Genomic DNA, 113616 nt, shown 5'->3' with positions numbered 1-113616 from the left:
GGAATTGGCGTGACCGAGTCGAGTGACACCGCACCTCAGTGGCACCTCACCGGGACTCGCCATCACCAGTGAATTCTTCCGCCGCGCGTTGGCGGACCACCGCCCCGGCATGGTCCACACACCAGAGGACCTCCGGACAGCACAACCGGTCGCCGAGCCAGACAGGCCGACGTCCGCTCCAGGGAAGGACCCTTCGTGAGCGACACCACCGATCTGATGGGCGTGACTGCCGACACGCCCGCCACGGACGCCTCTGCGGCGCCTGCCACCGGTGCTTCGGCCGGGTCCCGGCGGCGCCGCGGCACCGGCCTCGATGGCATGGTGCTGGCGGAACTGCAGCAGGTCGCATCCGGCCTCGGTATCAAGGGCACCGCGCGGATGCGCAAGAGCCAACTGATCGAGGTCATCAAGGAGGCGCAGGCCGGCGGGGGAGCCTCCGCCAAGAGTGCCGCGCCCGCCGCGTCCGCGGATGCCGAGACGAAGCCCAAGCGCCGCGCCACCTCGAAGGCCCGGACGGGCGAGGACACCGCCGCGAACTCGGCGAGCCCGGACAAGGCCACCAAGGCGAGCAAGGCCGACAAGGCCGAGCAGCCGGCCAAGGCCGATGACGCCGCCCAGCAGCAGATCGACATCCCGGGCCAGCCCGCGGGTGCCGACAAGGGTGAGCGCCGCCGTCGCCGTGCCACCGCCGACGCGGGCAGCCCCGAGACGGTCACCGCCGAGGCGAAGAGCGAGCCGAAGACCGAGGCCAGGACGGACGCGCCGTCCGAGGCCAAGGGCGACGGCTCCGGTGACAACAACGCCGAAGGCCGCCGTGACCGCCAGGGCCGCGACCGTCAGGGCCGTGGCCGTGACCGCGACCGCCGTGGCAACAAGGGCGACGAGCAGCAGGGCGGCAACCGCCAGCAGGGCGGCGGCCGTCAGGACCGCCAGGACCGCGGCGACCGCCAGGACCGTCAGCAGCGGGACCAGCGCGACCAGCGGGACAACGGACCGCAGGACGACTTCGACGACGAGGCGGGTGGCCGTCGTGGCCGCCGCGGCCGTTACCGCGACCGCCGTGGCCGTCGTGGGCGCGACGAGTTCGGTGGCGCCAGCGAGCCGCAGGTCGCCGACGACGACGTACTGATCCCCGTCGCGGGCATCCTGGACATCCTCGACAACTACGCGTTCATCCGGACCTCGGGCTACCTGCCCGGTCCGAACGACGTGTACGTGTCGCTCGCCCAGGTCCGCAAGAACGGCCTGCGCAAGGGTGACCACATCACCGGCGCCGTCCGGCAGCCCAAGGACGGCGAGCGCCGCGAGAAGTTCAACGCGCTCGTCCGCCTCGACTCGGCGAACGGCATGGCGGCCGAATCCGGGCGCGGGCGACCGGAGTTCAACAAGCTGACGCCCCTTTACCCGCAGGACCGGCTCCGCCTGGAGACCGACCCGGGCGTGCTCACCACCCGCATCATCGACCTCGTGTCGCCGATCGGTAAGGGCCAGCGCGGTCTGATCGTGGCTCCGCCGAAGACCGGCAAGACCATGATCATGCAGGCGGTCGCGAACGCGATCACCACCAACAGCCCCGAGTGCCACCTGATGGTCGTCCTGGTCGACGAGCGTCCGGAAGAGGTCACCGACATGCAGCGGTCGGTGAAGGGCGAGGTCATCTCCTCGACCTTCGACCGTCCGGCCGAGGACCACACCACGGTCGCCGAGCTGGCCATCGAGCGCGCCAAGCGTCTCGTGGAGCTGGGGCACGACGTGGTCGTGCTTCTCGACTCGATCACCCGCCTGGGCCGTGCGTACAACCTGGCGGCCCCGGCCTCCGGCCGCATCCTGTCCGGTGGTGTCGACTCGACCGCGCTCTACCCGCCGAAGCGCTTCTTCGGTGCCGCGCGCAACATCGAGGACGGCGGTTCGCTGACCATCCTCGCCACCGCGCTCGTCGACACCGGTTCGCGCATGGACGAGGTGATCTTCGAGGAGTTCAAGGGCACCGGCAACATGGAGCTCAAGCTCGACCGGAAGCTCTCCGACAAGCGCATCTTCCCGGCGGTGGACGTCGACGCGTCCTCCACCCGCAAGGAAGAGATCCTGCTCAACAGCGAAGAGCTGGCGATCGTCTGGAAGCTGCGCCGGGTGCTGCACGCGCTCGACTCGCAGCAGGCCATCGAGCTGCTTCTCGACAAGATGAAGCAGACGAAGTCGAACGCCGAGTTCCTCATGCAGATCGCGAAGACGACCCCGACGCCGGGCAACGGCAACGACTAGTCCCCGCGGCATCACGAAGGGCCGCCCCCGTCATCCGACGGGGGCGGCCCTTCGCGTTGTAGGGGGCGCGCGAGGAGCGCGGAATGACCTTGGCCACAGGTCTAAGAGTTCCTTATGGTCACGGGCAGTAGCCCCGCGTCGGGAGAAATCGCAGGTGAGAGGCCCAAAGGGTGGGAGAGGAGTGCACGATGCGTCACAAGTGCGCGCCGGGGCGCTCACAAAGCGCTGTGCAACCCTTCTTTCGGTTTACACGTCTGACTAGTGACGCCAGACCACGCCTGACCCTGAAAGCAGGGGGTAACCGACCCGACGAGGACTGAGGAGCACATGACCGACGAGAGCGCACCCGCGGCGGATACGGCACCCAAACGCTCCCGAGGTGGTGGCGGTCGGCGTCGCAAGCCGCGCGAAAAGCGCAGCAAGGTTCTCGTCGTCACCGCGTGGACCGCGGCATCGGTGGTCGTCCTCGGCGGCGCGGGCCTCGGCTTCGTGTACTTCAAGCTCAACGGCAACATCAAGGGCGTCGACATCAACGCGGCGCTCGGCACGGACCGCCCGGAGAACGTCGACAACGGTTCGCAGGACATCCTCGTCCTCGGCTCGGACTCCCGCTCCGGCGACAACGCCAAGTACGGCAAGGACGAGGGCGCCGCCCGCTCGGACACGGCGATGGTCGTGCACGTGAACAAGGGCCACAAGACGGCCAGCGTCGTCTCCATACCCCGCGACACCCTCATATCCCGCCCCGAGTGCCAGACGGACGACGGCAAGAAGGACCCGGGCGGACAGCGGCAGATGTTCAACACGGCGTACGAGGTCGGGGGCCCCGCCTGCGCCGTCAAGACCGTGGAGAAGATGTCCGGCATCCGGATGGACCACTACGTCGAAGTGGACTTCTCCGGCTTCAAGAAGCTCATCAACACCCTCGGCGGCGTCGAGATCACCACCAAGAAGGCGATCAACGACAAGGACAGCCACCTCAATCTCAAGGCGGGCACGCACCAGCTCACCGGCGAGCAGGCCCTCGGCCTGGTCCGCACCCGGCACGGTGTCGGCGACGGCAGCGACCTCGGCCGCATCCAGCTGCAGCAGGCCTTCATCAAGGCCTTGATCAACCAGGTCAAGGACGTCGGCGTCTTCAGCAACCCGAAGAAGCTCTACGACCTGGCGAACGACGCGACCAGTGCCATCACCACCGACTCCGACCTGAACGACGTGAAGAGCCTCGCGGGCTTCGCGGGCGGCCTCAAGGGCATCGGCGCGGGTGACATGAAGATGGTCACGATGCCCATCCAGTACGACCCGGCCGACCCCAACCGCGTCCTGCCCCTGGAGAAGGCCGACCAGCAGGTCTGGGACGCGCTCAAGGCCGACAAGCCGATACCCAAGTCCGCCACGGAGAAGTCCGCGGGTGACAAGGGCGACGCGAGCGATGTCGTGACCAGCGACTAGCGGGGTCCGGATCCCCCGGGGAATAGAACAGGACCCACCCCGGTTTGGGCAGATGCGACCAGTCCTGGCAGACTGGTACGTCGGCCCCGGTTCACGTACGAGCAATCCGCGCGTACGACCCGGTGCCCTCCCGAAACTAGGAGACACCTTGAAGCGCGACATCCACCCCGAGTACTTCGAGACCCAGGTCAGCTGCACCTGCGGCGCGGAGTTCACCACCCGCAGCACGATCTCCAGCGGCACCGTCCGTGCCGAGGTCTGCTCCGAGTGCCACCCGTTCTACACGGGCAAGCAGAAGATCCTCGACACCGGTGGCCGCGTGGCCCGCTTCGAGGCCCGCTTCGGCAAGGCTGCAGCCAACAAGTAGCGAGCCACTGCGCCGGTCTTCGGCCGCCCCCGGGAGGGGGCGGTTGGGACCGGCGCTTTGCCGTCTGATCGCAGCAGCCACCTTCGCGCAGAACCCGTGCGCAGTACCTTCGCGCAGAAACTCAGGAGACCCCGATGTTCGAGGCGGTCGAGGAACTGATCGGCGAGCACGCCGATCTGGAGACGAAGCTCGCGGACCCCTCGGTCCACGCCGACCAGGCCAACGCGCGCAAGCTCAACAAGCGCTACGCCGAGCTCACCCCGATCGTCTCGACGTACCGCGCCTGGAAGCAGACCGGCGACGACATCGCGACGGCCCGTGAACTGGCCGCAGAGGACCCGGAGTTCGCCGCGGAGGTCAAGGAGCTGGACAAGCAGCGCGAGGAGATCACCGAGAAGCTGCGTCTTCTCCTGGTGCCCCGCGACCCGAGCGACGACAAGGACGTCATCCTCGAGGTCAAGGCGGGCGCGGGCGGCGACGAGTCGGCGCTCTTCGCCGGCGACCTCCTGCGCATGTACCTGCGGTACGCGGAGCGCGTCGGCTGGAAGACCGAGATCATCGACGCCACCGAGTCCGAGCTGGGCGGCTACAAGGACGTCCAGGTCGCCGTGAAGACCAAGGGCGGCAACGGCGCGACCGAGCCCGGCCAGGGCGTCTGGGCGCGGCTGAAGTACGAGGGCGGCGTGCACCGCGTGCAGCGCGTGCCCTCCACCGAGTCGCAGGGCCGCATCCACACCTCCGCGGCCGGCGTCCTGGTGACGCCCGAGGCCGAGGAGGTCGACGTGGAGATCCACGCCAACGACCTGCGCATCGACGTGTACCGCTCCTCCGGGCCCGGCGGCCAGTCCGTCAACACGACCGACTCCGCGGTGCGCATCACGCACCTGCCCACCGGAGTGGTCGCCTCCTGCCAGAACGAGAAGAGCCAGCTGCAGAACAAGGAGCAGGCGATGCGTATTCTGCGCTCCAGGCTCCTTGCCGCGGCTCAGGAGGAAGCGGAGAGCAAGGCCGCGGACGCCCGCCGCAGCCAGGTCCGCACCGTCGACCGCTCCGAGAAGATCCGGACGTACAACTTCCCGGAAAACCGGATCTCGGACCACCGTGTCGGCTTCAAGGCGTACAACTTGGACCAGGTGCTCGACGGAGACCTCGACGCGGTCATCCAGGCCTGCGTCGACGCGGACTCCGCAGCCAAGCTCGCGGCCGCGTAAGCACCCGACAACCGCACTGCCCCCGGAGGACCAGCGTGAACCTGCTGCTCGCGGAAGTGGCTCAGGCCACCCAGCGGCTGGCCGACGCCGGCGTGCCCTCGCCGCGCAACGACGCGGAGGAGCTCGCGGCCTTCGTGCACGGCGTGAAGCGGGGCGGGCTGCACTCCGTCAAGGACTCGGACTTCGACGCCCGCTACTGGGAGACGATCGCGCGCCGTGAGGCCCGTGAGCCGCTCCAGCACATCACCGGGCGCGCGTTCTTCCGCTACCTCGAACTGCAGGTCGGGCCCGGTGTCTTCGTGCCGCGGCCCGAGACCGAGTCCGTCGTGGGGTGGGCCATAGACGCCGTGCGCGCGATGGACGTCGTCGAGCCGCTCATCGTCGACCTCTGCACGGGCTCCGGGGCCATCGCCCTGGCCATGGCCCAGGAGGTCCCGCGCTCGCGCGTGCACGCCGTGGAGCTCTCCGAGGACGCCCTGAAGTGGACGCGGAAGAACGTCGAGGGGTCCAGGGTCAAGCTCTCCCAGGGCGACGCGCGTGACGCCCTTCCGGAGCTCGAAGGACAGGTCGACCTCCTCATCTCGAACCCGCCGTACATCCCGCTCACCGAGTGGGAGTACGTCGCTCCGGAAGCCCGCGACTACGACCCGGAACTGTCGCTCTTCTCCGGCGAGGACGGCCTCGACCTGATCCGCGGCATCGAGCGCACCGCCCACCGTCTGCTGCGGCCCGGCGGTGTCGTCGTCATCGAGCACGCGGACACCCAGGGCGGCCAGGTGCCGTGGATCTTCACCGAGGAGCGGGGCTGGGCCGACGCGGCCGATCACCCCGACCTCAACAACAGGCCGAGGTTCGCGACGGCCCGCAAGGCGATGCCGTGAGCCCCACCACTTCAAGTCAGCAGTACGTGTACGAGGAGGCCCGCTAGATGGCACGGCGATACGACACCAATGACGCGACCGACCGTACGACCGGTCTGCGCGAGGCCGCGTCGGCCGTCCGCCGTGGCGAGCTGGTCGTGCTGCCCACCGACACCGTCTACGGCATCGGCGCCGACGCCTTCACGCCGGAGGCGTGCGCCGACCTGCTCGACGCCAAGGGCCGCGGCCGGAACATGCCCACGCCTGTCCTCATCGGGTCCCCGAACACGCTGCACGGCCTGGTCACCGACTTCTCCGAGTCGGCCTGGGAACTCGTCGACGCCTTCTGGCCCGGGGCCCTGACCCTGGTCGCCAAGCAGCAGCCGTCGCTCCAGTGGGACCTCGGGGACACCCGCGGGACCGTCGCGATCCGGATGCCGCTGCACCCCGTCGCCATCGAACTGCTCACCGAGGTCGGCCCCATGGCGGTCTCCTCGGCGAACCTCACGGGACACCCGTCCCCCGAGGACTGCGACGCCGCGCAGGAGATGCTCGGCGACTCCGTCTCCGTGTACCTGGACGGCGGCCCGACGCCGGGCATCGTCCCCTCATCGATCGTGGACGTCACCGGGCAGGTGCCGGTACTGCTGCGCGCGGGCGCCCTGACCGCGGAGGAGCTCCGCAAGGTGGTACCCGACCTCGAGGTGGCGAATTGACAGCCCCTGAGACGGGGCGTGGCATAGCGGCTTATCCCGATTCGTTCCGCATCCTCCACGTCAGCACCGGCAATGTGTGCCGCTCGCCCATCACTGAGCGGCTGACCAGGCATGCCCTGGCCGACCGCCTGGGCGATCCCTTCACCGGCGGCCTGATCGTGGAGAGCGCGGGCACGTGGGGGCACGAGGGCGCCCCCATGGAGACCAACGCCGAGGCGGTGCTCGCCGACTTCGGCGCGGACGCCTCCGGCTTCAAGGGGCGCGAGCTCCTCGACGAGCACGTCATCCGGGCGGACCTCGTCCTGACGGCCACCCGGGACCACCGGGCGCAGGTCATCTCGATGGGCCACTCGGCGGGGCTCCGTACGTTCACGCTCAAGGAGTTCACGCGGCTCGTGCGGGCCATAGATCCGGCGACGCTGCCGCACCCCGACGGGGGAGTGGTGGAGCGGGCCAGGGCCCTCGTGCGGGCCGCCGCGGCGCTGCGGGGCTGGCTCCTGGCGCCCACGGCGGAGGCGGACGAGGTGTACGACCCCTACGGGGCGCCGCTGCCGTTCTTCCGCTCGGTGGGCGACGAGATCAACGAGGCGCTCGACCCGGTGGTGACGGCGCTGACAGGCGTGCGGGCCAAGGCGTAAACCTTTCTCTTCGCGCCGCCCCGAAAGATCGGGCTGACGCCGCGCGGGCACCGTGTGGCGGGCCTACATTGGAGGGACCCGCACCCCTCGCGAGGCCCGGAGCCCAAGATGCCGGTCAGCACCGCACCCACCGCCGCCCCGACGGCGCCCGCTGACTTCGACGCGCTCCGCCGCGCGGACCCCCAGATGGCGGAGATCCTCCTCGCCGAGCAGGACCGGCAGGCGTCCGGCCTCCAGCTCATCGCAGCGGAGAACTTCACCTCGCCCGCGGTGCTCGCCGCGCTGGGCTCACCGCTCGCCAACAAGTACGCCGAGGGGTACCCCGGCGCCCGTCACCACGGCGGCTGCGAGCTGGTGGACGTCGCCGAGCGCATCGCCATCGACCGTGCCAAGGCCCTCTTCGGCGCCGAGCACGCCAACGTGCAGCCGCACTCCGGCTCCTCCGCGGTCCTCGCCGCGTACGCCGCCCTGCTGCGCCCCGGCGACACCGTCCTCGCCATGGGCCTGCCGTACGGCGGACACCTCACGCACGGCTCGCCGTCGAACTTCTCGGGGCGCTGGTTCGACTTCGTGGGATACGGCGTCGACGCGGAGACCGGCCTCATCGACTACGACGGGGTCAGAGCCCTCGCCCGTACGCACCGCCCGAAGGCGATCGTCTGCGGCTCCATCGCCTACCCCCGGCACATCGACTACGCGGCCTTCCGCGACATCGCCGACGACGTCGGCGCCTACCTCATCGCCGACGCCGCCCACCCGATCGGCCTGATCGCCGGCGGAGCGGCCCCCAGCCCCGTGCCGTACGCCGACGTCGTCTGCGCCACGACCCACAAGGTGCTCCGCGGCCCGCGCGGCGGCCTGATCCTGTGCGGCTCCGAGCTCGCGTCGCGCATCGACCGGGCGGTGTTCCCCTTCACGCAGGGCGGCGCCCAGATGCACACGATCGCCGCCAAGGCCGTCGCGTTCGGCGAGGCGGCAACCCCGTCCTACACGGCGTACGCCCACCGGGTCGTCGCCAACGCGCGCATCCTCGCCCAGGCGCTGGCCGCCGCGGGCTGCGCGATCACCACCGGTGGAACGGACACGCACCTGATCCTCGCCGACCCCGCGCCCCTGGGCGTCGACGCGCACACCGCCCGCGGCAGGCTCGCCGCCCACGGTCTCGTCCTGGACACCTGCGCCCTGCCCTACGCCGACGGGCGCGGACTGCGGCTCGGCACCGCGGCCGTCACCACACAGGGCATGGGCGACGCGGAGATGGTGCACATCGCCCGGCTTCTCGCCGATGCGGTACGTGACCAGTCCACGGAGGCGAACGACTCGAAAGTACGAGAGGAAGTGCGGGAACTGGTGGGCAGATTTCCGCCGTATACCGCCTAGGTCGGGGTAGCGGCGTCAGGGGAAGGCGCGTACTCGTGCAACCATCGTCGCTACCCGGAAGTCCCTCACCACATGCACGCAGAGCTAGGGTGTGGGGCTGAGATGGCCAGCGATATCTGTGGGGAAGCCCGTGCGTGAATACCTGCTGACGCTCTGCATCACGGCCGCGGTGACTTACCTGCTGACCGGCCCGGTGCGGAAGTTCGCGATCGTGGCCGGCGCCATGCCGGAGATCCGCGCCCGCGACGTGCACCGGGAGCCAACGCCCCGGCTCGGCGGTATCGCGATGTTCTTCGGGTTGTGCGCTGGCCTCCTCGTCGCCGACCACCTGCCGAATCTGAACGACGTCTTCGAGCGGTCCAACGAACCGCGCGCGCTGCTCTCCGGTGCCGCGCTGATCTGGCTGATCGGTGTCCTTGACGACAAGTTCGAGATCGACGCCCTGATCAAGCTGGGCGGCCAGATGATCGCCGCCGGTGTCATGGTCCTCCAGGGCCTGACGATCCTGTGGATCCCGGTCCCGGGCTACGGCATGGTCCTTCTCGACCAGGGCCAGGGCACGCTCCTGACGGTCGCGCTCGTCGTGATCACCATCAACGCGGTCAACTTCGTGGACGGCCTGGACGGCCTCGCCGCGGGCATGGTGTGCATCGCGGCCACGGCGTTCTTCCTCTACGCCTACCGCATCTGGTACGGCTACGGCATCGAGGCCGCCGCCCCCGCCACGCTCTTCGCCGCGATCCTGATGGGCATGTGCCTGGGCTTCCTGCCGCACAACCTCCATCCCGCCCGGATCTTCATGGGGGACTCGGGCTCGATGCTGATCGGCCTGGTGCTCGCGGCGGGCGCGATCTCCGCCACGGGTCAGATCGACGGCGACGCCCTGAGCCTGAACTTCGGGGGCACCCGCGATGCCACGCACGCGATGCTCCCGGTCTTCATCCCGCTCCTGATGCCGCTGACGATCATCGCGATCCCGTTCGCCGACCTGGTCCTCGCGATCGTGCGGCGTACGTGGAACGGGAAGTCGCCGTTCGCCGCCGACCGCGGGCACCTGCACCACCGTCTGCTCGAGATCGGCCACTCCCACAGCCGCGCGGTGCTGATCATGTACTTCTGGTCGGCGCTGATCGGCTTCGGCACGGTGGCGTACTCGGTCCACTCGGCCAGCATGTGGATTCTGCTCGTCATCGTCGCTCTGAGCGCGGTGGGCCTCGTGCTGCTCATGCTGCCGCGCTTCAGGCCGCACATCCCGCGCTGGGCGGAGTCCTTCGTGCCGCCGCGTTACCGGCGGCGCAAGGAGGCTGTGACGGACACCGCGGCGGACGGGACGCATGCGACGGACGCGGCATCGGATGACAGTCCTCCGGTCGCGTCGAGCGTCAACGGAGCGACGGCAGTTGGCACCCGCTCACACTTCGAGGATCGACACAAGGCCGAGTCGTCGAGTTGACGGCGGTCGGCAAACTCGCCCAATACCAGACAAGTTGCCGCGTCGCTTGCACATACGCGCGGATTAACTCTCATGTGTGACAGCGAGCACACCTAGCAGGTAAAGACCTCATCAAATAGTTTGTGATACCGTTCACGAAACCAGGGGATAGAGCCGAAGGACCGTAGTGCGACGGTCCATTGGCCCGAGGGACACCCTCGACCCCGGACTACGCTCGTCCATGACGACACCCTGCCCCCATCAGTAAGCGGAGCGCCGCCATGCCGTCTCAAGACACCCGAACTCTTCTTCTGTCCGCCGTACCCACTGCTGCCGCCGGTGCGATCACCGCCGCGGTCAGCGCCGTGGTCGCGGGCGGCAAGGGAGCACTCGGCGCGGTCGTCGGCACGCTGGTGGTCATCGCCTTCATGGGGCTCGGGATGTTCGTACTCCAACGCACGGCGAAATCGCTTCCGCAGTTGTTCCAGGCGATGGGGCTGATGCTCTACGTCGCCCAACTCCTGCTGCTTCTTGTCTTCGTGGCTCTCTTCAAGGACACCACGTTGTTCAACCCCAAGGCTTTCGCCGTGGGTCTTGTGGTCGCGACCGTCGTGTGGATGGCGTCGCAGGCCCGCGCGTTCATGAAAGCCAAGATCCTTTACGTCGAACCCGACTCCGAGCAGAGCGACAAGCCGGAGAAGTCGGGGTCCTCGACGTGAAGGGTAGGGCCGGGATAAATGCGCGTTCGAGATGCTGCTATCGTCCGGTGCCAACTGCGGCACAGCCGGCGCGGGCATCTGAGCTGACGCCTGCACGATCGCGAGGCTCGATGCCTGAACGCCGCGCCCACATCCGAAACACCAGTCTGGTGCCGACCCGCGGCCGCGCGCCGCGCCGACACGACAACGAGGTTGCCGTACCTATGCGTCACGCCGAAGGAGCCCGCGGTGAGTGCTGACCAAACTGAGCTCGCCTTTGACTGGAGCTGTCGGATCATGTCCGACAACGGCTGTGGCTTCCCGGCTCCTGGCCTGCACTCGTTCCTCTTCAAGCCGATCTTCGAGGTCGGCGGGTTCGAGTTCAACAAGGTCATGCTGCTCGCCCTGCTGACGACCCTCGTCGTGGTCAGCTTCTTCTATCTGGCGTTCGGCAAGGCCAAGGTCGTCCCGGGCAAGCTGCAGATGATCGGTGAGGCCGGCTACGACTTCGTACGCCGCGGCATCGTCTACGAGACGATGGGCAAGAAGGAGGGCGAGAAGTACGTCCCCCTGATGGTCTCGATGTTCTTCTTCATCTGGATCATGAACATCTGGTCCGTGATCCCGCTGACCCAGTTCCCGGTCTCGTCGGTCATCGCGTACCCGATCGTCCTCGCGGCCGTCGTCTACTTCATCTGGGTGCCTCTCACCTTTAAGCGCCACGGGTTCGTCGGCGGCTGGAAGAACATCACCGGCTACGACAACTCGCTGGGCCCGATCAAGTGGCTCGTGTCGTTCATCGAGTTTTTCTCGAACCTGCTCGTGCGTCCCTTCACGCACGCCGTGCGACTCTTCGCCAACATGTTCGCCGGTCACCTGATGCTGGTGATGTTCACCGTCGCCTCCTGGTACCTGCTGAACAGCTGGATGATCCCCGCCGCCGGTGTCTCGTTCGTGATGACCGTCGTCATGATCCTCTTCGAACTTTTCGTGCAGGCGGTCCAGGCGTACGTCTTCGTGCTCCTCTCCGCCACCTACATTCAGGGCGCTCTCGCCGAGCACCACTGAGCAAGACCCGGCTTTCCAGCCCCCAGATCGCCCGGTGGCCAACCCCCACCGGTCCATGAAAGAGAAGGAAGTAACGGCATGTCCGCGACCCTCGAACTCGCCGCAGGCGTCTCCGGCTCCCTCGGCTCCATCGGCTACGGCCTCGCCGCGATCGGCCCCGGCATCGGCGTCGGCATCGTGTTCGGTAACGGCACCCAGGCCCTGGCCCGTCAGCCCGAGGCCGCCGGTCTGATCCGCGCCAACCAGATCCTCGGCTTCGCCTTCTGTGAGGCGCTCGCCCTCATCGGCATCGTTATGCCGTTCGTGTTCGGTAAGTAGTCACTGCTTACTGACACTTTTCGACGAAAGGCATTGATGTGATCGCCAACCTGGTTCAGCTGGCGGCCGAGGAAGAGCAGAGCCCGCTCGTCCCGCCGGGTCCTGAGCTGCTCGTCGGCGCCATCGCCTTCGCCATCGTCTTCTTCTTCTTCTGGAAGAAGCTCCTCCCGAACATCAACAAGGTTCTGGACGAGCGCCGGGAGTCGATCGAAGGCGGTATCGAGAAGGCCGAGGCCGCTCAGACCGAGGCCCAGAGCGTGCTCGAGCAGTACAAGGCTCAGCTCGCCGAGGCTCGGCACGAGGCCGCGCGTCTGCGCCAGGAGGCGCAGGAGCAGGGCGCCCAGCTCATCGCTGAGATGCGTGCCGAAGGCCAGCGTCAGCGCGAGGAGATCGTGGCCGCCGGTCACGCGCAGCTCGCCGCCGACCGCAAGGCCGCCGCGCAGTCGCTGCGTCAGGACGTGGGCCAGCTGGCCACCGACCTGGCCGGCAAGCTCGTCGGTGAGTCCCTCGAGGACTCCGCCCGGCAGAGCCGCACCATCGACCGTTTCCTCGACGAGCTCGAGGAGAAGGCCGAGGCGGCTCGATGACAGCCCACGGAGCTAGCCGCGAGGCCCTGGCCGCCGCGCGCGAGCGTCTTGACGCGCTGACCGACAACACGTCGGTCGACGCCAAGCAGCTGGCGGACGAGCTGGCCTCGGTCACGGCGCTGCTGCACCGCGAGGTGTCGCTGCGCCGGGTCCTGACCGACCCGTCGCAGTCCGGTGAGGCCAAGGCAGAGCTCGCCGGGCGGCTGCTCGGCGGGCAGGTGGGCGGCGAGACCGCCGACCTGGTGGCCGGCCTGGTCCGCTCGCGCTGGTCGCAGTCGCGTGACCTGGTGGACGCCCTCGAGGAGCTCACCAACCTCGCCGAGCTGACCGGTGCGCAGAAGTCGGGCGCGCTGGACGACGTCGAGGACGAGCTGTTCCGCTTCGGCCGGATCGTCTCCTCGAACACCGGGCTCCGGTCCGCGCTGACCGACCGCGCCGCCTCGGGCGCCGCCAAGAGCGAGCTGCTGCGCAGCCTGCTCGGAGGCAGGGCCAACGAGGCCACGGAGCGGCTGGTCGAGCGCCTCGTGACCGCGCCCCGTGGACGTAGCCTGGAGTCGGGACTCGAGTCCCTCTCCAAGCTGGCCGCGGACCGTCGCAGCCGGATGGTCGCCGTCGTCACTTCCGCTGTTCCGCTCTCGGACCAGCAGAAGCAGCGCCTCGGTGCCGCCCTCGCGAAGGTCTACGGCCGCGAGATGCACCTGAACCTCGACGTGGACCCCGAGGTCCTCGGCGGGATCACGGTGCAGGTCGGCGACGAGATCATCAACGGCAGCATCGCGGACCGCCTCGAGGACGCACACCGCCGCATGGCGCGCTAGCAGTAACTCAAAACGTAGGAATGACGGCCCTAGTTGGGCCGTGCAGAGGATTCACCTCTTACTTGGGGGGAGTCCCCAGACCCCCAAAGTGAAACTTCGGGCCCAACAAGGAGAGCAGGGAACCCAGATGGCGGAGCTCACGATCCGGCCGGAGGAGATCCGGGACGCACTGGAGAACTTTGTCCAGGCGTACAAGCCGGACGCGGCCTCGCGCGAGGAGGTCGGTTCGGTCACCGTTGCCGGTGACGGTATCGCGAAGGTCGAGGGCCTCCCCTCGGCCATGGCCAACGAGCTGCTGAAGTTCGAGGACGGCACCCTCGGTCTCGCCCTCAACCTTGAGGAGCGCGAGATCGGCGCCGTCGTACTCGGCGAGTTCAGCGGCATCGAAGAGGGCCAGCCGGTCACCCGTACCGGCGAGGTCCTGTCCGTCGCGGTCGGCGAGGGCTACCTCGGCCGTGTCGTCGACCCGCTCGGCACCCCGATCGACGGCCTCGGCGAGATCGAGACGTCCGGCCGCCGCGCCCTCGAGCTGCAGGCCCCCACGGTCATGGACCGCAAGTCGGTTCACGAGCCGATGGAGACCGGCTACAAGGCCGTCGACGCGATGACCCCGATCGGCCGTGGCCAGCGTCAGCTGATCATCGGCGACCGCCAGACGGGCAAGACCGCCCTGGCCGTCGACACGATCATCAACCAGCGCGACAACTGGCGCTCGGGCGACGTGAACAAGCAGGTGCGCTGCATCTACGTCGCCGTCGGTCAGAAGGGCTCCACCATCGCCTCCGTGCGCGGTGCCCTCGAAGAGGCCGGCGCGCTTGAGTACACGACCATCGTCGCCGCCCCGGCGTCCGACCCGGCGGGCTTCAAGTACCTGGCGCCCTACACCGGTTCGGCCATCGGCCAGCAGTGGATGTACGAGGGCAAGCACGTCCTCATCATCTTCGACGACCTCTCGAAGCAGGCCGACGCCTACCGCGCCGTGTCCCTGCTGCTCCGCCGCCCGCCGGGGCGCGAGGCCTACCCGGGTGACGTCTTCTACCTGCACTCGCGTCTCCTCGAGCGCTGCGCGAAGCTCTCGGACGAGATGGGCAAGGGCTCGATGACGGGTCTCCCGATCGTCGAGACCAAGGCGAACGACGTGTCGGCGTTCATTCCGACCAACGTCATCTCCATCACCGACGGCCAGTGCTTCCTGGAGTCCGACCTGTTCAACGCCGGTCAGCGTCCGGCCTTGAACGTCGGTATCTCGGTCTCCCGTGTCGGTGGCTCCGCCCAGCACAAGGCGATCCGCCAGGTGTCGGGACGCCTCCGCGTGGACCTCGCCCAGTACCGCGAGCTGGAGGCGTTCGCCGCCTTCGGTTCCGACCTGGACGCCGCGTCGAAGGCCTCCCTCGAGCGCGGTCAGCGGATGGTCGAGCTGCTCAAGCAGGCTCAGTACCAGCCGATGGCCACCGAGGACCAGGTCATCTCCATCTGGGCCGGCACCACGGGCCGCATGGACGAGGTCCCGGTCGTCGACATCCGGCGCTTCGAGCGTGAGCTGCTCGAGTACCTGCACCGCAAGGAGCAGGGCCTGATGACCTCCATCAAGGAGGGCGGCAAGATGTCCGACGACACGATCACGGCCATCGCCGACGCCGTCGCCGAGTTCAAGAAGCAGTTCGAGACCTCGGACGGCAAGCTGCTCGGCGAGGACGCTCCGGCCGCCGTCGACGCGTCCAAGTGACGACGGAAGGGACCTGACTCATGGGAGCCCAGCTCCGGGTCTACAAGCGTCGCATCAAATCCGTCACCGCGACCAAGAAGATCACCAAGGCGATGGAGATGATCGCCGCCTCGCGTGTCGTCAAGGCACAGCGCAAGGTGACCGCCTCCACTCCGTACGCGACCGAGCTGACCCGCGCGGTCACCGCGGTGGCCACGGGTGCGAACGACAAGCACCCGCTGACCACCGAGGCCGAGGCTCCGACCCGGGCCGCTGTCCTGCTCCTCTCGAGCGACCGCGGTCTGGCCGGCGCCTTCAACTCCAACGCCATCAAGGGTGCGGAGAAGCTCACCAAGAAGTTGCAGGACGAGGGCAAGGAGGTCGACACGTACATCGTCGGCCGCCGTGGCATCGCGCACTACAACTTCCGTGAGCGGAAGATCTCCGGGCAGTGGACGGGCTTCACCGATGCCCCTTCCTACGCGGACGCCAAGGAGATCGCCGCACCCCTGATCGAGGCCATCGAGACGGACACGGCCGAGGGCGGCGTGGATGAACTCCACATCGTCTACACCGAGTTCATCTCGATGATGACGCAGGAAGCGACCGGTTCCCGGCTGCTCCCGCTGAGCCTCGACAAGGTCGCCGAGGAGGCGGGCCAGAGTGACGAGGCCCGTCCGCTGTACGACTTCGAGCCGTCGGCGGAGGACGTCCTCGACGCCCTGCTGCCGCGCTACGTCGAGAGTCGTATCTACAACGCGCTGCTCCAGTCGGCTGCTTCCAAGCACGCCGCCACGCGCCGCGCGATGAAGTCGGCGACCGACAACGCGGGTGACCTGATCAACGCTCTCACCCGTTCTGCCAACGCGGCCCGCCAGGCCGAAATCACCCAGGAAATCAGCGAGATCGTCGGTGGCTCCAGTGCCCTGGCCGACGCTTCCGCGGGGAGTGACAAGTAATGACGACCACTGTTGATACGGCCGTTGCCACGGGCCGCGTCGCCCGGGTGATCGGCCCGGTCGTCGACGTGGAGTTCCCCGTCGACGCGATGCCGGACATCTACAACGCGCTGCACGTCGAGGTGGCCGACCCGGCCAAGGACGGCGAGAAGAAGACGCTGACGCTCGAGGTCGCCCAGCACCTCGGCGACGGCATCGTCCGCGCCATCTCGATGCAGCCCACCGACGGTCTGGTCCGCCAGGCCGCGGTGACCGACACGGGCGCGGGCATCACCGTCCCCGTCGGTGACATCACCAAGGGCAAGGTGTTCAACACCCTCGGTGCGATCCTGAACCACCCCGAGGCCGAGGCCGACGTCACCGAGCGCTGGCCCATCCACCGCAAGGCCCCGGCCTTCGACCAGCTCGAGTCCAAGACCGAGATGTTCGAGACCGGCCTGAAGGTGGTCGACCTTCTCACCCCGTACGTCAAGGGTGGAAAGATCGGTCTGTTCGGTGGAGCGGGCGTCGGCAAGACCGTCCTCATCCAGGAAATGATCATGCGTGTGGCCAAGCTGCACGAGGGCGTTTCCGTGTTCGCCGGTGTCGGCGAGCGCACGCGTGAGGGCAACGACCTCATCGACGAGATGGAAGAGTCGGGCGTTCTGGACAAGACCGCCCTGGTCTTCGGCCAGATGGACGAGCCGCCGGGCACGCGTCTGCGCGTCGCCCTGGCCGGTCTGACCATGGCGGAGTACTTCCGCGATGTGCAGAAGCAGGACGTGCTGTTCTTCATCGACAACATCTTCCGCTTCACGCAGGCCGGTTCCGAGGTCTCGACCCTGCTCGGCCGCATGCCCTCCGCGGTGGGCTACCAGCCGAACCTGGCCGACGAGATGGGCCTCCTCCAGGAGCGCATCACCTCGACGCGTGGTCACTCGATCACCTCGATGCAGGCGATCTACGTCCCCGCGGACGACCTCACCGACCCGGCCCCGGCCACGACCTTCGCGCACCTCGACGCGACGACCGTGCTGTCGCGTCCGATCTCGGAGAAGGGCATCTACCCGGCGGTGGACCCGCTGGACTCGACGTCCCGCATCCTGGACCCGCGCTACATCGCGCAGGACCACTACGACGCCGCCATGCGCGTCAAGGGAATCCTGCAGAAGTACAAGGACCTCCAGGACATCATCGCGATCCTCGGCATCGACGAGCTCAGCGAGGAGGACAAGCTGGTCGTCCAGCGTGCCCGCCGCGTCGAGCGCTTCCTGTCGCAGAACACGCACGCCGCCAAGCAGTTCACCGGTCTCGACGGTTCGGACGTGCCGCTCGACGAGTCGATCGCGGCGTTCAACGCGATCATCGACGGCGAGTACGACCACTTCCCCGAGCAGGCGTTCTTCATGTGCGGTGGCATCGAGGACCTGAAGGCGAAGGCCAAGGAGCTCGGCGTCTCCTGAGTCCGTGACTCACGGGAGGGGTGGGCGAGTCCCGCCCCTCCCGGTACGCCCACTAGAATTTGACCCAACACCCGGCGAAGCCGCCGGGTGGTGACCCGAGGAGCCACCCTTGGCTGCTGAGCTGCATGTCGAGCTGGTCGCCGCGGACCGCAGTGTCTGGTCCGGCGAGGCCACCCTGGTCGTCGCGCGCACCACGTCCGGCGACATCGGCATCATGCCCGGTCACCAGCCGCTGCTCGGTGTGCTGGAGTCGGGCCCGGTGACCATTCGTACGAGTGACGGCAACACTGTCGTCGCCGCCGTCCACGGAGGATTTGTCTCCTTCGCGGACAACAAGCTCTCACTGCTTGCTGAGATCGTCGAGCTGTCGGACGAGATCGATGTCCAGCGTGCGGAGCGGGCGCTCGAGCGCGCGAAGTCGGAGGCCGACGCCTCCGCCGAGCGTCGCGCGGACGTCCGACTGCGGGCGGTGTCGTCGCGCTGAAACCGGCGCGACGGCGTTTGACGTGACTCAGCCGCGGCCAGGTCCGGAGCAATCCGGACCGGGTCGCGGCTGAGGCAATGCGGGTGCAATTCTGTTGGTCCGTTACGTAGAGGCGAGGAGGTCGGTGCCGATGATCCTCACTCTGCTCGTGTGCGGACTCGTGTTGGTCGTGCTGGTGTTGGTGGGGCTCTTCGTCTTCGGGCTGCGGCGCCGGCTCATCCAGCGCTCCGGCGGCACCTTCGACTGCAGCCTGCGCTGGAACGCCCCCGAGAAGGGCGAGACCTCCGGCAAGGGCTGGGGGTACGGGGTCGCCCGCTACAACGGCGACCGGATCGAGTGGTATCGGGTCTTCTCGTACGCTCCCCGTCCGCGGCGGACCCTGGAGCGCTCGGCCATCGAGGTCGTCGACCGCCGCGCCCCGGACGGCGAGGAGGAGCTCGCGCTGCTCTCCGACGCGATCGTCCTCGGCTGTCTGCACCGCGGCGTCCGCCTTGAGCTGGCGATGGGCGAGGACGCGCTCACTGGTTTCCTGGCTTGGCTGGAGGCGGCGCCTCCGGGGCAACGGGTCAACGTGGCGTAATCGCGCGTGACGGCATGAAGAAGCCGGGGAGAACAGGGGGCGTACCTGTTCTCCCCGGCTTCGTCTATGCGGGACGGCTACTTCAGACCGTCATTGATGGCAGACACCAACTCACCGTTCGTGGTGTCCCCGCTGAACTCCCAGAAGAAGGCGCCTCCCAGGCCCTGCTGCTTCGACCAGGCCATCTTGCTCTTGACCGTGGCGGGGGTGTCGTACGACCACCAGTTGTTGCCGCAGTGGGCGTAGGCCGTGCCGGCGATGGTGCCGTTCGCGGGGCAGGAGTTCTTGAGGACCTTGTAGTCCTCGATGCCCGCTTCGTACGTGCCCTGTGCGGCGCCCGTCGCCGTGCCGCCGGGCTCCTTCTGCGTGACGCCCGTCCAGCCGCGGCCGTAGAAGCCGATGCCGAGCAGGAGCTTCGCGGCGGGTACGCCCTTCGCCTTCAGCTTCGATATCGCGTCGGCGGAGTTGAAGCCGTCCTGCGGGATGCCGGGGTAGGAGGTGAGCGGGGAGTGCGGGGCCGTCGGGCCCTTGGCCGCCCAGGCGCCGAAGAAGTCGTACGTCATGACGTTGTACCAGTCGGCGTACTGCGAGGCGCCGCCGTAGTCGGCCGCGTCGATCTTGCCGCCGTTCGAGCCGTCCGCGGTGATGGCGGCGGTGACCAGGGCGTCCTTGCCGAACTCGGAGCGGAACGCCTGCATCATGTTCTTCATCGAGGCGGGCCCGCTGGTGTCGCAGGTCAGGCCGCAGGCGTTGGGGTACTCCCAGTCCAGGTCGATGCCGTCGAAGACGTCGGCCCAGCGCGGGTCCTCCACGAGGTCGTGGCAGGACTTGGCGAAGGCCGCCGGGTTCTTCATGGCGTCGGTGAAGCCGCCGGACCAGGTCCAGCCGCCGAAGGACCACAGGACCTTGAGGTTCGGGTGCTTGGCCTTGAGCTTGCGCAGCTGGTTGAAGTTGCCGCGCAGGGGCTGGTCCCAGGTGTCGGCCTTGCCGTCGACGGACTGGTCGGCGGTGTAGGCCTTGTCGTAGTCGGCGTAGGCGTCGCCGATCGTGCACTTGCCGCCCTGGACGTTGCCGAAGGCGTAGTTGATGTGCGTGATCTTGGCGGCGGAGGCCGAGGTGTCGATGTTCTTCACGTGGTAGTTGCGGCCGTAGACGCCCCACTGGGTGAAGTAACCGAGCTTGACCTTGTCACCGGGGCCTGGGCCCGGGTCGGTGGTGCCCGTCGTGCGCACCTTGACGGCGCCGGATGCCGGTCCCGTCTGGTCAGCGGTGTCGCGGGCCTGGACCGTGTACGAGTAGTCGGTGCCCTTGGTGAGGCCGCTGTCGGCGTACGAGGTGCCGGTCACCGTGGCGACCTTGGAGCCGTCGCGCAGGACGTCGTAGTTCTTGACGCCCTTGTCGTCGGTGGCCGCCTTCCAGGCGAGCTTCACCGAGGTGTCGGTGATGTCGGACGCGGTGGGGGTGCCGGGTGCCGAGGGCGCCTCGTCGCCGGGGACGCTGCCGCCGTCACAACTGGCGCCGTTGAGCGTGCAGTTGGATGGAGAGCCTGGGCCCGAGCCGTTGAACCCGAAGGAGACCGAGGCGCCGGGGGCGAGCGTCCCGTTCCAGCCGAGGTTCTTGGCCGTCCAGCGGTTGCCGGAGTTGGTGACGGTGGCGTCCCAGGCGGAGGACACCTTCGTGCCGGTGGGGAAGTCCCACGCGACGGACCAGGAGCTGATGGAGGTGGTTCCGGTGTTCTTGACGGTCCACTTGCCCTCGAAGCCGCTGCCCCAGTCCTGGGTCTTGGCGTACGTGGCGGTGGCCGCGGGGGCGGCTTCCGGCGCGGCTTCGGCGGGACCGCCGAGTGCGACCAGGGTGGCGAGCGGGAGCAGCAGGGTGGTGAGGCCTGCCACGGCTCTGTGTCTGAAGCGCAAGGTGCGCAAGGTGTGCTCCTCGGGTGAGATCCGGGGGTCATAGGGGGTGGATCCCTGCGCCGCCCGTGAGCACGTGGAACACGTGGGGGGAGTGCTCACCGCAGTGCGGTGAGAATAGAAAGGTCTGGACCAGCGGTCAAGAGGTCTGAACCATTGGCCGGATCGCGCCGGTCGGGCACGCCGCAGCCGGGCTCATACACCCAACTCCTGCGCGAGTACGGCGGCTTGGACCCTGCTGCGCAGCTCAAGCTTGGCGAGCAGTCGGCTGACGTGCGTCTTCACCGTCGCCTCCGCCATGTCCAGGCGGCCCGCGATCTCCGCGTTCGACAGTCCTTCGCCGAGGCACGCGAGCACCTCGCGCTCGCGGCGGGTGAGGGTGTCGAGGATGGCGGGATCGGGTCCGTTCTCGCGGCGCGCGGGCCTCGCGGTCCTCGGGGCGGCGAACTCGGCGATCAGCCGCCGGGTGACGGCCGGGGCGATCAGACCCTCGCCGCGGCCGACCGCGCGGACCGCCTCCAGGAGGTCCTTGGCCTCGGTGTTCTTCAGGAGGAAGCCGGAGGCGCCCGCACGCAGCGCGCCGAAGACGTACTCGTCGAGGTCGAAGGTGGTCAGGACGAGCACGTCCGCGAGACCGTCGGCGACGACCTGACGGGTCGCCGAGACCCCGTCCAGGCGCGGCATCTGGATGTCCATGAGCACCAGATCGGGCCTCAGTTCGCGCGCGAGCGCCACCGCTTCCTCGCCGTCCGACGCCTCGCCGACCACCTCGATGTCCGGCGCGCTGCGCAGGATCAGGACGAGCCCGGCCCGTACGGCGGACTGGTCCTCGGCGACGAGCACTCGGATCATGGGGAAGCTCCTTGGTCTGCGGGGTCGACGGGAAGGGTGGCACGGACGTCCCAGACCTTGCCGTCCGCGGTGCTCTCGGGGCCTGACTCGAAGGTGCCGCCGAGCAGTTCGGTGCGTTCCCGCATGCCGACGAGACCGGCTCCGGAACCGGGCGCGCGGGGTCCGGCGGGGGATCCGTAAGGGCTGGTCACGTGGACGTCGAGGGAGCGGGGGCGCCGGCTGAGCGTCACCGTGACCAGGCCCGGGGACGCGTGCTTGAGGGCGTTGGTCAGGGACTCCTGGACGATGCGGTACGCGGCGAGCTCGACGGGCGCGGGGAGCTTGGGTCCTTCCGGCTCGCGGGCGTCGTCGAGGGTGACGTCCAGACCATTGGTCCGGGCGTTGTCGATCAGGGAGCCGAGACCGTCCAGGGTGGGCGCGACCGTCGGCTCCCGGTCGTCGCCGGCGTCCCGCAGGATGCCGATGAGGCGGCGCATCTCGGCCAGGCCCTCGACGCTGTTCTCGCGGATCACGGCGAGGGCGTCGCGGGTGGTCCTCGGGTCGTCCAGGGAGAGCGCGGCCGTGGAGTGGATGGCGATCGCCGAGAGGTGGTTGGCGACCATGTCGTGCAACTCGCGTGCCATCCGGGCGCGTTCCGCGGTGATGGCCTGTACGCGGTCCATCTCGGCGAGCAGAGCGGTCTGTTCGGCCCGCAGCTTGGCCGCGGCGGCGGCCTCGCGGTGGTTGCGCACCAGGACGCCGGTGGCCGCGGGACCGAACGAGACGATGCCGCTCGCCACGCCGATGAGCACCGCTTCCGGCTCCTGCCACCACGCGAGCAGGCCGACCGTCAGGATCACCGTGATCGCACCGGTGGTGAGCGGGATGCGGCGGGCCGAGGCCGGTGTCCCGTACACGACGGCCGCGTACATGATGTCCGTGAACATCAGGACCGACGCCAGGTTGCCCGCCGTGAACTGGTCGAAGGTCAGCGCGAGCGTGGCGATGATCAGGGCGGTCCGCGGCATGCTCTGGCGCAGCAGCTCGACCCCGCCCAGGACGAAGAGCGGGATCAGCGACCAGTTGAGGCCGAGCAGCCGGTCGGTCTGCATGGGCAGGCCCAGCCCCCACAGCGCGAGCCCGGCGAGCACGCTGCCCACGGCGATCTGTACGTCGACGCGGTGCGGGCGGGGGAGGGACAAGACCATGCGTCCATCCAACACGGCACACGGAGGCCATGCCTGATCCTGTGGGAGGAACCGTGCGCTACATCGAAGGATGCAGTCCCGCTTCGTCACTGGTGACGATGATCCGCGGCCGGTCCACCGGGAGCCTGGAAGGGTGACCGAGAGGAGCGAACCGTGATCGTCACGCTGATCATCATCTGCGAGGTCGGATTCTGGGTGCTGCTGGCCGGCGGCCTCGCCCTGCGCTACGCGGCGAAGATGCCGCGCGCGAGCGTCGCCGTGCTGCTGTGCGAGCCGGTCCTCGAGGTCGTTCTCCTCGTCGTCACCGCGATCGACCTGAAGAACGGCGCGGAGCCGGACTGGAAGCACGGCCTCGCCGCCGTCTACATCGGCTACTCCATCGCGCTCGGCCACTACACGATCAAGTGGGTCGACGTCCGCGTCGCCCACCGGTTCGCCGGTGGGCCGCCGCCGAGCACCCCGAAGTACGGCGTCCGCCGCGCGATCCACGAGTGGGAAGTCGCCGCGCGCTGGATCGCCGCCGCCCTGATCGCCATGGCGCTGCTCCAGGGTGCGATCTGGTACGTGGGCGTGGGGAACACCGAGTCGCTGCGGGGCTGGCAGCTGCGGATGCTCTGGGTGATCGGCATCAACGTGATCATCGCGGGGTCGTACACGCTGTTCCCGAAGAAGTCACCGCCGGCAGTGCCCCATGGGGGCGCGGGGAACGGCGCGACAAGCCACGACGCGTCCGCAGACGAACAACCGACCTCCCAGCGGAGCGCCTAGCGCTCGCCGCCCGGCACCCACAGCACGTCGCCGACGTCCTTGTTCGCCGTACGGGCCAGGATGAACAGCAGGTCGGAGAGGCGGTTCAGATAGGTGGCGGTCAAGGGGTTCATGGCAGCGCCATGGACCTCGAAGGCCGTCCAGGTGGACCGCTCGGCCCGTCGCACGACCGTGCACGCCTGGTGCAGCAACGCGGCTCCCGCGGTGCCCCCCGGCAGGATGAAGCTGCGCAGCTTCTCCAGCTCCCCGTTGAAGCGGTCGCAGTCCGCCTCCAGCTTGTCGACGTAGAACTGCTCGACGCGCAGCGGGGGGTACTCCGGGTTCTCGGCGACCGGCGTCGAGAGGTCGGCGCCCACGTCGAAGAGGTCGTTCTGGACCCGGACCAGGACCTTCACGACCTCTTCGTCGAGCCCGCCGAGGGCGATCGCCGTGCCGATCGCGGCGTTGGCCTCGTTCGTGTCGGCGTACGCCGAGATCCGCGGATCGGTCTTGGCGGTCCGGCTCATGTCGCCGAGGGCCGTCGTGCCCTGGTCGCCGGTCCTGGTGTAGATGCGCGTCAGATTGACCATGAGGCCAGCCTAGTTACGCGCCCGCCTTCCGGAAGACACGTGTGCCGACCGTCACGGACCCGAGGGTGAGCGCCGCCGCCGTCAGGACGCCGTACAGCATCGCCGTACTCGCGTATTCGCCCACGTAGGCGGCCCGCACCGCGTCCACGAGGTAGCGGAACGGCATGAAGTGCGAGAGCACGTCCAGCCAGTCCGGCGCGAGCGCCATCGGCAGCATCAGTCCGGAGAGCAGCATCGAGGGCATGCTGACCGCGTTGATGACGGGGCCGAACTCGTGCGGCTTGGAGACCAGCAGCGCGAGCGCGTACGACAGTGACGCGAGGACGACCGTCAGGACCCCCACGAAGGCGAAGCCGATCAGGATGCCGGCAAGCGGCGCCCGCAGCCCCATGACCACGGCCGCGAGCACCAGGAGCACCGCCTGGAAGACGAAGAGCGCGGCATCGCGAAGGACACGCCCGAGCAGCAGCGCGAGCCGGCTGACCGGCGTCACCCGCATCCGCTCCACCACGCCGAACTGCTTCTCGATGATGATCGCGAATCCGCTGTACGAGGCGCCGAACAGGCCCAGTTGGAGCAGCAGCCCCGGCACGAGCACCTGCCAGGAGTCACCGCGCGAGCCGAGCGGCAGGTCGGTCAGGAGCGGGCCGAAGAAGAGCAGGTAGAGCAGCGGCATCAGGACGCCGAAGAGGATCTGGAACTTGGAGCGCAGGGTCTGGCGGGCGTACCGCCCGAAGATCAGCGCGGTGTCGGAGAGGAACGCAGACATGGTGAGGTCCTTGGGGCCTTGAGTTTTCCGGGGATCTAGACGGCGACGGGTGCCGTGTCCTTGGGAGCGAGGTCGCGCCCGGTGACGGCGAGGAACGTGTCCTGGAGCGAGGCGTCGATCGAGCCCCCGTACCGGAGCTTGAGTGCGCTTGGTGTGCCCTCGGCGACCACGACGCCCTTGTCGATGACGACGAGGCGGTCGCAGAGCGCGTCGGCCTCGTCGAGGTAGTGCGTGGTCAGGACGACGGTGGTGCCGTGCTCGTCGCGCAGCCGCCGCACCAGCGCCCACAGATCGGCCCTGCTGCCCGGGTCGAGCCCCGTGGTCGGTTCGTCGAGGAAGAGCACCTCGGGCCGGTGCATGAGCCCCATGGCGATGTCGAGGCGCCGCCGCTGGCCGCCGGAGAGGGTCGCGCACTTGCGGTCGAGGAGGTCGGTGAGGTCCAGGTCCGCGGCCAACTCCTGGGCGCGGGTGGCGGCTTGGGGCTTGGTCAGGCGGTAGAGGCGTCCCTGGGTGACCAGTTCCTCGCGTACGGAGATGTTGAGGTCGACGCCGCCGGACTGCGCCACGTACCCGATCCTGCGCCGTACGGCGGCCGGGTCGTGGGCCAGGTCGCGGCCCGCGACGGTGGCGGCGCCGCCGGTGGGGGCGAGGAGCGTGGTGAGCATGCGCAGCGTCGTCGTCTTGCCCGCGCCGTTCGGTCCGAGGAAGCCGAGGATCTCGCCGGGGGCGACCGTCAGGTCGATGCCGCGCACGGCTTCGACGGTGCCGCGCTTGGTACGGAAGGTCTGGGTGAGTCCGGCCGTGCTGATGATTGCCATGGCGACCACAAAAACAGAGTCGCTGTAATTTTGCAATCACTCCAAGTTTTATGACTGCCCAAGTTTTCAGTTGCCCTAGCCAGGGGTCGTAGGGTGAGGTCATGGCTGAAGGGCTCAGGGAGCGCAAGAAGCGGCAGACGAAGCAGCGGATCTCGGACATCGCGACGGGGCTCTTCCTGGAGCACGGCTTCGTCACGGTGACCGTCGCGGACGTCGCGGAGGCCGCGGACGTCTCGGTGAACACCGTCTACAACTACTTCCCGGTCAAGGAGGACCTCTTCCTCGACCGGGGCGAGGCCGTCGTCGACCGCCTGTCCGGCTACGTACGCGGCCGTCGCGAGGGGGAGTCCGCCGCCGCGGCGGTCCTGCGCGCGCTGCGCTCCGACGTGGAGGGCGTGTCGCCCCACGTCGGCCTCTTCACGGGCTGGGCCGACTTCATGAAGGTCATCACCGAGGCGCACGGACTGCGCTCCCGGCTCTGGGAGATCCAGCAGCAGGCGCTCGGGCACCTCACGAAGACTCTCGCCGAGGAGACGAAGGCCGCGGACGGCGACCCGATGCCCGGCCTGATCGCGGGTCAGCTCTCGTGGGTCCACGGCACGCTCATGGCGTGGATCGGCGACGAGATGACCAAGTGCCGCAAACCCGCGGAAGTGTCCCGTGACGCGCTCGTCCTGCTCGACGAGATGGAGGGCCTGCTCGGCGAGAAGGTCCTCAACTACGCGGTGCGCGACGCCGAATGAGGCGTACCAGTGTGATGTCCGTCATCTGAGACGTGACGCGCGTTACTTCACGGCCACAGTCGCGCTCACGACCGCTAATGTCCGCCGCAGAGGCAAACGTAAACAGCGTGTAAGCCAGGCGTGATAAGCGGTAGGGGAGTCGGAACAGTGGCACGGAAGCTCGCCGTCATCGGAGCCGGACTCATGGGGTCCGGCATCGCACAGGTCTCCGCCCAGGCGGGCTGGGACGTCGTCCTGCGTGACGTCACCGATGAGGCCCTGACCCGTGGCACCGACGGGATCAAGGCGTCGTACGACAAGTTCGTGAGCAAGGGCAAGCTCGCCGCCGAGGACGCCGAGGCGGCGCTCGGGCGCATCACGACGAGCACCGACATGGACGCCGTCGCCGACGCGGACATCGTCGTCGAGGCCGTCTTCGAGAAGCTGGAGGTCAAGCACGAGATCTTCCGCACGCTCGACAAGATCGTGCGCGAGGACGCCGTGCTCGCGTCGAACACCTCTGCCATCCCGATCACGAAGATCGCGGCCGTGACGGAGCGTCCGGAGCGCGTCGTGGGCGCCCACTTCTTCTCGCCGGTGCCGATGATGCAGCTGTGCGAGCTCGTGCGCGGCTACAAGACCAGCGACGAAACGCTCGCCCGCACACGCGAGTTCGCCGAGTCCGTCGGCAAGACCTGCATCGTGGTGAACCGCGACGTGGCGGGGTTCGTGACGACCCGTCTGATCTCGGCACTCGTCGTCGAGGCCGCCAAGCTCTACGAGTCGGGCGTCGCCACCGCCGAGGACATCGACATCGCTTGCAAGCTCGGCTTCGGCCACGCCATGGGGCCGCTCGCGACCGCCGACCTGACGGGCGTCGACATCCTGCTGCACGCCACGAGCAACATCTACACGGAGTCCCAGGACGAGAAGTTCGCGCCGCCCGAGCTGATGCGCCGGATGGTTGACGCCGGTGACATCGGACGCAAGAGCGGGCAAGGCTTCTACAAGCACTGACGTCTGTTTCCTCCTCCGCGGGGTCACCCCTCGGAGTGAATTCGGTATCGGTTCGCTTACAGACGGCAACTTCCTTGCCCATGCGGCAGTCAGTTGCAGTGACATACGCAGACGCCGTACGGAACAGACGTCACACGAAACTCAGCACTCTCGGGGAGCGCATATGCACATCAGGGGCGACCAGGCCCAGCTGGTCGTCGGGGGACGCCTCGACGTACGCAGCGCGGCGGACGCCCGAACGGTCCTGCACTCGGCCGTCGACGACGGAGCCGGTGACCTGGTGCTCGACCTGTCCGAACTCGACTCGTGGGACGCCACGGGACTCGGCGTCATCATGGGCGCGCACCGGCGCGCGGGACGGTGCGGACGCCGGCTCGTGCTCCGCAGTGTGCCGCCGCAGATGCAGCGCCTGCTCGTGGCGACCCGGCTGCACAGGATCCTTGCCATCGAGGGTGGCATCGGGGTCGAATCGCTTCCCCGTGTGTGACGGGGATCTCGCGCACAATCCTCACGAAGCTGTGACGTCTCGGACGGCGCGGTACCCCGCCCGTTCGTAGATACTGAGCGAAGGTCTAGGGTTCGGTCGCCCACCGTCATGACGAGACAGACGCCCGAGCGGGGGCACCGGACCAGAAGCGACAGCGCAGTGTGCACAAGGCCGGAGGGGGCTGTGTACACGACGCATCTGGGGGGCTTTGACCATGGACCCGATGAACCGGGGACCGGAAGAGTACGGCCATGACGGCATCAACGACGACGATTCGGCGCGTCCCGTGCGTCCACCGCGCGATCCTCTGACACCGGACTTCGGACAGCCCGCGCCCGCTCTCGCCCGCACCGTGCAGCTGGTCGCGGGCGACTTCCTGCTCACCGTGAACCCCGTCGACGGCAGCGAGATCGAACCCTGCCCGCCCGGCGAGCGGCCCGCACGGCCCGTCAAGCGCACCGCGGCCGAGCGCGCCGAGGTGCGCCGCGCCTCGGCGCCGCCCGTGCCGCCGGGACCCGCACTGCCCCGGCTGCCGCTCCTGGAGCGCCAGGAGGAGCGCGAGCGGCTCGTGCGCCTGCTCGCACGCGGGCGCTCGGTGCGCCTCACCGGGCCCGCGGGCTCGGGGCGCACATCGCTCCTGAACGCCGTCGCGGAGGACTGCGCGGACCTCGCACCGGACGGCGTCGTACGTCTCTCCGGGTATCACAAGACGCCGGCGGACCTGCTCCAGGACCTCTTCAACACGGTCTACAACGCCCCGCTGCACCGCCCCGACCGCGCCCTGCTGCTCGAACTCGTCCACGACATCGGCGCCGTCGTCGTCCTTGACGACCTGGAGTTCGGCGCCGCGGCCCTGGAGGAGTTCCTTGACGCCACTCCCGAGTGCGCCTTCCTGATCGCCGCGACCCCCGACGTCGCGGCGCCGTCGCCCGACTCGCACCTCGAAGAGGTCTTCCTCGGCGGCCTCGGCCGCAGCGGTGGCCTCGAACTCCTGGAGCGCGCCGTCGGCCGCGTCCTGACGGACGACGAGGCGGGCTGGGCGGGCGACCTCTGGTTCGAGTCGGAGGGGCTGCCCCTGCGCTTCGTCCAGGCGGGCGCCCTGCTGCGCCAGCGCGACCAGCTGCGCGCCGACCCGAACGCCTTCGACGAGTACGGCTACTACGCCGAGGGACCGGTCGACGCGCCCTTCGACGCCGAGGGCCACGACGTGCCGCTGCCCTCGCTCGCCGACGGCGCGGCGCCCGCGGTGCTGCTCGCCTCCCGCCTGAGTCCGTCGGCGCGCACCACACTGCGGTTCGCCGTCGCGCTCGGCGGGGAACTGCCGCACCAGGCGCATCTGCCCGCCCTCGTGGGGGACACCCACGCGGACGCGGCCCTCGCCGAGCTGGTCTCCACCGCGCTCGTCACGCCCGTCGGCTCCCACTACCGGCTCGCCGCCGGGGTGCGTACGCAACTGGAGGCATCCGGGTACGCGGACGACACCGCCGAGCGCGCACAGGGTGCCGCCCAGCACTACGCCTGGTGGGCCGGACACCCCTCGGTCGGCCCGGAGCGGGTCGTGGCCGAGGCGGACGCCGTGCTCGCGGCCCTCAGCGTTCTGGTGGCGGGGCAGTCCGCCTCCGGAGCGTCGGCCGGCGGGGAGGAGAGCGCCGCGGTGCTGCTCGCCCGTACGGTCGCGCCCGCCTTCGCGGGAGGGCTCGACTGGGGCGCCTGGGAGCGTGCCCTGCGGTCGGGCCAGGAGGCCGCACGGACCGCGGGTGAGGTCGCCGAAGAGGCGTACTTCCACCATGAGCTCGGCATCCTCGCGCTCTGCGGCGGACAGCTCGACCGGGCCCGCGTCGAGCTGGAGGCCTCCGTCGGCCTGCGCGGCGCGCTCGCCGACAAGCGGGGCACGATCGCGGGCCGCAGGGCCCTCGCCCTGGTCGCCGACCGCTCGGGCGGCGTGATCCCGGGCGCGAGCCCGGCGGCGGGCGAGGAGATGCCCGACGCGCGCCACGACGAATCGGCGTCGCCCCCCGGCGGCGTACCGGCGGCGTTCGCGCTGCCCGCACCGCCTCCCGAGCCCGAGACCCTGGTCACCCGCAACGCCGCGCCCCCGGTGGGCGCGAGCCCGGCCCCGACCCGGCGTTCCATCGTCAACGGCACCCGGCGCAACCTCGTGGCGGCGGGCGCGGGAGCCCTCCTCGCCGCGGTGCTCGGCACGGTGGTGACCCTCGGCGCGACATCCGACGGCGACAACGACCCGCCGGACAAGGTCAAGACGGAGCAGTCGGCGAGCGAGGACCGGGACGACGACGGCCTGACCGCCGACAAGCCGGCCAAGGACTCGACCAGCCGTCCGGACAGCGACGGCCCGGACAACGTCCCCGGCACCGCCGACGACGGCACCCCGAGCGAGAGCGGCGAACCGTCGGACGAGCCGAGCGACAGCGGGAAGCCGTCCGACAAGCCGACGGACAAGCCGACGACGAAGCCCCCGACGACCAAGCCGCCCACGACGAAGCCCCCGACCACCAAGCCGCCGACCACGAAGCCGCCCACGACGAAGCCGCCGACCACCCCGCCGCCGACGACACCGCCGCCGACGACGCCGACGCCGGACCCGCCGTCGTCCCCGGACACCTCGAACTCGGCGAGCGGCCCCGCGAGCAGCCCGGCGACGAGCGACAGCGCGTCCGGCTCGGCGTCGACGATCTGACGCGCGTGGGGGTCTTGCGCGCGTGAGGGTCTGACGTACGTACGTACATGAGGGCCGGGTCCACAGGACCCGGCCCTCATGTACGTGACGGAAACTTCTAGAACAGCCGCAGCTTGTCGTCCTCGATGCCGCGCATCGCGTTGTAGTCCAGGACGGCGCAGCCGATGCCGCGGTCGGTGGCGAGCACGCGGGCCTGCGGCTTGATCTCCTGGGCGGCGAAGATGCCCTTGACGGGAGCCAGGTGCGGGTCGCGGTTCAACAGCTCCAGATAACGGGTGAGTTGCTCGACTCCGTCGATCTCGCCGCGCCGCTTGATCTCTACGGCGACGGTCTGTCCGTCGGCGTCGCGGCAGAGGATGTCCACCGGGCCGATCGCCGTCATGTACTCGCGCCGGATCAGTGAGTAGCCCTCGCCGAGCGTCTCGATCCGGTCGGCGAGCAGTTCCTGAAGGTGTGCTTCCACGCCGTCCTTGATGAGGCCGGGATCGACGCCCAGTTCGTGCGAGGAATCGTGCAGGATCTCTTCCATCGTGATGATGAGTTTCTCGCCCGCCTTGTTCACGACGGTCCACACGCCCGCGTCGTCCCCCGACCCCTCCTTCAAGGTGCAGGGCGGGGACATCCAGTTGAGAGGTTTGTAGGCCCGGTCGTCCGCGTGGATCGAGACACTGCCGTCCGCCTTCACAAGGATCAGGCGAGGGGCCGACGGGAGATGGGCTGTGAGCCTGCCCGCGTAATCCACGGAGCATCGGGCAATGACGAGACGCATGGGGCGCAACGCTACTCGACCCCAGGTGGTCCGCGCGATTCCTCCGGCGATGGCCCTGTTCGATCCTGGCCGGTTATGTTCCCAATCTCCTGGTGCAGCGCGGGTCCGGTGCTTACCGTATAAGCAGGAGGTCGCCGTGCATGCACGCTGCGTGCACGGGCTCCTGCCCTGTCCGGAAGCCCCCGCTCCCCGGGGGTGCGAGAGGAGAACCCATGTCGCTCGACGTCTCACCGGCACTGTTGGAACAGGCCGAGCGAGGCGAGGTCGATGAAGCGGAATTCGTCGACTGCGTCCGGACCTCCCTGCCTTACGCCTGGGAGATGATCAGCTCCCTGGTGGCCCAGCTGAAGGTTGACGGCGGCGAGTTCGCCGACAACCAGACGCCGCCGCCGAGTGAGCAGGCACGCGGACAGCTCCTGCGGGCGCTGGCGAGTGACGCGATTCGCGGCGCTCTGCAGCGCCACTTCGGAGTCCGTCTCGCATTCCAGAACTGCCACCGTGTGGCGGTGTTCCCGTTGGATGCATCCGTGGACGACAGGCTCGCCCGGTTCACCTCGATCCGGGGCCAGCTGCTCAACCAGTCACCCGAACTGCGGGACTGCTGAGGCCTTTTGCTGCCGCTCCGTACGCGGGAGGTGTTCTGGTACAGGAGCGGCAGCTCCCCGCCCCGGCGGCTCAGCCGAGCTGGGGCAGCACTTCGGCGCCCAGCCGCCGGACGTTCTCCTCCGTCGTCGCCAGGTCGCCCGAGCCCTCGACGAGCAGCGCGAAGCGGGTGATCCCCGTGCGCTCCGAGGTCGCCGCGATCCGGTCGGCACACAACTGCGGCGTCCCCACCGGGTGCAGTCCGCAGAGCAGCTCCGTGTACGCGAGCGGGTCCCGCATGGCCCGTGCCCGGCCGTCGACCGTGACGTGCGCGTCGAGCCCTTGCTTGAGCCACCCCGGCATCGCCTTCTGCAGCGTCTCCGCCGCGTCCAGGCGCCGGTCCGCGATCTGCGCGACCCCGGCGGAGACGTGCGCGGCCCTCAGGACCTCCTCCGGCGTGCGCCCCGCGGCGCGCGCGTGCCTCTGCCACAACGCCACCATTTCGGCCTTCTCCTCGTCGCCGACGTGCATGCCGAGCAGCATCGGCAGACCGCGTTCCGCGGCGCGCCGCACGCTGGCCGGCGAGGTGCAGGCGACGATCACCTCGGGCCCGCCGGGCGTCTCCCCGGCATCCTCGCCGGAGCCGCTCAGCGCCTCCTGGGGCCGCGGCACCACGGCGACCTCGCGGAACGGGAAGCGGGCCGCGTCACTCGCGACCCGGGGCTCGGTCAGCCACCGCAGCAGCAGGTCGAGGGACTCCGGGAAGCCCTTCTCGTACGCGTCGAGGCCGGACCCGAAGACCTCCAGGTCCACCCATGGCCCGCCGCGCCCCACACCCAGCGAGAAGCGCCCGCCGGACGTCAGGTGCAGCAGGGCCGCCTGCTCGCCCAGGGCGACGGGATGAACCGTCGGCAGGACGCTCACGGCGGTGCCGACCCGGATGCGCCGCGTACGCCCGAGAAGAAGGGCGGCCAGGGTCACGGCGGACGGACACGTGCCGTACGGCACGAAGTGGTGCTCGGCGAGCCAGACCGAGTCGAGGCCCGCCTCCTCGGCCACCTCGGCGGACCGCACCGCACGGTGCAGCGCCTCCCCCTGCCCCTGTCCGGGGAACTGGGCGGCCAGAACAAAACTACCTACACGCATCGCACTCCTGCCTCCTTGGCGCCGACGCAGGCACTCCCCCTACGGGCAACAACGCATGACACGTGCCAAAGGCACGGCTTGGCATGAAGATTGACGGATTTTCTGCGAAATGCAGGGGGGATCTGTGGGGGTTGGTGCAGGACGCCTACCCGGGTCCGCGCCGCGTAGGCTGGACTCACCCCTGGCCCCCGTACATCCCGTGAGGTGTCCCATGTCCCCGCGTCGCAACCGCCCGAAGGGCGCCGGAGAAGACAGTCCGCGCATGGACGGGGAAGCGACGGGCCGCTACGGCGGCTTCCAGTCCACCGAGAGCTGGCAGGGCGAGCAGTGGAGCCTGCGGCACGTCGCGGGCGCGAGCGCGGCCGGCAAGACCTACCGCTGCCCCGGCTGCGACCAGGAGATCCCCTCCGCGCTCGCGCATGTGGTGGCCTGGCCCGAGCACTCCGGGGTCGACGAGCGCAGGCACTGGCACAAGGCCTGCTGGAATGCGAAGGACCGCCGCACCACGCGGGTGCAGCGGTCCCGTAACGCGCCGAGGTACTGAGACCCCGGGAGGCGGCTATACGTCGCGCTTCTCCAGGAGGGCGAAGGCACCGACGATCGCGGCTGCCGTCACGCCGACGAGCAGCAGCAACTGCGAGGTGCCGCCGCCCTCGCCGTCCATCTCGAAGATCTTGGCGAGCGAGTTGATGGCGTTGTAGTCCAGCATCTTCTCGCCGAGCGGGCGCGTGCCTTCGGAGATCATCAGGAACACGGGCAGGATCGCGGGGACCAGGACCACGCCGAGCATCGCGGTGATCGCACCCGCGGAGTGCCGCAGCATCGATCCGGCGGCGAGTGCGAGGACGCCCAGGAGCGAGACGTAGAGCCCGCCCTTGAGGACCGTGCCCGCCCAGGCGACGTCGCCGGCCTCGGGGCCGCTGTGCATCCCCGACGTCATCAGGCCCACCAGGAGCACGGAGCCCGCCGAGACGACGAAGGCGATCACGAAGAAGATCATGATCTTGGCGGTGAGCACGCGGTAGCGCTGCGGGGACGCCGTGAACGTCGTACGGATCATGCCCGTGCCGTACTCGGACGACGTCACCAGCACGCCGAGCGTGATCAGGCAGATCTGGCCGAGCACCAGACCGAAGAAGGCCGGGATGGTGAACGGCACGTCCGCGTAGTCCCGGTCCTCGGTCTGCCCGGCCACGAGCAGGCCGATGCCGACGACCAGGAGGAAGAAGACGCCGAGGGTCCACATCGTCGAGCGGACGGACTTGATCTTCGTCCACTCGGAGGCCAGGGCGTTGCCGAGGTGGGTCTTCTTGACCGGGATCGGCGAGGTGTAGGCGTTGTTCATCGCCTGCTGCCAGGCGGAGGGCGGCGCGGGGGCGGCCGGCGGGGGAGCCATCGGCGCGCCTTGCGGCACGGGGGCACCGGCCTGTGCGTAGGCCTGCTGAGGTGCCTGCTGGGGCTGCGCCTGCGGCTGCGGAGTCGGAGGCGTGGTCATCGGGGGTCCTCGCTGTCGCGCTTGGTCATGTCGGGGGCGGGAGCAGGGGCGGGCGCAGAGGCGGGCGCCTGCGGGGCGGCGGTCGCGTACGGGTTCGGGGTGCCCTGCGGTGCGCCCTGCGGTGCACCCTGCGGCATCGCGAAGGGCTGGCCGCCCTGCTGGGGCGACGGCGGTGCGTACCACCCGGGCTGGCCCTGTCCGGGCACCGGCATCTGCTGCGGCGGCATCGCGCCCGGCGGCAGCTGCTGCTGGAGGCCGGCGCGCTGGTCGACGGTCGAGCGGTAGTCGACGGCGCCCTGCGTCATCCGCATGTACGCCTCTTCCAGCGAGGCCTGGTGCGGGGAGAGCTCCCACACGCGGACGTCCGCGTCGTGCGCGAGGTCGCTGATGCGGGGGAGCGGAAGGCCGGTCACGCGCAGCGCGCCGTCCTGCTCGGGCATGACCTGGCCGCCGGCCTCGCTCAGCGCGGCGGACAGCTTCTCGCGCTGCTGCACGTCGCCTTCCGGCGTACGCACCCGGGCGAAGTCGGCGGAGTTGTGCGAGATGAAGTCCTTGACGCTCATGTCCGCGAGCAGCTGCCCGCGGCCGATCACGATCAGGTGCTCGGCGGTGAGGGCCATCTCGCTCATGAGGTGCGAGGAGACGAAGACCGTGCGGCCCTCGGCGGCGAGGGACTTCATCAGGTTCCTCACCCAGAGGATGCCCTCGGGGTCGAGGCCGTTGACCGGCTCGTCGAAGAGCAGCACCTGCGGGTCGCCGAGCAGGGCGGCGGCGATGCCGAGGCGCTGGCCCATGCCGAGCGAGAAGCCCTTGGAGCGCTTCTTCGCCACCTCCTGGAGGCCCACCACGCCGAGCACCTCGTCGACCCGGCGGGCCGGGATGCCGGAGAGCTGCGCGAGGCACAGGAGGTGGTTACGGGCGTGCCGGCCGCCGTGCACCGCCTTGGCGTCGAGCAGCGCACCGACCTGGCGGGGGGCGTTGGGGAGCTTGCGGTACGGGTAGCCGCCGATCGTCACCTGGCCCGTGGTGGGTTGGTCGAGCCCGAGGATCATGCGCATGGTCGTCGACTTGCCGGAGCCGTTCGGGCCCAGGAAGCCGGTGACCGTGCCGGGTCGCACCTGAAAGGAAAGGTTGTACACGGCTGTCTTGGCGCCGTAGCGCTTCGTCAGGCCGACTGCCTCGATCATTCTCCGCACCCATCGAATGGTTCAGGACGTCGGGGCACACGCCCCCGTAAGGGTTAGGAGGGTATCCGAGCGTTGACGGTTCCGGCCAAGAGTGCGTAAAGGGCTCCGTGGTCACCGAGCCGACGGCAGGGAGCCCTCCAGCGGGGGCAGGTCGTCGTACACGCGCAGCCGGCTCGACTCGTCGACGTACGGCAGGAAGTCGGTCTGCGGCAGCACCCAGCCCTCCTCACCGAAGACGCGCGTGCCGAGCTCGCGCAGCCGGGCCGTGGAGCCCGCCGCCGCGACCCAGCTCGCCGGATCGGGACCGAGCAGCTCCCTCAGGCGGGACGAGTCCTTCAGCAGCGCGGCAAGCAACTCCCCCTGATCACCCCCACCCGGCCGAGGGCGCTCGGTCACCGGGTCGGCGAGGACTCCGTGCGCGCTGAAATAGATGTACGCGCCGCCGAGGCGTTCACCGGACGGCATGGTCATCTCGAAGTCGTCGCCCGGCAGTATGGCCCTGCGGTAGTCGGGGAACTCCGTGTCGTCGACCGCCTTGAGCTGCGTGGCGTCCAGCCAGGTCACCACCAGCGGTGTCTCGGCGTCCCGGTCCACGTACGGGGTGCCGGCGACATAGCCCGCCGGGCTGATGTGCCCGGAGCAGCCGACCGCGATGCCGCGCACCTGGACCGGCACCATGGGCACGGCGGCGGGGATGCCGAGCCGGGTCAGCTTGTACGCGACCTGGCCGGGGGACGCGTTCGAGCCCACGGCGATCACCGGGTGACGGCGGCCGGTGACGGCCTGGCCCCGGTCCAGAAGGGCCTCGTCGAGGCGGCGCCGCAACGGTTCTTCCACGTACCACTCGCCGAGCCGGTCCGTCCGTACGTCGAGCCGGAGCAGCTCGCCGCCGTTGAGCAGCGACGGGGCGGGGGTGGGGCGGCCGGGATAGGTCAGCGGCTCTCTGGCCGGTACGTCGTCCAGCCCTAGTGACTCCAGGCTTCGGTCCTCAGTCCTCACGATGGCGCCCTTCGGGGATGGTCACGCGGTGCGGGGACAGCCTTCCACGGGAACGAGTACCCGCGCCGCCCCTTCACCGCTCCTCGGCTGCCGGGTTAACCCCGGCCGGTTGCGGGAAAGAAGCCATTCCACCGTGGGGGACCGGGCGAAGTCCGGTGCGGGGGAGGGGAGTTGAGGTCTTTGGTGAGATGGCCTCGCAGGGGTGGCGCGCACCCGCGGTATCGGACGTCTGCGCGAGGATGGATCGCGGGCCGGTCCGTCCACGCCCTGCTGCTCATGACGCTGACCGTGCTCGCCGGCGTCTCCGCCGTGATCGCCGTGCTGTGGACCGCGGCCGAGGACTCGCCGCGCTCCCTGGGCGAGCGGTTCAGTGATCTTGAACGGCTGTTCGACCTCGCGCTGTCCGCGCTGCGCGCGTGCGTCGGCACGGACAACCTCGATCCCCAGACGGGGAGCACCGCGCAGCAGCTCATGGCGACCATGGCCTCGGTGATCGGGGCGCTCGCGCCCGCCGTGCTCCTCGGCTTCGTGCTGATCAAGATGTTCGCGCTGCGGCCGTTCGTCTGGCGGCGCCGGGCGTCCATCTCGCACGCGTGGACCGCGGACTTCCCCGGATACCGGCGCACCCACGCGCAGAGCGAGGACGCGATCATCGCGATCCGGTTCTACAACCGCTTCGACAACCTCTCCGTCGTCGACCTGCACGCCCGCGCCCACCTGCGCTACCTCGAACGCTCGCCGCACGACGGCAGCCTCGTCATCTACAAGAAGTGGCTCAATGTGCTCGACGAGAAGGGCGAACCGGCCGAGGAGCGCTGCTGGCTCGCCGTCGAACGGGGCGCCCCGTTCACCGTGTGGATCCCGGTCGACGCTCCGGTGCCGCGGCTGCCGTTCACCCGCATCCAGGGGAAGGACCTGTCGCAGTCGGCCGGTGTGGAGCTGATGGTGCGGCTGACCGCGCGGACCGTGGGCCTGGGGACGGAGGTCGCGGACGAGCGGTGGTTCAAGGTGGGGCCCGAGGACTTCGAGCTGGGCCGCTTCGTGCCGCTCGAACCGGATCTGCGGCGTGACGTGTGGGAGTGGGACGGCTGGCGCGGGTTCGACGAACTGCTGCCGCCGGACGAGGACGCTACGCGTCCCGCTTCTTGAGCAGTGCGTAGCCGCCGAGCAGTGCCACCACCACCCACACCCCCATGATCGCGAGCCCGCCCCAGGGGCCGTACGGGGTGTCGTCGTCCAGGGGGGTCTTCACCTGCATGATCTTGCTGCCGGCCTGGTCGGGGAGGAAGCGGCCGATCTTTTCCGTCGCCGAGACGTTGCCCAGGATGCTGGAGATGAGGAAGAAGAACGGCATCAGGATGCCGAGGGACAGCATCGGGCTGCGCAGCATCGTCGCGACGCCCATCGAGAACATCGCGATGAGCGTCATGTAGAGCCCCCCGCCGATCACCGCGCGCAGCACACCCGGATCGCCGATCAGCGCCTTGTGCTCGCCGAGCATCGCCTGGCCCACGAAGAACGCGATGAAGCTGGTGACCAGTCCCACCACCAGACAGAGCAGGGTGGCGACCGCGACCTTGCTCGCCATGAACGTGGCGCGCTGCGGGACCGCGGAGAGAGAGGTGCGGATCATGCCGGTGCTGTACTCGTTCGACACGACGAGGACGCCGAAGACGATCATCGCGAGCTGGCCGAGGCTCATGCCGGCGAAGCTGGTGAAGGTCGGGTCGAAGACCCGGCGGTCCTGGGCGTTGAGGCTGTCGTAGTCGTTCTTCGCCAGGATGCTGATCAGCAGACCGAGCCCGACCGTGACGACCAGCGCGAGACCCAGCGTCCACACGGTCGACGAGACCGAGCGGATCTTGGTCCACTCCGACTTCAGTACCTGCGTAGCGGCCATCGCTCAGGCCCCCCTCTTCGGCTGCTGCCAGCTGTCGCCCCAGCCCGCGGCCCGCGCGGGAGGAGGCGGGGCGGCGCCGGAGCCCGCATGGTCGGCGTGCGCGTGATACTCCACGGACTCCGCGGTGAGCTGCATGAACGCCTCTTCGAGCGAGGCCCGCTGAGGGCTCAGCTCATGGAGCACGAGCTGATGGCGGGCGGCGAGTTCACCGAGGTCCTCCGCAGGGGTGCCGTCCACCTCAAGGGTGCCGTTGCCCGCCTCGACGGCGGTGACGCCCTCCTGGTGCAGCACGTCGAGGAGGCGCTCGCGCTGCGGGGAGCGCAGCCGGACGTAACTGCGTGAGTTCTGCTGGATGAAGTCCGCCATGGAGGTGTCCGCGAGCAGCCGCCCCTGTCCGATGACGACCAGATGATCGGCGGTCAGGGCCATCTCGCTCATCAGGTGCGAGGACACGAAGACCGTGCGGCCCTGCGAGGCCAGCGACTTCATCAGGTTCCGGATCCAGTGGATGCCCTCGGGGTCGAGCCCGTTGACCGGCTCGTCGAACATCAGGATCTCGGGATCGCCGAGCAACGCCCCCGCGATGCCGAGCCGCTGCCCCATGCCGAGCGAGAAGCCCTTGGCCTTCTTCCTGGCGACCTGCGTCAGCCCCACGGTGTCCAGGACCTCATGGACGCGGGCGCGCGGGATGCCGTTGCTCTGGGCGAGGCACAGGAGATGGTTGAAGGCGCTGCGCCCGCCGTGCATGGCCTTGGCGTCGAGCAGGGCCCCGATGTACTTGAGCGGGTCCTTCAGCTGGGCGTACCGCTTGCCGTCGATCCGCGCGGCGCCCGCCGTGGGGTTGTCGAGCCCGAGCATCATCCGCATCGTCGTGGACTTGCCGGCGCCGTTGGGCCCGAGGAAGCCGGTGACGATGCCCGGATGCACGGTGAAGGTGAGGTTGTTGACGGCCAGCTTCTCGCCGTACCGCTTGGTCAGCCCCTCGAGCTCGATCATGCGGCCACGCTAGAACGGGACAGAGCCCCCTGCCACCGGAGCGGCAAAGGGCTCTGAGAGCGTCCCGACGGAGTTACCGGGTCTGCTGAGCAGGCACCCCACGAGAGACCGGCTCGTCCTCGGCGGGCGAACCGGCGGCGGCCACAGCCGCGCCCGTGAGCGTCGCCAGCATCTCGCGCACATTGGTGAGCTGCGCGTTGATGGAGTCCCGACGGTTCGTCAGGGCGGCGAGCTCCCGCTCGGACTCCGAGCGGATCCGGTCGGCCTTGGCGTTCGCGTCGGCGACGATGTCCTCGGCCTGACGCTGAGCGGTCTCCACCGTCTGGCGAGCGCGGCGCTCGGCGTCCGTGCGGAGCTTCTCGGCCTCCAGGCGGAGCTGCTCGGCGCGGTGCTCGATCTCCGCGAGGCGCTTCTCGGCCTTGGCCTGACGCGAGGCCAGGTCACGCTCCGACTGCTCGCGGCGCTTGGCGAGGTTCGTCTCGAAGTCGGCCGCGGCCTGGGCGGCCTTGGCGCGGGTCTCCTCGAAGAGGGCGTCCGCCTCCTCGCGCTTCTGCTGCGCGTCCTTCTGCGCCTCGCTGCGCAGCGCGCCGGCCTCGCCCTTGGCCTTCTCGACGATCCGGACGCCCTCGTCCTCCGCCTTGGCCTTGCGCTCGGCCGCGAACGACTCGGCGTCGTTGCGCACCTGCTGGGCCGCCGACTCGGCGAGCTCGCGGTGCTGCTCGGCTGCGCGACGAGCCTCCTCGCGCAGGTCCTTCGCCTCCTCCTCGGCGAGGCGGAGGATCTTCTCGACACGCGCGCCGAGGCCCGCGTACGACGGTTCGGCGTCGGCTACCTGCGCCTGCGCGTTCTGCGTCTCGAGGTGGAGCTCCTCAATGCGCTTTTCCAGAGCAGTGATACGAGCAAGAGCGCTGTCACGGTCGGAGACGAGCTTGGAGATACGTTCGTCCACCTGAGCGCGGTCGTACCCACGCCGCACAAGCTCGAAGCCGTAGGGGGAAGTGTCGCTCATGGGGTTCCTGTCGAATGAGACCGGTGAGGTGATAGGGGGAATCCTAGGGGTCCAAGCGGCGTGTCATCGAGCAGATGCCCGTTTGATCTGGAGAATGACACCCCTTTTGAGTGGCTAACCGCCGGAGCACTTGCCAGCGACAGTGCCGAAGGTCCTTACAAAGCACGCGAGCATGTTCTTTGGCTAGCCCTCAGACGGCTTGCCACCCGATCGAGTTGAGCCCGCCGCCGCACCGGCCTTGACGCCACCGTCCTTCTGGCCGGGGACCGGCGGAGCCTCAAAAGACTCCAACGCCTCCAGTACGTCCTGGACACGGGAAATCTCGGCGTTGATGTCCTCGCGGCGCCGGACGAGAACCTCCAGCTCGCGTTTGCCCTCATCAACCGTACGCTCCGCCTCGGCCTGCGCCTCCGCCTTGACCCGCTCGGCGTCGCGCACCAGTTCGGCGACCTTCGTCTCCGCCTCCTTGAGCAGCGCCTCGGCCCGCTTCACGGCGGAGATACGGACCTTGCCGGCCTCGGAACTCGCGTCCGACACCAGCTCCTTGGCCTTGGCCTCGGCCTCGGCGAGCTGTTCCTCCGCGGCCTTCACCAGCGCGTCGCAGCGCTCCCCGGCGGTCTTCATCGCCTCCGCGGACTCGCGGCGCGCACGCTCGTGCAGCTCCTCGATCTCCGCGGTGAGGCGGTCGCGCTGCTCCTCGGAACGCTCCCTTATGGCCGTCGCGTCCCTGCGGGCGCCGACGAGCAGTTCGTCCGCGTCCGTACGGGCCTTCTCCACCAGGGAGTTGCCCTCGACCCGGGCCTCGGAGACCAGACGGTCGGCCTCCGTGCGGGCGGCGCCGACCATCGTGTCGGCCTGCGCCTCCGCGTCCGTGGTGGCCTTGAGCGCCTTCTCCTGGGCGTCGCCCGTCAGCTTCTCGGCCTCGGCCGCGGCCTCCGTGATGAGCGTGTCGACCTGCTCGGCCGCCTCGGAGCGGCTCTTGTTGGCGGCCCGGCGTGCCTCGTCCTGGGTCCGCTCGGCCTCCTGACGCGCCTGCGAGGTGAGCCGCTCGGCCTCGGCCGCCGCCTCCGCCTTGACGCGCTCGGCCTCGGACCGGATGCGCTCGGCGTGCTGCTGGGCGGAGCCCACCGTCTCGGCGGCGTCCGCGCGAAGCCGCTCGGCGTCGCCCGTGGCGTCCGAGATGAGCTTCTCGGCCTTGGCCACCGACTCCGAGCGCACCCGCTCGGCCTCCGTGGCCGCCTCGGCGCGCAGCCGCTCGGCTTCCGCGATGGTCTCGGCCTGGAGCCGCTCGGCCTCCGCGACCGTCTCGTTCTGCAGCCGCTCCGCCTCGCTGCGCGCCTCGCCGATCAACTGGTCGGCCTGGCTCGCCGCGTCACTGCGGATGCGGTTGGCGTCCTCGCGGGCGTCGGCACGGGTGCGGGACGCGTCCTGCTCGGCCGACGCGATCGCGTCCGACGCTTCCGTACGCGACCGCTGGGCGTACTCCGAGGCGTCCGAACGCAGCCGCTCGGCCTCCGCGATCGCCTCCGAAACGGTGCGCTCGGCCAGGGACTTGGCGGCCTCGGACTCCTCGCTCGCCTCGCGCCGGGCACGGGCGGCGTCCTCGGACGCGCGCTCCCGCTCGGCGTAGGCGTCGGCGCGGACACGGTCCGCCTCCTCCTGCGCCTCGGTCCTCGTACGCTCCGCCGCGTGCTCGGCGGCGCTGCGCAGGCCGGTGATCTCCTCCTGCGCCGCCTCCTGGAGGCCCGACACGGAGTCCCGTACGGACTGGGCGGTCTGCTCGGCGCTGGAGACCATCTCGGTCGCCCTGCGGTCGGCCTCCTCGACGAGGCGGACGGCCTCGGCCTGAGCCTCCTCGACGCGGTTGCGGGCGGAGGCGAGGAGCTCCTCGCTCTGCTCGCGGGCCCGCTCGCGCTCCTGGTCGGCCTCTCCGCGCGCGGAGCTGAGGGTCTCCTCGGCCTCCCGGCGGCGGCGCGCGGCCTCCTCCTGGGCGGCGGACAGCGCCTCCGCGGCCTCGGCACCCACGCGCTCGGCGGCGGCAGCGGCCTCCGAGCGCAGCCGGTCGGCCGACTCCTGGGCCTCGGTCTTGAGGCGCTCGGCCTCGGCCGCGGCGTCCGAACGCAGCCGCACGGCGATGTTCTCGCCCTCGGCGCGCGCCTGCGAGGCGTCGGCGGCGGCCTCGGTGCGCAGCCGCTCGGCCTCGGTCTCGGCCTGCGACTGAAGGGTGCGGATCCGCTCGGCGGACTCCGCGCGGAGGCGGTCCGTCTCGTCCGCGGCTTCCTTGCGGATGCGCTCGGCCTCGGCTCGGGCGTCGGTCAGCGCCTGCTCGGCGGAGGCGAGACGCTCCTCGGCCTCCGTGTGCAGGCGCGCCAGCTCGTCCGCCGCCTCGGCCTGACGTGCCGCTATCGCCCGCTCGGTCTCCTCGCGCAGGGCCCGCGCGGCGTCCTCGGCCTCCGACTTCGTGGCCTCGGCCTGCTCGCCGGCCTCCTCGCGGTGCCGTTCGGCCTCCGCGCGGGTGCGCTCCAGGGTCTCCTCGGCCTGCTTGCGCAAGCTCGTGGCGCGCTCGATGGCCTCGGTGCGGACCCGCTCGCTCTCGGCGGTCGCGGCCGACTTCAGCTCGTCCGCGTCGGCCTTCGCCTTGGCGAGCAGCTCCTCGGCGGACTTTGCCGCCTCCTCGATCTGCTGGACGGCCTCGCGCCGCGCCTCGCCCCGGATGCGCTCACCCTCGGTGACCGCGTCGGCCCGCAGCTGCTCGGCCTCGCCGCGCAGCCTGCGCGCCTCCTCCTGCAGCTCGACGGTCTTGGCGCGGTACTCCTTGGTGTCGTCCTTCGCCGTGCCCTTGAGCCCCTCGGCGATGTCGTGCGCCTCGGCGCGCAGCCGGTCCGCCTCGGCCTCGGCCTCGCTGCGGATCCGCTCGGCCTCCTCGGTGGCGGCCTTCGTCGTGTCCTTGGCGTCCTTGGACGCCTTCTCCAGTACTTCCTCCGCCGTACGGGCCGCCTTGGCGAGCTGGCCCGCGGTCTCCTCGGCGGTGATCGTGCGCGCCTTCTCGGCGGCGTCCTTGATCAGCTTCTCGGCCTCGGCGCGGGCGTCGGCGACGAGCTGCTCGGCCTCGGACTTCGTGGCCTCGGCTTCCTTGGTGGCCTCGCCGACAAGACGCGCGACCTGCTCCTTGGCCGTCCGCGTGCGCTGTTCGTTGGCCCCCTCGGCGGCCGAGAGCTGCTTGGACGCCAGTTCCTTGGCCTCGGCGAGGACCTTGTCGGCCTCGGCGCGCGCCTCGCGCAGAGCCGTCTCGGCCTCCGCCATGCGCTGCTCGGCGGCCCGGCTCGCCTCGGTGGTCTGGCGGCGGGCCTGCTCGGTCTCGGTGGCCGTGGACGAACGCAGCTGCTCCGCGTGGTCGGTGGCCTCCTGTGCCTGCGTGGACGCCGCGTTCAGGAGGCGCTCGGCGTCCGAGCGGGCCCGGCGCAGGATCGCCTCGGCCTCGGCACGGGCCGACTCGGCGTCGCTCGACATGCGCTGGCGGGCCTCTTCGGCCACGCGCTCGGCCTCGGCGCGGGCGGCGGCAAGGGCCTGGTCGGCCTCGGCACGCGACTCGTCGAGCAGGCGGCGCGCCTGCTGCTCCGTGCGCGCCCGCAGCTGCTCGGCCCACGCGACGTTCTCGTTGACGTGCGACTCGACGGTCTGGCGGCGCTCGGACAGCTCCTGGTCGAGCTGCTGACGGCGTGACACCGCCTCGGAGTGCAGCTCGGACTGGAGCCTGGCCTGCTGCTCGGCGTGCTCCTGGAGGATCCGCTGGGTCTGCGCACGGGCGTCGCGCAGCTCCCGCTCGGCATCCTGGCGCAGCTGGTCGGCCTGGATCTGGGCATTACGGAGCAACTGCTCGGCCTGGTAGCCGATGTCCGCGCCGTCATAGGCAGGGCGGGACGCGAGGTTGCGGCGCGCCTCGTGCAGCTTGGCGCGCAACACCTCGACTTGGTAGCCGAGGTCCTCGGCGTGCTGAACAGCCTTCTCTCGCTCGGTCTTCAGCCGGTCCATCTCGGCCTCGAACCGCGAAAGATGGTCCGTCTCAGCCCGCGAGCTCTCTTGGCGTTCGTAGCCCCGCACTGCGCGGTCCCATCCGTCCCCTGGTCGCAAGTCTCTTCTTACGAGCCCTGTCCATCCGCCGAACGGGGCCCACGGGGAATGGTGTCAGATCAACAGCAGAGCATGGGCTGCTGCCCTGACGCTCGTCCCCCGAAACCCGGACCCCGGCAAGCGGCCGCCCAGCGTACGGACGACCGGCCGCCCGAACTTCGGACGGCCGCCCCCAACCCTACCGGCCCAAGTATGCGGAGGTCAGTGCTCCGGTGACTCCTGAGCTGCCGAGGTGACCAGTTCGGTCAGTACGCCGTGGCAGTCCTTGGGGTGCAGGAAGGTGATGCGGGAGCCCATGGAACCGATCCGGGGCTCCTCGTAGAGGACCCGTACGCCCTTGTCCTTGATGGCCGCGGCGTCGCCGTCCACGTCCGCGGTGCCGAAGGCGATGTGGTGCACGCCCTCGCCGTTCTTGGCCAGCCATTTGCCCACGGCGGAGTCGTCGCGGGTGGGTTCGAGGAGTTGCAGGTAGGAGGCGCCGCCGTCACTCGTCTCATTGATCTTGAGCATGGCCTCGCGTACGCCCTGCTCTTCGTTGACCTCGGTGTGGAACACCGTGAAGCCATATGTCGACCGGTAGAACTCGACGGTCTTGTCGAGGTCGAAACAGGCGATCCCGATGTGATCGATTCGCGTCAGCATGTTTTAAGTGCAGCCCTTCCGGCGGTGATTACGCAACGTGCGCGCGATCACACCGAACGCCCGATGACGCGCGGCGTACCGCTCAGTACATTCAAGTAAACCCTCATTAACTCCTCCTCCCAAGGGGCCGTGGCACATGTCTGGAACGACCGGTACCACCTCAGTGATCGTCGCGGGCGCGCGTACGCCCATGGGCCGCCTGCTCGGCTCCCTCAAGTCCTTCTCCGGCGCCGACCTGGGCGGTTTCGCGATCAAGGCCGCGCTGGAGCGGGCCGGGATCGGCGGCGACCAGGTGCAGTACGTGATCATGGGGCAGGTGCTCACGGCCGGGGCAGGGCAGATCCCGGCGCGTCAGGCCGCCGTCAAGGCGGGCATCCCCATGAACGTCCCGGCACTCACCGTCAACAAGGTGTGCCTCTCCGGGCTCGACGCGATCGCGCTCGCCGACCAGCTGATCCGCGCGGGCGAGTTCGACGTCGTCGTCGCCGGCGGCCAGGAGTCGATGACGAACGCGCCGCACCTCCTCCCGAAGTCCCGCGAGGGCTACAAGTACGGCGCCATCGAGATGCTCGACTCCATGGCGTACGACGGCCTGACCGACTCCTTCGAGGCCATCGCCATGGGCGAGTCCACGGAGAAGCACAACAGCCGCCTCGGCATCGCACGCCCCGAGCAGGACGAGATCGCCGCCGCCTCCCACCAGCGCGCGGCCGCCGCCCAGAAGAACGGCATCTTCGAGGCCGAGATCACCCCGGTCGAGATCCCGCAGCGCAAGGGCGACCCGGTCCTGTTCTCCAAGGACGAGGGCATCCGCGCCGAGACGACCGCCGAGTCGCTCGGCAAGCTGCGCCCCGCCTTCACCAAGGACGGCACGATCACGGCGGGCACCTCCTCGCAGATCTCCGACGGCGCCGCCGCGGTCGTGGTGATGTCGAAGGCCAAGGCCGAGGAGCTCGGCCTCGACTGGATCGCGGAGATCGGCGCCCACGGCAACGTGGCGGGCCCGGACAACTCGCTCCAGTCGCAGCCGTCGAACGCCATCCAGCACGCCCTGAAGAAGGAGGGCCTGGACGTCGCCGACCTCGACCTGATCGAGATCAACGAGGCGTTCGCCGCCGTCGCGGTGCAGTCAATGAAGGACCTCGGGGTGTCCTCGGAAAAGGTGAACGTCAACGGCGGCGCCATTGCCCTGGGTCACCCGATCGGGATGTCCGGCGCACGCGTCGTCCTGCACCTCGCCCTTGAGCTGAAGCGGCGGGGCGGTGGCGTGGGTGCCGCGGCGCTCTGCGGTGGCGGCGGGCAGGGTGACGCGCTGATCGTGAAGGTGGCGAAGGCCTGACGCGTTCGCGCGTGCAAGCCTTCCGTCTCGCAAACGTCTTGGAACGGAGCTGTCTGACATGCAGGACGTCCCCTCCCTGGTGGCGCAGGCCCGCGAGGGCAGGCCACGGGCCGTGGCCCGGCTGATCTCACTGGTGGAGGGGGCGTCCGAGCAGCTCCGCGAGGTCATGGCGGCGCTGGCTCCGCTGGCGGGCCACGCCTACGTGGTGGGCCTCACCGGATCCCCCGGTGTCGGCAAGTCGACTTCGACGTCGGCACTTGTGTCGGCGTACCGGCGCGCGGGCAAGCGGGTCGGCGTCCTCGCCGTCGACCCCTCGTCCCCTTTCTCCGGGGGCGCGCTGCTGGGTGACCGGGTCCGGATGTCGGAGCACGCGTCCGACCCCGGGGTCTACATCCGCTCCATGGCCACGCGTGGCCACCTGGGCGGCCTCGCGTGGTCGGCACCCCAGGCGATCCGCGTCCTGGACGCCGCGGGCTGCGACGTGATCCTGGTCGAGACGGTCGGCGTCGGCCAGTCCGAGGTGGAGATCGCCTCGCAGGCGGACACCTCGGTCGTGCTGCTCGCTCCCGGGATGGGGGACGGGATCCAGGCGGCGAAGGCCGGAATCCTGGAGATCGGTGACGTGTACGTCGTCAACAAGGCGGACCGGGACGGCGCGGACGCGACCGCGCGCGAGCTGAACCACATGCTGGGGCTCGGGGAGTCCCGCGCCAAGGGGGACTGGCGGCCGCCCATCGTGAAGACGGTGGCCGCGCGCGGTGAGGGGATCGACGAGGTCGTCGAGGCCCTGGAGAAGCACCGGGCGTGGATGGAGGAGCGGGGCGTCCTCGCGGAACGCCGCGCCGCGCGGGCGGCGCGCGAGGTGGAGACCATCGCGGTCACGGCTTTGCGGGAGCGGATTGCTGATCTGCACGGGGACGCGCGGTTGTCCGCGCTTGCGGAGCGGATCGTGGCGGGGGCCCTTGACCCGTACGCGGCGGCGGACGAACTGATCGCGAGCTTGACCGCGAGCTGAGGGCGGGACCGATTAGGTGAGCCGGTGGAGGAGCGGATCTGCTGCTCGGGCTGGCCCCACAGCTAGCTGAACGGTTGCGCTGCTCGGGCTGGGCCTGCAGCTGAACGGTTCCGCTGCTCCGGCTGGGCCCGCGGCCGAACGAGCCGCCGCTTCGCGGCGAATCTCCCCGCCCGCCCACCCGATCACCCCGGGTAATCGGGTGGGCGGGCGGGAAAGATCCGCCGCGAAGCGGCGGTGCAGGGTGTAACCGCGACGCGAGCCGGCCCCGCAGGGTGTCGCCGCGACGTGCGTCGGCCCCGCAGGGATGTCCCTGCGGGGCCGGCCCTTCGGGGGGACGGGGGCAATTAGTCGTCGGAGTCGTCGGAGTCGTCCGAGTCGTTGTCGTCGGAGTCGTCGTGGCTGTCCGACTTGTCAGCCGTGACCTTGCCCGACTGCAGGTCGACCTTCCAGTCGGACTCCGCACCCTTGCCGGAGGCCGTCTCCGCCTCCCATGCCTTGGCCGTGCCGTCGTCGTCCAGGTCCACGGAGGTGACCGTGCCCTTGGCGGCGGCGGCCTTCGCCGCGTCCTCGGCATTGACGGACGCACCCTTCAGGGCGGTGGCCACGCGGTTCGCGTCGCCGTCCTCGTCCTGCTCGGTGTGCGAGCCGAGCACCTTGCCGGTGCCGGGGTCGACCTGGACGCTGTGCCACGTGCTGCCCTTGCCGAGCACGTCGACGTCCCAGACCAGACCGCCGTCCTCGTCGTCGAGCTCGGCGGAGACCGCAGTGCCGGACTTGTCGGCCAGCGCCGCCTTGATCGCGTCGGCGGCCGTCACCTTGGCGGCCTTCGCCTCGGCGCTGTTCTCCTTGGCGTCGTCCCGGTCGTCGTCCCGGTCGTTGTCGTCCCGGTCGTTGTCGTCACGATCGTTGTCGTCCCGGTCGTGGTCCTTCAGCTGGACGCTGGACTTCTTGGCGGCTGCCGACGACTCGTCGTCGCCGGTGGTGGCGAGCGCTGTCGCGGTGCCGCCCCCGACCAGGGCGAGAGCTGCGACGGTGGCGATGACGATGTTGCGCTTCATGAGGGGTTCCTCCCGAGTCGTTGGCTGTGCGGCCGGTGGGCCGCTGCCGTTCGCTTTCGACATGGACCAATCTGGCTGAGCGACCCTGAAGCCAGCCTGAAGCCGCCTGAAGGACTCTTCAGGTTCGCTCTGACACCCTGAACGCATGCGCCTGTTGATCGTGGAAGACGAAAAGCGCCTCGCGCTTTCCCTGGCCAAGGGCCTGACGGCCGAGGGTTACGCCGTGGACGTCGTGCACGACGGCATCGACGGGCTGCACCGGGCGAGCGAGGGCACGTACGACCTGGTCATCCTCGACATCATGCTGCCCGGCATGAACGGCTACCGCGTCTGCTCGACCCTGCGCGCCGCGGGCCACGACGTACCGATCCTGATGCTCACCGCGAAGGACGGGGAGTACGACGAGGCCGAGGGGCTCGACACGGGCGCCGACGACTACCTCACCAAGCCCTTCTCGTACGTCGTGCTCGTTGCCCGTGTGAAGGCGCTCCTGCGCCGCCGCGGCAACGCGGGGCCGTCCCCCGTCCACACCATCGGCGACCTCAGGGTCGACACCGCCGCGCGCCGCGTCTTCCGTGGTGACGACGACGAAGTGACGCTCACCGCAAAGGAGTTCGCGGTCCTGGAGCAGCTCGTGCTGCGGGTGGGCGAGGTGGTCTCCAAGGGCGACATCCTGGAGCACGTCTGGGACTTCGCCTTTGAGGGGGACCCCAACATCGTCGAGGTCTACATCAGCGCGCTGCGGCGCAAGCTCGGGGCGCAGCTGATCAAGACGGTGCGCGGCGCCGGATACCGCCTGGAGACCCCCCGATGACGAAGCGATTCCTGAGTTCCGTACGGGCTCGCGCCACGATCGGCGCCAGTCTCGTCGTGGCCGTCGCGCTGGTCGCGGCCGGCGCCGCCGTGCTGCTCTCGCTGCGCGCGAACCTGACCGACCAGGCCGGCGGGCAGGCCGAGTCCGCCGCCCGCGGGGTGGCCACGCGGCTCGCGGGGAACGAGCCGTACGACAACCTGGACCTGGACGACGAGGACCATCCGGTCCAGATCGTCGACGGCGACGGGAGGCTGGTCGCCGCCACCGAGGACCTGCAGAGGATCAGCGGCACGGGTGTGACCGCGGTCAAGCCCCAGTCGGCCGCGGCGCCCCCCAAGGGCGACGACGATGACGATGACGCGAGCGAGGGCGAGGCGCTCGAACTCGGGGAGGTCTCCGACGACCCGCCGGACGTCACCTCGGGCTCCGCCACCATCGACGGCGAGACGCGGGACTACCGCTTCGCCGCGGTCGAGGTGAACGTCGAGAAGAAGGGCGACCTCACCGTCTACGCGGGCGCCTCGCTCGCCGCCCGGCAGAGCGCGGTGTCCACGGCGCTGACGTCCATGCTCATCGGTTTCCCGCTGCTCCTGGCCGTCATCGCCCTGGTGACCTGGCTGGTGACGCGCCGCGCCCTGCGGCCGGTGGACGCGATCACCTCCGAGATGGCGGCGATCACCGCGTCCGAGGACCTCGCGCGCCGCGTGCCCGAGCCGGACACGCACGACGAGATCGCCCGCCTGGCCACGACGACGAACGAGACGCTCGCCGCCCTGCAGACCTCGGTGGAACGTCAGCGCCGCTTCGTGGCCGACGCCTCGCACGAGCTGCGCAGCCCCATCGCCTCCTTGCGCACACAGCTCGAAGTGGGCGCTGCTCACCCGGAGTTGCTGGACGTGGAGGGTGCGGTCGAGGACACCGTACGGCTTCAGGAACTGGCCGCCGACCTGCTCCTCCTGGCCCGCCTCGACGCGGGCGAGAAGCCGGGCGGCGGACATGTGGACCTGGCGGCGCTGGCCCGCGAGGAGCTCTCGCAGCGCATCCGGGACCGCGCCGACGTCCGCATGGATCTGCAGAGCGTCGATGTCACCGGCTCCCGGAGCCAGTTGGCGCGCGTGCTCGGCAATCTGGTGAACAACGCGCAGCGCCACGCGCGCTCTCACGTCACGGTCGCCACCCGCGTCGACGGGGCGTGGGCGGTCCTTGAGGTCTCCGACGACGGAGACGGTGTGCCGGAAGGCGAACGCGACCGGATCTTCGAGCGCTTCGTCCGCCTCGACGACGCCCGCACCAGGGATGACGGCGGGGCGGGGCTGGGCCTCGCCATCGCGCGCGACGTCGCCGCGCGGCACGGCGGGACCCTCACGGTCAAAGAGGCTCCCGGTGGGGGAGCGCTCTTCGAGCTCAGGGTCCCTGCCGTCACCCGGTGAGGGTCAGGGCTTGCCCCGCTGGGCGCGGAGGTGTTCCGCGATCGGGGTCAGGGCCTTGTGGAGTTCGCCGAGCGCCTCGGGTGAGATCAGGTCGACGAAGTGTTTGCGGACCGAGTCCACGTGGTGCGGGGCGACCCGCTGCATGGTCTCCATGCCCTCGTCCGTGAGGACGGTGTAGAGCCCGCGCCGGTCGGACTCGCAGTTCTCCCGGCGGACAAGGCCCGCGTTCTCCATGCGGGTGATCTGATGGGACAGGCGGCTCTTGGACTGCAGTGTGGCGGCCGCGAGATCGCTCATACGCATCCGCTTCTCTTCGGACTCGGAGAGGTGCACGAGGATGTCGTAGTCGTTCATGGTCAGGTTGAACGGCTGGAGGTCCTTCTCGAGCTGATAGGTCAGCATCCTGTTGACCTCTACGTGGGTGCGCCAGGCGCACTGTTCCTCGTTGGTCAGCCACTGCGGGGCCGTATCGGTCTCCATGGAATCGATTCTACCTAAGAAGTTGAAAGGTGAACGAATGTGGGTGTGTGACACGCGCCTCTGACCCCCAGTTGTCAGAGGGGCACAGGCGTTCGCCCGTCACACTCCGCAGACTACCGCTCACAGGCCGAAGCGACGCTGGAGGTCCCCCAGTTGTCCGGGAAGGCGTGGTTGTCCCGGCTGTTGGCCGTGCTGACCATGCTGCCCGTGCTGACCCGGCACGCCATGACCGCCCGGAACGCCCGCCTGATGCGGCACCGCGCCCGTCGCGTGCTCGGCCATGAGTGCCTCCGAGGACTGCAGGAGCACCGCGCCCGCTCCCACGAACTCGAACTGGTGCTCCTCGCCGGAGGTTCCCCCGATCCCGGTCAGTGCCCGCACGCCCCCGATGACCCCGGTCAGATATCCGTGGTCGTAGTGATGGCAGGGCGAGGGGCAGTCCGCCCAGCCCACGAGGGCCTGCGGGTCCACCCGGATCGGCGGCTCCATGAAGACCACCGGGCCGTTCGACGCGGCCACGAACTTTCCGGTTCCGATCAGGGTCAGGAAGCCCGGAACGATGGATTGCTTCAGCGCGAGAGTTGGCTGAAAAGCGAGGAGGTTGCCCGAGCGAATGGTCAGGTTGCCGTCTTCGAGGTCGTACGAATTCACGTCGAAAGCCCGGTCGGCGAGGAGCATCTTGCCCTGGCCGTCGGCCACCACCCAGTCGCTCGCGTGCAGGGGCGAATGAAAACTCGTGCGCACCAGACGGTCCAGGCGGCCGTGACCGATGCCGTTGAACTCGATCGATCCGTAGTACGCGATCATCTTTCCCTTCTGCAGGAACCACTGGCTCCCCTTGAGCTCCACGCAGAAGGTGTACGCGTTCACGCTGTCGTCGCTCGGCAGCGTCATCGGGTCGAGGGGCGCGGGCGCCCCCGAGGGCATTGAGGGGTTCACAGCTTCTCCTCCGACGCCTGGACGTACACCGCACCGCTTCCGGACAGCTCCAGCTGGAACGCCTCGCCCGAGCCCCGCCCCACCATGTCGCGCCAGCCGAGCGCCGTGGAGAGTTTGTTGCGTACGTCCCCGTGGTGGGCCACATACGCCTGGGGGTCGACATGGACCGGGCGCTGCGGGGTGATCGGGACCTCGATGACCCCGCCGTGCGCCATGACGGCGACCGCGCCCTGTCCCTTGAGGGTGGTCGTGAAGAGGCCCTGTCCGGTGACCTGGCCGCGCACCATGCCCATGACGCCGCCCTGCGAGCCCATGAACATCGTGCCCTGCTGGAGCGTTCCGTCGAAGGCGAGCAGCCGGTCCGCCTCCACGTAGAGCGTGTCCCCGGAGAGGGTGATCACCTGGATGTGGTGGCCGCCGTGCCCGAAGAGCACCGTGCCGCTGCCCTCCACGGTCATCAGGGGGGTCGCCTCATTGGCCACCCGGCGCCCGATCATGGAGGCCAGGCCGCCCTGGCCGCCCTGGATGTTGGGCGTGAACGCCACGTCTCCCTTGTAGGCGAGCATCGCGCCGCGCTGGCTGAACAGCCGCTGGCCCGGCAGCACGGTCGCCTCGACCATCTTCGAGTTGATCTCCCGGAAAGGCATGTCAGACGTCCCCCGCGATCGTCGTCCGCTCGCTCGGCTGGACATAGACCAGCCCCTCGCCCTCGAAGCGGATCTGAAAGGCCTCGCCGCCGCCCTCGCCCAGCAACGTACGGAAAGTGACGCCCGACTGGAGGTTCTGGCGGAGGTCTCCTTGGTGCGCGACATACGCCCCCGGGTCCACCGTCAGGGGAAACTGCCGGCTCACGCGCAGCACCACCGCGGGGCCGTCCGACATGATCGCCGCCTGCCCCGAGCCCTCGACGGTGGTGGTGAACAGGCCATTGCCCTGGGAGGCGCCGCGGACGCCGGTGAACTGGGTGCCGGTGCGCAGGCCCCCGTCCGTGCACAGGAGATTGCCGGCCTCGACGAAAAGCTTCTCTCCGCGCAGCTGCACGAGGTTGATCTCCGTGGCGCGGTCGGCGAACCAGCACGTGCCGTGCCCCTTCACCTCCATCACCGTCATCTGCTCGCCGGTGACACGACGGGTCACCATGCCCCGTATCCCCTCGCCGCCTCCGGTCATCTTCTTGAAGGCCATCTGGCCGTCGTACGCGACCATCGAGCCGTTCTTCGCCTTGACGGCGTCGCCGGTCATGTCCACGGCGAGCACCCTGCTGCCTTGCAGTCGGAACGTTGCCACGTATCGACGGTAGCCGTCGGATATGGGGTCGGAACAGGGCAACGGCCCCTGAGGGAACCCGGAGAACACCCCGATGTCACAATGGGGGTCGCTTGTGCGCGCATTCACAAGATCGCCGGTCGTCGTGATCGCCGGATCGATGCCGCCGGGCGGCCCCGCCCCTCGCTCCCGCCTCACACCGAAGGTGATCCGTGGACATCAAGACCGCTTCCGCACTCCGCCGCCTCCGTCTGGTCTCGGCCCCCGAGGCCGTCTCCTTCCTGCTGCTGATCGTCTGCTCGGTGCTGAAGCGGACCACGGAGTTCAACGCCGTGCCGGTGATGGGCATGGTCCACGGCGTGCTCTTCGTGCTGTACGTGCTGTTCTGGCTCGACGCCTGGAACCGCACGAAGTGGGACCTCAAGACGGCCGCCCTCTACTTCGTCCTCTCCGTCCTGCCGGCCGGCGGCTTCTTCGCCGAGCGCAAGCTCAAGCGTGAGGCCGAGGCCGCGGTGATCGCGTCGCGCGCCCGCCGCGAAGGCGTCGTGAGCGCATGATCGTCGCCTTCTCCGTGACCCCGCTGGGCGTCGGCGAGGACGTGGGCGAGTACGTCGCCGACGCGGTCCGTGTCGTCCGCGAATCCGGGCTGCCCAACCGGACCGACGCGATGTTCACCTCGGTCGAAGGTGAGTGGGACGAGGTGATGGACGTGGTCAAACGCGCCGTCGCCGCGGTCGAGGCGCGGGCGCCGCGCGTCTCCGTCGTCATGAAGGCGGACATCCGTCCCGGAGTGACGGACGGGATGACGTCGAAGGTCGAGACGGTGGAGCGACACCTTTCCGCGTAGCCGCCGCCCTTCCAGTGCCCTAGGAGAAGCCCTCGCCGTCCGACGGCGAGGGCTTCTCCTTGTTCGCTGACTTGAGCAGTCGCTCAAAAGCCTCTATGGTCACCATGGTCAACTTGAGCAGTCGCTCAAAACTGCACTGACATGGGACTGACATGGGGGCATGCCATGAGCTTGTACGTCGAAGCGCGCATAGACGCCGACCTGGACGAGCTCTGGACACGCACCCAGGAGCCGTCCCAGCACCAGCGCTGGGACCTCCGCTTCACCGAGATCGACTACCTGCCGCAGGCTCCGGGCGAGCCGCGGCGCTTCCGGTACGGCACGCGCGTACTGCCCTTTTTGACCGTCGCGGGCACCGGGATCTCCGCCGGCGAGAAGTGGCGCGCGGACGGCACCAGGACGTCCGCGCTGCGCTTCGCCTCGCCGCACCCGCTGTCGCTCCTCCAGGAGGGCTCGGGCTACTGGCGTTACGTCCCCATCCCTGGCGGCGGCATCCGCTTCCTCACCGGCTACGACTACCGGCCGCGCTGGGGCCGCTTCGGCGTGCTCGCCGACCGTGCCGTCTTCCGCCCCCTGATGGGCTGGGCCACGGCCTGGTCCTTCGACCGGCTCCGGCTCTGGCTGGAGCGCGGGATCACACCCGAGCGCCAACTGCTGCACGCGCTGGCCGAGGTGGGGGTGCGCGTCGGGTGCGTGGCCGCGGCCGCCCTCGCCGCGCCCATGGTGGCGCCCGCGGTCCTGGCGCTCGCCTTCGTCCTGCCGCCGCTGCCGACGACGCCGGCGGCGCGCCGCTGCCTGCGCAATCCACCGCCACGCACGCGTGCGCCGCGTGTTCTGGCGACCCTTCAGGAGAAGTGATGCGGACATCGATCTTCCGTACGGTGATGGGCGCCGACTTCGACCGCCTGCACCCCCAGCTGCAGCGCCGCTTCTCCGTCGGCCTGGCGAGCGGCGAGGCGTGCACGGGGCGGGGCGTCATGGATCGCATCTGGCACGGCAGAGGCTTCGTGAAGCCGTTCCTGGCCCTCGGGGGCACGCGCAACATCCTCGTCCCCCGGGCGGGCCGCCACGTGCCCTTCACCATCGAGAACGTGCCGTACGTCGACACCTTCGGCCGTGAGACGGTGAGCTTCGTGCGCACCTTCGATCTGCCAGGACGCTACCGCCGCTTCGACGCCCAGATGGTCCTGGGCCCCAAAGGTGACCGGATCCTCGACTACCTGGGCACTCACCAGCACCTCGCGAGCGACCTCCACCTCCGTGCCCAGCCGGACGGCTCCCTGCTGATCCGCTCCGGGGAGCACCGCTTCCGGGAGGGGCCGGTGGATGTCCGGGTCCCCGAGCTGGTCGGCGGTGACGCGGAGGTGCGGGAGTCCTACGACGACTCCACGGGCCGCTTCCGTATCCAGGTCAGGGTGGTGAACCGGCACTTCGGGCCGCTCTTCGGGTACGAGGGTTCCTTCGCGGCGGAGTACGCGGATGTCCGCGGCTGCGGTGTGCGGCCGGGGTTGCGGCCCCTGCGCGAGGAGGCGAGGGCGTGAGCGCCGGCACGAAGGAGAAGCTCCTCGAAGGGGCGCTGCGTACGTTGACGGAGCAGGGCATCGCGAAGACGTCCGCGCGGACGATCGCGGCTGCCGCCGGGGTCAACCAGGCGCTGGTCTTCTACCACTTCGGGTCCGTCGACGAGCTTCTGGCCGCGGCCTGCCGTCATGGCTCGGAGCAGCGGGTCGCGCGTTACCGGGAGCGGCTCGACGCGGTGTCCTCGCTGGCCGAACTTCTTGAGTTCGGCCGTGAGATGCACGCGGAGGAGAGGGCCGCGGGACATGTCGCGGTCCTCGGCCAGCTTCTGGCGGGGGCCCAGACGCAGCCTCGGCTCGCCCCCGCGACGGCGGCGGGTCTCGCCCTCTGGATCGAGGAGATCGAGAAGGTCCTGGTCCGGGTCCTCTCGGCGACGCCGCTGGGGGAGTTCGCGGATCCCGTGGGTCTCGCGCGGGCGGTGGCGGCGTCCTTCGTGGGGGTGGAGCTGTACGAGGGGGTGGACGCGGCGGGGGCGGAGAGGGCGCTGGACGCTCTGGAGCAGTTGTCCGTCCTGGTGACGGCCGTCGAGGACTTGGGGCCGATTGCCCAGCGCGCCATGCGGAGTCGCCTACGGCGGGTTACGCGGTCCTGAGCTGGGCCCCCTGCGGTGGGTGGGCTCCGTAAGGACCTTTCCCGCCCACCCGCCTGATTGCCCAGGGTCTGCTCCTGGTCGAACAAGCCTTTTCCGCCCACCCGCCCGATTGCCCCGCATCCGCCTCTGGTCGAACAAGCCTTGTCCGCCCGGCGTTCACAGACGGAGCAACGTCGTTCGACTCGTGCCCCGGGGGGTTCCGGCCCATAACCCCGGCCGAACCGCTCACCGTAAGACCGCTCGCACGGACGCGTCCCGTTCGACACGCCGGGGAAACTCCACTTTTGTGTGGTTATCGGCTCGTTCGCACCTGAACCTGCCAGAGCCAGATCACCCACGACCTGGAGGGCGCTGTGCGGCCGGAGGGCTACGACTACGACACCCACAGCACACTCGCCGGACCGCTCACGGAGCCGGACGGCGAAGGCAGCGGCGAAGGCGGCCGCTATCGGGTGCAGTACAACAAGCTTCTCTCCAGTGAGCCCCACCGAATACGAGCGGTCATCCTGATGACGCTCGCGCCCATCCTCACCGGACTCCTCCTCGTCTACCTCGTGTGGCCGAGCCACTGGACCGAACGCGAGGGCGCCGACAGCTGGCTCATCGGGCTCGACATCACGATGCTCGTGGCCATCGGCCTGATCGAGCTCTTCATGCTCGTCAACGTCGTGTCCATCGCCCACGCGACGATGATGGCGAGGGACCCGATACCGGTCACCCCCGAACCCGGCACCCGCGTCGCGTTCCTCACGACGTACGTCCCGGGCAAGGAGCCCCTCAGCATGGTCCGCGCCACCCTCGAGGGCGCGAAGGGCATACACCACACCGGCCCCCTCGACGTGTGGCTCCTCGACGAGGGGGACGACGAGGACGCCAAGGCCCTCTGCGCCGAACTCGACGTACGTCACTTCACCCGCAAAGGCGTGCCCGAGTGGAACCGCAAGAAGGGCGTGCACAAGGCCCGCACCAAGCACGGCAACTACAACGCCTGGCTCGCGATGCACGGCGGCGACTACGACTTCTTCGCCTCCGTGGACACCGATCACGTTCCGCTTCCCAACTTCCTGGAGCGGATGATGGGTTACTTCCGGGACGAGGACGTGGCCTTCGTCGTCGGGCCTCAGGTGTACGGGAACTACGACAGCCCCGTCACCAAGGCCGCCGAATCCCAGCAGTTCCTCTTCCACGCGCTGATCCAGCGCGCGGGCAACCGCTACCGAGCTCCCATGTTCGTCGGCACCAACAACGTCGTACGCATCCAGGCGCTGCGCCAGGTCGGCGGTCTGTTCGACTCCATCACCGAGGACATGGCGACCGGCTTCGAGCTGCACCGGCACAAGAACCCCGCCACCAAGCGCCACTGGCGGTCCGTCTACACCCCGGACGTGCTCGCCGTCGGCGAGGGGCCCGCCTCCTGGACGGACTTCTTCACCCAGCAGATGCGCTGGTCGCGCGGGACGTACGAGACGCTGATCAAGCAGTACTGGAAGGCACCGTTCACGATGCCGCCCGGCCGTCTCTTCTCGTACACGATGATGCTCGTCTACTACCCCATGACGGCGGTCAACTGGCTGCTCGGCGTCCTGAGTTGCGTCCTCTTCCTCTGGTTCGGCGCATCGGGGACGCAGGTCGCCGCCTCCGTCTGGCTGATGCTCTACAGCGACGCCGCCGCCCTCCAGGTGGGGCTCTACCTGTGGAACCGCCGCCACAACGTCTCCCCGCACGAACCGGCCGGCTCCGGGGGCCTCGCCGGGATGGGGATGTCCGCCCTCTCCGCGCCCATCTACGCCAAGTCGCTCGGCGCCGCCGTCGTGCGCCGCCCGAGCCGCTTCGTGGTCACGCCCAAGGGCGGTGACGCGAGCCCCGACCGGCTGCTCACCTTCCGCATCCACCTCTTCTGGGCGGCGGTGCTCACCAGCTCGCTGGTCGCCTCGTTCGTGCTCGGCCACACCCACGCGGCGATGCGCACCTGGGCCGTCCTCGCCCTGGTCATCTCGCTGGCCCCCGTCACGATCTGGTGCTTCACGCTGCTCAAGGAGCGCAGGGCGAGCGAGGGGCGCAAGGAGGCCCGCGAGCGGGCGCGGCGGCGCGGCAGGCAGGACGCGGAAGGCATCGGCGCCGCGGCCGCGGACGGCGAGCCGGAGCCGGCGTTCGCCACCGGTACGACGACAGGAGGGAACTGACCCATGGCATACCGGCCCTCTCAGCGGACGAAGAAGACACTCCTGGGTGTCGGGGCGGGCGCGCTGCTCGTCGGACTCAACGCACCGGCGGCACTCTCCTTCGCCGAGGAGCAGTACTACGAGTACAAGATCGCCCAGCCCGGCTACAAGGCGAAGTACGGCTCCTGGAAGCAGATCGGCATCCCCGAGGAGTTCCGCACCAACGCCATCCACGCCGCGCTCCTGCACACCGGCAAGGTCCTGATCGTCGCGGGCTCGGGGAACGAGCAGAAGAAGTTCGACAAGGGCGCCTTCGACACGATCCTCTGGGACCCGAGAAACGACACCTTCAAGAAGATCAGGACCCCGGAGGACTTCTTCTGCTCGGGCCACGCCCAGCTCCCCGACGGGCGGCTCCTGGTGGCGGGCGGCACGGCGCGCTACGAACTCCTCGACGGCGAGATCAACCGGGCCGGCGGCGGCATGCGCGTCAAGAACGAGAACCCCGACAAGGCCATCGTCCTCAAGAAGGGCACACGTTTCCGCTCGCCCTCGGGCGTCGAGTACGTGAGCAAGTTCGACGTCAAGGTGCCCAAGGCCGAGCGGGACTACGAGATCACGTACACCAAGTCCGGTGTGATGAAGCCCTGGAAGACGACGGTCAAGGCGAGCGAGGCGCGCGTCTTCGTCGAGGCCACCCGGGACGGCGAGGAGTTCGCCACGCAGAAGTCCGCGCAGTACGAGATCGAGGGCCTCACCGGCAAGGAAGCGGACAACGCGTACGGGATCGCCGAGAAGATCACCATGGACAAGCAGGACTTCCAGGGGATCAAGGCGGCGTACGAGTTCGATCCGAAGGCCGAGAAGTACGTCCCCGTGGAGCCGATGGACAAGGCCCGCTGGTACCCCACGCTCGTCGGTCTCGACGACGGCAAGGTGCTCGCGGTCTCCGGACTCGACGACGTGGGCAAGATCGACCCGGGCGACAACGAGATCTACGACCCGAGGACGAAGAAGTGGACCGACGGCCCCAAGCGCTACTTCCCGACCTACCCGGCGCTCTTCCTCACCAAGGGCGGCAAGCTCTTCTACCCCGCGTCGAACGCGGGCTACGGCCCCGCCGACAAGGGCCGTGAGCCCGGTCTCTGGGACCTGAAGACCAACAAGTTCGAGAAGATCCCCGGCCTCGTGGACCTCGACCAGACCGAGACGTCCGCGTCCCTCCTGCTGCCCCCGGCGCAGGACCAGAAGGTGATGATCCTGGGCGGCGGAGGCGTCGGTGAGTCCGACAAGGCGACCCGGCGCACGGCCGTGGTGGACCTCAAGGAGAAGCGGCCCGCCTTCCGCACGGGCCCCGAACTTCCGCAGGGCACCCGCTACTTGAACAGCGTGATCCTGCCGGACGACTCGGTCTTCACGGCCAACGGCTCCAAGGACTACCGGGGGCGCGGGGCGAGCAACATCCTCAAGGCGCAGTTCTACGACCCCAAGTCGAACAGCTTCCGGGAGGCCGCGTCCCCCAAGGTGGGCCGCAACTACCACTCCGAGGCGCTGCTCCTGCCCGACGGACGGGTCGTCACCTTCGGCTCCGACCCGCTCTACGACAACCAGCAGAACACCAAGCTCGGCCACTTCGAGCAGCGCATGGAGGTGTTCACGCCGCCCGCGCTGCACAAGGCGGGGGACAACCGCCCGGTCCTCGGCGAGGGCCCGGAGGAACTGGCGGCGGACGGCCGGGCGACGTTCCGCACGAAGAGCCCCGGGAAGATCGCTTCGGCCCGTCTGATGCGCCCCAGCGCGGTGACGCACACGACGGACGTCGAGCAGCGGTCGATCGCGCTCGGCCTCAGCAAGGGCAAGGGCGAGGTGACGGTGGAGGTTCCCAGGGGCGACACCGCGCTGGTGCCGCCGGGCTGGTACATGCTCTTCGTGACGGACCAGGACGGCACGTCGTCCGAGGCGAAGTGGATCCACGTGGGCGGGAAGTAGCCGGATCCGCCCGGACCGGGTGGCCGCGGTCAGGTGGCCTTGGCGTTGCGCGCGAGACCGAGCGCGTAGTCGGGCCACCACTGGCCGGCCGCCGGGCCGCCCCGGCACGGTCCGTCCGAGTCGCCGGGCCGCTTGATCCACAGGACCGCGTCGAGCAGCGCGTCACCGGTCTTGTCCGTGGGCGGGGTGCCGAGACCGCGCCCCGGCGGGTTGCACCAGGCGTCCTCGCGGTCACCGGCGAGCGGGCCCTTGCCGTTGCGGCTGGTGTCCATCACGAAGTGCTTGCCGCCGACGATCCCCGAGAGGCCGCGGCCGTACGCCTTGATGGTCTCGTCGTCCTGGAAGTTCGACACGTTCAGCGAGAAGCCGTCCGCCTGCGCGATCCCCGCCTGCTGGAGCGGCTCGGCGAGCTTGGCCGCCTGGGAGATCCAGCCCGGATTGCCCGCGTCCAGATAGACCTTCACCCGGGGCTGTTGCTTGAGCCGCTGGATGGCATCGGAGAGCAGTTGGTAGCGCTCGGCGTGGTACTCGGCGGGGGTGCAGCCGTCCACGATGTGCGGGATCGCGTCCGGTTCGAGGACGACGACGGCCGGCCGGTCGCCGATGGCCCCCGCGAACCTGTCGATCCACTGCCCGTAGAACTCCGGGCTCTGCGCGCCGCCCGCGGAGTGCTGGCCGCAGTCGCGGTGCGGGATGTTGTACGCGACGAGCACGGCGGTGCGGTCGTCCTGCGCGGCGCCGTCGACGGCCGCCTTGATGTCCGGGGCCGGGTCGTCGCCCGCGGGCCACACCGCCATGGGCTGCTCGGAGATCCGCTTGAGCGCGGCCGCGTCCTGGGTGCGCCCCTCCTGCTCCCACTGCCTGACCTGCCGGGCGGCGGCACTCTGCGGGTCGACCCAGAAGGTGCTCTGCCGGGCCTTGTGGGTGGCGGCGGGGGAGGCGCCGGCCTCGGTGGCTGCCCGCTCCTCGCCCTTCGTGCCGGATTCGGAGGAGCACCCTGCCGTGAGCCCGAGGGCCGTGAGGGCCGTGAGTGCGGTGAACGTGCGGAGCAGCCGGTACATCCAGCCCCCTATGGGCGACGGTGACCGGGCAATCGTTACATAAGGGGCCAATCACCCTTGGTTACGACACCGGGGCGGGCCTCAGATGCCCCCGCCGCCCGCCAGCGCGATGCCGAGCGGAGTGCGTTCGTAGAGCACCTGGTGGCCGTACCGCCGCGAGACCAGCAGCCCAGCGCCGCGCAGGGCGCCCAGGTGCGCGGACACCGACGAGGGGGCGAGCCCAAGGCGGTGCGCGAGGGCCGAGGTGGTGGCGGGGTCGTCGAGCGCGGCGAGGACGGAGGCCTTGCCCCGCCCCAGGAGCCGTACGAGCGCTTCGGCGGCGTGCCCGTCCGGCTCGGTCCAGAGCCCGGCGAGGCCGCGCGCGGGATAGACCAGGGTCGGCTGCCAGGGCGGTTCGTGGCCGCCCACCACGTCGGGCCAGGCGAAGACGCTGGGCATCAGGACGAGGCCCTGCCCCGCCAGCTGCCGCACATGGTCGTCCCGCCCGGCGACGGTCAGCGTGCCCGCGTCCCAGGCGAACCGCGGGTCGAGTTCGGTGACCAGCGTGCCGAGGCCGACCTCCGCGAGCCGCCGCGAGTGGAAGGCGACGTCCGCCTCCAGGAGCGCGCGGAGCCGTGGCCAGTCCGGCTCGACCAGGGTGCGCCAGGCGGCCTCCATGGCAGCGGCCAACTCCCGTACCGCGCGCACGGGATCGGCGAGCAGCGCGCGCCCCCGCGGGGACTCGGCGGCCCCCGGGGTGCAGGCCAGCGCCCGCGCCAGTTCCGCCCGCGCGGCCTCGGGGTCGGCCGCGCGCACGGCCGCTATCTCCTCGTCGAAGGTGGCGGCGGGGCCGATGGGGGGAGGGCCGATGAAGTCCGGGGTGTAGCCGCGCACCGGCATCAGGAGCCACAGGGCCTCCAGTTCGAGCCCGGTGCCCGCCCCGCGGATCCGCCGCAGCCACCGCGGGTGGTAGCCGTGCCGCTCGGGCCGCTTCAGGGTGCGTACGGCCTCCTGGGTCTCCCACAGCGGCGACACGGCGAACCGGCACCGCAGGAGATCGTCGGGCCCGAAGTGCAGCCGGTTCGGCACACGCTCACCCCCATGTTTCGCCTGGAACCGAAACTCTAGGGCGACGGGCACGCGCGCGTGCAGGGTGCGGGCATGCCCGAAGAGAACCCCACCGCCCCCTTACCTGCCGCCCCCGGACCTGCCGCCCCCGAACCCACCGGCTATCTCCGCCTCTTCACGATCCGCGAGTTCCGCGCCGTCTTCGTCGCCCACGCGCTCTCGCTGCTCGGCGTGATCGTCAGCGAGGTCGCGCTCACCGTGCTCGTGTACGGGATCACCGGCTCGCCGCTGCTCAGTGCGCTCACCTTCGCCCTGGGGATGCTGCCCTACATCGTGGGCGGGACGCTGCTGTCCGGGATCGCCGACCGGTATCCGCCGCGCCGGGTGCTCGTGCTGTGCGACGCGGTGTGTGCCGGGTGCGCGGCGCTCATGGCCCTGCCCGCCACGCCCGTCTTCGCCCTGCTCGCCCTGCGGTGCGTCATCGCCCTCGTGTCGCCGGTGTTCAACGGGACGCGGATGGCCACCCTCACCGACATCCTCGGGGACGGTGACCTGTTCATCCTCGGGCGCTCCCTGCTCCGCATCGTCTCGCAGAGCTCCGTGCTCGTGGGGTTCGGGCTCGGCGGCGTCCTGCTCACCGTCGTGTCGCCGCGCGGGGCGCTCCTCATCACCGTCGGTACGTTCGCCGCTTCGGCGCTGCTGCTGCGCTGGGGGACCAAGCGCAGGCCCGCACGCGGAGGCGGCGGCTCCGCCCTGGTGAGGTACTCGCTCAGCGGCGCCGGGCAGGTGCTCGGCGACCGGCGGATCAGGGCGCTGCTGCTCCTCCTCTGGGCGCCGCCGATGTTCATGGTCGCCCCGGAGGCGCTCGCCGCTCCGTACGCCGATCAGATCGGAGTCGGCGTAGCGGGCGTCGGGCTCCTGATGTGCGCGCTGCCGGTAGGCACGATCGCCGCCGAGCTGTACGCGGGGTCGGTGCTCTCCGCGACCTCCCGGGCCCGCGTCGCCCTGCCGCTCGCGTCCGTCACGCTGCTGCCGCTCACGGTGTACGTGGTCACGCCGGGGCTCCTGTGGGCGATGCTCGCCCTCGTGCTCGCCGGTGCCGGGTCGGCGTACACGCTGGGCGTCGACCGGTGGTTCGTCGACGCCGTCCCCGAGGAGCTGCGCGGGCGGGCCATGACCGTGCACACGGCGGGACTGATGACGATCCAGGGGGTCGGGATGGCGCTCGCCGGGCTCGCGGCGGAGTTCTTCGCGGTGAGCACCGTCGTCACGGCGTCGGGTGTGCTCGGCACGGTCTGCTGCCTCGCTCTGGCGGCCGAGGTGCGCGCCACACGCCGTACGGCCGACGGCGAACCCGCCAACCCCCGGGAACAGACGACCGGATCGCGAGACGGGGCTGACCACCATGTGACCGGCGGGTAAGGTCTTTGGCGTGCCGAAGCCGCTCAGCCTCCCCTTCGATCCCATCGCCCGCGCCGACGAGCTCTGGAAGCAGCGCTGGGGATCCGTTCCGGCCATGGGGGCGATCACCTCGATCATGCGGGCGCACCAGATCCTGCTCGGCGAGGTCGACGCGGTCGTCAAGCCCTACGGACTGACCTTCGCGCGGTACGAGGCGCTGGTCCTGCTCACGTTCTCGCAGGCCGGCGAGCTGCCGATGTCCAAGATCGGCGAGCGCCTGATGGTCCACCCGACGTCCGTCACCAACACCGTCGACCGCCTCGTCAAGTCCGGCCTCGTCGACAAGCGCCCCAATCCGAACGACGGGCGCGGCACGCTCGCCTCCATCACGGAGAAGGGCCGCGAGGTGGTCGAGGCGGCCACCCGTGAGCTGATGGCCATGGACTTCGGGCTCGGGGTGTACGACGCCGAGGAGTGCGCGGAGATCTTCGCGATGCTGAGGCCGCTGCGGGTGGCCGCCGAGGACTTCGAGGAGCAGTAGAACCTCGGGTTCCGTTCGTGCCGGGGCCGCCCGAAGATCGTGTGAAACGGGCCGATACGCTCGTGGGCATGAAGCGATCCGTGCTGACCCGATACCGGGTGATGGCCTACGTCACCGCCGTCATGCTGCTCGTGCTGTGCACCTGCATGGTGTTCAAGTACGGCTTCGACAAGGGTGAGGGCCTGACGCTGGTCGTCTCCCAGGTCCACGGCGTCCTCTACATCATCTACCTGATCTTCGCCTTCGACCTGGGCTCCAAGGCGAAGTGGCCGTTCGGGAAGCTGCTCTGGGTCCTCGTCTCGGGCACCATCCCCACCGCCGCGTTCTTCGTCGAGCGCAAGGTCGCACGGGACGTCGAGCCGCTGATCACCGACGGCTCCCCGGTCACCGCCAAGGCGTAACCGCACCGCCACGGAGAGACCCGTGGCGGTGAGCCATCGACATTTACTAGGACGTCCAAGTAAATTCGAGGGTATGGACGCTGACGCCATCGAGGAGGGCCGCCGTCGCTGGCAGGCCCGGTACGACACCGCGAAGAAGCGCGACGCGGATTTCACCACGCTCTCCGGCGACCCGGTCGAGCCGGTCTACGGGCCGCGGCCCGGGGACGCCTATGAGGGATTCGAGCGGATCGGATGGCCCGGCGAATACCCCTTCACCCGCGGACTCCACCCCACCGGCTACCGCGGCCGGACCTGGACCATCCGCCAGTTCGCCGGCTTCGGCAACGCCGAGCAGACGAACGAGCGCTACAAGATGATCCTGGCCAACGGCGGCGGCGGTCTCTCCGTGGCCTTCGACATGCCGACCCTGATGGGCCGGGACTCCGACGAGCCCCAGTCCCTCGGCGAGGTCGGGCACTGCGGGGTCGCCATCGACTCGGCCGCCGACATGGAGGTCCTGTTCAAGGACATCCCGCTCGGTGACGTGACGACGTCGATGACGATCTCCGGACCCGCCGTCCCCGTCTTCTGCATGTACCTGGTCGCCGCCGAGCGGCAGGGCATCGACCCGGGCCTGCTGAACGGCACGCTCCAGACGGACATCTTCAAGGAGTACATCGCGCAGAAGGAGTGGCTCTTCCAGCCCGAGCCGCATCTGCGCCTCATCGGCGACCTGATGGAGCACTGCGCGCGCGACATCCCCGCGTACAAGCCCCTGTCGGTCTCCGGCTATCACATCCGCGAGGCCGGGGCGACGGCCGCGCAGGAGCTCGCGTACACGCTCGCGGACGGCTTCGGGTACGTCGAGCTGGGCCTGAGCCGCGGCATGGACGTGGACGTCTTCGCGCCCGGACTGAGCTTCTTCTTCGACGCCCATCTGGACTTCTTCGAGGAGATCGCCAAGTTCCGTGCCGCCCGCCGCATCTGGGCGCGCTGGATGCGGGACGTGTACGGCGCGAAGACGGACAAGGCGCAGTGGCTGCGCTTCCACACGCAGACCGCGGGCGTCTCGCTCACCGCACAGCAGCCCTACAACAACGTCGTGCGCACCGCGGTCGAGGCCCTCTCCGCGGTCCTCGGCGGCACGAACTCCCTGCACACGAACGCCCTCGACGAGACCCTCGCGCTGCCCAGCGAACAGGCCGCCGAGATCGCGCTGCGCACGCAGCAGGTGCTCATGGAGGAGACCGGCGTCGCCAATGTGGCGGACCCGCTGGGCGGTTCCTGGTACGTCGAGCAGCTCACCGACCGCATCGAGGCCGACGCCGAGAAGATCTTCGAGCAGATCAAGGAGCGGGGGCGCCGGGCACACCCCGACGGGCAGCACCCGATCGGGCCGATCACCTCGGGCATCCTGCGGGGCATCGAGGACGGCTGGTTCACCGGTGAGATCGCCGAGTCCGCCTTCCAGTACCAGCAGTCCCTGGAGAAGGGCGACAAGCGCGTCGTGGGCGTGAACGTCCACCACGGGTCCGTCACCGGTGATCTGGAGATCCTGCGGGTCTCACATGAGGTCGAGCGTGAGCAGGTCAAGGTGCTCGGGGCGCGCCGCTCGGCGCGGGACGACGCGCGGGTCCGGGCCTCGCTCGACGCCATGCTCGCCGCTGCGCGGGGCGGGACGAACATGATTCCGCCCATGCTGGAGGCGGTCCGCGCGGAGGCGACGCTCGGAGAGATCTGCAACGCCCTGCGGGACGAGTGGGGGATCTATACCGAGCCGCCGGGGTTCTAGCGACGCTTCTTCGGGTGTGTGGGGACCTGCGGGCCGGTTGTGGCTGGTCGCGCGGTTCCCCGCGCCCCCTTCAGGGCCCCAGCGGGGCCTCTTCGGAGTCCGGCGCAAAATCGTGGGTGTCAGATGTGCGGGGCTGGGTAGGCGCGCGCTCGCGCCAGTCCCGCCTGCCCCTGGAGTCACCCTGTGTCACCCGTGAGCCTGCCCGGCCCCACCCGTACCGCCGTGATCGCCATCGGAGCGGCGACGCTCACGCTGCTCGGTGCGCTGACGGTGTACGGCTCCGGAGAGGTGAGCGCGAGCCCGCCCGCCGAGCCGAAGGTCCAGGACACCTTCGACTCGCTCGGCCCCGCCGTGCACGCGGCGAAGCTCTCCGACGGCCGGACGGCCCACTACTCCGACACCGGGAACAAGAAGGGCAAGCCCGTCCTGTTCATAGGCGGCACCGGCACGAGCGCCCGCGCGGCGCACATGACGGACTTCTTCCGCACGACCCGCGAGGACCTGGGGCTGCGCCTCATCTCCGTCGAGCGCAACGGCTTCGGCGACACGGAGTATGACGAGAAGCTCGGCAAGGCCGACTTCGCCGACGACACCCTTGAGGTCCTCGACAAGCTCGGCGTCGACGACGTGAGCGTGATCGCGATCTCCGGCGGCGGTCCCTACGCGGCGGAGCTCGCCGGGCGCGCCCCCGAGCGCGTCTCGGCCCTGCACCTCGCGGCCGCCCTGCCGCCCTACGGCGCGAAGCCCGCGTACTGCTCGATGTCCGACGACGAGCTCGCCGCCACGGTGAAGGACTCCATCAGGGACCCGCGCAAGTGGTGGGCGTTCCCCGACGACAGCCCCGTGAAGTCGATACCGGGCTTCGCCGACACGGCGTACGAGGAAGGCGCGCGCACCTACAACCAGCGCGGCCAGCAGGCGGACCCCGCGCCGCAGGTGCACGAGCAGAAGCTGTACTGCGGGCGCCCGGGACCGGACCTGAAGAAGCTCGACGCCCCCGTCTACCTCTACGGCGGCAAGAAGGACACGACCGTGCCGCCGGCCACCCTCAGGACCTGGCAGGACGAGCTGCCGGGCAAGGCGAAGGTGCGCACGTACGCGGACTCCGGGCACGACGTGCAGTACCGCCACTGGGACCAGATCCTCGTCGACCTGGCAGGACACGGTGACCGTACGGTCATCTGCCGCGGCAAGCACACGCGCGTGCTCCCCGCCGACGAGGCCGACCGCGCGCTCGCCAAGGGCAAGGCCACGCTGGGCAGCTGTGCCTGGAAGAACGACTAGCCCGGCAGCATCAGCCTGAACAGCGCGCCCCCGCCAGGAGCCCTCTCCGCCGAGAGTTCCGCCCCGTGCGCGTGGGCGATCTGGCGGGCCATCGCGAGGCCGAGGCCCGAGCCCGGCAGGGCGCGGGCCTTCTCGGCGCGGTAGAAGCGGTCGAAGACGTACGGCAGGTCCTCCTCCGCGATGCCGGGGCCGTGGTCGCGGACCGTCAGGGCGGCGGCGGAGAGGGAGACCTCCACGGGCGTGCCCGGCGGGCTGAACTTGGCCGCGTTGTCCAGGAGGTTGGTGACGAGGCGGGAGAGGCGCGCCGGAACACCGGGGATGCTTACGCCGTCGGCCTCCGGTGTCACGTGCAGCGTGAACGGCACCTGCGGCCAGTGGCCGCGCGCCGCCTCCACGACATGTGTGACCAGGGGAGCGAGCCGCACCTCTTCGAGGAGGGGCTGCGGCTCCTCGTCGCGTGCCAGCTCGATCAGGTCGTTGACCATGCCGGTGACCTCGCGGAGCTGCCGGGCGAGCGCGCCGGACGCCCGTTCGCGCTGTGCCTCGGTCAACCGGTCGGCACGGGCGAGGAGTTCGGCGTTGGTGCGCAGCGCGGTCAGCGGCGTACGCAGCTCGTGCGAGGCGTCGGCGACCAGGCGGCGCCGTGCGGTGACCGACTCCTCCAGCTCGGCCAGCATCGCGTTGAACGAGGCGGCGAGCCGGGTCACCTCGTCCTCGCGCCCCGGCGGCCCCGGCGGCAGTTCGATGCGATGGCGGGCGTCACGCGTCGCCGCGATGCGCTCGGCCGTGGCGGTGAGGCGGGCGACCGGGGCGAGGCCGGTGCGCGAGACCCAGTAGCCGCCGAGCCCCGACAGGAGGACCCCGGCGCCGCCCACCGCGGAAAGGAGCCCGGCGGCCTGCCGCACACCGCGCTCGGCGATGTCGGCGCGCAGGGCGACCTGGACGGCGTCGCCCTTGCCGTAGGTGGTGGTGAACATCCGCGTCGGCCTCCCCTGGAAGGTGAGGCTCGTGTAGTACGGGCCCGCCGTCCCGGCCGCGACCTTCCGGGTGGACTCGGCCACCGGCAGCAGATACGGCTTCGAGGGGTCGTCCGCGGGGTCGGCGGGGACGATCTGCGAGCAGGCGGGGGAGCCGAGATAGCGGCATTCGCCCGTCACGACGCCCGGCTCGTTGTCGAAGTTCCGCTGCTGGGAGATGAGGCTCGCCGACTGGGCGAGGTTCTGGTCGAGCTGCTGGTAGAGCTTGTAGCGGATGACGAGGAACGCGGCCACGCACACCCCGACCGCGACCAGCGCGACGGCAGCCGCCGCGGCGAGCGCGAGCCGGGTGCGCAGCGGGCGCCTGCGCCGCCACCGGGCGCCGAGCCTGCGCCGGGCGCTCATGGGCTGCCCAGCCGGTAGCCGACGCCGTGCACGGTGTGCACGAGCCGCGGTTCGCCGCCCGACTCCAGCTTGCGGCGCAGGTAACCGACGTACACGGCGAGGGAGTTGGAGTCAGGGCCGAAGTCGCGCCCCCAGACCGACTCCTGGATGAGTTCGCGCGGAAGGACCTGCCCGGCGTTGCGCAGGAGCAGTTCGAGCAGGGCGGCCTCGGTGCGGCTGAACTCGACGGTGCGGTGGCCTCGGCGGCCGGTGCGGGTGGACGGGTCCAGGACCAGGTCGCCGTACGCCAGGTCGTCGCCATCGGCGGCGGAGAGCTGCTCGGGGGCGGCGCGGCGCAGGAGGGCGCGGACGCGGGCGACGAGCTCGTCCAGGGCGAAGGGCTTCACCAGATAGTCGTCCGCGCCCGCGTCGAGGCCGTCGACGCGTTCGCTGACGGAGCCGAGTGCGGTCAGGACGAGGACGGGGGTGCGGTCGCCCAGGGCGCGCATCTGACGGCAGACGGCGAGGCCGTCCAGCACGGGCATCATCACGTCGAGGACCACGAGGTCCGGCTCCCAGCGGGCGATGGCGCCGAGCGCGCGGCTGCCGTCCACGGAGCCGCGCACCAGGTGGCCCTCGATCGTGAGGCCGTCCTCGACCGCCGCGCGCACCTCGGGATCGTCGTCGACCACGAGGATCTTGGCGGGCGGTGGGCCGCCGGTCGCGGGTGGGCCCGGCCTGCTCGTGAAGCTCATGGACCCAAGGTGCCAAACGCGGCTCTTAAAACCCTCTTAGACCTGCTCGTGATGCTCCATTGCCATGCGAACACCCGATATGCGAACTCCCGGGGGAGGGGCGAGTACCCCTCTCTCCGTCGTCATCGGCGCGGGCGGCACCGGTGGACACATCTATCCCGGGCTCGCCCTCGCCGACGCCCTGCGCCGGGCGGTGCCGGGCGCGGTCGTCTCCTTCGTCGGCACCGAACGGGGCCTGGAGACCCGGCTGATACCGGAGGCCGGATACCGCCTCCACACCGTCGACATGATCCCGTTCGACCCCTCGCTCGGCGCCAGGCGGTTCCTGCTGCCCGCCGCCCTGGTGAAGTCCGGCGCCCAGTGCCGGGCGATCCTGCGGGAGCAGGGCGCGCAGGTCGCCGTCGGGATGGGCGGCTACCCGAGCGCGCCCGTCATCGTCGGCGCCCGGATGGCCGGCCTGCCGAGCCTCATCCACGAGTCCAACGCCGTGCCGGGCCGCGCCAACCGCTTCGCGGCCCGACTCACCCCGAACATCGCGGTCGCCTTCGACCGCAGCCGGGAGCATCTGCCGGGCGGCGAGCGCGCGTACACCACCGGGATGCCCATCGCGGCGCCGCTCGCCGCACTCGACCGGGGCGCGCTGCGGGCCGAGGCCCGCCGGGAGTACGGGGTGCCGGACACGGCCCGGCTGCTGCTCTTCAACGGCGGCAGTCTCGGCGCCGCCCGTCTCACCGAGGCGGCCGTGGGCCTCGCGGCGCGCTGGCGGCACCGCACCGACGTACAGCTCCTGATCAAGACGGGGCCCGCGGCGCTCGACGCGACGCGGCGCCGCCTGGCGGAGGCGGGTGTGGAGGCGACCGCCCGCGCCGTGCCCTACCTCGACCGGATGGACCTCGCGTACGCGGCCGCCGATCTGGTCGTCTGCCGCGCCGGTTCGGCGACGGTCGCCGAACTCGCCGCCACCGGGGTGCCCGCCGTTCTCGTCCCCTATCCGCACGCGCCCGGCGACCACCAGACCCACAACGCGCGGGTGCTGTCCGACGCGGGCGCGGGGCTGTTGCTGCCCGACGGCGAGACGACGGCCGCGCGGCTCGCGGATCTCGTCGGGCCGCTGCTCGCCGATCCGGTGCGGCTGGCCGCGATGAGCGGGGCGGCCGACCCGGGCCCGCACGCGCGGGCCGCCGACCTGCTCGCCGAGCAGGTCATCCGACTCACCCACCACACACCGCACTTGGAGTACGCATGAGCAGCAGCGACCACACCTTCGGCTGGGCGGGACGCACGGTCCTCGTCACCGGGGCGGAGGGTTTCATCGGCTCGACACTCGTCGACCTGCTCCTGGAACAGGGCGCGAAGGTCCGCGCCTTCGTGCACTACAAGCCGTACGCGGAGAAGGGCCACCTCGCGCATCTGCTCGGGGACCCCCGGGTCGAGATGCTCGCGGGCGACGTCCGGGACGCGGGGCGGGTGATGGACGCGGTCGAGGGCTGCGACACGGTCTTCCACCTGGCCGCGCTGATCGGTATCCCGTACTCGTACGACTCCCCGGGGGCGTACGTCCAGACGAACGTCGTCGGCACGGAGAACGTGGCGGAGGCGTGCAGGCGGCACGACGTGCGGCGGCTCGTCCACACCTCCACGAGCGAGGTGTACGGGACGGCGCTGACGGCCCCCATCAGCGAGGCCCACCCCCTCCAGCCCCAGTCGCCCTACTCCGCGTCGAAGATCGGCGCCGACATGATGGCGCTCTCGCACTGGCACGCCTTCGAGCTGCCGGTGACGGTGGTACGCCCCTTCAACACGTACGGCCCGCGGCAGTCGGCCCGCGCGGTGATCCCCACGATCCTGGCCCAACTGCACTCCGGCGCCCGGGAGATCAAGCTGGGCTCACTCACGCCCACCCGGGACTTCACGTACGTGACGGATACGGCGCGGGGCTTCATGGCGTTGGCGCGGTGCGACGCGGCCCTGGGCCACGCGGTGAATCTCGGCGTGGGCCGGGAGATCTCGATCGGGGATCTGGCCCACGCGCTGATCGAGGCGTCCGGGCGCGAGGCGGAGGTAGTCGTGGACCCCTCCCGGCTCCGTCCTTCGGGCAGCGAGGTCCAGCGGCTTCTTTCGGACAACTCACGGGCCATGGAGTGGGCGGGCTGGACCCCGGAGGTCTCCCTGCCCGAGGGCCTGAAGCGGACATCGGAGTGGGTCGCCGAAAACCTCCGCCTCTTCGCCCCGGAGCGCTACCAGGTCTGAGCCGCGGCCGCCGCCAACCCGCCCAGCAGCAGCAACGTAAAACGGCGGGCCCAGTCCTCGTCGACCGGTTCCGCGCTGACCAGGGCGCGGTGGACCACCGCGCCGGCGATCACGTCGAAGATGAGGTCCGCGGTGCGTCCCGCGGCGGCGGGGTCGGGCTCCGGGGGGAGTTCGCCCCGCTCCTGCGCCCGCCTGCGCCCCGCGAGGACCAGCCGCTTCTGGCGGTCCACGATCGACGTACGGATGCGCTCCCGCAACGGCTCGTCCGACGTCGACTCGGCCACCACCGCCATCAGCGCGGTCTTCGTCTCGGGACGGCCGAGCAGCGCCGCGAACTGGAGCACCACGCCCTCGATGTCCGCGGCCAGGCTGCCGCGGTCCGGCAGCTCCAACTCGTCGAACAGCTCCGCCACCGCGTCCACGACCAGCTCGCTCTTGCCCGCCCAGCGCCGGTAGAGGGTTGTTTTCGCTACGCCCGCGCGCGTGGCGACGTCGCCGAGGGTCAGCTTGGACCAGCCCAGTTCGACCAGGGCCTGACGCGTCGACTCCAGGATCGCGGTGTCCGCCGCGGCGTTGCGGGGGCGGCCACCGGTGCGGGCTGGTGGGGGGATGCGGCTCTGCATCCCGCGACCATACCGGCCAGTACGGAATCGGCCGGAACGCGGGCGAGTGAGCCAGATCACCGAAGTTCTCGCAGGTCCGCCTCCCGCACGACACCGCACGGCAGTTACGCTACGAGTCGTAGCGAAAGAGAAGTGGGCGAGATGAACGGCAACTCCTCGGCGCCCACTTTCTTTCGCCACGAATGAACGGCGACAACCACAGCGACAACCAGAGCGGCACGCACCGGCACAGGGTGGGGACCCTGCGCCACAACCATCGGTCCTCCTCGGGACCTTGGCGCCACGGCCGTCCGCGGCCCCGCAATCCGGCGGGGGGCCTCGGACGGGCGCGGTTCCCGCACGGCTTGGGGGAGGATGTACTCATGCAGCCACGGAACATGTCCATGAGCGGAGTCGTCGACCTCGCCGCCGTGAAGGCGGCCCAGGAGGCCAAGGCGAAGGCGGAGCAGGCGCGCGCCGAAGCCGCCAGGCAGGGTGGGGGCGCCGTATCGGGCGTCTCGCCGTCGAGCCTCGTCATCGACGTAGACGAGGCCGCCTTCGAGCGCGAGGTCCTGCAGCGCTCCACCGAAGTGCCCGTCGTCATCGACTTCTGGGCCGAGTGGTGCGAGCCGTGCAAGCAGCTGAGCCCGCTGCTCGAAGGCCTCGCGCGGGAGTACAACGGCCGCTTCGTCCTCGCCAAGATCGACGTCGACGCCAATCAGATGCTGATGCAGCAGTTCGGGGTCCAGGGGATCCCGGCCGTCTTCGCGGTGGTGGCCGGACAGGCCCTGCCGCTCTTCCAGGGCGCGGCCCCGGTGGAGCAGATCCGGCAGACCCTGGACCAGCTGATCCAGGTCGGCGAGGAGCGCTTCGGTCTGACCGGCCTCACCGTCGACCCGGACGCCCAGGGCGGGGAGCAGCAGGAGGCGCCCGTCGCCGAGGTGCCCGCGGGGCCGCACGACGCCCTGCTCGAAGCCGCCGTGCAGGCGCTGGACGCGGGGGACTTGGGCGGCGCGGTGCAGGCGTACCGCAATGTGCTGAACGACGACCCGGGCAACACCGAGGCCAAGCTCGGCCTGGCCCAGGCCGAACTGCTGCAGCGCGTCGAGGGCCTTGACCCGCAGCAGGTCCGCAAGGACGCCGCCGACCGGCCCGCGGACGTGGCCGCGCAGATCGCCGCCGCCGACCTGGATCTGGTGGGCGGTCATGTGGAGGACGCCTTCGGGCGGCTCATCGACGCGGTGCGGCGCACGGCGGGCGACGACCGGGACGCCGCGCGCGTGCGACTGCTCGAACTCCTCGAAGTGGTCGGCTCGGACGACCCGCGGGTGACCGCGGCGCGCACGCAGCTCGCGCGGGTGCTTTTCTGACCGGTTTCCGACCTTGTTCGGACGTTCGACCTGGACCTGGCTGTTCGGCCCCTCGTGGGCCGTTCGCTGACCAGTCCTTAAACGCCGGGGCTTGTGATGCCCGAGTGAAAATTCGCCGCCAAGGCGTCACAGTGGCCGCGCTTTACCAAAACTTGGTAAACGCGGCCACTGTTACTTGGAGTAAGGCCAGGTCAGTCTTCTGTCCTGGTGTGCCCTTCAACATCCCGTTCTGTTCCTGCCCATGGGTGCACCGTCTGTGGCCGACCGATACCGGGCGGTCGTGGATCGGTTATCGCGCCGTTACTAGCCAGTAACGAACCCCCTTGTGCGGGGCCCGAGAATGCACCACGATCGGCGACGCTCGGTCCAATAACCCGCAGCCCGAAAGCCAGTCGGGAGCGGGCTTTCTGGGTCCCCACCGAGCAGGCCGGAGACATCCCCGTCGCCGGTCTAGGACAGGGGGGTCTCTGCCGTCCGGCAGGGCCTGTCCGGCAGGTTGTGCGTGTCGCGTGCGACCAGTGGTTGTCGCTCGGGGGTGATCTCCCGAGGACGTAGCGCTTCTCCCATCCCTGCCCGGCTGAGCCGCCCGAACGGCAGCAGCCAGGGCCGGAGATGTACGTCCGAGAAGGAGGAAAGTCATGGAGTCCGTGGCTCGTGGCGGAACCAGATGGAAGCGGTTCGCCGTAGTCATGGTGCCGAGCGTCGCGGCGACTGCCGCGATAGGCGTGGCCCTCTCGCAGGGTGCACTCGCGGCATCGTTCAGTGTGTCCGGTCAGCAGTTCAAGGTGACTGCCGACCAGCTCGACGGTACGGGTTTCGTCCAGTACGGGGCGCTTGACAGCGGCAAGTCGGGTAACCACCCGGTCGCCGTCGTCGGCCTCGACTCGGCCAAGATCACCAACCTGTGTCAGTCCGTCGTCGTTCCGGTCCCCGTCTTCGGCGATGTGTCGATGACCCTGAAGGCCGGCGGCAAGGGCGGCCCCAGGGTCCAGGCGAAGAAGCTCTACATCGACGCCGATGACCTGAAGGCCGACGCGACGTTCACCAACGTCGACATCGGCGTCTCGGTCGACCAGACCACCAAGGGCCCGGGTCCGTCGAAGGGTGACAAGTACGCCCCCGACTCGTTCGCGCAGCAGGCTGACAAGGTGCGGTTCACCGACGTCAAGCAGCGTGCGTGGGCGACGACCGCCGGCACCTTCAAGCTCTCCGGTCTGGCTATGTCGGTCAAGAAGGGCAAGCACGAGTGCTACTGAGGCGACTGACGCCTTAGCAGCGGTACTTGTTGCGAAGAAACGGCCGGGCGCGGGGGCGCACGGATCTTGAACTCGACCGTCCCCGTGCCCGAATCCGCAGGACACAGAACCAACGCCATTCCCCGAGGAGCTGTACGACATGAGCGCCGAAGCGCAAGTGGGACTGGGCGACAAGCTCGGCCGGATGCGCCGATCGTTCCGAGGGTGGCGCGGCCAGCGCCCGTTCTGGGGTGGTCTGCTGACGTTGCTCGGCGGCATCCCGATCATGTACTTCCCGTACGCGAACCTCACGATCGGCACCATGACGATCCGGATGGCGACGACCGCCGGTGCCGGTTCGCTGATCATCGGTGTCCTACTTGTCGTGCTCGGCCTGACCATGTGGTTCCAGCCGCATTCCCGGATCTTCGCGGGTGTCGCGGCGATTCTGCTCGCCCTGGTCTCTCTGGTGGTCTCCAACTTCGGCGGCTTCGTCGTCGGTTTCCTGCTCGCGATGCTCGGCGGTGCCCTCGGCATCTCCTGGGCAGCGGACAAGCCGGTGAAGCGATCCGCGAAGAAGCGGGCCGAAGGCTCCGACAACGGGGCGCCGGAGCCCGCGGCCGCGGGGGCCGCGAACGGGGTGAGCGGCACTACGGACGATCTGTCAGGAACGAGCCCGGACAACGGGACGAACGGGAGGCACCGTGCCGGCTGACGAGGTGCACCATGAGGACTCCGCGGGGCAGCCCCGCGCGAGATCCGGACCGCGCCACGCGGCACCCAGAAAGCCGCTCCTCACCCGCCTGCACGTCCCGGCGGGCAAGGCGATAGCCATCGCGGCCATGCCGACCGCCGTCCTCATGGGCATGGGCCTGACCCCCCAGCTCGCGCAGGCCAAGCCGCTGCCGAAGAACCCCTTCCAGGACGGCCCGTGTGTCACGGCGCCGGACGACGCCTCCGAGGCCACCAAGGACGCCGAGAAGGAAGCCGACAAGGCTGCCGGGGAGAAGGCGGCGAAGGAGAAGGCCGAGAAGGAAGCGGCCGAGAAGGACGAGGCCGCGAAGCCGACGCCTTCGCCCTCCGCCGGTGACAAGGCGGGCTCGGACAGCGACAAGGACGAGCCGGCCCCGTCGCCCTCCGCCTCCGAGGACAAGGCGTCCGAGGACAAGGCGTCCGAGGAGAAGGCGGGCGAGGACAAGGCCGAGGAGCCCGCTCCGGAGCCCTCCGAGACCAAGAACCCGCTGGACCCGCTGGGTGTCGGTCCCGCGCTCAAGGACCTCTTCACGCCCGACGAGAAGGAGTCCGCGAGCCCGACGCCGACGCCGTCCGCCTCCGAGGAGACGAAGTCTCCTGAGGACACGGCGAAGGGCACGGTCGACGACGTCACCAAGCCCGTCGAGGACACCGTCGACGGGCTCAAGGACGGCGTCAAGGACGGTGCCGACAAGGCCGAGGACTCGGTGGACAAGGCCAAGGAAGAGGCCGAGAAGGCCGCTGACGAGGCTGCGGACAAGGCCGAGGAAGAGGCCGAGGACCCGATGGCACCGGACGAGAACGGCAAGAAGCCGTTCCCGTGCGTGGTCGAGAAGAAGGTCGACGGAAAGGCCGAGCAGACGCCCGCGCCGATCCCGAACCAGCCGTGGAACCTGGAAGCCAGCTCGCTCACCCTCAAGGGGGCGGACTACCAGGGCGTCGTGAACCTGACGATGCCCAACGGCAAGAGCAAGCAGGCCCTGAAGTACGTCGTCCAGAACACGGACATCGGCGACCTGCACCAGATCGTCGAGGGCCCGGCCGGCAAGAAGTACCACGTCCAGGCCGAGAAGGGCTCCACGTCCACGATCCGTGGCGGCGAGACGACGATGTACACCGAGTCGATCTCCGGCAAGCTCTTCGGCCTGATCCCGATCACGTTCGACCCGGAGCACCCGCCGCCCCTGAACATCCCGCTGATCTACTTCACGGACGTGAAGGTGCAGCAGGCGGGCCAGTTCGGCGGCAACCTGCACGTCCCCGGCCTGAGCCAGACGATCACCGACTGATCTTCACCGGGAGCCGCGAAGCGCCGAGGGCGCCCCCTGTCTCAGGGGGCGCCCTCGGTGTCGTACGGGGGAGGCGGGGCGTCAGTCGCGGCCGACGCCGCCCAGGTGGTGCACCCGGACCATGTTGGTGGTGCCGGGGACACCGGGGGGCGAACCGGCCGTGATGATCACGGTGTCGCCGTCGTTGAAGCGGTTCAGCTTGACCAGCTCGGCGTCGACGAGGTCGACCATCGCGTCGGTGTTGTCGACGTGCGGCACGACGTACGAGTCGACGCCCCAGCTCAGGGAGAGCTGGTTGCGGGTGGCCTCGTCGGTGGTGAAGGCCAGGATCGGCTGGGCCGCGCGGTAACGGGACAGGCGGCGGGCCGTGTCACCGGACTGCGTGAAGGCGATCAGCGCCTCGCCGCCGAGGAAGTCCGCGATCTCGCACGCGGCACGGGCCACCGAACCACCCTGCGTACGCGGCTTCTTGCCGGGCACGAGCGGCTGCAGCCCCTTGGCGAGCAGCTCCTCCTCGGCCGCCGCGACGATCTTCGACATCGTCTTGACGGTCTCGATCGGGTAGGCGCCCACGGACGACTCGGCGGACAGCATGACCGCGTCCGCGCCGTCCAGGATGGCGTTGGCGACGTCGGACGCCTCGGCGCGCGTGGGGCGCGAGTTGGTGATCATCGACTCCATCATCTGGGTCGCGACGATCACCGGCTTGGCGTTGCGGCGGCACATCTCCACGAGGCGCTTCTGCACCATCGGGACCTTCTCGAGCGGGTACTCGACGGCCAGGTCACCACGGGCGACCATGACGGCGTCGAAGGCCGCGACGACGCCCTCCATGTTGGCGACGGCCTGCGGCTTCTCCACCTTGGCGATGACGGGGACCCGGCGGCCCTCCTCGTCCATCACCTTGTGGACGTCCTTGACGTCGCTCGCGTCGCGCACGAAGGAGAGGGCGACCATGTCGCAGCCCATCTTCAGTGCGAAGCGCAGGTCCTCGATGTCCTTCTCGGAGAGCGCGGGCACGTTCACGGCCGCGCCGGGCAGGTTGATGCCCTTGTGGTCGGAGATGACGCCGCCCTCGACGACGATCGTCTTCACCTGCGGCCCGCTCACCTCGACGACCCGCAGCTCGACGTTGCCGTCGTTGATCAGGACCTGGTCGCCCTTGGAGACGTCACCGGGCAGGCCCTTGTAGGTGGTGCCACAGATGGACTTGTCGCCGGGGACGTCCTCGGTGGTGATGGTGAACTCGTCACCGCGCACCAGCTCGACGGGACCCTCGGCGAAGGTCTCCAGACGGATCTTCGGACCCTGCAGGTCGGCGAGGACGCCGACGGCACGGCCGGTCTTGTCGGCAGCCGCACGGACGCGGTCGTACCGCCCCTGGTGCTCGGCGTGCGTGCCGTGGCTGAAGTTGAAGCGGGCCACATTCATGCCGGCTTCGATCAGCGAGACGAGCTGCTCTTCGGAGTCGACGGCGGGGCCCAGCGTGCAGACGATTTTGGAACGGCGCATAGGGGCGATCCTATCGGTTTGTTTCGCTTCGGAATATTCCGTCTGGTGGAATCTACAAATGGGCGGAACCGCGCTCAGGCGTGGCGTTGACGCCTTGTGTTCATGCCGGATTCCCGACCAATGCGTAGGTCTGGCGCGCGATCTCCAGCTCCTCGTCGGTGGGGACGACGGCGACCGCGACCCGCGCGTACTCCGGTGAGATCAGCCGGGCCTCGTCGGAACGTACGGCGTTGAGCTCTCCGTCGACCGCGAGCCCCAGTTCCTCCAGGCCCGCGACGGCAGCCTCCCGCACCGGCGCCGCGTTCTCACCGACCCCCGCCGTGAACGCGATGGCGTCCACCCGGCCGAGCACCGCGTAGTAGGCGCCGATGTACTTCTTCAGACGGTGGATGTAGATGTCGAAGGCGACCGATGCGGCCTCGTCGCCCCCGTCGATCCGGCGCCGGATCTCCCGCATGTCGTTGTCCCCGCAGAGACCGACCAGACCACTCTTCTTGTTGAGCAGGGTGTCGACCTCGTCGATCGACATCCCGCCGACGCGGGCCAGGTGGAAGACGACCGCCGGGTCCACGTCACCGGAACGGGTACCCATCACGAGCCCCTCAAGCGGCGTGAGCCCCATCGATGTCTCCACGCACCTGCCGCCCCGCACGGCGCTCGCGGACGCGCCGTTGCCCAGGTGCAGCACGATGACGTTCACGTCCTCGAGCGCCTTGCCGAGCAGCTTGGCGGTCTCCCGGGACACGTACGCGTGCGACGTCCCGTGGAAGCCGTAACGCCGCACGCGGTGCTGGTCGGCGGTGGCCACGTCGATCGCGTAACGGGCCGCCGACTCCGGCATCGTCGTGTGGAACGCCGTGTCGAAGACGGCGACCTGGGGGAGGTCGGGACGCAGGGCCTGGGCCGTACGGATGCCGGTGATGTTGGCCGGGTTGTGCAGCGGCGCCACCGGCACGAGCCGCTGGATCTCCGCGAGCACCTCGTCCGTGACGACCGTCGGCGCCGTGAACTTCAGGCCGCCGTGCACCACGCGGTGGCCGATCGCGGCGAGCTCGGGGGAGTCGAGGCCGAGCCCGTCGGCGGTCAGCTCGGCGGCGACCGCCTTCAGCGCCGCCTCATGATCGGCGATCGGCTCCTCCCGCTCCCGCTCGTCGCCGCCGCCGGCCAGCGGGGTGTGCTTGAGCCGCGAGGTCTGCTCGCCGATGCGCTCGACCAGGCCGACCGCGAGGCGTGAGCTGTCCCGCATGTCGAGCAGCTGGTACTTCACCGACGACGAGCCGGAGTTGAGGACGAGGACACGGGTGGCGGTCACGGATGCGGCGCTTTCTGTAGACGTCATGCGGAGGAGGTCATGGGGAAGAGGTCATACGGAGGTGGCAGGCCGGCCCTGGGCCTGGATCGCGGTGATCACGACGGTGTTGACGATGTCCTGTACGAGGGCGCCGCGGGACAGGTCGTTGACCGGCTTGCGCAGGCCCTGGAGGACCGGGCCGACGGCGATCGCGCCCGCCGAGCGCTGCACGGCCTTGTACGTGTTGTTGCCGGTGTTCAGGTCCGGGAAGATCAGCACGCTCGCCTGCCCCGCGACCTCGGAGTCCGGCAGCTTCGTCGCCGCGACCGAGGGCTCCACGGCGGCGTCGTACTGGATCGGACCCTCGATCTTCAGGTCGCCGCGGCTCTCCCGCACCAGCTCCGTCGCCTCGCGCACCTTGTCGACGTCGGCGCCGGACCCCGACGTACCCGTCGAGTACGAGAGCATCGCGATCCGCGGCTCCACGCCGAACTGCTCGGCGGTGGCCGCCGCCTGGACGGCGATGTCGGCGAGCTGCACGGCGTTCGGGTCCGGGTTCACGGCGCAGTCGCCGTAGACGAGCACCTTGTCGGCGAGGCACATGAAGAAGACGGAAGAGACGATCGAGGCGTCGGGCTTCGTCTTGATGATCTCGAAGGCGGGCCGGATGGTGGCGGCCGTGGAGTGCACGGAACCCGACACCATGCCGTCGGCGAACCCCTCCTGCACCATCAGGGTGCCGAAGTAGTTCACGTCCGCGACGACGTCGTACGCCAGCTCGACGGTGACGCCCTTGTGGGCGCGCAGCTCGGCGTACTTGGCGGCGAACGCGTCCCGCAGCTCGGAGGTCTGCGGGTCGATGAGCTGCGAGTCGGCGAGGTCGACGCCGAGGTCCGCGGCCTTCTTGCGGATCTGCTCGACCGGACCGAGCAGCGTCAGGTCGCAGACGCCGCGGCGAAGGAGTACGTCGGCGGCGCGCAGGACGCGCTCCTCGGTGCCCTCGGGCAGGACGACGCGGCGCTTGTCGGAGCGCGCCTGCTCCAGGAGCTTGTGCTCGAACATCATCGGCGTGACGCGGTCGCTGCTGGGGGCCTGAACGCGGCTGAGCAGCCCCGCCGTGTCGACGTACCGCTCGAAGAGCCCGAGGGCCGTCTCCGCCTTGCGGGGCGTGGCGGCGTTCAACTTGCCCTCCAGGGCGAAGAGTTCGCCCGCGGTGGGGAAGGAGCCGCCGGAGACCGCGATGACCGGGGTGCCGGGCGCGAGGCGGTCGGCGAGCTTCAGGATCGCTTCGCCGGGCTGTTCGTTGAGGGTGAGCAGGACGCCCGCGATGGGCGGCGTACCCGCGCTGTGCGCGGCGAGCGAGCCCACCACGAGGTCGGCGCGGTCGCCGGGGGTGACCACGAGGCAGCCCGGGGTCAGGGCGTTCAGGAAGTTCGGCAGCATCGCGCCGCCGAAGACGAAGTCGAGCGCGTCCCGGGCCAGGCCCGCGTCGTCGCCGAGCACGACGCGGCCGCCGAGCGCGTGGGTGATCTGGGCGACGGTGGGGGCGGCGAGGGCGGGCTCGTCGGGCAGTACGTAGCTGGGTACGGGGAGTCCCGCCGCGAGGCCCTCGTAGATCTCGTCGCGGTCGGCGGGCGCCACCCGGTTGGTGACCATCGCGAGGACGTCGCAGCCCAGGCTCTCGTAGGCCCGGTAGGCGTTGCGCGTCTCGGCACGGACGGACTCGGCGGTCTGGTTCTTGCCGCCGACGACGGCTATCACCGAGGCACCGAACTCGTTGGCGAGCCGGGCGTTGAGGGACAGCTCGTCCGGGAGCTGCGTGTCGGCGAAGTCCGTGCCGAGCACCAGGACGATCTCGTAGTCCCTGGCCACCCGGTGAAAACGGTCGACGAGCTGGGAGACCAGCTCGTCGGTGCCCTGCTCGGCCTGGATCGCGGAGGCCTCGTGGTAATCCATGCCGTACCCGGACGCGGCGTCCTGAGCGAGCCGGTAACGGGCCCGCAGAAGATCGAAGAGACGATCGGGACCGTCGTGGACCAGTGGCCGGAAGACCCCCACCCGGTCGACCTGGCGGGTCAGGAGTTCCATGACTCCCAGCTCGATGACCTGGCGGCCGTCGCCCCGGTCGATCCCGGTCACGTACACGCTGCGCGTCACGCGTGCTCTCTCCTTCTCCGCTGCTCCGCCGCGGTTTCCCTGGGCGCCCGGCGGAACCGGGCGACTTCCGTCAGGGCCGGACAAATGACCCGATATGGTTGCCGTGCCCTGTTGACAATACCTCTGCGGCTGGCTAGGTCGCCCGCCGGACGAAAGGCCTCGTGGAGCGGGCCCAAGGGCCTTCTCCCCAGGATCGGCCGGGGCAGCCGTGAACGGGGCCGCTCTGTGTGTGAGCGGCACCGGGTTCGCGGTCATGGAACAATCGGACCGGCTCACACGCATCAACAGCGAGCAGGAGACACAGCACGATGCGCATCGGAATTCTCACCGCAGGCGGCGACTGCCCCGGCCTCAACGCAGTGATCCGGTCGGTCGTGCACCGAGCCGTCACGCACTACGGCGACGAGGTCATCGGCTTCGAGGACGGATACGCGGGCCTGCTCGACGGCCGCTACCGCTCCCTCGGCCTCAACGAGGTCAGCGGCATCCTGGCCCGCGGCGGAACGATTCTCGGCTCCTCGCGCCTGGAGCGGGACCGCTTCCGCGCGGCCTGCGAGGACGCGCCCGCGCTCGCCAAGGAGATCGGCTTCGACGCCCTGATCCCGATCGGCGGCGAGGGCACCCTCACGGCCGCGAAGATGCTGTCGGACGCGGGCCTGCCGGTGGTGGGTGTCCCGAAGACGATCGACAACGACATCTCCTCCACGGACCGCACCTTCGGCTTCGACACGGCGGTGGGTGTCGCCACGGAGGCGATGGACCGCCTCAAGACGACCGCCGAGTCCCACCAGCGCGTGATGGTGGTCGAGGTCATGGGCCGGCACGCGGGCTGGATCGCCCTGGAGTCCGGCATGGCGGGCGGCGCCCACGGCATCTGCCTCCCCGAGCGCGCCTTCGACCCCGCCGACCTGGTCAAACTGGTCGAGGAGCGGTTCTCGCGCGGCAAGAAGTTCGCGGTGATCTGCGTGGCCGAGGGCGCGCACCCGGCCGAGGGCACCATGAACTACGGCAAGGGCGCCATCGACCAGTTCGGCCACGAGCGCTTCCAGGGCATCGGCACGGCGCTCGCGTACGAGCTGGAGACCCGGCTCGGCAAGGAGGCCAAGCCGGTCATCCTCGGCCACGTCCAGCGCGGCGGCACCCCGACGGCGTACGACCGTGTCCTCGCGACCCGCTTCGGCTGGCACGCGGTGGAGGCCGTGCACCGCGACGACTACGGCCGGATGACGGCCCTGCGGGGCACCGACATCACGATGGTGCCGCTCGCGGAGGCGGTCACCGAGCTGAAGACGGTGCCGAAGGACCGGATGGACGAGGCGGAGTCGGTCTTCTAGGGGTCGCTTTCCTTCTCCGCTGGGTCAGCCCCCGGCGGCGCCGCGTACCTGGGTCCAGAAGTGCTCCAGGATCTTGTCAAGGAAGTCCTGCCCGGCGCTCCCCGAGGCGTCGGCCCCGGCCCCGCCGCCCCAGCTCAGCGTCCGCACCATCCGCGACTGGTAGTCGGCGTGCAGCTGCTGCAGCACGTCCTCGAGATGCCGCTTGTGCACGGGCAGCATCTTGCTGACGGGCCGCACGTACCCCTGCCAGCGGGTGGTGACGGCCCTGCGCAGCAGGTCGGCGAGGTCGTCGGCGCGTCCGATGACGGTGATGAAGTCGGGCAACGGGAGCTGCAGCACGTCGGCGAGGGCGGCGGACTGCCGCTCGTTGCCGCGCCAGGTGTTGGTCTCCTCCATGTGCAGATACGCCTGGATCTCGACGCCGGACCCCCGCGCCACGTCCTCGGGCGCGAGCCCGCGGGCGAGCCGGTGCTCGCGCAGGGTGGTGGCGGCGCCCATGAGCTCGCCGGGGGAGCACCACAAGGTCCCGGCGAGCGCGGTGAGCTCGGCGGAGGTGGGCGCGGCCAGCCCGCGCTCCCAGGCGGCGATGGTCTCGGGGGTGATGTAGGTGAGCCCGTAACTCGCCCGCATCCCGTAGGCGACATGCCCGTGCGCCATCCCCAAGGCCTCACGTAGGCGCCGGGCGGCGGGAAAGTTGAACGGGGGCGTCGGCTGATTGGGCTGGCTCGATTGCACGGGCACACGGTATGGGCGCGAGGAGCCGGCGACTACGGTGCGTTCATACGAGGTTGCGGATTGGTGTGAAGCTACGGAGTGGTGGGTGCGCGGGGGGCGTGGGGCTCGCCGAGCAACTCCTCCAGCGCGTGCCCGTACGCGCGGAAGAGGGGCCGGGCCTCGGGGTGTGCGGGGGAGTCAGGGAGCAGCAGGTCGGCCAGGTGGGCGACGCGCCACATCCGGAGGACGGTCATGGCCGTGGCTCCGTGCGTACTGCCGACGAGATCTGCCGCGAGCCGCAGCGCCTCGGCGATGAGGGCTGCTGCGCGAGGGACTTCGGGGCCGCGTGCGATCGCCGCGGTGATCAGGGCCTGGAGGAAGCGCGTCAGCTGCAGGTCCGCGCCGAGCCGGCTCATGCGGCGCACGGCGTGGGGCTGATCGAACTGCCCCCGGACGTCCTCGTACCCGGAGGACCACAGCAGGAGGCTCGACGCCTCCACGGGGTGCTCCCGCAGATAACCGAGCTCGTCGAAGATCCCCATGACCGGCTCCCCGAAGTCCCCGACCTGCCGGACCACGTCGAGAAGCCGCACCACATCCCCCTGCCGGCCCGCCACGAACCGGCCCACGGAAACGTCCGCCAGATCCCAGGACCCGGCCGCGGCGACAGCACCGATCTCGATGATGCCGCCGAGGGGGCCGAAGACGGAGCGGGCGAGGGATTGCTCCGGGACGTCCCACTCCGGGACGCTCAACTTGCTCCTGCCCGCCGCACTCACCGCGGCAGCTCTTCGCGCGAAAGGTCGCCATCGCAGAACACACAGACGAAGTGGCAATCCTTCACGGTGTTCCATTCACGGCAGGCGGAGCAGTGGCGAAAGGTGATGGGGTGCGTGAAGCCGGTACCGCAGTAGATGCCCACATGTCCCAGGCAGCTCTCGACCGTGGGCCACGAGGCATTCCCCGGGCAGTAGCCGGTCGATTGATTACTGATGTACGTGGCCGACCATCGCCCTGACGAGCGGGTAAATCCCATCTCTCCGGCGGCCAGGACCGTGTTCCCGCCTGCGCATGCCACATGCTCCGAGCGTCTTGGTGCGAGCAGCAGAGTGTGTGACATGTCGATGACGAACGTGAATGGCTGACTCAATTCGTCTTGGTCGCGAGCAGCAAGGAAGGCCTCCAAGTCCTGAGTGGACTGAACTCGATGCCCTCCGCGAAGTGGAATGCCTTCCCTGATGTCGGGAGGCCCTACATACTCGTACACCGGCACTCGTGCTCTCTACCCTTCCGTGTCGAGGCGTAGATCTTGGACGCGGAGAGGAGCGTCGAGGGCAGGCGACGGTTCTCCAGCGGAGTCGATAAGTGGCCCGGGAACTCCGGGCCCCCAGGACTGCCATCCCTCATGGAAGTAGTGTTCGGTCAGTACGAGACCGTTAGGTCCCCTCGATGCGTGGTCAGTCAGATGCTCGTCGGGTTTGGGGACGTCCTTGCCGGCCCTGGAACCGCCGTCCTCATCCTTGTACTTGTCGGCTTCCTTGCCCGCCCGGTCCATCCAGGAGTCGGCCGAGGTCAGGCGGGACTGCGCGGCGGAGAGGCTGGTCTGCGCCTCGCGTCCCTGGGCCAGGGCCTTGTCGGCCAGGGCCTGGGAGCGTTCCAGCTCCGGCCAGTACGCGGAGAGAGCGTCGCCGGCCATCTCGTAGCTCTTCTTGAGCTTTTTCAGCTTGCCCGGGGCGTCCTCGAACTCCGCCGTGAAGGACTCGGCCGTCTTGCCCGCCCAGGTGAGGATCGCGTCCTCGCCCGCCATGCCCTTGATGTCCCGCAGCACTTTGGACACGTCGTCGGCGAAGTCGTGCAAGTTCTTCGCCAGGTTCCGCACCCGGTCCGGATCTCCGGGCGTTGGGTCCTTGTCCAAGTCCAGGACATGCCAATCCGCCGGACGATTGCCGCCCATTACGCTCCCCCGTCCTGCGTGTGTCGTCGTCTAGCGGTTGATCGACTGGATCTCCTCGACCACGACCTCTTGGTCCGCGCCGAACTCGCCGTCGGGAAGTTCCTGCGGGTCGTTGACCCCTGTGCCGGTCCAGTGGATCTTCCAGGTGACGGTTGCCTTGAGCGGGTAGGAGCCGTCGCCCGATGAGCGGAGGTACTTCACGCCGCAGGGCGGGTCCTCGTCGGACTTGCCCTTGGCGTACGGCTCACCGATCTTGCCGTCGTTGATCGGGCAGACGCCGGATGCGGGGTAGGTCTCGGCGTCCTTGGTGCCGGGGTCGATCTTGAGGGAGATCGGTTCGGCCGTCGCCGTTGCCTGGAGGTCGAGGACCGGGACCGAGGCCGTCACCGAGACCGCCTTGAACTCGGCCTTGTCCAGCCAGGCCCAGGTCGGGAGATTGACCTTGGTGGTCTCAGCCGGGGCGAGCGTGACCTCGGTGTCGGGTACGCGGATCTCGGCGTACGCGAGGTGCGCGAGGATCTCCGGAGTGACGGCTTCCGGTATGTCGGCCGGCGGCGGGTCGCCCTTGTCGACCCAGAAGTACGGCTTGTCGCAGTCGAATGCTCCCGGGGCGCTTGCTCTTCCTTCAGGGATGAAGCCGTCCCACCAGTAGCCCTCACCGGTCTTGTCCTTGTTGAAGTCCTTATAGGGCTGCCCGTCGACATAGCGATTGCGCTGCGTCAGATCCCACTGCGGTCCGGTGGACTCGGCCTCCCAGATCGGCTCAAGCTTCTTCTGGAGCTGGGCCGGGGTGTGCGCGGGAGCGTAATAGCACGGCGGAGGGGTCCAGTTGCTGGCTGCCGGAGTCACCGGACCCGCGGTGCCGCCCTTGCCGTTCTTCGAGCGGTCGAAGACGACGCCGCCCGCCGTGGCCGACAAGGTCTGCTCGTCGCTGTCCGCGTCCACCTGCGTCTCGGAGCCGTTGCCGCCCGGGTCTATGTCGGCCCATGCCTGAGGGCCGCTCAAGGCCACTGCCAGGCACGCGAAGAACGCCGTCAGGGCTGTGGCCCTTCCTACGGTTGGCATTGCGCCGCCCCCCTGGTGGAGATGATCTGCGAGGTCTGCCAGGTACCGTCGTCGTTCTTGATCAGCTGCGTGTTGTACGAGACGTAGCTGTTCTTGGTCACCGGCGTCTTGTTGGTCTTCTCGTTCTTCTTGCTCTTGGTGTAGCCCTTGCCTTCGTCCGCACAGAAGGAAAGCGTGGCGGTCTTCTTGTCCTTGAGTGTCACTTGGTGGTCGTAATAGCGCACTGTGCCCGTGATGGAGAGATCGGCAGCCTTGAACTTCTCGACCCAAGTCACCGCCGCTTCCAGGGCCTTGCCGGTGTTGTAGTAGCCGACCGCCTCGCCCTTCGGGTCCGTCCCCGTGATGGCGGCATTCACGGCGCGCATGCGCTCCGCGTTGTCGGCAAGCACCGCCTTCTTCACGGCGTCCCCGGTACGGGGCTTCTCGAAGGTCATGGTCAGATCGGCCGGAAGCTCGATCTTGGGGCGGCCGGAGTCCTCTGCCGGGCTCGCGCTGGGCGAATCCGACACCTCCCCGCCCCCCTTGTCCGCCCCAGCGATCTTGTCGTTGTCCTTGGACTCGTCGTCGCCGCTGCCGCAGGCTGTCAGCAGCAGAGCCGCGGTCGCGGTGAGGGCGACCGTCGCGAGACGGAGAGGGCGGTTCACTGACGGCTCCTGGTGAGGGTGAGAGTTGGCGCGAGCTAAGCACGCTAGTGGGAGCTGATCGGCGACACCAGAGAGAAATCTGCTGAGCAATGGGGCGTGTGGGGTTTAACCCGGTGATTCGGGCGGCGCAAGAGAGGGGATCGCGCGTGGTGATGGAGCGGAAAGCCATGGATCTTGAGGGGTACATGGAGCGGGCCCGCAGCGGGCCCTGTTTTGTTTGTGCGTTTCTTCGCGGAGAGGCCGGCTATGACCATCACCTCGTCCACGAGGACGACGAGCACGTCGCCTTTCTCGACCGGTGGCCCACCCTGCCCGGGAAGGTCCTCGTCGCGCCCAAGGCCCACGTCGAGCACGTCGTCCGGGACCTCGACGAGGCGGCGTACGTACGGATCATGCTCTTCGTGCGCGAGGTCACCCGCGCCGTCGAGCGGGTCTTCGACCCCGAGCGCACCTACCTCTACTCCCTCGGGAGTCAGGAAGGGAACAGCCACCTCCATTGGCACATTGCCGTCCTGCCGCCCGGAGTCCCGTACGAGGAGCAGCAGTTCCACGTGCTGATGACCGAGAACGGGGTGCTGGACATGCCGCCGGACGAGATGGCCGACCTCGCCGCGCGGCTTCGGGCCGCCCTGAAGGCTTGGCCCAGCGCTACTGCTTCGTCGGCTCGTACTTGCTGTCCACCTTGCCGATCTCGGTCCACGTGTCCTCCTGCCGGCGGTCGAACCACACGGGGCGTTCCCGCGCCGAGCGGCGCTTCTCGAAGGAGACCTCGTCCAGGACGCCGTTGACCGAGACGTTCTGGATCTCGCGGTCCAGGGTGTGGCGCAGTGAGGCCGACGAGGCGGTGTCCGCGGGAAGTTGTTCGAGTGCCGTCGCCAGCGCCAAGGCACCGTCGTACAGCTCCTGGTTGCCGCGTGCGGGGAGGTTGTCGCCCGGTTCGCCGGAGTAGTTGCGCGTGCGCAGGACCCCCTCCGGGACGCCCGCGGCCGTCTTCTCGGCCCTCGCCCGCTCCTCCGAGTCCTCGCAGACCCCCTCAGGGGCGCTCTGGGAGAGGATGGGTCCGGTGAAGCCGTCGGCCCGGAGCTTCTTCGCCCACACGGCGACGTCCGTCCCGATCGGCACCACCACCGCGTCCGCCTTCGCCTCCTCGGCCAGCTCCGGGATGTGGGCCGTCTTCACCTCGTCCGGGCGGACGTCCAGCGCCTCGGCGGTCACGCCAGCCTTACGCAGTCCGGTCCCGATGCCGTCCTGCCGGTCCGCCCAGACCTTGTCCTCCGCCACAAGGACCCGGCGCGCGTCGGTCCGCGTCAGGAGGTATTCGGCCATCGCCTCGCCCTGCCGCTCGTCGTCGGCCGGGATCGCGAAGGCGCCCCCGGCGTGGGCGACGTCGTAACACGTGCTGATCTCCGGCAGGAACGCCTCATCCGTGTCGTGCACCCAGGCGAAGTCGACGGTGTCACCGATGACCGCGAGCATGTCCGGGTGCTCGGCGAGCAGTTCGCGAGACGTCTTGTCGGGATCCGCGGCCACGGGGACGAGACGGAAGCGGGCGCCGTGCTTCTCGCCGAGCGTCTCGGCGAAGGCGGACTCCACGGTACGCATCTGCTGCGTCGTGAACTGCTTGTACTCCGAGACCTTCCCGGCATCGCCGCCGGAGCGTGCCGTGCCGACGTGCGTGTAGCTGTGGGCGACGCCTATCTCGTACACGGCCGGGGCCGCTGTTTCCCCCTCGGACGCGGCGAGGGAGCGAATGCCGAGCCCCGTCGGGATGCCGACCGCAAGCAGCAGGGCCGCGGGAATCAACACCCGCCGCCTCACCCGCCGCCTCTTGCGCGAGCCTTGCGCGTCCGAGGGTGCGGGCACCTTGCTGACCGGGCGGGGCGCGGGCACGGGGCGCGCGTCCTGCACCTCGTCAGCCGCCTGCCGCTCCCGCTCGCCCACGACGGCGTCCTGGATGTCATCGTCGGCCGCGCCCACGCCCACGCCCCCGGCCACGCCCTGGTCCGCCGCCAGGACCCGCTCCAGCGTCGTCGCCGCGTCCGCGGGCCGGTCGGCGGGGTCCTTGGCCAGGAGGTCGAGCACGAGGCGTTCGACCGGCGCCGGCACATCGGGCCGCGCCCGCGAAGGCCGCAGCGGTGCGTCGTTGACGTGGTTGTACATGACGCCGGCCGCGGAGCCGGTGAACGGCGGGTGGCCGACCAGGAGTTCGTAGAGGACGCAGCCGAGTGCGTAGAGGTCGGTGCGGCCGTCGCCCGGCTCCTGCCGGAACCGCTCGGGCGCCAGATACGGCACGCTGCCGAACGGCAGCTCTCCGGTCCGCGTCAGACGCGAGTCGCCCGCGACCCGCTCCATGAACGTCGCGATGCCGAAGTCGACTACCTTGGCCGTGCCGTCCCGCGCGATCATGATGTTGCCGGGCTTGATGTCACGGTGCACGACACCCGCCGAGTGCGCCGCGTCCAGGGCGCGGCAGATGTCCGCCGCCCAGCGCAGCGCGTCCGCCACGGGCACGCGGACGTCCTCGCGCAGCACCTGGGCGAGGGAGCGTCCCCGCACCAGGGCCATCACCAGGTACGGCGTCGGATGCGGGCTGCCGTCGTCCGTGCCGTGGTCGTGGACGGCGACGATGTACGGGCTGTCCAGCGAGGCCGCGGCCCGTGCCTCCTGCCGGAAGCGGGCCAGGAGCTGCTCCAGCTCATCGGCGTCGGCTGACTCCGCCGCCGCGAAGAGTTTCACCGCCACCTCGCGGCCGAGGCTCACGTCCCGCGCCCGCCACACCTCTCCCATGCCGCCCGCGCCGAGCCGCTCGAGCAGCTCGTACCGGCCGTTCAGCAAACGCCCCCGCATGTGCCCTCCCTCAGATCCGGCGATCCTAGCCACCGGGCCGCGAGGCGGCCGAGGAGGGCCGGGGTCAACCCTTCACCGCACCCCCCAGCGCGAACCCGCCGCCCAGCCGCCGTGAGATCAGCACGTACAGCAGGATCACCGGCGTGGAGTAGATGATCGAGAAGGCCGCCAACTGGCCATAGATCACTGTCCCCTTGTTGCCGAAGAAGTCGTTGATGCTCACCGATGCCGGCATCTGTTCCGGAGTCAGGAGCAGCATGAACGGGACGAAGAAGTTGCCCCACATCATGACGAAGGAGAACACCGTCACCACCGCCACCCCCGGGCCCATCAGGGGGAGCACGATGCGCAGCAGGGACTGGAACGACGACGCGCCGTCCGTCCACGCCGCCTCCTCCAGCTCCTTCGGTACTCCGTCCATGAAGTTCTTCATCAGCCAGATGGCGAAGGGCAGTTGGGACGCGGCGAAGAAGAAGATCGTGCCCTGCATCGTGTCGATCAGGTCGACCTGCACGAACAGCGCGTACACCGGGACCATGATCGCCGTGATCGGCAGGCTCGTCGCGAAGAGGATCGTCAGCATGAAGGGGCGGTTCAGGCGGGACTTGAAACGGGAGAGCGGGTAGGCGGCGAGCGCCGCGCAGACCACCGTCAGGAGCGTGCCGCCGCCGCACAGCAGCAGGCTGTTGAGCAGGGGCGTGAAGGTGATCTCGGGGGTCAGGACCGCGTCGTAGTTGTCCAGGGTGATGCCGTCGGGGACCTTCACCTTGAGGTCGGCCTTGGTGTCGAGCGAGGACAGGATCACCCAGGCCAGCGGCAGGACGAACGCCGCCGCGACGACGAGCAGCCCCGCGTCCGCCGCGAGCCGCCGTGTCGTACGGCGTGAACCCATGCTGCGAGCGGGCGACTTGACGGTGTTAACGGACACTCAGACCTCCGTGCGGAGCAGGCGCATGTAGACGAGGGAGAAGAGTGAGCCGACGACCAGGAGCAGGAGCGCCACCGCCGTGCCGTAACCGATCATGCTCTTCTGGAAGGCCTGTTCGTACATGAACAGGGGGAGGGTCTGGCTGCGGTTGCCCGGCCCTCCTCGCGTCATCACCCAGATCAGGCCGAAGACGGAGAGGGTCTGCAGGGTGTTCAGCATCAGGTTCGTGCCGATGGAGCGGCGGATCATCGGGAGCGTGATGTGCCACATGCGGCGCCAGCCGCCCGCGCCGTCCACCTGGGCCGCCTCGGTGATCTCCTTGGGGATCTCGTTCAGGGCCGCCGAGTAGACCAGCATCGAGAACGCCGTCCCCCGCCACACGTTGGCGAACGACACCGCCAGGATCGGCAGCGTGTACATCCAGTTCTGGGACGGGAGGTGGAGGAAGTCCAGGACCGCGTTGAGGGTGCCCTCGCGGCGGAAGAACGCGTACAGGAGGAAGGCCGCCACCACCTCGGGCAGCACCCACGCCGTGATCACGATCGCGCCGGTCACCGTGCGGACCGGCTTGGACGCCCGCTGCATCAGGGACGCGAGCGCGAGGCCGATGGTGTTCTGTCCGAGGATCGACGACACCAGCGTGAAGACCAGGGTCAGCCAGACCGCGTTGAGGAACGCCTCGTCCCCGAAGGCCTTACGGAAGTTGTCGAACCCGACGAAGCTCGACTCCGCCTGGCCGGTGAGCTGTAGGTCGGTGAAGGCGATGTAGGCGCAGTAGCCGATCGGTCCCGCCAGGAACAGCAGCAGGAGGATCACGGCGGGGGAGACGGGCAGCGCGCGGGACAGCGCCCGGCCCGTCAGCTTGCCGCGGGACGGGGGCCGCGCGGCCCCCGTCCCCGGAGTCTTGACGACGCCGCCGGGTCCGGCGGTGGGTGCGGTGGTCACCTCGGGGGTCTCACTTCCCTTGCTTGCCTGCCGGATCTCGGACTCCGGCTACTTCTCGATGACCTCGCCGTCGGTCGCCGCCTTGACCTCGTCGTCGTATCCGCTCGCCGCGTCCGCCACGGACCCGTCGCCCGTCGTGACCTTCTCCATGGCCTCCTGCACCGCGGTGGAGACCTTCGGGTACGCCGGGTACGCGGGCCGGTAGTGCGTCGATGCCACCAGGTCGGTGAAGAACTTCAGGCCGGGCTGCGCCTTGAGGTACGCGGGGTCGGCGGCGACGTCCTTGCGGACCGCGATGCCCGAGTTCGCCACGTACCACTTCTGGGCGTTGGCCTTGGTCTGCATCTGCTCGATGAACTTGAACGCCAGGTCGGGGTTGGACGCCTTGGACGGGATCGCCCAGGTCCACCCGCCGGACATGCTCACCTTGCCGGGGGCCTCGCCGTTCTGGGTCGGCATGTGGGCGAGGCCCAGCTTCTTCGACCACTCGGGCCACTCGTGACCCGCACCCTTGCCCCAGTCCTGCGGCAGCCAGGAGCCGTCGAGGTTGATGCCGAGCTTGTCCTCGGGGAGGAGTTCGCCGCGCACCCGGGTGGCGAAGTTCGGGTCGAGGGCGTCGGATACCTCGGGGCCGAGCTTCTCCTTGTAGACCGTCTCGACGAACTCCAGGGAGTCCTTGAAGCCCTGGCTGCCGGTGACCCACTTCTTCGACTTCGGGTCGTACATCGGGTCCTCGCCCGTGCCGTACAGGAGCATCTCCATGCCCTGCATGGTGGCCGCCTCGCCCGCGGGCTTGCCCGTGTAGACGTTCATGGGCGTGACGCCTGGGACCTTCTTCTTGATGGTGCGCGCCGCCTGCAGGATCTCGTCCCACGACTTGGGCTGCCAGTCGGCCGGCAGTCCGGCCTTCTTGAAGATGCTCTTGCTGAACCAGAGGCCGCGGGTGTCGGTGCCGTCCGGCACGCCGTACGTCTTGCCGTCCGCCGCCTTCGCCGCCGACTTGGACGTGTCGATGAACTGGTCCCAGTCCTTCCACTTGTCCAGATACGGGTCGAGCGGCTTCAAGTACCCGCTGGTGATGTCCGAGTTGATGAGGAAGGTGTCCTCGTAGACCAGGTCGGGCGCGGTCTTCGGGGAGCGCATCATCTGCTGCAGCTTGGTGTAGTACTCGGAGTCCGGCGCCTTGATCGGCACCAGCTTCACCTTCTTGCCGGGGTTCTCCTTCTCGAACTGCTTCTTGATGTCCGCCAGGAAGGTGTCCATGACCTTGACCTGGTTGTCCGTGGACTGCTTGAAGGAGACCTTCACGGTGTCCGGATCGTCGCCGGAGTCCCCGCCGCACGCGGTGAGGGTGCCGGCGGCGACCAGGGCGGTGGCGAGGAGCAGAGGGGTGGTGGGACGCACGGGCACGACCTCCTACTGGCCGACGCGGCCGGATTACCACGCGGGGCGCAACGCGGGGCTGCCCGGTGAACGTAAGGGCGCGTTCGGAGCAAGGTCAATGCCCGTGCGTCGCCCCTTGTCATCAACGTGACAACGTTGTTATTGGAGGCGGCGCACGGACGCTTCCGTGGTTTCGGAGGGGTGGCAACCGGCGTACCCGGGCGGGGACTTGAGGGGTCAGGTGTTCGACGTCAGCCAGCGGTAGGCGTACTCGGGGCGGCCGACGTGGCCGTACTGCGGGGTGCGGGCGGCGCGGCCCGTGGTGACCAGGTGCTCCAGGTAGCGGCGCGCGGTGATGCGGGAGATCCCCACGGTCTCGGCGGCGGCCGCGGCGGTGACGCCCTCGGGGGGCGCGTCGCGCAGCGTGCGGGTCACTCTTTCGAGGGTGGGGCCGCTGAGCCCTTTGGGCAGGGCGGCCGGTCCGGGCGCGCGCAGGGTGGCCAGGGCGCGGTCCACCTCGTCCTGGCCGGTGGCCTCGCCGGCCGCGGTGCGGAACTCGGCGTAGCGGGTGAGGCGGTCGCGGAGGGTGGCGAAGGTGAAGGGCTTCAGGACGTACTGGATCACGCCCAGGGAGACGCCCTCGCGTACGACCGCGAGATCGCGGGCCGACGTGACGGCGATGACGTCGGTGCGGTGGCCGGCGGCGCGCAGGGTGCGAGCCAGCTGGAGGCCGTGGCCGTCGGGGAGGTGCAGGTCAAGGAGGAGGAGATCGACCTCCGTACGGTCCAGGGCGCGTTTCGCCTCCGCCGCGCTGTGCGCCTTGCCCACGGCGTGGAAGCCGGGGATGCGGTTCACGTACAGGACGTGGGCGTCGGCGGCCACGGGATCGTCCTCCACGACCAGGACGCGGATGGGCTCTGTCACGTGGTGCCTCCGTCTGCCGCGTCCGGTTCGGCGGACGCCTCTTCGCCGGCACCCGGTGTCGTCGGCACGAGGGCGGCGGCCGCCGTCCGCAGGAGGACCTCGAACTCCGCGCCGCCACCGGGCGCTTCCCGCACTCTAAGTGTCCCCTCGTGCTTGGTCACCGTCTGGTGGACCAGGGCGAGGCCCAGACCGCGGCCCGCCGTGGCCTTCGTGGACCAGCCGCGCCGGAAGACCGCCTCCGTGTGGGCCGGGTCGACGCCGGGGCCCGTGTCGGACACCCGCAGCGTGAGTCCCGCCTCGTCCGCGCGTGCCGTCACCGTGACGCGGGCCGCGGGCGAGCCCTGGGCCGCGTCCACCGCGTTGTCGATCAGGTTGCCGAGGACCGTCACCAGGTCGCGCGCGGGCAGGGCGGCGGGCAGCATCCCGTCGTCGATGCTGCTGTCGGGAGACACGACGAGTTCCACGCCGTGTTCGTTCGCCTGGGCCGCCTTGCCCAGGAGCAGGGCGGCGAGCACCGGCTCGCTCACGGCCGCGACCACCTGGTCCGTCAGCGTCTGGGCCAGCTCGAGCTCGGCCGTGGCGAAGTCGACGGCCTCGTCCGCGCGGCCGAGCTCGATGAGCGAGACCACCGTGTGGAGACGGTTGGCGGCCTCGTGCGCCTGCGAGCGCAGCGCCCGCGTGAAGCCGCGTTCCGAGTCGAGCTCGCCGGTCAGCGCCTGCAGCTCGGTGTGGTCGCGCAACGTCACCACCGTGCCCCGGCGCTCGCCGCTCGACACGGGCGAGGTGTTCACCACGACCACCCGGTCCGCCGTCAGGTGCAGCTCGTCGACCCGCGGTTCGGCCGCGAGCAGCGCGCCAGTCAGCGGCGCGGGCAGGCCCAGCTCGGCGACGTTCCGGCCGATCAGACCACCGCCCTCGCCCGATACGCCGAGCAGCTCGCGCCCCCCGTCGTTGATGAGGGCGATGCGCCGCTGTCCGTCCAGCATCAGGAGGCCCTCGCGCACGGCGTGCAGCGCGGCCTCGTGGTAGTCGTGCATGCGGCTCAGTTCGGTGGCGTTCATGCCGTGGGTGTGGCGGCGCAGGCGGGCGTTGATGACGTACGTGCCGAGTCCGCCGAGCGCGAGCGCGCCGGCCGCGACGCCGAGCAGGGTGAGCAGCTGGCCACGCGCCTTCTGGCTGATCTCCTCGATGGTGATGCCCGCGCTGACCAGGCCGGTGATCCGGCCGCTGCCGTCGTCGGCCAGGATCGGGGTGACCACGCGCACCGAGGGACCGAGTGTTCCCGTGTACGTCTCGGTGAAGGTCCTGCCCCTCAGCGCCTCCGCCCGGTGGCCGAGGAAGCGCTCGCCGATCTGCTCCTCGTCGGGGTGGGTCCAGCGGATGCCGTCGGGGTCCATGATCGTGACGAAGTCGACGCCGGTGTGCAGGCGTACGGCGGTGGCGTACGGCTGGAGGGTGCTCGTCGGGTCCTTGCCGTCCGCGGCCTCACGCACCGAGGGGGAGTCCGCGACCGCGCGCGCCGCGGCGGTCGCCTGGCGGCGCGCGCCCTCCTCGGCCTGCTGCCGGTCGCTCAGATACGTGAAGAGCGCACATCCGGCCACCACGACGGCGACGAGCACGATCTGCATCGCGAAGAGCTGTCCGGCGAGGCTGCGCGGCCGGGGCGGACGGGCGAGGGGCATGCTGCCAGTCTGCCTCGCCTTATAAGTGCGAACTAAATGAACGTAAGGGTGACCGCCCTCACAGGGCGAGAGATAGTCACCCGAGATTCGCCTGCCCAGGACGTGAGCCGCACGCACTGGCCGAAAAACGCCGACGTAGTCGTTCAAGGAGGGCCCTCGTGGCCGACACCACCGACAGCCAGGTGGCCAAGGCTCCCGCAGCCAAACGGGACCGCACCCACTATCTGTACATAGCCGTCATCATCGCCGTGGTCCTCGGTATCGGTGTCGGCCTGCTCTTCCCCGACTTCGCCACGGAGCTCAAGCCGATCGGCACCGGCTTCGTGAACCTGATCAAGATGATGATCTCGCCGATCATCTTCTGCACGATCGTCCTCGGCGTCGGGTCGGTCCGTAAGGCCGCCAAGGTCGGCAAGGTCGGTGGCCTCGCGCTCGCCTACTTCGTCGCGATGTCGGTCGTCGCGCTCGCCATCGGCCTGCTCGTCGGCAACATCCTGCACCCGGGTTCGGGCATGGACATCAGCGACTCCGACAAGGGCGCGGGCCACACCGCGGCCGACGAGGCGAACAAGGGGCTCGTCGACTTCGCGCTCGGCATCATCCCGAAGACGCTGGTCTCCGCCTTCACCGAGGGCGAGGTGCTGCAGACGCTGCTCGTCGCGCTGCTCGTGGGCTTCGCCCTGCAGGCCATGGGCCGCTCCGGGGCACCGGTCCTGCGTGGCATCGAGCACATCCAGAAGCTGGTCTTCCGGGTCCTCGGCATGATCATGTGGGCCGCTCCGGTCGGCGCGTTCGGCGCGATGGCGGCGGTGGTCGGCGAGACCGGCACGGACGCCCTGAAGGCGCTGGCCACGATCATGATCGGCTTCTACGTCACCTGCGCGCTGTTCATCCTCATCGTGCTCGGCACGCTGCTTCGCATGGTGACCGGGGTCAACCTCTTCAAGCTCCTGAAGTACCTGGGCCGCGAGTTCCTGCTGATCCTCTCCACCTCGTCGTCCGAGTCCGCGCTCCCGCGGCTCATCGCGAAGATGGAGCACCTGGGCGTCAGCCGCCCGGTCGTCGGCATCACCGTCCCGACGGGCTACTCCTTCAACCTCGACGGCACGATGATCTACCTGACCATGTCGTCGCTCTTCATCGCCGAGGCGATGGACCAGCCGCTCGGCGTCGGCGAGCAGATCTCCCTGCTCCTGTTCATGATGATCGCGTCCAAGGGCGCAGCCGGTGTCTCCGGCTCCGGCATCGCGGTCCTGGCCAGCGGCCTGCAGTCGCACAAGCCGGCCCTGGTGGACGGCGTCGGCCTGATCATCGGCGTCGACCGCTTCATGAGCGAGGCGCGCGCCCTGACCAACTTCGCGGGCAACGCGGTGGCCACGCTCCTGATCGGCACGTGGACCAAGGAGGTCGACCGGCAGCGGGTGGACGACGTCCTCGCCGGACGCCTGCCGTTCGACGAGAAGACGCTGCTCGACGACGGCGCTCCCGAGCGCGACGAGGCGGACCCGGAGGCGGCGGACACGGTGGACGCCGTCCCGACGCAGCCCGGCAGCAGCGAGAAGAAGTCCCTGACGGCCTAGCCGTCGACAGTCGCCGCTCTCCTTTCGGCGACCTTCGTCACCAGCTCGGTGGCTTGTGAGGCGGGCAGGCCCGCCGCGGTCAGAAACGTGATCGCGGTGGACCTGCCCGCCTTTTCCGCTGGTACGACACCGTCGTTGACGGCCTCCATCACGGCGAACAGGATCCCTTCGAGCACGTAGCCGAGCGCTCGCGTCGGCAGCGGCGAGACGAACGTGCCGTCGTCCAGGCCGCGCTGGAACGTCTCCAGGCCCTCCTCGTGGACGCGGCCGAGCCGTTCACGGATGCCGCCCATCGTCACGCTCCGCTCGCCGAGGGAGAGCAGCAGGCGGTAGCGGTCGGCTACCTCCCATACGGCGAGCAACGAGCTGGCCACCGCCTCCGCGGGGTCCTCGACGCCCGCCCGGCCCGCGGCGTGCGCGGTCTCCACCGCCGCGATGGCCCGCTCCACGATCGCCTCGATCAACGCGTCACGGCTGGGGAAGTGGCCGTAGACCGTCCGCCGCACGACGCCCGCGGCACGCGCGATCTGGTCCATGGAGGCGTCTGGGTCGCGCAGCAGCTCGGCGACCGCGACGTCGAGGATGCGGCGGCGGTTGGCGTCGGCTCTGACGCTGCTCGCGGGGCGGGGATTCATGGCCCCATTCTGCCCACTCGGCCGCGCCCCCGCTCCCCCACTTGCACACTGCTGTGCAACATGGAGTATCTTGCACAGCAGTGTGTAGTTGCACAGGGTTGTGCAATGTCTGTGCGATGCCCGCGCCATGCGTGTGCGAGAAACGGGATGGGTGAGATCCGATGCCTCTGCTGATCAAGGAACCGGTCGAACGGATGGACCGTCCGTACGCCCGCCGCTGGTGGGCCCTGGGCGTCCTGTGTCTGAGTCTGCTGATCGCGGTGATGGCCAACACCGCGCTGACGGTGGCCGCGCCCGACATGACCATGGACCTCGGCCTGTCCAGCTCGGACCTGCAATGGGTCATCGACGCCTACACCGTCCCCTACGCCGCTCTGATGCTGCTGCTCGGCGCGATCGGCGACAAGTACAGCCGCCGGGGCGCGCTGGTGCTCGGCCTGCTCATCATGTCCGTCGGCGCCGCCGCGGGCTCCGTGGTCGACAGCTCCACGGCGGTCATCGTGGTCCGCGCGGTGATGGGCGTGGGCGCTGCCCTGATCATGCCGGCCACGCTTTCACTGCTCGCGGCGACCTTCCCGCGCGCGGAACGTGCCAAGGCGATCACCATCTGGGCGGCCACGTCCGGCATCGCCATCGCCGCGGGCCCGCTGATCGCGGGGGCGCTGCTGCGTGACAACGGCTGGCACTCGACGTTCCTGATCAACATCCCGGTGGCGGTGCTCGCGATCGTCGGCGCGTTCGTCCTCGTACCGCCCTCCAAGGCGGCGCGGCACGGCCGGATCGACTACGTGGGCGGCCTGCTCTCGGTCGTCTGGGTGGGCTGCCTGATCTTCATGATCATTGACGGTCCGCACTTCGGGTGGGGCGTGCGCGCGATCTCGGCGGCGGTGGTGGCGGGCCTCGGTCTGATCGCCTTCGTCGTCTGGGAGCTGAAGCACCCGCGCCCCGTCCTGGACGTACGCAAGTTCACGCAGCGCGGCTTCGCGGGCTCGAACCTCGCCGTGGCGCTCTTCTTCCTCGCGGTGTTCGGCGCCTTCTACTACCTGACCCAGCACCTCCAGTTCGTCCTCGCGTACGACCCGCTGGAGACCGGCATCCGGATGCTGCCGCTGGCCGGCGCGGTGTTCGTGGGCTCGGCGGTCACCGGCATCCTCGCGCCGCGTATCGGCGGCAAGATCATGGTGGTCGCGGGCATGGTCGGCGGCACGGTCGCGCTGGCGCTCCTGACGCAGATCGAGGCGGGCTCCACGTACGGGGACTTCGTGGCGCCGCTGATCATCCTCGGCCTCTCCCTGGGCTTCGCGGTCTCGCCGTGCACGGACGTCATCATGGGCGCGTTCCCCGAATCGGAGCTCGGCGTGGGCGGCGCGGTCAACGACACCTCGCTGGAGCTCGGCGGCTCGCTCGGGATCGCGGTCCTCGGCTCGGTCCTCGCGAACGCGTACTCCTCGAAGCTGGCCGACGAGACCTCGGGCAGCAAGCTTCCCGCCTCCGCGCTCGACACGGCCCAGGACTCCGTGGGCGCGGGCAACGGCGTGGCACAGGGCATCGCCGATCAGGCGCGCGAGCTCTCGGCGAAGGCGGCGCAGGCGTCCTCGCCCCAGGAGGCGGCGCAGCTGAAGTCGCAGGCGCAAGAACTCGCCGGGGGCGCGCACCAGATGGCGGACGCGGTGGGCTCCGCGTTCTCTGGCGCGGTGGCCCACACCAGTCTGATCGGTGCGGTGATTCTGGGCGTGGGGACCGTGGTCGTGGCGGTACTGCTGCCGGGGCGGCGGAAGGGGGCTACGGCTGGGACCGAGGCCGGGGCCGGGGCCGGGGCCGAGGCCGGGGCCTTGGAGGCCGAGGAGACCACGGGGGCTCCGGAGGCCGCCGAGGCCGCCGAGGCCGCCGAGGCCGCGGGGCGGCGGTAGGCGTGGGCGGCGGCCCGGGTCCGGGTCCGGGGGGCGAGTGCGGCGCCGTTCCGGGCTGAACCGCCGCTTCGCGGCGGATGCTTTCCCGCCCACCCACCCGATTGCCCCGGGGGGCACTGTTGCCCTACGTCTGGTGTGAGCTGCCGGGTAAACGGGTGGGCGGGACGGCGGAGCCGGCGTCCCGCCCTGAGCCGCAGGGAGGGCCAACTTGCCGGAGAAGATTCGTGACTGCCTCGCCTGCGGGCTGGCCGACGGCACGGAACCGCTGCGCGGCGGCACCCTGCTGCGCACCCCGCACTGGACCGTCGAGCACTGCACAGGGCCCCTCGGCGTCGGCACCCTCATCGTCAAACCGCTGCGGCACATCACGGGAATACACGAGCTCGGCGTCGAGGAAGGCGCCGAGCTCGGTCCGTTGCTCACGCGGGTAACCGCCGCCGTGCGCAAGGAAGTCTGCGACGAGTGCGAGCAGGTGTACGTCTGCCTCTGGTCGCACGCCGGGCGCGTGCCCGGCCATGTGCACTTCGTCGTGCAGCCCGCCCGTACCCGTGACATCGACCGCCACGGCCGCGTACACGGCCCCGCTCTCCAGTCGGCGATGTTCACCGAGGGCATGGCGCCGGAGCAGGGGGCCGTGGAGGAGTTCTGCGGGCGGGTGCGGCGCGTGCTGGGTGAGGGTTCCGCCATCTAGGTGGGCGCGTGCGCAAACTGTTGACTCTTGTTCAAACCTGCCAGTAACTTCAGCGTTGCACCACTGAGAATCGCCGAAAGCCGCTGAAGCCTGCTCAAAACGCCCCCACGGTACGGCTGTTGGCGCACGCGGCTTGCTCGCTCCTCTCCGGGAACGCCCCCCATCGGATTCAAAGGAGACTCCAGATGGTGATCCGCGCACGCGCCCTGCGCCTGGCAGCCGCCACTCTCGCCGCCGCAGGTACCGCCACCCTCGGCCTGGCCGCCGCACCCGCCCAGGCGGCCGGCGCCGACCCGCTCGACTACGTCGCCCTCGGCGACAGCTTCAGCGCCGGTTCCGGCGTCCTGCCCCTCGACGTGACCGCGCCTCTCCTCTGCGCACGCTCGACCGCCAACTACCCGCATGTCGTGGCCAAGCGGACCGGCGCCCGGCTCACCGACGTGACCTGCGGCGGAGCGCAGACCAAGGACTTCGCGGGATCGCAGTACCCGGGCGTCGCACCGCAGCTCGACGCCGTCAAGGCCGACACCGATGTCGTGACGCTGACCATCGGCGGCAACGACAACAACACCTTCATCAGCGCGATCCTCGCCTGCGGGTCCGCCGGAGTGCTCTCCGGAGGCAAGGGCAGCCCCTGCAAGGACGCCAACGGCGACAAGTTCACCCGGCAGATCGACGCGAGCACGTACCCGGCGCTGAAGACCGCCCTGCAGGCGGTCAAGGCAAAGGCTCCGAACGCGCGCGTCGGCGTACTCGGCTACCCGTGGATCGTCCCGGAGAAGTCCGACCCCAGTTGCTTCGCCAAGATGCCGATCGCCACCGGGGACGTCCCCTACCTGCGTGATCTCCAGGCCCACCTGAACAAGGCCGTGCAGCGCGCCGCGTCCGAGACGGGAGCCACGTTCGTCGACATGGCCGCCGCCTCGAACGGGCACGACGCCTGCAAGCCGGTGGGCACGCGCTGGATCGAGCCCGTGCTGTTCGGCAGCAACTTCGTGCCGGTGCACCCGAACGCCCTCGGCGAGTCCAGGATGGCCGACCAGGCCATCGGCGTACTGAAGCTGGGCTGACCCGCGAGCCGAGCGCGACAACTACCGTCACCCGTACGGTAGTTGCATGAGTACACCACAGGACGTCGACTTCTGGTTCGACCCCGTCTGCCCCTACACCTGGCTGACCTCCCGGTGGATCCGGGAGGTCGAGCAAGTGCGGGACGTCCAGGTGCGGTGGCGGGTGATGAGCCTCTCGGTGCTCAACGAACACCTCGACGTCGACCCCGAGGACCCCGAGGGGCAGTGGGGCGACTACATGCGGGGTCCGGGCCGGGTCTGCGCGGCGGTGGCCGCTCGGCACGGGAGCGAGGCGCTGGGCAGATACCTCGACGCGCTCGGGGTGCGGCTGCACGAGCGGGGCGAGTGGGACGGGGCCGAGCGCGCACTCGCCGATGCCGGTCTGCCCACGGAACTCGCGGCGGTCGCCTGGACCGAGGAGTACGACGACGCCGTGCGGGCCTCGCACGAGCGGGGCATCGCACTGGCCGGCCCCGACGTAGGGACGCCGGTCCTGTCCGTCCAGGGCGTGGGCGCCGTCTTCGGCCCGGTCGTCTCGCCCGCGCCGAAGGGGGAGGCGGCGGGGCGGCTGTGGGACGGGGTGGTGCTGATGGCGGGCGTCCAGAGCTTCCACGAGCTGAAGCGGGCTTACGGCGAACTCGACTTCGGCTGATTCCCGAGCCGGCCGCGGAGCCCCAAGTCCCCCCGCTTGCTTACCTTTTCGTAAGTACCTGACTAATTAGTCCGTACTTGTGAGGAGGCGGGCGCTCGCCAAGCATGGTGGTCATGACGAACCAGCAGCACAAGACCTCTGTGACCGTTCTCGGCCTCGGCGCCATGGGCCAGGCCCTCGCCGGCGTCTTCCTCCGGGCCGGGCACCCCACCACCATCTGGAACCGCACGCCCGGCAAGGGCGGAGACCTGGTGGCCCGGGGGGCCACGCGCACCACGACCGCGGCCGAGGCCGTCCGCGCCTCGGACGTGGTCGTCGCCTGCCTCTACGACTACGCCGCCTCGCAGGCCGTGCTCGACCCGCTCGCCGCGGAACTGCGGGGGCGCACCCTGGTCAACCTCACCTCCGACACCCCGGAGCGCTCGCGCGAGGCGGCGGCCTGGGCCGCCGGGCACGGCATCGACTACCTGGACGGCGCCATCCTCGTGCCGGTGACGGTCATCGGCACCGCCGACGCACTGCTCTTCCACAGTGGCCCGAGGCCGGTGTACGAACGGCACGAGAGCACGCTCAAGGTGCTCGGCGGCAACACCGTGTACCTCGGTGAGGATCACGGCCTCGCGGCCCTCTACGACAACGCCCTGCTCGACTTCTTCTGGACCAGCATGTCCGGCCTGGTGCACGCGTTCGCGCTGGCCGGGGCGGACGGCGTGAAGGGCGCGGAGCTGGCCCCTTACATGAGCGCCCTGCTGTCCATCTTCCCGGAGGCCATCGAGTCGACGGCGGTCGAGGTCGACTCCAACGAGTACCCGGGCGAGCAGGCCCCGCTGGTCACGGAGGCCGCCAATGTCGACCACATCATCCACGCCTCCGAGCACCGCGGCCTGGACGTGGGCGCCTTGACCGGCATGAAGGCCGTCCTCGACCGGGCCATCGCCAAGGGGCACGGCGCGGACGGCTGGACGGCCACGATCGAGGCCGTACGCGGCGCACGCTGAAGCGGCGTACGGTGAAAGTGACTGCCGTCACAGACCAGGAGCCGTGCGATGACCGGTGAACCGAGCTTCTTCGAGATCGGCGTCGAGGACCCGGAGCGGGGGCGGGTCTTCTACGGGGGACTGCTCGGCTGGTCCTTCGAGCCGGGCCCCTCGGGGCAGGGGTACGTGATCGGGACCCCGGGTGTCTCCGGCGGCATGCACGGCGGTGACGCGGGGGCCGTGCCCTATCTCTTCTTCCAGGTGGACGACCTGGAGACGGCCCTGGCCAGAGTGATCCAACTGGGCGGCACGGTCGAGGCGCCCCTCGGCGGTGAGAGCGACGAGTCCGACGCCGCCTTCGGCCGCTTCCGGCTCTGCAAGGACGACCAGGGTTCATCCTTCGGCCTGCACCAGCCGCCGAAAGCGCGCTGAGAGCCCGCTGAGGACCTGCCGGAAAGAGACCGCCCGGCACGCTGGCCTTGACGCCTGCGTCAAGGATTACCGTCGTAACCATGCGCATCGGCGAACTTGCGGAGCGGGCCGGCACCACCACGCGGACGCTTCGGTACTACGAGTCACGGGGGCTGCTGCCCGCTCGGCGCAGCGGCAACGGCTACCGCACCTACGACGAGGACGACGTGCGTCTCCTCCAGCAGATCAGGACCCTGCAGGACTTCGGGTTCGATCTGGAGGAGACGCGGCCCTTCGTGGAGTGTCTGCGCTCGGGGCACCCGGCGGGCGACTCCTGCCCTGCCTCGCTCGACGTGTACCGCCGCAAGATCGGTGAACTCGACGCTCTTATCAGTGAGTTGAGTGCGGTGCGCGAGCAGGTGGGCGCACAGCTGGTGCGCGCGGAGGCGGCGGTTCCGGGCGGTCCGGACCCGCGGTGCGAGCTGACGGGCTGAGAGGGAGCGGAAGCATGGCGATGGTCAAGGCGGACGGCGTGGCCGAGGTGACGGACGCGGACTTCGAGGGGGAGGTGCTCAAGGCGGAGCTGCCGGTGCTCGTGGAGTTCGGGGCGGAGTGGTGCGGCCCGTGCCGGCAGCTCGCGCCGGTGCTGAGCGAGATCTCGCGCGAGGAGGCGGACCGGCTGAAGATCGTGCAGCTGGACGTGGACCACAACCCGGAGACGGCGATGGCGTACGGGATTCTCTCGGTGCCGTCCCTCCTGGTGTTCCGGGGCGGCGAGCCGGTGAAGTCCATGGTGGGGGCGCGCCCCAAGCGCAAGCTCCTCGCCGAGCTCGCGGAGGCCGAAGTGCTCTGATCCAAGCGCTCACACGCACGCGGAAAGAGAAATGCCCCGGACGAATTGACGTCCGGGGCATTTCCTGGCGTATATTAGATCCTTTCGCGACCTCATGCCCATCTGGACATACCGGTATCGCGAGAATCTGTATAAGAGCACTGTAACTGGCGAGGGGCTGAATTGTCAACCGAGGAATTGCGGGAAGAGCAGCAATTCGTCTCCGGGCTGTACGCGCGCCTCGACGCGCTGCGCGAGGAGGCACAAGCCGCCGTGCAGGCGTCGTTGACGCAGGTCGGCAACGGTCTGCAGGCCAGGCTTGAGCGTGACGTCCTGGTGGCCGAGCGGTCCGGACTGCTGGCCGCCTTCGACGCGGGAGAGAACGGCCTCTGCTTCGGCAGGCTCGAATTCCGCGACGGCCGTGATCACCACATCGGACGCATCGGAATCCGCGCGTCAGACATCGAACGCACCCCATTGGTGATCGATTGGCGCGCGGACGTGGCGCGTCCCTTCTATCTCGCCACCGGGCATACGCCGATGGGTCTGCGCAGGCGCAGGCACATCACCACCGAGGGCCGCGACGTCACGGCCCTGCACGACGAGATCCTCGATCTCGGCGACACCACACGCACCGGGCACGAGGGCGCGGACGCCGACGAGGTGCTGCTCGCCGCGCTCGACTCGGCACGCACCGGGCGCATGCACGACATCGTGCAGACCATCCAGGCCGAGCAGGACCGCATCATCCGGGCCCCGCACCACGGCGTACTCGTCGTCGAGGGCGGTCCCGGCACCGGCAAGACGGTCGTGGCGCTGCACCGTGCCGCGTTCCTCCTCTACGCCCACCGCCGGCTGCTCGCCAAGCGTGCCGTCCTGATCGTCGGCCCGAACCCCGCCTTCCTCGGCTACATCAGCGAGGTCCTGCCCGCGCTCGGCGAGACGGGCGTCCTCCTCTCGACGGTCGGCGAGCTGTTCCCCGGGGTGAGCGCCACCGGCACCGACACCCCGGAGGCCACCGAGCTCAAGGGCCGCGCGGAGATGGCGGACGTGCTCGCCGCCGCCGTGCGCGACCGGCAGCGGACTCCGGAGCCCGGCTCTCCGATGATCATCGAGCACGACGACGGCGACCTCGTCCTGGACTGGACGATCGCCCAGGAGGCCCGCGAGGCCGCTCGTGAGGCGGACGTCCCGCACAACCTCGGCCGGCCGCACTTCGCCTTCCGCGTCATCGACATGCTCACCGAGCAACTCGCCGAGCGGCTCGGCGCCGACCCGTACGGCGGCCCGAACTTCCTCGGCCCCGACGACATCGCCCAGCTCGGCAAGGCGATCGCGGCGAGCCCCGAAGTGCACGCGGCCATCGAGGGGTTGTGGCCCCAGCTCACCCCGGAAGTCTTCCTCGCGGACTTCCTGGAGGAGCCGACGCCGCATCTGCCGGAGGAGGACGCCCGGCTGGTCCGGCGACCGCGCGACGCCGCGTGGACGGCCGCCGACGTCCCGCTGCTCGACGAGGCCGCCGAGCTGCTCGGCAGCGACGACAGCGCGGCGAAGGCGATGGCGGAGGCCGAGCGCGCCAAGCAGATCGCCTACGCCCAGGGTGTCCTCGACGTCTCGTACGCATCCCGTACCTACGAGTTCGAGGACAAGGACGACGACGAGTCGGAGGTCCTGCTCGCGCACGACATCATCGACGCCGAGCGGATGGCCGAGCGCCAGGAGGAGGCCGACCACCGCAGCGCCGCCGAGCGCGCGGCGGCCGACCGGACGTGGGCCTTCGGGCACATCATCGTCGACGAGGCGCAGGAACTCTCCGCCATGGCCTGGCGGTTGCTGATGCGGCGCTGCCCGACCCGCTCGATGACGCTGGTCGGCGACCCCGCACAGACCGCGGAGGCCGGCGGCTGCGGCTCCTGGGAGACGATCCTGTCGCCGTACGTCGAGGACCGCTGGGAGTACACGCGGCTCGGCGTCAACTACCGCACGCCGGTGGAGATCATGGACGTGGCCGCCGAGGTGCCCCGCGTCGAGTACCCCGAGTTCCAGCCGCCGAGCTCGGTGCGGTCCACGGGCGTGCTCCCCTGGGCGCACCTCACCGATGACCTCGCCGCGGCCGTGGCCGACGCGGTGGCGGCCGAGGCACGGGCCGAGGGCCGCCTCGCGGTGATCGCCCCGCGCGAGCTGCATGGCCGGCTCGCCGAAAAGCTCCCCGGTGTGACGGCCGGGGAGGCCCCGGACCTGACGCGGACGGTCGTCCTGATCGATCCGCGTCAGGCGAAGGGCCTGGAGTTCGACACGGTCCTGGTCGTGGAGCCGGGCCGCTACGGCACGAGCGACCTGTACGTGGCCCTGACCCGGGCCACGCAGCGCCTCGGCATCCTGCACGCCGAGGAGCTGCCGGTGGCGCTCAAGCAGGTCGCAGCCACACCGTCGCCAGCGGCGGCAGGGTGAGGCGCAGGGACGCCGGGCGGCCGTGCGACGCCACCGGCTCGGTCTTGACCGGGTCCGGGTTGGTGACGTCGCCGCCGCCGTAGCGGCCCGCGTCCGTGTTCAGGACCTCGTGCCAGGTGGTGTGCTCGCCGGGGACGCCAAGGCGGTACTCGTGCCGCACCACCGGCGAGAAGTTGGAGACGGCCAGCAGCGGCGCCTCGTCCCTCTCCTCCTCGGCGTACCGCAGGAACGCGAAGACGTTGTCCTCGGCGGCGTCGCCCTCGACCCAGGCGAAGCCGCCGGGGTCCGTGTCGCGCTGCCACAGGGACGGTTCGCCGCGGTAGACGGTGTTGAGGTCGCGCACGAGATCGCGTACGCCCCGGTGGTCGGCCTCCGCCCCGTACGCGGGATCGAGCAGCCACCAGTCGGGACCGTGGCCCTCCGCCCATTCGGCGCCCTGTGCGAACTCCTGCCCCATGAAGATGAGCTGCTTGCCGGGGTGGGCCCACATGAAGCCCAGGTAGGCGCGGTGGTTGGCGCGCTGCTGCCACCAGTCGCCCGGCATCTTCGACACCAGGGACCGCTTGCCGTGCACGACCTCGTCGTGCGAGATCGGCAGGACGTAGTTCTCGCTGTAGGCGTACACCATCGAGAACGTCATCTCGTTGTGGTGGAACTTTCGGTGCACGGGCTCCTTCGACACATAGTCGAGGGAGTCGTGCATCCACCCCATATTCCACTTAAGGCCGAAGCCGAGCCCGCCGAAGCCGCCGGGGCCCTGGTGGTGCGTCGCGCGGGTCACGCCGTCCCATGCCGTGGACTCCTCGGCGATGGTGACGACGCCGGGCGCGCGGCGGTAGACGGTGGCGTTCATCTCCTGGAGGAAGGCGACGGCGTCGAGATTCTCGCGTCCGCCGTGCGCGTTCGGCGTCCACTCGCCGTCCTCGCGCGAGTAGTCGAGGTACAGCATCGAGGCGACGGCGTCGACGCGCAGACCGTCGATGTGGAACTCCTCGCACCAGTAAGTGGCGTTGGCGACAAGGAAGTTGCGCACCTCCTTGCGGCCGTAGTCGAACTCCAGGGTGCCCCAGTCGGGGTGCGCGGCCCGGCCCGGGTCCTCGTGCTCGTACAGCGTCCGTCCGTCGAACTCGGCGAGCGCCCAGTCGTCGCGCGGGAAGTGCGCGGGCACCCAGTCCATCAGGACGCCGATGCCCGCCCTGTGCAGCGCGTCGACGAGGTACTTGAAGTCGTCGGGCGTGCCGAGGCGTGCCGTGGGCGCGTAGAAGCCGGTGACCTGATAGCCCCACGAGCCACCGAAGGGATGCTCGGCGACCGGCATCAGCTCGACATGGGTGAACCCCAGGTCGGCGACGTACGCGGGCAGTTGCTCTGCCAGTTGGCGGTACGTCAGGCCGGGCCGCCAGGAGGCCAGATGAACCTCGTACACGGAGAAGGGGGATTGGTGGACGGGCACCTCCGCCCGGCGCGCCAGCCACTCCGCGTCACGCCACTCGTGGTGCGACTCGTGCACGACCGAGGAGTTCGCGGGCGGCGCCTCCGTACGGCGCGCGAGCGGGTCGGCGCGGAGCGTCTTCGTGCCGTCGGGCCGGGTGATCTCGTACTTGTACAGCTCGCCCTCGCCCACGGACGGCACGAACAGCTCCCAGACCCCGCTGCCGCCGAGCGAGCGCATCGGGAACCCCGTCCCGTCCCAGAAGTTGAAGCTCCCCACCACACGCACGCCCAGGGCGTTGGGCGCCCACACCGTGAAGCGGGTCCCGGTCGCCCCCTCGTGCACCATCGGGCGTGACCCGAGCGCGTGCCACAGCTGCTCGTGGCGGCCCTCGCCGATCAGATGCAGGTCGAACTCGCCGAGCGCGGGCAGGAAGCGGTACGCGTCGTGGATCTCCAGTTCGGCGTCCTCGTACGTGATGTGGAGGCGGTAGTCATCGGGGGCCTCGCGCAGCGGGAGCACCCCGGAGAAGAACCCGTCCCCGTCGTCCCGCAGCTCCGCCCGCAGATCCTTGGCGACGACGGCGACGGAACGGGCGTACGGCCGCAGCGCGCGGAAGGCGATGCCCTCGCGCACGACGTGGGCGCCGAGCACCCCGTGCGGGTCGTGGTGGGTGCCGCCCAGGAGACGGGCACGGTCCTCCTGGGTGACGGGCGACTCGGGGCGGGCGGCCTGTGGCTCCGCTGCCTGCTTGGGCGGCTTGGGCTGCTTCTGCCGGGGCGGCTCGGGTTTCCTGCCGGCGGCCTCCGGCTTCCGCTTGCCCTTCTTGCTGGCCTCGTCGGACGGTTTGCGCGGCTGCGGGCGGGGGGTCACGGGGGAGCCTCCTCGGCGATGGCAGGTCAGTGGGGTTCGGTGGCGGGGCCGTTCGTGGCGAGGCGTTTGATCGCGGCAAGGGGGACGGGGAGCCAGTCGGGGCGGTGGCGGGCCTCGTAGAGCACCTCGTAGACCGCCTTGTCCGTTTCGTAGGCGCGCAGCAGAACAGGGTCCATGCGCGGATCGCGGCCCGAGACCTCCGCGTACCCCGCGCAGTACGCCGCCCGGCAGTCGCCCGCCCACTCGGGGGCCCACGGCGTTGGGGTGTCCCCCGCTCGAACGGAGTTGAGAGCTTGGGGACGGGAGCGCGCCGCGTAGTCGAAGGACCGCAGCATGCCCGCCACGTCACGCACCGGCGGCTGCGGCATCCTGCGTTCGGAGAGCGGGCGCGACGGCTCACCCTCGAAGTCGATCAGTGACCACTCCCCGGCGGGCGAGCGAAGGCACTGCCCCAGGTGCAGGTCCCCGTGGATGCGCTGGGCCGTCCAGGTCTCCTCGCCACGCCCCAGGTCGGCGAGCGCCTCGTAGGTGGTGTGCAGCGCGGGGGCGTACGGCTGCAGCGCGGGCACCGCCCCGGCAGCCGTGGTCAGGCGCTCGGCCATGCCCTCGGCGATCAGATCCACCTGGACGCGGCCCAGCGTGACCGTGGGCAGTGCGCGGGCCAGCGCCCCGTGCACCTCGGCGGTCGCCCGGCCGAGCGCCCGCGCCTCGCCGGTGAAGTCGCGCCCCGCGGCGAGCTCCCCGAGGGCCAGCTCCCAGCCGTCCACCGTGCCCTTCAGGTAGGGCTGGAGCACGCCGAGGACGCTCACGTCGTCCCCCGTGTCCGCGAGGAACCAGGCGGCGGGCGGGGGGACCTGCGCGCAGCCGTCGCGGGACAGCACCAGCGGCAGCTCCAGGTCCGGGTTGGACCCGGGCACGATGCGGCGGAACAGCTTCAGTATGTACGTGTCGCCGTACACCAGCGAGGAGTTGGACTGTTCGGCGGCGAGGACACGCGGTGCGAGATCCGCGCCTATGTCCTTGCGCCGGTCGCGCTCGAAACGCAGCTTGCCGACGCGCGCCTGCGTGCGCAGCGCTTCAAGAAGGAATCCGGACATCCGGGAGTCGTGCAGCGCCTCGTAGACCGTGAACCCGCTGAGCGGGCCGCGCGTCGCATGGCCGATCAGCGCGGGAGCGAGTCGTGGCGGCAGCTCGCGCCGTACGCCGAGCAGGAGTTGATAGCAGTCGGCGGGCATCGGGGGCGCGCCGCCCGCCTGCCCCGGCACCTGGGGCTGCCGGACCTGCACGATCAGGTGCAGGAGCCCCGACTCGGAGGTGGGGGGCAGCAGTTCGGTCGCCGTCACGACGGTGAAGTCGGTGATGGGGCGGCCTTTGCCCGCGAACCAGCGCTGCCGTGGCAGCCACGCGCGCAGCAGCGGATCGAGCGAGGCGAGCAGCGCGTCCGCGGTGATGCCCGGGCGGGTGACGGCTTCCGACATGGCGTCGCGTCCTTTCCGCGGTGCGGACAAGGGAGAAGTGCGGGAGTGCCGGTTGTGCGGGGAGAGTTCCCAGGGCGGGGCGGGGGAAACCGCCCCGCCCGGGAATGACAGGGGTGGAGCCTACGCCTGGTCCCTGCGCAGCCGGAACCAGTAGAAGCCATGTCCGGCCAGAGTCAGCAGATAGGGCAGTTCGCCGATGGCCGGGAAACGCACCCCGCCGATCAGCTCCACCGGATGCCGGCCGTTGAACGTCTGCAGATCCAGTTCCGTGGGCTGCGCGAACCGCGAGAAGTTGTGCACGCACAGCACCAGATCGTCCTTGTACTCGCGCAGGAAAGCGATCACGGCCGGATTCGACGACGGGAGTTCCGTGTAGGAGCCGAGTCCGAAGGCGGGGTTCTGTTTGCGGATCTCGATCATCCTGCGGGTCCAGTGCAGGAGTGAGGAGGGTGATGACATGGAGGCTTCGACGTTGGTGACCTGGTAGCCGTAGACGGGGTCCATGATCGTGGGGAGGTAGAGGCGCCCCGGGTCGCAGGAGGAGAAGCCGGCGTTGCGGTCGGGCGTCCACTGCATCGGCGTGCGCACGGCGTCGCGGTCGCCGAGCCAGATGTTGTCGCCCATGCCGATCTCGTCGCCGTAGTAGAGGATCGGGGAGCCGGGCAGGGAGAGCAGGAGTGCGGTGAAGAGTTCGATCTGGTTGCGGTCGTTGTCCAGGAGGGTGGCCAGGCGGCGGCGGATGCCGATGTTGGCGCGCATGCGCGGGTCTTTGGCGTATTCCGCGTACATGTAGTCGCGTTCTTCGTCGGTGACCATTTCGAGGGTGAGCTCGTCGTGGTTGCGCAGGAAGATGCCCCATTGGCAGCCGGAGGGGATGGCGGGGGTCTTGGCGAGGATTTCGGAGACGGGGTAGCGCGATTCGCGGCGGACGGCCATGAAGATGCGGGGCATGACGGGGAAGTGGAAGGCCATGTGGCATTC

At 69.9% G+C, this 113616-nt stretch carries 105 protein-coding genes and 2 pseudogenes; 61 read left to right on the top strand and 46 right to left on the bottom strand.

Annotated features, from left to right (window positions below; all coding sequences use genetic code 11):
* Window positions 1-195 precede the first annotated feature (195 nt).
* From rho to ACWD02_RS08295, 19 genes are all read left to right on the top strand, one after another.
* Window positions 196-2262, top strand: coding sequence for a transcription termination factor Rho (rho, locus tag ACWD02_RS08385; protein WP_451206134.1), 2067 nt, complete (start codon window positions 196-198; stop codon window positions 2260-2262).
* A 327-nt stretch (window positions 2263-2589) separates the two neighbouring features.
* Window positions 2590-3714 (top strand): LCP family protein, encoded by a 1125-nt coding sequence (locus ACWD02_RS08380; RefSeq protein WP_451206131.1) that lies wholly within the window; start codon window positions 2590-2592, stop codon window positions 3712-3714.
* 148 nt (window positions 3715-3862) lie between these two features.
* The gene (gene rpmE / locus ACWD02_RS08375) at window positions 3863-4081 is read left to right on the top strand and encodes a 50S ribosomal protein L31 (RefSeq protein ID WP_363209283.1); all 219 of its coding nucleotides are present in this window, start codon (window positions 3863-3865) and stop codon (window positions 4079-4081) included.
* Window positions 4082-4215: 134 nt separating this feature from the next.
* The gene (gene prfA, locus ACWD02_RS08370) at window positions 4216-5292 is read left to right on the top strand and encodes a peptide chain release factor 1 (protein ID WP_365820548.1); all 1077 of its coding nucleotides are present in this window, start codon (window positions 4216-4218) and stop codon (window positions 5290-5292) included.
* Between the two features lie 35 nt (window positions 5293-5327).
* Window positions 5328-6173: a peptide chain release factor N(5)-glutamine methyltransferase gene (prmC, locus tag ACWD02_RS08365; RefSeq protein ID WP_451206127.1), complete on the top strand. Its 846-nt coding sequence runs from the start codon at window positions 5328-5330 to the stop codon at window positions 6171-6173.
* A gap of 47 nt (window positions 6174-6220) precedes the next feature.
* Entirely contained in the window at window positions 6221-6868 is a 648-nt protein-coding gene (locus ACWD02_RS08360; RefSeq protein WP_363209285.1) for an L-threonylcarbamoyladenylate synthase, read from the top strand.
* Window positions 6865-7506, top strand: a complete 642-nt coding sequence (locus ACWD02_RS08355; protein ID WP_363209286.1) for an arsenate reductase/protein-tyrosine-phosphatase family protein — start codon at window positions 6865-6867, stop codon at window positions 7504-7506. Before ACWD02_RS08360 ends, ACWD02_RS08355 begins: the two co-directional genes overlap by 4 nt.
* Before the next feature lie 108 nt (window positions 7507-7614).
* Window positions 7615-8886, top strand: coding sequence for a serine hydroxymethyltransferase (locus ACWD02_RS08350; protein ID WP_451206123.1), 1272 nt, complete (start codon window positions 7615-7617; stop codon window positions 8884-8886).
* Window positions 8887-9016: 130 nt separating this feature from the next.
* Window positions 9017-10339 (top strand): MraY family glycosyltransferase, encoded by a 1323-nt coding sequence (locus tag ACWD02_RS08345; protein WP_451206120.1) that lies wholly within the window; start codon window positions 9017-9019, stop codon window positions 10337-10339.
* A gap of 260 nt (window positions 10340-10599) precedes the next feature.
* Window positions 10600-11037: a hypothetical protein gene (locus ACWD02_RS08340; protein ID WP_451206116.1), complete on the top strand. Its 438-nt coding sequence runs from the start codon at window positions 10600-10602 to the stop codon at window positions 11035-11037.
* A gap of 276 nt (window positions 11038-11313) precedes the next feature.
* Entirely contained in the window at window positions 11314-12084 is a 771-nt protein-coding gene (atpB, locus tag ACWD02_RS08335) for a F0F1 ATP synthase subunit A (RefSeq protein ID WP_451207408.1), read from the top strand.
* A gap of 78 nt (window positions 12085-12162) precedes the next feature.
* Complete coding sequence (gene atpE / locus ACWD02_RS08330; RefSeq protein WP_055564408.1) at window positions 12163-12402, top strand: ATP synthase F0 subunit C; 240 nt, start codon at window positions 12163-12165, stop codon at window positions 12400-12402.
* A gap of 38 nt (window positions 12403-12440) precedes the next feature.
* Window positions 12441-12989 carry a F0F1 ATP synthase subunit B gene (locus ACWD02_RS08325; RefSeq protein WP_451206113.1) on the top strand — a complete coding sequence of 183 codons (549 nt, stop codon included), beginning with the start codon at window positions 12441-12443 and terminating at the stop codon, window positions 12987-12989.
* The gene (locus ACWD02_RS08320; RefSeq protein WP_451206109.1) at window positions 12986-13807 is read left to right on the top strand and encodes a F0F1 ATP synthase subunit delta; all 822 of its coding nucleotides are present in this window, start codon (window positions 12986-12988) and stop codon (window positions 13805-13807) included. Before ACWD02_RS08325 ends, ACWD02_RS08320 begins: the two co-directional genes overlap by 4 nt.
* A 127-nt stretch (window positions 13808-13934) precedes the next feature.
* Window positions 13935-15533 carry a F0F1 ATP synthase subunit alpha gene (gene atpA / locus ACWD02_RS08315; protein ID WP_451206106.1) on the top strand — a complete coding sequence of 533 codons (1599 nt, stop codon included), beginning with the start codon at window positions 13935-13937 and terminating at the stop codon, window positions 15531-15533.
* A 20-nt stretch (window positions 15534-15553) separates the two neighbouring features.
* A complete protein-coding gene (locus ACWD02_RS08310; protein WP_399394775.1) occupies window positions 15554-16471 on the top strand; it encodes a F0F1 ATP synthase subunit gamma in 918 nt (305 codons plus the stop codon).
* A complete protein-coding gene (gene atpD, locus ACWD02_RS08305) occupies window positions 16471-17913 on the top strand; it encodes a F0F1 ATP synthase subunit beta (RefSeq protein ID WP_451206103.1) in 1443 nt (480 codons plus the stop codon). Before ACWD02_RS08310 ends, atpD begins: the two co-directional genes overlap by 1 nt.
* Window positions 17914-18022: 109 nt before the next feature.
* Window positions 18023-18397, top strand: coding sequence for a F0F1 ATP synthase subunit epsilon (locus tag ACWD02_RS08300; RefSeq protein WP_451206100.1), 375 nt, complete (start codon window positions 18023-18025; stop codon window positions 18395-18397).
* Between the two features lie 130 nt (window positions 18398-18527).
* Window positions 18528-18977 carry a DUF2550 domain-containing protein gene (locus ACWD02_RS08295; RefSeq protein WP_190081931.1) on the top strand — a complete coding sequence of 150 codons (450 nt, stop codon included), beginning with the start codon at window positions 18528-18530 and terminating at the stop codon, window positions 18975-18977.
* Window positions 18978-19054: 77 nt separating this feature from the next.
* Here the strand turns inward: ACWD02_RS08295 and ACWD02_RS08290 are convergent, their stop codons facing one another.
* The 3 genes from ACWD02_RS08290 to ACWD02_RS08280 all read right to left on the bottom strand — a co-directional run bounded on the left by ACWD02_RS08290 (window position 19055) and on the right by ACWD02_RS08280 (window position 22926).
* The gene (locus ACWD02_RS08290; protein ID WP_451207405.1) at window positions 19055-20890 is read right to left on the bottom strand and encodes a glycosyl hydrolase family 18 protein; all 1836 of its coding nucleotides are present in this window, start codon (window positions 20888-20890) and stop codon (window positions 19055-19057) included.
* Window positions 20891-21082: 192 nt separating this feature from the next.
* Window positions 21083-21739 carry a response regulator gene (locus ACWD02_RS08285; protein WP_451206097.1) on the bottom strand — a complete coding sequence of 219 codons (657 nt, stop codon included), beginning with the start codon at window positions 21737-21739 and terminating at the stop codon, window positions 21083-21085.
* Entirely contained in the window at window positions 21736-22926 is a 1191-nt protein-coding gene (locus ACWD02_RS08280) for a sensor histidine kinase (protein WP_451206094.1), read from the bottom strand. Before ACWD02_RS08280 ends, ACWD02_RS08285 begins: the two co-directional genes overlap by 4 nt.
* Window positions 22927-23079: 153 nt before the next feature.
* On the opposite strand from ACWD02_RS08280, the gene ACWD02_RS08275 reads away from it, so the two are divergent.
* Complete coding sequence (locus ACWD02_RS08275; RefSeq protein WP_451206091.1) at window positions 23080-23694, top strand: hypothetical protein; 615 nt, start codon at window positions 23080-23082, stop codon at window positions 23692-23694.
* On the opposite strand, the gene ACWD02_RS08270 is transcribed toward ACWD02_RS08275, so the two are convergent.
* Genes ACWD02_RS08270 through ACWD02_RS08260 form a run of 3 tightly spaced genes read right to left on the bottom strand, consistent with a single transcriptional unit; the run spans window position 23691 to window position 25850 of the window.
* Window positions 23691-24263 (bottom strand): cob(I)yrinic acid a,c-diamide adenosyltransferase, encoded by a 573-nt coding sequence (locus ACWD02_RS08270; protein ID WP_451206088.1) that lies wholly within the window; start codon window positions 24261-24263, stop codon window positions 23691-23693. The genes ACWD02_RS08275 and ACWD02_RS08270 overlap by 4 nt on opposite strands.
* A 13-nt stretch (window positions 24264-24276) precedes the next feature.
* Window positions 24277-25032 (bottom strand): ABC transporter permease, encoded by a 756-nt coding sequence (locus ACWD02_RS08265; RefSeq protein ID WP_451206085.1) that lies wholly within the window; start codon window positions 25030-25032, stop codon window positions 24277-24279.
* Between the two features lie 35 nt (window positions 25033-25067).
* Window positions 25068-25850 (bottom strand): ABC transporter ATP-binding protein, encoded by a 783-nt coding sequence (locus ACWD02_RS08260; RefSeq protein WP_451206083.1) that lies wholly within the window; start codon window positions 25848-25850, stop codon window positions 25068-25070.
* A 101-nt stretch (window positions 25851-25951) separates the two neighbouring features.
* Between ACWD02_RS08260 and ACWD02_RS08255 the strand changes: the two genes are divergently transcribed.
* From ACWD02_RS08255 to ACWD02_RS08240, 4 genes are all read left to right on the top strand, one after another.
* A complete protein-coding gene (locus tag ACWD02_RS08255; RefSeq protein ID WP_451206081.1) occupies window positions 25952-26593 on the top strand; it encodes a TetR/AcrR family transcriptional regulator in 642 nt (213 codons plus the stop codon).
* A 147-nt stretch (window positions 26594-26740) separates the two neighbouring features.
* A complete protein-coding gene (locus ACWD02_RS08250; RefSeq protein WP_361049968.1) occupies window positions 26741-27589 on the top strand; it encodes a 3-hydroxyacyl-CoA dehydrogenase family protein in 849 nt (282 codons plus the stop codon).
* Between the two features lie 163 nt (window positions 27590-27752).
* The gene (locus ACWD02_RS08245) at window positions 27753-28076 is read left to right on the top strand and encodes an STAS domain-containing protein (RefSeq protein WP_160507247.1); all 324 of its coding nucleotides are present in this window, start codon (window positions 27753-27755) and stop codon (window positions 28074-28076) included.
* 214 nt (window positions 28077-28290) lie between these two features.
* Window positions 28291-30774, top strand: a complete 2484-nt coding sequence (locus tag ACWD02_RS08240; RefSeq protein WP_451206078.1) for an ATP-binding protein — start codon at window positions 28291-28293, stop codon at window positions 30772-30774.
* Window positions 30775-30871: 97 nt separating this feature from the next.
* Here the strand turns inward: ACWD02_RS08240 and nucS are convergent, their stop codons facing one another.
* The gene (nucS, locus tag ACWD02_RS08235; protein ID WP_363209304.1) at window positions 30872-31543 is read right to left on the bottom strand and encodes an endonuclease NucS; all 672 of its coding nucleotides are present in this window, start codon (window positions 31541-31543) and stop codon (window positions 30872-30874) included.
* Between the two features lie 212 nt (window positions 31544-31755).
* On the opposite strand from nucS, the gene ACWD02_RS08230 reads away from it, so the two are divergent.
* Window positions 31756-32148 carry an SCO5389 family protein gene (locus ACWD02_RS08230; RefSeq protein ID WP_361049961.1) on the top strand — a complete coding sequence of 131 codons (393 nt, stop codon included), beginning with the start codon at window positions 31756-31758 and terminating at the stop codon, window positions 32146-32148.
* Window positions 32149-32218: 70 nt separating this feature from the next.
* Here the strand turns inward: ACWD02_RS08230 and ACWD02_RS08225 are convergent, their stop codons facing one another.
* Window positions 32219-33271 carry an LLM class flavin-dependent oxidoreductase gene (locus tag ACWD02_RS08225; protein ID WP_451206075.1) on the bottom strand — a complete coding sequence of 351 codons (1053 nt, stop codon included), beginning with the start codon at window positions 33269-33271 and terminating at the stop codon, window positions 32219-32221.
* A 211-nt stretch (window positions 33272-33482) separates the two neighbouring features.
* Between ACWD02_RS08225 and ACWD02_RS08220 the strand changes: the two genes are divergently transcribed.
* On the top strand, window positions 33483-33815 hold the full coding sequence (locus tag ACWD02_RS08220) for an ATP/GTP-binding protein (RefSeq protein ID WP_451206072.1): 333 nt from the start codon (window positions 33483-33485) through the stop codon (window positions 33813-33815).
* A 15-nt stretch (window positions 33816-33830) separates the two neighbouring features.
* Here ACWD02_RS08220 and ACWD02_RS08215 read toward each other — a convergent pair whose 3' ends face one another.
* From ACWD02_RS08215 to ACWD02_RS08205, 3 genes are all read right to left on the bottom strand, one after another.
* Window positions 33831-34667, bottom strand: coding sequence for an ABC transporter permease (locus ACWD02_RS08215; protein ID WP_451207402.1), 837 nt, complete (start codon window positions 34665-34667; stop codon window positions 33831-33833).
* Window positions 34668-34762: 95 nt separating this feature from the next.
* The gene (locus ACWD02_RS08210) at window positions 34763-35953 is read right to left on the bottom strand and encodes an ATP-binding cassette domain-containing protein (protein WP_451206069.1); all 1191 of its coding nucleotides are present in this window, start codon (window positions 35951-35953) and stop codon (window positions 34763-34765) included.
* Between the two features lie 111 nt (window positions 35954-36064).
* Complete coding sequence (locus ACWD02_RS08205) at window positions 36065-36952, bottom strand: hypothetical protein (protein ID WP_451206066.1); 888 nt, start codon at window positions 36950-36952, stop codon at window positions 36065-36067.
* Between the two features lie 276 nt (window positions 36953-37228).
* On the opposite strand from ACWD02_RS08205, the gene ACWD02_RS08200 reads away from it, so the two are divergent.
* Window positions 37229-38101: a hypothetical protein gene (locus ACWD02_RS08200; RefSeq protein WP_451206063.1), complete on the top strand. Its 873-nt coding sequence runs from the start codon at window positions 37229-37231 to the stop codon at window positions 38099-38101.
* Here ACWD02_RS08200 and ACWD02_RS08195 read toward each other — a convergent pair.
* From ACWD02_RS08195 to mce, 5 genes are all read right to left on the bottom strand, one after another.
* Window positions 38082-38852 carry an ABC transporter permease gene (locus ACWD02_RS08195; protein ID WP_451206059.1) on the bottom strand — a complete coding sequence of 257 codons (771 nt, stop codon included), beginning with the start codon at window positions 38850-38852 and terminating at the stop codon, window positions 38082-38084. The genes ACWD02_RS08200 and ACWD02_RS08195 overlap by 20 nt on opposite strands.
* A 3-nt stretch (window positions 38853-38855) precedes the next feature.
* The gene (locus ACWD02_RS08190; RefSeq protein ID WP_451206056.1) at window positions 38856-39848 is read right to left on the bottom strand and encodes an ABC transporter ATP-binding protein; all 993 of its coding nucleotides are present in this window, start codon (window positions 39846-39848) and stop codon (window positions 38856-38858) included.
* 73 nt (window positions 39849-39921) lie between these two features.
* Window positions 39922-40857: a coiled-coil domain-containing protein gene (locus tag ACWD02_RS08185; protein WP_190081912.1), complete on the bottom strand. Its 936-nt coding sequence runs from the start codon at window positions 40855-40857 to the stop codon at window positions 39922-39924.
* 183 nt (window positions 40858-41040) lie between these two features.
* A complete protein-coding gene (gene scy, locus ACWD02_RS08180) occupies window positions 41041-44958 on the bottom strand; it encodes a polarized growth protein Scy (RefSeq protein WP_451206053.1) in 3918 nt (1305 codons plus the stop codon).
* A gap of 231 nt (window positions 44959-45189) precedes the next feature.
* Window positions 45190-45630: a methylmalonyl-CoA epimerase gene (mce, locus tag ACWD02_RS08175; RefSeq protein WP_451206050.1), complete on the bottom strand. Its 441-nt coding sequence runs from the start codon at window positions 45628-45630 to the stop codon at window positions 45190-45192.
* A gap of 136 nt (window positions 45631-45766) precedes the next feature.
* Between mce and ACWD02_RS08170 the strand changes: the two genes are divergently transcribed.
* Both ACWD02_RS08170 and meaB read left to right on the top strand, forming a co-directional pair.
* Window positions 45767-46969: an acetyl-CoA C-acetyltransferase gene (locus tag ACWD02_RS08170; RefSeq protein ID WP_451206046.1), complete on the top strand. Its 1203-nt coding sequence runs from the start codon at window positions 45767-45769 to the stop codon at window positions 46967-46969.
* 58 nt (window positions 46970-47027) lie between these two features.
* The gene (gene meaB / locus ACWD02_RS08165; RefSeq protein ID WP_451206043.1) at window positions 47028-47984 is read left to right on the top strand and encodes a methylmalonyl Co-A mutase-associated GTPase MeaB; all 957 of its coding nucleotides are present in this window, start codon (window positions 47028-47030) and stop codon (window positions 47982-47984) included.
* A gap of 344 nt (window positions 47985-48328) precedes the next feature.
* Here the strand turns inward: meaB and ACWD02_RS08160 are convergent, their stop codons facing one another.
* Window positions 48329-49042 carry a PepSY domain-containing protein gene (locus ACWD02_RS08160; RefSeq protein WP_451206041.1) on the bottom strand — a complete coding sequence of 238 codons (714 nt, stop codon included), beginning with the start codon at window positions 49040-49042 and terminating at the stop codon, window positions 48329-48331.
* A gap of 145 nt (window positions 49043-49187) precedes the next feature.
* Between ACWD02_RS08160 and ACWD02_RS08155 the strand changes: the two genes are divergently transcribed.
* Together ACWD02_RS08155 and ACWD02_RS08150 are read left to right on the top strand one after the other, a co-directional pair.
* On the top strand, window positions 49188-49856 hold the full coding sequence (locus tag ACWD02_RS08155; protein WP_451206039.1) for a response regulator transcription factor: 669 nt from the start codon (window positions 49188-49190) through the stop codon (window positions 49854-49856).
* Complete coding sequence (locus tag ACWD02_RS08150) at window positions 49853-51286, top strand: ATP-binding protein (RefSeq protein ID WP_451206036.1); 1434 nt, start codon at window positions 49853-49855, stop codon at window positions 51284-51286. The genes ACWD02_RS08155 and ACWD02_RS08150 overlap by 4 nt, the downstream gene beginning before the upstream one ends.
* Before the next feature lie 3 nt (window positions 51287-51289).
* Here the strand turns inward: ACWD02_RS08150 and ACWD02_RS08145 are convergent, their stop codons facing one another.
* The 4 genes from ACWD02_RS08145 to ACWD02_RS08130 form a co-directional block, all read right to left on the bottom strand.
* Window positions 51290-51766, bottom strand: a complete 477-nt coding sequence (locus tag ACWD02_RS08145; protein ID WP_363209318.1) for a MarR family winged helix-turn-helix transcriptional regulator — start codon at window positions 51764-51766, stop codon at window positions 51290-51292.
* 120 nt (window positions 51767-51886) lie between these two features.
* Window positions 51887-52693, bottom strand: a complete 807-nt coding sequence (locus ACWD02_RS08140) for an AIM24 family protein (protein WP_451207399.1) — start codon at window positions 52691-52693, stop codon at window positions 51887-51889.
* 8 nt (window positions 52694-52701) lie between these two features.
* Window positions 52702-53352, bottom strand: coding sequence for an AIM24 family protein (locus tag ACWD02_RS08135; RefSeq protein ID WP_451206034.1), 651 nt, complete (start codon window positions 53350-53352; stop codon window positions 52702-52704).
* Between the two features lies 1 nt (window position 53353).
* A complete protein-coding gene (locus ACWD02_RS08130) occupies window positions 53354-53992 on the bottom strand; it encodes an AIM24 family protein (protein WP_451206031.1) in 639 nt (212 codons plus the stop codon).
* Window positions 53993-54183: 191 nt separating this feature from the next.
* Here ACWD02_RS08130 and ACWD02_RS08125 point away from each other — a divergent pair, with 191 nt between their 5' ends.
* Entirely contained in the window at window positions 54184-54528 is a 345-nt protein-coding gene (locus ACWD02_RS08125) for a DUF3817 domain-containing protein (RefSeq protein WP_363209321.1), read from the top strand.
* The gene (locus tag ACWD02_RS08120; RefSeq protein ID WP_160507269.1) at window positions 54525-54818 is read left to right on the top strand and encodes an MTH1187 family thiamine-binding protein; all 294 of its coding nucleotides are present in this window, start codon (window positions 54525-54527) and stop codon (window positions 54816-54818) included. The genes ACWD02_RS08125 and ACWD02_RS08120 overlap by 4 nt, the downstream gene beginning before the upstream one ends.
* Before the next feature lie 19 nt (window positions 54819-54837).
* On the opposite strand, the gene ACWD02_RS08115 is transcribed toward ACWD02_RS08120, so the two are convergent.
* The gene (locus ACWD02_RS08115; protein ID WP_451206028.1) at window positions 54838-54972 is read right to left on the bottom strand and encodes a hypothetical protein; all 135 of its coding nucleotides are present in this window, start codon (window positions 54970-54972) and stop codon (window positions 54838-54840) included.
* 11 nt (window positions 54973-54983) lie between these two features.
* Here ACWD02_RS08115 and ACWD02_RS08110 point away from each other — a divergent pair, with 11 nt between their 5' ends.
* The 5 genes from ACWD02_RS08110 (at window position 54984) to ACWD02_RS08090 (ending at window position 61139) form a co-directional block, all read left to right on the top strand.
* Window positions 54984-55676, top strand: coding sequence for a hypothetical protein (locus tag ACWD02_RS08110; RefSeq protein WP_451206025.1), 693 nt, complete (start codon window positions 54984-54986; stop codon window positions 55674-55676).
* A complete protein-coding gene (locus ACWD02_RS08105) occupies window positions 55676-56359 on the top strand; it encodes a DUF4166 domain-containing protein (RefSeq protein WP_451206022.1) in 684 nt (227 codons plus the stop codon). Before ACWD02_RS08110 ends, ACWD02_RS08105 begins: the two co-directional genes overlap by 1 nt.
* Window positions 56356-56988 (top strand): TetR/AcrR family transcriptional regulator, encoded by a 633-nt coding sequence (locus tag ACWD02_RS08100; RefSeq protein WP_451206019.1) that lies wholly within the window; start codon window positions 56356-56358, stop codon window positions 56986-56988. Before ACWD02_RS08105 ends, ACWD02_RS08100 begins: the two co-directional genes overlap by 4 nt.
* A gap of 353 nt (window positions 56989-57341) precedes the next feature.
* Entirely contained in the window at window positions 57342-59171 is a 1830-nt protein-coding gene (locus ACWD02_RS08095) for a glycosyltransferase family 2 protein (protein WP_451206017.1), read from the top strand.
* Window positions 59172-59174: 3 nt separating this feature from the next.
* Window positions 59175-61139 carry a galactose oxidase-like domain-containing protein gene (locus ACWD02_RS08090; protein WP_451206014.1) on the top strand — a complete coding sequence of 655 codons (1965 nt, stop codon included), beginning with the start codon at window positions 59175-59177 and terminating at the stop codon, window positions 61137-61139.
* Between the two features lie 29 nt (window positions 61140-61168).
* Here the strand turns inward: ACWD02_RS08090 and ACWD02_RS08085 are convergent, their stop codons facing one another.
* Complete coding sequence (locus ACWD02_RS08085; protein WP_451206009.1) at window positions 61169-62200, bottom strand: glycoside hydrolase family 6 protein; 1032 nt, start codon at window positions 62198-62200, stop codon at window positions 61169-61171.
* Between the two features lie 81 nt (window positions 62201-62281).
* Window positions 62282-63268, bottom strand: a complete 987-nt coding sequence (locus ACWD02_RS08080) for a DUF5937 family protein (RefSeq protein WP_451206007.1) — start codon at window positions 63266-63268, stop codon at window positions 62282-62284.
* A 72-nt stretch (window positions 63269-63340) separates the two neighbouring features.
* On the opposite strand from ACWD02_RS08080, the gene ACWD02_RS08075 reads away from it, so the two are divergent.
* The 5 genes from ACWD02_RS08075 to ACWD02_RS08055 all read left to right on the top strand — a co-directional run bounded on the left by ACWD02_RS08075 (window position 63341) and on the right by ACWD02_RS08055 (window position 68648).
* Window positions 63341-64669, top strand: coding sequence for an MFS transporter (locus ACWD02_RS08075; RefSeq protein WP_451206004.1), 1329 nt, complete (start codon window positions 63341-63343; stop codon window positions 64667-64669).
* Window positions 64670-64679: 10 nt separating this feature from the next.
* Window positions 64680-65189: a MarR family winged helix-turn-helix transcriptional regulator gene (locus ACWD02_RS08070; RefSeq protein ID WP_363308244.1), complete on the top strand. Its 510-nt coding sequence runs from the start codon at window positions 64680-64682 to the stop codon at window positions 65187-65189.
* A 68-nt stretch (window positions 65190-65257) separates the two neighbouring features.
* The gene (locus tag ACWD02_RS08065) at window positions 65258-65590 is read left to right on the top strand and encodes a DUF3817 domain-containing protein (protein WP_451206001.1); all 333 of its coding nucleotides are present in this window, start codon (window positions 65258-65260) and stop codon (window positions 65588-65590) included.
* A 73-nt stretch (window positions 65591-65663) separates the two neighbouring features.
* Window positions 65664-67364, top strand: coding sequence for an acyl-CoA mutase large subunit family protein (locus tag ACWD02_RS08060; RefSeq protein WP_451205999.1), 1701 nt, complete (start codon window positions 65664-65666; stop codon window positions 67362-67364).
* A gap of 183 nt (window positions 67365-67547) precedes the next feature.
* Window positions 67548-68648 carry an alpha/beta fold hydrolase gene (locus tag ACWD02_RS08055; RefSeq protein WP_451205996.1) on the top strand — a complete coding sequence of 367 codons (1101 nt, stop codon included), beginning with the start codon at window positions 67548-67550 and terminating at the stop codon, window positions 68646-68648.
* On the opposite strand, the gene ACWD02_RS08050 is transcribed toward ACWD02_RS08055, so the two are convergent.
* Complete coding sequence (locus ACWD02_RS08050; RefSeq protein WP_451205994.1) at window positions 68645-70030, bottom strand: sensor histidine kinase; 1386 nt, start codon at window positions 70028-70030, stop codon at window positions 68645-68647. The two genes, ACWD02_RS08055 and ACWD02_RS08050, sit on opposite strands and share 4 nt — an antisense overlap.
* Window positions 70027-70764: a response regulator transcription factor gene (locus ACWD02_RS08045; protein WP_451205991.1), complete on the bottom strand. Its 738-nt coding sequence runs from the start codon at window positions 70762-70764 to the stop codon at window positions 70027-70029. Before ACWD02_RS08045 ends, ACWD02_RS08050 begins: the two co-directional genes overlap by 4 nt.
* A 64-nt stretch (window positions 70765-70828) precedes the next feature.
* Between ACWD02_RS08045 and ACWD02_RS08040 the strand changes: the two genes are divergently transcribed.
* Together ACWD02_RS08040 and ACWD02_RS08035 are read left to right on the top strand one after the other, a co-directional pair.
* Complete coding sequence (locus tag ACWD02_RS08040; RefSeq protein WP_451205988.1) at window positions 70829-72010, top strand: UDP-N-acetylglucosamine--N-acetylmuramyl-(pentapeptide) pyrophosphoryl-undecaprenol N-acetylglucosamine transferase; 1182 nt, start codon at window positions 70829-70831, stop codon at window positions 72008-72010.
* Window positions 72007-73014 (top strand): SDR family NAD(P)-dependent oxidoreductase, encoded by a 1008-nt coding sequence (locus ACWD02_RS08035; RefSeq protein ID WP_451205985.1) that lies wholly within the window; start codon window positions 72007-72009, stop codon window positions 73012-73014. The genes ACWD02_RS08040 and ACWD02_RS08035 overlap by 4 nt, the downstream gene beginning before the upstream one ends.
* Here ACWD02_RS08035 and ACWD02_RS08030 read toward each other — a convergent pair.
* The gene (locus ACWD02_RS08030) at window positions 73002-73637 is read right to left on the bottom strand and encodes a TetR/AcrR family transcriptional regulator (RefSeq protein ID WP_451205982.1); all 636 of its coding nucleotides are present in this window, start codon (window positions 73635-73637) and stop codon (window positions 73002-73004) included. The genes ACWD02_RS08035 and ACWD02_RS08030 overlap by 13 nt on opposite strands.
* A gap of 362 nt (window positions 73638-73999) precedes the next feature.
* Here ACWD02_RS08030 and ACWD02_RS08025 point away from each other — a divergent pair, with 362 nt between their 5' ends.
* The 4 genes from ACWD02_RS08025 to ACWD02_RS08010 all read left to right on the top strand — a co-directional run bounded on the left by ACWD02_RS08025 (window position 74000) and on the right by ACWD02_RS08010 (window position 78263).
* Window positions 74000-74986: a tetratricopeptide repeat protein gene (locus tag ACWD02_RS08025; RefSeq protein ID WP_451205979.1), complete on the top strand. Its 987-nt coding sequence runs from the start codon at window positions 74000-74002 to the stop codon at window positions 74984-74986.
* A gap of 638 nt (window positions 74987-75624) precedes the next feature.
* Complete coding sequence (locus tag ACWD02_RS08020; protein ID WP_451205977.1) at window positions 75625-76242, top strand: DUF6230 family protein; 618 nt, start codon at window positions 75625-75627, stop codon at window positions 76240-76242.
* 139 nt (window positions 76243-76381) lie between these two features.
* A complete protein-coding gene (locus ACWD02_RS08015; protein WP_451205975.1) occupies window positions 76382-76936 on the top strand; it encodes a DUF6114 domain-containing protein in 555 nt (184 codons plus the stop codon).
* The gene (locus ACWD02_RS08010; protein WP_451205972.1) at window positions 76926-78263 is read left to right on the top strand and encodes a hypothetical protein; all 1338 of its coding nucleotides are present in this window, start codon (window positions 76926-76928) and stop codon (window positions 78261-78263) included. The genes ACWD02_RS08015 and ACWD02_RS08010 overlap by 11 nt, the downstream gene beginning before the upstream one ends.
* An 81-nt stretch (window positions 78264-78344) precedes the next feature.
* Here ACWD02_RS08010 and pyk read toward each other — a convergent pair whose 3' ends face one another.
* The 3 genes from pyk to pta all read right to left on the bottom strand — a co-directional run bounded on the left by pyk (window position 78345) and on the right by pta (window position 83223).
* Window positions 78345-79775, bottom strand: a complete 1431-nt coding sequence (gene pyk, locus ACWD02_RS08005; protein WP_451205970.1) for a pyruvate kinase — start codon at window positions 79773-79775, stop codon at window positions 78345-78347.
* A 100-nt stretch (window positions 79776-79875) separates the two neighbouring features.
* The gene (locus ACWD02_RS08000) at window positions 79876-81114 is read right to left on the bottom strand and encodes an acetate kinase (RefSeq protein ID WP_451205968.1); all 1239 of its coding nucleotides are present in this window, start codon (window positions 81112-81114) and stop codon (window positions 79876-79878) included.
* Window positions 81115-81138: 24 nt separating this feature from the next.
* The gene (gene pta, locus ACWD02_RS07995) at window positions 81139-83223 is read right to left on the bottom strand and encodes a phosphate acetyltransferase (protein WP_451205965.1); all 2085 of its coding nucleotides are present in this window, start codon (window positions 83221-83223) and stop codon (window positions 81139-81141) included.
* A gap of 308 nt (window positions 83224-83531) precedes the next feature.
* On the opposite strand from pta, the gene ACWD02_RS07990 reads away from it, so the two are divergent.
* Entirely contained in the window at window positions 83532-84557 is a 1026-nt protein-coding gene (locus ACWD02_RS07990) for an ATP-dependent 6-phosphofructokinase (protein ID WP_365820642.1), read from the top strand.
* Window positions 84558-84581: 24 nt separating this feature from the next.
* On the opposite strand, the gene ACWD02_RS07985 is transcribed toward ACWD02_RS07990, so the two are convergent.
* The 6 genes and pseudogenes from ACWD02_RS07985 to ACWD02_RS07960 all read right to left on the bottom strand — a co-directional run bounded on the left by ACWD02_RS07985 (window position 84582) and on the right by ACWD02_RS07960 (window position 88934).
* Window positions 84582-85298 carry a helix-turn-helix domain-containing protein gene (locus ACWD02_RS07985; protein WP_451205963.1) on the bottom strand — a complete coding sequence of 239 codons (717 nt, stop codon included), beginning with the start codon at window positions 85296-85298 and terminating at the stop codon, window positions 84582-84584.
* A gap of 65 nt (window positions 85299-85363) precedes the next feature.
* Entirely contained in the window at window positions 85364-86026 is a 663-nt protein-coding gene (locus ACWD02_RS07980) for a hypothetical protein (RefSeq protein ID WP_451205960.1), read from the bottom strand.
* A 20-nt stretch (window positions 86027-86046) separates the two neighbouring features.
* Window positions 86047-86457: a hypothetical protein gene (locus ACWD02_RS07975; protein WP_451205957.1), complete on the bottom strand. Its 411-nt coding sequence runs from the start codon at window positions 86455-86457 to the stop codon at window positions 86047-86049.
* A 258-nt stretch (window positions 86458-86715) separates the two neighbouring features.
* Window positions 86716-87225, bottom strand: a pseudogene (locus ACWD02_RS07970) (putative T7SS-secreted protein); the annotation flags it as partial.
* Window positions 87226-87255: 30 nt separating this feature from the next.
* Window positions 87256-88290, bottom strand: coding sequence for a hypothetical protein (locus ACWD02_RS07965; RefSeq protein WP_451205955.1), 1035 nt, complete (start codon window positions 88288-88290; stop codon window positions 87256-87258).
* Window positions 88278-88934 carry a hypothetical protein gene (locus ACWD02_RS07960; RefSeq protein WP_451205952.1) on the bottom strand — a complete coding sequence of 219 codons (657 nt, stop codon included), beginning with the start codon at window positions 88932-88934 and terminating at the stop codon, window positions 88278-88280. The genes ACWD02_RS07965 and ACWD02_RS07960 overlap by 13 nt, the downstream gene beginning before the upstream one ends.
* Window positions 88935-89023: 89 nt before the next feature.
* Here ACWD02_RS07960 and ACWD02_RS07955 point away from each other — a divergent pair.
* Window positions 89024-89380: pseudogene (locus ACWD02_RS07955) on the top strand (HIT family protein); the annotation flags it as partial.
* A gap of 202 nt (window positions 89381-89582) precedes the next feature.
* On the opposite strand, the gene ACWD02_RS07950 reads toward ACWD02_RS07955, so the two are convergent.
* The 6 genes from ACWD02_RS07950 to ACWD02_RS07925 all read right to left on the bottom strand — a co-directional run bounded on the left by ACWD02_RS07950 (window position 89583) and on the right by ACWD02_RS07925 (window position 97643).
* The gene (locus ACWD02_RS07950) at window positions 89583-91781 is read right to left on the bottom strand and encodes a protein kinase domain-containing protein (protein ID WP_451205950.1); all 2199 of its coding nucleotides are present in this window, start codon (window positions 91779-91781) and stop codon (window positions 89583-89585) included.
* 64 nt (window positions 91782-91845) lie between these two features.
* Window positions 91846-92673, bottom strand: coding sequence for a carbohydrate ABC transporter permease (locus tag ACWD02_RS07945; RefSeq protein ID WP_451207396.1), 828 nt, complete (start codon window positions 92671-92673; stop codon window positions 91846-91848).
* Window positions 92674-92709: 36 nt separating this feature from the next.
* Entirely contained in the window at window positions 92710-93654 is a 945-nt protein-coding gene (locus ACWD02_RS07940) for a carbohydrate ABC transporter permease (RefSeq protein WP_451205947.1), read from the bottom strand.
* Window positions 93655-93702: 48 nt separating this feature from the next.
* Window positions 93703-95058, bottom strand: coding sequence for an extracellular solute-binding protein (locus ACWD02_RS07935; RefSeq protein WP_451205945.1), 1356 nt, complete (start codon window positions 95056-95058; stop codon window positions 93703-93705).
* A gap of 216 nt (window positions 95059-95274) precedes the next feature.
* Window positions 95275-95961: a response regulator gene (locus tag ACWD02_RS07930; protein ID WP_451205942.1), complete on the bottom strand. Its 687-nt coding sequence runs from the start codon at window positions 95959-95961 to the stop codon at window positions 95275-95277.
* Window positions 95958-97643 carry a sensor histidine kinase gene (locus tag ACWD02_RS07925; protein ID WP_451205939.1) on the bottom strand — a complete coding sequence of 562 codons (1686 nt, stop codon included), beginning with the start codon at window positions 97641-97643 and terminating at the stop codon, window positions 95958-95960. The genes ACWD02_RS07930 and ACWD02_RS07925 overlap by 4 nt, the downstream gene beginning before the upstream one ends.
* A 182-nt stretch (window positions 97644-97825) precedes the next feature.
* Between ACWD02_RS07925 and ACWD02_RS07920 the strand changes: the two genes are divergently transcribed.
* Window positions 97826-99223, top strand: a complete 1398-nt coding sequence (locus ACWD02_RS07920) for a cation:dicarboxylate symporter family transporter (protein WP_451207393.1) — start codon at window positions 97826-97828, stop codon at window positions 99221-99223.
* Here the strand turns inward: ACWD02_RS07920 and ACWD02_RS07915 are convergent.
* The gene (locus tag ACWD02_RS07915; protein ID WP_451205936.1) at window positions 99220-99858 is read right to left on the bottom strand and encodes a TetR/AcrR family transcriptional regulator; all 639 of its coding nucleotides are present in this window, start codon (window positions 99856-99858) and stop codon (window positions 99220-99222) included. The two genes, ACWD02_RS07920 and ACWD02_RS07915, sit on opposite strands and share 4 nt — an antisense overlap.
* Before the next feature lie 161 nt (window positions 99859-100019).
* Between ACWD02_RS07915 and ACWD02_RS07910 the strand changes: the two genes are divergently transcribed.
* The 9 genes from ACWD02_RS07910 (at window position 100020) to ACWD02_RS07870 (ending at window position 108852) form a co-directional block, all read left to right on the top strand.
* Window positions 100020-101768, top strand: coding sequence for an MFS transporter (locus ACWD02_RS07910; protein WP_451205934.1), 1749 nt, complete (start codon window positions 100020-100022; stop codon window positions 101766-101768).
* A gap of 208 nt (window positions 101769-101976) precedes the next feature.
* Window positions 101977-102459: an HIT family protein gene (locus ACWD02_RS07905; protein ID WP_451205931.1), complete on the top strand. Its 483-nt coding sequence runs from the start codon at window positions 101977-101979 to the stop codon at window positions 102457-102459.
* A gap of 185 nt (window positions 102460-102644) precedes the next feature.
* On the top strand, window positions 102645-103529 hold the full coding sequence (locus tag ACWD02_RS07900) for an SGNH/GDSL hydrolase family protein (protein WP_451205928.1): 885 nt from the start codon (window positions 102645-102647) through the stop codon (window positions 103527-103529).
* A gap of 46 nt (window positions 103530-103575) precedes the next feature.
* On the top strand, window positions 103576-104181 hold the full coding sequence (locus ACWD02_RS07895) for a mycothiol-dependent nitroreductase Rv2466c family protein (protein WP_451205925.1): 606 nt from the start codon (window positions 103576-103578) through the stop codon (window positions 104179-104181).
* 113 nt (window positions 104182-104294) lie between these two features.
* Window positions 104295-105179: an NAD(P)-dependent oxidoreductase gene (locus ACWD02_RS07890; protein ID WP_451205922.1), complete on the top strand. Its 885-nt coding sequence runs from the start codon at window positions 104295-104297 to the stop codon at window positions 105177-105179.
* Window positions 105180-105227: 48 nt separating this feature from the next.
* A complete protein-coding gene (locus ACWD02_RS07885) occupies window positions 105228-105590 on the top strand; it encodes a VOC family protein (RefSeq protein ID WP_451205919.1) in 363 nt (120 codons plus the stop codon).
* A gap of 80 nt (window positions 105591-105670) precedes the next feature.
* A complete protein-coding gene (locus ACWD02_RS07880) occupies window positions 105671-106063 on the top strand; it encodes a MerR family transcriptional regulator (protein ID WP_451205916.1) in 393 nt (130 codons plus the stop codon).
* Window positions 106064-106083: 20 nt separating this feature from the next.
* On the top strand, window positions 106084-106422 hold the full coding sequence (gene trxA, locus ACWD02_RS07875) for a thioredoxin (protein WP_451207392.1): 339 nt from the start codon (window positions 106084-106086) through the stop codon (window positions 106420-106422).
* Window positions 106423-106584: 162 nt separating this feature from the next.
* Window positions 106585-108852 carry a HelD family protein gene (locus ACWD02_RS07870; protein WP_451205913.1) on the top strand — a complete coding sequence of 756 codons (2268 nt, stop codon included), beginning with the start codon at window positions 106585-106587 and terminating at the stop codon, window positions 108850-108852.
* On the opposite strand, the gene glgB is transcribed toward ACWD02_RS07870, so the two are convergent.
* From glgB to ACWD02_RS07855, 3 genes are all read right to left on the bottom strand, one after another.
* Window positions 108809-111157: a 1,4-alpha-glucan branching enzyme gene (gene glgB, locus ACWD02_RS07865; RefSeq protein ID WP_451205911.1), complete on the bottom strand. Its 2349-nt coding sequence runs from the start codon at window positions 111155-111157 to the stop codon at window positions 108809-108811. The two genes, ACWD02_RS07870 and glgB, sit on opposite strands and share 44 nt — an antisense overlap.
* A 26-nt stretch (window positions 111158-111183) precedes the next feature.
* Window positions 111184-112635, bottom strand: coding sequence for a maltokinase N-terminal cap-like domain-containing protein (locus ACWD02_RS07860; RefSeq protein WP_451205908.1), 1452 nt, complete (start codon window positions 112633-112635; stop codon window positions 111184-111186).
* Window positions 112636-112755: 120 nt separating this feature from the next.
* A partial coding sequence (locus ACWD02_RS07855) for an alpha-glucosidase C-terminal domain-containing protein (RefSeq protein ID WP_451205905.1) occupies window positions 112756-113616 on the bottom strand: 861 nt, incomplete at its 5' end.

This window comes from Streptomyces sp. NPDC002853 (genome assembly GCF_053591915.1).
This window is presented reverse-complemented; position numbering and strand designations above follow the sequence as displayed.

Excerpts from the sequence above, each read along its gene's own strand:
- ACWD02_RS08380 (WP_451206131.1), top strand. The coding sequence starts at position 2,590 with ATGACCGACGAGAGCGCACCCGCGGCGGATACGGCACCCAAACGCTCC.
- prfA (WP_365820548.1), top strand. The coding sequence starts at position 4,216 with ATGTTCGAGGCGGTCGAGGAACTGATCGGCGAGCACGCCGATCTGGAG.
- ACWD02_RS08360 (WP_363209285.1), top strand. The coding sequence starts at position 6,221 with ATGGCACGGCGATACGACACCAATGACGCGACCGACCGTACGACCGGT.
- ACWD02_RS08350 (WP_451206123.1), top strand. The coding sequence starts at position 7,615 with ATGCCGGTCAGCACCGCACCCACCGCCGCCCCGACGGCGCCCGCTGAC.
- ACWD02_RS08340 (WP_451206116.1), top strand. The coding sequence starts at position 10,600 with ATGCCGTCTCAAGACACCCGAACTCTTCTTCTGTCCGCCGTACCCACT.
- atpB (WP_451207408.1), top strand. The coding sequence starts at position 11,314 with ATGTCCGACAACGGCTGTGGCTTCCCGGCTCCTGGCCTGCACTCGTTC.
- atpE (WP_055564408.1), top strand. The coding sequence starts at position 12,163 with ATGTCCGCGACCCTCGAACTCGCCGCAGGCGTCTCCGGCTCCCTCGGC.
- ACWD02_RS08320 (WP_451206109.1), top strand. The coding sequence starts at position 12,986 with ATGACAGCCCACGGAGCTAGCCGCGAGGCCCTGGCCGCCGCGCGCGAG.
- atpA (WP_451206106.1), top strand. The coding sequence starts at position 13,935 with ATGGCGGAGCTCACGATCCGGCCGGAGGAGATCCGGGACGCACTGGAG.
- ACWD02_RS08310 (WP_399394775.1), top strand. The coding sequence starts at position 15,554 with ATGGGAGCCCAGCTCCGGGTCTACAAGCGTCGCATCAAATCCGTCACC.
- atpD (WP_451206103.1), top strand. The coding sequence starts at position 16,471 with ATGACGACCACTGTTGATACGGCCGTTGCCACGGGCCGCGTCGCCCGG.
- ACWD02_RS08295 (WP_190081931.1), top strand. The coding sequence starts at position 18,528 with ATGATCCTCACTCTGCTCGTGTGCGGACTCGTGTTGGTCGTGCTGGTG.
- ACWD02_RS08285 (WP_451206097.1), bottom strand. The coding sequence starts at position 21,739 with ATGATCCGAGTGCTCGTCGCCGAGGACCAGTCCGCCGTACGGGCCGGG.
- ACWD02_RS08280 (WP_451206094.1), bottom strand. The coding sequence starts at position 22,926 with ATGGTCTTGTCCCTCCCCCGCCCGCACCGCGTCGACGTACAGATCGCC.
- ACWD02_RS08270 (WP_451206088.1), bottom strand. The coding sequence starts at position 24,263 with ATGGTCAATCTGACGCGCATCTACACCAGGACCGGCGACCAGGGCACG.
- ACWD02_RS08265 (WP_451206085.1), bottom strand. The coding sequence starts at position 25,032 with ATGTCTGCGTTCCTCTCCGACACCGCGCTGATCTTCGGGCGGTACGCC.
- ACWD02_RS08260 (WP_451206083.1), bottom strand. The coding sequence starts at position 25,850 with ATGGCAATCATCAGCACGGCCGGACTCACCCAGACCTTCCGTACCAAG.
- ACWD02_RS08255 (WP_451206081.1), top strand. The coding sequence starts at position 25,952 with ATGGCTGAAGGGCTCAGGGAGCGCAAGAAGCGGCAGACGAAGCAGCGG.
- ACWD02_RS08245 (WP_160507247.1), top strand. The coding sequence starts at position 27,753 with ATGCACATCAGGGGCGACCAGGCCCAGCTGGTCGTCGGGGGACGCCTC.
- ACWD02_RS08240 (WP_451206078.1), top strand. The coding sequence starts at position 28,291 with ATGGACCCGATGAACCGGGGACCGGAAGAGTACGGCCATGACGGCATC.
- nucS (WP_363209304.1), bottom strand. The coding sequence starts at position 31,543 with ATGCGTCTCGTCATTGCCCGATGCTCCGTGGATTACGCGGGCAGGCTC.
- ACWD02_RS08230 (WP_361049961.1), top strand. The coding sequence starts at position 31,756 with ATGTCGCTCGACGTCTCACCGGCACTGTTGGAACAGGCCGAGCGAGGC.
- ACWD02_RS08225 (WP_451206075.1), bottom strand. The coding sequence starts at position 33,271 with ATGCGTGTAGGTAGTTTTGTTCTGGCCGCCCAGTTCCCCGGACAGGGG.
- ACWD02_RS08220 (WP_451206072.1), top strand. The coding sequence starts at position 33,483 with ATGTCCCCGCGTCGCAACCGCCCGAAGGGCGCCGGAGAAGACAGTCCG.
- ACWD02_RS08215 (WP_451207402.1), bottom strand. The coding sequence starts at position 34,667 with ATGGCTCCCCCGCCGGCCGCCCCCGCGCCGCCCTCCGCCTGGCAGCAG.
- ACWD02_RS08210 (WP_451206069.1), bottom strand. The coding sequence starts at position 35,953 with ATGATCGAGGCAGTCGGCCTGACGAAGCGCTACGGCGCCAAGACAGCC.
- ACWD02_RS08200 (WP_451206063.1), top strand. The coding sequence starts at position 37,229 with ATGACGCTGACCGTGCTCGCCGGCGTCTCCGCCGTGATCGCCGTGCTG.
- ACWD02_RS08195 (WP_451206059.1), bottom strand. The coding sequence starts at position 38,852 with ATGGCCGCTACGCAGGTACTGAAGTCGGAGTGGACCAAGATCCGCTCG.
- ACWD02_RS08190 (WP_451206056.1), bottom strand. The coding sequence starts at position 39,848 with ATGATCGAGCTCGAGGGGCTGACCAAGCGGTACGGCGAGAAGCTGGCC.
- ACWD02_RS08185 (WP_190081912.1), bottom strand. The coding sequence starts at position 40,857 with ATGAGCGACACTTCCCCCTACGGCTTCGAGCTTGTGCGGCGTGGGTAC.
- mce (WP_451206050.1), bottom strand. The coding sequence starts at position 45,630 with ATGCTGACGCGAATCGATCACATCGGGATCGCCTGTTTCGACCTCGAC.
- ACWD02_RS08170 (WP_451206046.1), top strand. The coding sequence starts at position 45,767 with ATGTCTGGAACGACCGGTACCACCTCAGTGATCGTCGCGGGCGCGCGT.
- meaB (WP_451206043.1), top strand. The coding sequence starts at position 47,028 with ATGCAGGACGTCCCCTCCCTGGTGGCGCAGGCCCGCGAGGGCAGGCCA.
- ACWD02_RS08160 (WP_451206041.1), bottom strand. The coding sequence starts at position 49,042 with ATGAAGCGCAACATCGTCATCGCCACCGTCGCAGCTCTCGCCCTGGTC.
- ACWD02_RS08155 (WP_451206039.1), top strand. The coding sequence starts at position 49,188 with ATGCGCCTGTTGATCGTGGAAGACGAAAAGCGCCTCGCGCTTTCCCTG.
- ACWD02_RS08150 (WP_451206036.1), top strand. The coding sequence starts at position 49,853 with ATGACGAAGCGATTCCTGAGTTCCGTACGGGCTCGCGCCACGATCGGC.
- ACWD02_RS08145 (WP_363209318.1), bottom strand. The coding sequence starts at position 51,766 with ATGGAGACCGATACGGCCCCGCAGTGGCTGACCAACGAGGAACAGTGC.
- ACWD02_RS08140 (WP_451207399.1), bottom strand. The coding sequence starts at position 52,693 with ATGCCCTCGGGGGCGCCCGCGCCCCTCGACCCGATGACGCTGCCGAGC.
- ACWD02_RS08135 (WP_451206034.1), bottom strand. The coding sequence starts at position 53,352 with ATGCCTTTCCGGGAGATCAACTCGAAGATGGTCGAGGCGACCGTGCTG.
- ACWD02_RS08120 (WP_160507269.1), top strand. The coding sequence starts at position 54,525 with ATGATCGTCGCCTTCTCCGTGACCCCGCTGGGCGTCGGCGAGGACGTG.
- ACWD02_RS08115 (WP_451206028.1), bottom strand. The coding sequence starts at position 54,972 with ATGTCAGTCCCATGTCAGTGCAGTTTTGAGCGACTGCTCAAGTTGACC.
- ACWD02_RS08110 (WP_451206025.1), top strand. The coding sequence starts at position 54,984 with ATGAGCTTGTACGTCGAAGCGCGCATAGACGCCGACCTGGACGAGCTC.
- ACWD02_RS08105 (WP_451206022.1), top strand. The coding sequence starts at position 55,676 with ATGCGGACATCGATCTTCCGTACGGTGATGGGCGCCGACTTCGACCGC.
- ACWD02_RS08090 (WP_451206014.1), top strand. The coding sequence starts at position 59,175 with ATGGCATACCGGCCCTCTCAGCGGACGAAGAAGACACTCCTGGGTGTC.
- ACWD02_RS08085 (WP_451206009.1), bottom strand. The coding sequence starts at position 62,200 with ATGTACCGGCTGCTCCGCACGTTCACCGCACTCACGGCCCTCACGGCC.
- ACWD02_RS08075 (WP_451206004.1), top strand. The coding sequence starts at position 63,341 with ATGCCCGAAGAGAACCCCACCGCCCCCTTACCTGCCGCCCCCGGACCT.
- ACWD02_RS08065 (WP_451206001.1), top strand. The coding sequence starts at position 65,258 with ATGAAGCGATCCGTGCTGACCCGATACCGGGTGATGGCCTACGTCACC.
- ACWD02_RS08060 (WP_451205999.1), top strand. The coding sequence starts at position 65,664 with ATGGACGCTGACGCCATCGAGGAGGGCCGCCGTCGCTGGCAGGCCCGG.
- ACWD02_RS08050 (WP_451205994.1), bottom strand. The coding sequence starts at position 70,030 with ATGAGCGCCCGGCGCAGGCTCGGCGCCCGGTGGCGGCGCAGGCGCCCG.
- ACWD02_RS08045 (WP_451205991.1), bottom strand. The coding sequence starts at position 70,764 with ATGAGCTTCACGAGCAGGCCGGGCCCACCCGCGACCGGCGGCCCACCG.
- ACWD02_RS08040 (WP_451205988.1), top strand. The coding sequence starts at position 70,829 with ATGCGAACACCCGATATGCGAACTCCCGGGGGAGGGGCGAGTACCCCT.
- ACWD02_RS08035 (WP_451205985.1), top strand. The coding sequence starts at position 72,007 with ATGAGCAGCAGCGACCACACCTTCGGCTGGGCGGGACGCACGGTCCTC.
- ACWD02_RS08030 (WP_451205982.1), bottom strand. The coding sequence starts at position 73,637 with ATGCAGAGCCGCATCCCCCCACCAGCCCGCACCGGTGGCCGCCCCCGC.
- ACWD02_RS08025 (WP_451205979.1), top strand. The coding sequence starts at position 74,000 with ATGCAGCCACGGAACATGTCCATGAGCGGAGTCGTCGACCTCGCCGCC.
- ACWD02_RS08020 (WP_451205977.1), top strand. The coding sequence starts at position 75,625 with ATGGAGTCCGTGGCTCGTGGCGGAACCAGATGGAAGCGGTTCGCCGTA.
- ACWD02_RS08015 (WP_451205975.1), top strand. The coding sequence starts at position 76,382 with ATGAGCGCCGAAGCGCAAGTGGGACTGGGCGACAAGCTCGGCCGGATG.
- pyk (WP_451205970.1), bottom strand. The coding sequence starts at position 79,775 with ATGCGCCGTTCCAAAATCGTCTGCACGCTGGGCCCCGCCGTCGACTCC.
- ACWD02_RS08000 (WP_451205968.1), bottom strand. The coding sequence starts at position 81,114 with ATGACGTCTACAGAAAGCGCCGCATCCGTGACCGCCACCCGTGTCCTC.
- ACWD02_RS07990 (WP_365820642.1), top strand. The coding sequence starts at position 83,532 with ATGCGCATCGGAATTCTCACCGCAGGCGGCGACTGCCCCGGCCTCAAC.
- ACWD02_RS07965 (WP_451205955.1), bottom strand. The coding sequence starts at position 88,290 with ATGCCAACCGTAGGAAGGGCCACAGCCCTGACGGCGTTCTTCGCGTGC.
- ACWD02_RS07950 (WP_451205950.1), bottom strand. The coding sequence starts at position 91,781 with ATGCGGGGGCGTTTGCTGAACGGCCGGTACGAGCTGCTCGAGCGGCTC.
- ACWD02_RS07945 (WP_451207396.1), bottom strand. The coding sequence starts at position 92,673 with ATGGGTTCACGCCGTACGACACGGCGGCTCGCGGCGGACGCGGGGCTG.
- ACWD02_RS07925 (WP_451205939.1), bottom strand. The coding sequence starts at position 97,643 with ATGCCCCTCGCCCGTCCGCCCCGGCCGCGCAGCCTCGCCGGACAGCTC.
- ACWD02_RS07915 (WP_451205936.1), bottom strand. The coding sequence starts at position 99,858 with ATGAATCCCCGCCCCGCGAGCAGCGTCAGAGCCGACGCCAACCGCCGC.
- ACWD02_RS07910 (WP_451205934.1), top strand. The coding sequence starts at position 100,020 with ATGCCTCTGCTGATCAAGGAACCGGTCGAACGGATGGACCGTCCGTAC.
- ACWD02_RS07900 (WP_451205928.1), top strand. The coding sequence starts at position 102,645 with ATGGTGATCCGCGCACGCGCCCTGCGCCTGGCAGCCGCCACTCTCGCC.
- ACWD02_RS07895 (WP_451205925.1), top strand. The coding sequence starts at position 103,576 with ATGAGTACACCACAGGACGTCGACTTCTGGTTCGACCCCGTCTGCCCC.
- ACWD02_RS07890 (WP_451205922.1), top strand. The coding sequence starts at position 104,295 with ATGACGAACCAGCAGCACAAGACCTCTGTGACCGTTCTCGGCCTCGGC.
- ACWD02_RS07885 (WP_451205919.1), top strand. The coding sequence starts at position 105,228 with ATGACCGGTGAACCGAGCTTCTTCGAGATCGGCGTCGAGGACCCGGAG.
- ACWD02_RS07880 (WP_451205916.1), top strand. The coding sequence starts at position 105,671 with ATGCGCATCGGCGAACTTGCGGAGCGGGCCGGCACCACCACGCGGACG.
- trxA (WP_451207392.1), top strand. The coding sequence starts at position 106,084 with ATGGTCAAGGCGGACGGCGTGGCCGAGGTGACGGACGCGGACTTCGAG.
- ACWD02_RS07860 (WP_451205908.1), bottom strand. The coding sequence starts at position 112,635 with ATGTCGGAAGCCGTCACCCGCCCGGGCATCACCGCGGACGCGCTGCTC.